The organism is Burkholderia sp. BCC0097 (assembly GCF_902832985.1).
Taxonomy (GTDB): domain Bacteria; phylum Pseudomonadota; class Gammaproteobacteria; order Burkholderiales; family Burkholderiaceae; genus Burkholderia; species Burkholderia orbicola.
The window spans coordinates 570,367-682,731 of sequence record NZ_CADFDM010000002.1; the positions used below are offsets into that span (position 1 = coordinate 570,367).

Here is a 112,365-nt window from a genome sequence, read left to right on the forward strand (position 1 = left end):
CGGGCCCGGCCTGGCGTCCGGCTCTCGCCCGATCCGGACGCCAGGGCCGCCGCCGCGTGGCCACCGTCGCCGGCGACCGCATGGCGGTCGCGGCGAACCGGCCGCGCATGTCGCCTGGTCAACCGCTCGGCGACGCCCTGCACCGCCGCGCGGCGCATGAACGCGCCGCATCGCACTCAACGCGCTCAACGCACGAGCGCCGCCACGAAGTCGCGATACGTCCGCAGCGGGCGGCCGAGGATCGCGGTCAGCCGCTCGACGTCGCCGGCCTCCGGCACCATCCCGTCGCTGACGAAGCGTTCGGCCATCAGCCGCATTTCGTACGCCATCCATTTCGGCATGAATGTCGCGAAATTGTCTTCGAACGGCGTCGGATCATCGCCGCCATAGGCAACCGGGCGGCCGAGCGTGTCCGACCAGATCGACGCCAGTTGCGGGCCGGTCAGCGTGTCGGGCCCGACGAGATTGAGGGTCTCGACCGGCAGCGTGGCCGGCGCATCGTTGCGGCGGATCAACTCGAGCGCCGCGACTTCCGCGATGTCGCGCGCGTCGATCATCGCGATGCCCTTGCCGCCGATCGGCATCGGGTACACGCCGTGCCCGACGATCACGTCCTTGACCGTCGCATCGTTGTCCATGAAATACGCGGGCCGCAGGATCGTCGCGCTGAAGCCCATTTGCTCGATCATCCGCTCGGCGCCCGATTTCACCGCGAAGTGCGGCACGTTCACGAAGCGGTCGGCGTGCAGGACCGACAGATAGACGACGCGCTCGATGCCCGCTTCGCGGGCCAGGTTCAGCGCGATCAGCGCCTGCGTGAATTCGTCGCCCGCCACGCCGTTGAGCAGGAACAGCGTGCGCACGCCGGAGAATGCCGCCCGCAGCGCGTCGACGTCGAGCATGTCGCCCTGCGCGACGGTCACGGCCGCCGGAAAATCGGCCTTGGCCGGATCGCGCACCAGCACGCGCACGTCGGCGCCGCGATCGACGAGTTGACGGACGAGCTGGCGGCCGATACGGCCGGTGGCGCCGGTAACGAGAATGGTCATGATGTTCACTCCTGAGGTAATGGTCGGGTTGACTGCCTACCTAAGTTAAGTGATCCACACGCGATCCGGAAGGTGTGATAAATAGACATATCGTCTCACTGGTGGAACACATGGACCTGCTCGCTCTCGCCGATTTCAACCTCGTCGCCCGCCATGGCAGCTTCGGGGAGGCCGCGCGAGTCGCGGATCGCCCGAAGGCGACGCTGTCGCGCCGCGTCGCGGAACTGGAGAACAGTCTGTCGCTGCGCCTGTTCGAGCGCGGCTCGCGCGGCGTGAAGCTCACGCAGGAAGGGCGCGCGCTCTACGAGCGGACAGGCGCGCTGCTCGCGGAGTTGGCCGACAGCGCGTCGGCGATTGCGGCGGGAAGCGAGCGGCCACGCGGCCGGCTGCGTATCAGCGCGCCGATGCTGTTTTCCCAGTTCGCGATGGGGAGACTGGTGGCGACGTTCGCGCTGCGATACCCGGACGTCCGGCTGGAGGTGACGACGGAAGACCGGCCCGTCGACATGATCGAGGAAGGGTACGACCTCGTGATCCGCGTGAACCCGGACCCCGACGAAAGCCTGATCGGGCGCGTGATCCTGCGCGACCGGCTGGTGGTCGTCGCGAAGCCCGGGCTGGCGCGGCCCGGCGGCGACGCGCCCACGCCGGCGCCGGCCGTGATGCGCGGCGCGAACGATACGCGCACTGCATGGGAGGTCACGGGCCCGGCCGGCACGGCGCGCATCCCGGTCGAACCGGTGGCGCGGCTGTCGTCGCTGAGCATGGTGCGCGATACGGTCCGCCTCGGCCTGGGCGCCGCATGCCTGCCGATCTCGCTCGTGAGCCGCGATCTGGCAGCCGGCACGCTCGTCAGCTGGGGCGACGTACCGGCGTCCGATATCGCGCTGTGGGCGCTGTATCCGTCCAGGCGATTATTGAGCACGCGCGTGTCCGCGTTTCTCGTTCACCTGAAGGACGCGTTTCCGTCAGGTGAGCCGGAAGAACTGGCCGCGTATATCGAACCCGGGCAGTGAAACAGACGCGGTCGCGGCAGCGCACGCCCGTCGCCTTCGCGATCACCGCGATGTCCCGAGCAGGAGGCCGTCGCGATCGGCTGGGGCGCATGCCACACCGCCCGTCCCGATCGAACCGCGGCTTTCACACCGCGTCCGTCTGCGCGCAACACACGCGGTTCCTGCCTTCGCGCTTCGCGCGGTAGAGCGCCATGTCCGCCTGGTGCGACAGCGCGAGCATGGACGCATGCCGTGCGCGCCGACCGGTCGCACAGCCGATGCTGACGGTGAAAGGCGGCACGGTTTCCGCAAACCCGACGAGCCGGTTGCCTTCGACTTCCCGGCGAATCGCTTCGGCGACCTGCGCGGCGCCGTTTTCGTCCGTATCCGGCAACACGGCGACGAATTCCTCGCCGCCGTAGCGCGCGGCGAGGTCGCCGCGCCGTCGCGTATGCGCGCGGATGCATTCGGCGAGAAAGCGCAGCGCGGTGTCGCCCTGCGCGTGCCCGTGCTGGTCGTTGTACTGCTTGAAGTGATCGGCGTCGATGAACAGCACCGACAGGCTGCCGCCGCTGCCGCGCTGCAGCCGCTCCCATTCGTCGGCCAGCGCGGTATCGAGCGCGCGACGATTGCGCAATCCGGTCAACGGATCGGTACGCGTGAGATCGGTCAGCAGCGTCTGCTTGCGGAAGTTGTCGCGCAACGCGAAGGCCAGCAGCCAGACCACCGCGCAGAACGACGCGCCGATCACGGACGCCGACACGCCGACCGTCCACGACAGGCGCCGGATGCCGGCCAGCACGTCGTTTTCGGCCGGCGCGACGACCGCGATCAACGGGGTGCCCGGTATCCGCTGGTAGGTGTACAGCCGCACGATGCCGTCGATGCTCGAACGCGCGGGATAGAAGCCCGATTCGCTGTTCACCATCCGCTTGAAGGATGTCGAGCGGCGCAGGAGGTTCATCTGGCCGTCGTTCAACGACGGGTTTCTCGCGAGGATCGTGCCGTCCGCGCGCACGATCGCGCTGACGCCGTTCGGGCCGACATCGAGGCGGGACAGCAACTGCTCGAAGTAGGCGAGATCGACGGCGACGACCGCGATCCCGTCGAACGTATGATCCGGCCGCTCGATGCGCCGCGACAGCGCGATGGACTCCTTGCCGCCGCGCGAGCGCGCGCGATAGGGCTGGGAGACGTAGAGCCCGACGTTGTCCGCATCGCGATGAACCTTGAAGTAGTCGCGATCGGCGAAGTCCCAGCGATGGGTCGTGCTGCAGCACCCGTCAATGAGGCGGCCGCGCCGGTCGGTCACGCCCATGCCGGTCATGTATTGCGCCGCGGTGCGCTCGAACAGCAGGTCGTGCCGCAACCCGACGTCCATCCGCTGTACCGCCGGCTTGCCGAGATCCGCTGCCAGCGCGACCAGCGCGTTGTTCGACGTTTCGACCGTTCTCGCGATCTGACTCGCCAGGACGGCCGCGACGTTGCGCGACGTCTCATGCGCGTGCTCGATGACTTCGCTGCGCGCGACCCACAGCGTCACCGCGCTGATCCCCAGTGCCGCCAGCGACATCAGCGTGCCCAACGCGCCGACGACGAACGGATGGCGTCCGGCCCAGTCGGCGATTTTCTCGATCGAAGTGAATGCGGGCATGCTCGCGCTCGTTTTGAGATGCCGGCTGCACGTGCGCCGGCGCGGGTCCAGTCAGGGTTAACGGCACGGTTAACAAAAAATCGAGGCCCGCATGGCCGCCTATCGACCGCCCATCGACGCTCTCGGCCTGGTGCGGCGACGCAAACGTGTGCGGCCATGCGGCGATACGCCCGCTCGCCTTCCGGACCCGCGCGGGTCGCTTTCGATTGATAACCAGCCTGCATCAATCGTTCCGAAAATCGCACTTATCGTTTGATCGATACCGCGCCAACATGCCGGAAAACGACAATCGACCAGCCCCTCCCGCGTATTCCAGGATTTTCAGGAGACACCCAGATGCACCCCTCGTCCCGCCTTCCGGCCGAACGCTCGAAGGCCGCCGCGATCTTTCGCGTCACGGCCGGCAACTTTCTCGAGCAGTTCGACTTCTTCCTGTTCGGCTTCTACGCCACGCAGATCGCCAACGTCTTCTTCCCCACGCAAAGCGAATTCGCGTCGCTGATGATGACCTTCGCCGTGTTCGGCGCCGGCTTCCTGATGCGTCCGCTGGGCGCGATCGTGCTGGGCGCGTACATCGACGAGGTCGGCCGCCGCAAGGGCCTGATCGTCACGCTGTCGATCATGGCGAGCGGCACGCTCCTGATCGCGTTCGTGCCGGGCTACGCGACGATCGGGCTGCTCGCGCCCGTGCTCGTGCTGATCGGCCGGCTGCTGCAGGGCTTCTCCGCGGGCGCGGAACTGGGCGGCGTGTCGGTCTATCTCGCCGAGCTGGCGACGCCCGGCCGCAAGGGCTTCTTCACGAGCTGGCAATCGGCCAGCCAGCAGGTGGCGATCGTCATCGCCGCGGGCCTCGGCTTCGCGCTCAATCAGTGGCTGAGCGCCTCGCAGATCGGCGCCTGGGGATGGCGCGTGCCGTTCTTCGTCGGCTGCATGATCGTGCCGTTCATCTTCATGCTGCGCCGCAATCTGGAGGAAACCCAGGAGTTCAAGGCGCGCAAGCATCGTCCGGGCATGAAGGAAGTGTTCGGTACGCTGGTGCAGAACTGGGGCGTCGTGGTCGCCGGCATGATGCTGGTCGCGATGACCACCACGAGCTTCTACCTGATCACCGTCTATGCGCCGACCTTCGGCAAGACCGTGCTGCATCTGAGCACCGCCGACAGCCTGCTCGTGACGCTCTGCGTCGGCGTGTCGAACTTCGTGTGGCTGCCGATCGGCGGGGCGCTGTCCGACCGGATCGGCCGCCGTCCGCTGCTGGTCGGCATGACGATGCTCGCCGTCGTGACCGCCTACCCGGCGCTGTCGTTCCTCGCGCATGCGCCGTCGTTCGTCAACATGCTGCTTGTGCTGCTGTGGCTGTCGTTCATGTACGGGATCTACAACGGCGCGATGGTCGTCGCGCTCACCGAAGTGATGCCGGTGCAGGTGCGCGTCGCGGGCTTCTCGCTCGCGTACAGCCTCGCGACGGCCGTGTTCGGCGGCTTCACGCCGGCCATCTCGACCGGGCTCATTCACCTGACGGGCGACAAGGCCGCGCCGGGCTACTGGATGAGCTTCGCCGCGGTGTGCGCGCTGCTCGCGACGTTCGCGCTCTACCGCCACCGCCCGGCGACGTTGACGCCCGCGCATTGAGGTCCGGCCCATCCGCAACGTTCATCCACACCCACGCATCCGCACGACCACGAACACGATCATGAAAAATCCGTTCCTGAAATTCTGCGCGACCGCGCTCGTCGCCACCGCGGCGGTGGCGGCCAACGTACAGGCCGCCGAACTGCACGTGATGAGCTCGGGCGGTTTCACCGCCGCCTACAAGGTGCTCGGCCCGCGGTTCGCGTCCACCACGGGCAATACGCTCGCGACCGCGCTCGGCCCGTCGATGGGCAAGTCGCCCGAAGCGATTCCGAACCGGCTCGCGCGCGGCGAGCCCGCCGACGCCGTGATCATGGTCGGCTACGCGCTGGACGATCTGATCAAGCAGGGCAAGGTCATCCCCGATTCCCGCGTCGATCTGGCCGACTCGCGCATCGGCATGGTCGTGCGCGACGGCGCGGCCAAGCCCGACATCAGCACCGCGGAAGGGCTCAAGCAGGTGCTGCTGCACGCGAAATCGATCGCCTACTCGGACAGCGCGAGCGGCGTGTACATCGAACGTGAGCTGTTCAAGAAGCTCGGCATCGAGGAGCAGGTGAAGTCGAAGGCGAAGATGATTCCGCGGATTCCGGTGGCGTCGGTCGTCGCGAACGGCGACTACGAAATCGGCTTCCAGCAGGTCAGCGAACTGCTGCCCGTCAAGGGCGCGACTTTCGTCGGCAAGATTCCCGAATCGCTGCAGTCCGTCACGCGCTTCGCCGCCGGCATTCCGGTCGGCGCCCAGCATCCGAAGGAAGCGAAGGCACTGCTCGACTATCTCGCGTCGCCCGACGTGCAGGCCGACGTGAAATCGACCGGCCTGGATTCCGTTTCCGCGCATTGAGCCCGGGCGACGGGCGGGCGCGTATCAGACCGTCTTCCCGTCACCGCCGCCGTCTGCCGCGGCACCGTCTTCATCGGCCCCGTTCGGCAAGGCCGGCCCGGCCGCCGCGAGCCGCTGCGCGAGACGCGCACGATCGCACGCCCCTTCCCACGACGACACGAAGATCACCGCGCACGCATTGCTGATCACGCTCGTCAGCGCGCGCGCCTCCGACATGAAGCGATCGATGCCGACCAGCAGCGCGACCCCGGCGACGGGCAGGTCGGGCATCACGGCGAGCGTCGCGACCAGCGCGACGAGCCCGCTGCCGGACACGCCGGCGGCCCCCTTGGACGTGACCAGCATGATCGCGAGCATCGTCGCGACCTGCGGCGCGGAAAGCGGGACGTCGCAGGCCTGCGCGATGAACAGCGCCGCGAGCGTCAGGTAGATCGCGGTCCCGTCCAGATTGAACGAATAGCCGGCCGGCAGCACGAGCCCGACGACGCCTTTGTCGCAGCCGAGCGCTTCCAGCTTGACGATCAGGCGCGGCAGGACCGGCTCCGTGGACGAGGTGGCGAGGACGATCAGCAACTCTTCGCGCAGGTAGCGCAACAGCCGCCACAGCGCGAAGCCGTGAAGTCGCGCGAGCGGGGCGAGCACCAGCGCGACGAACAGCGCGCAGGCCACGTAGAAGGACACCATCAGCTTCGCCAGCGAGCCGACCGAGCCGATGCCGAAGCGGCCCACCGTGAACGCCATCGCGCCGAATGCGCCGAGCGGCGCGAGCCGCATGATCATCGCGAGCACGCGAAAGACGACCTGGGCGATGCCGTCGATCAGCGCGAGAACGGGCCGTGCGGCGCGCGGATGCGCATTCAGCGAGAAGCCGAACAGCAGCGACAGCAGCAGCACCGGCAGCACTTCGCCGGTGGCGAATGCGCCGAGCATCGTGTCCGGAATCATGCCGAGCGCGAACGTGACCAGGCTGCGCGGTTCCGCATGCTTCGCATACGGTGCGAGGATGCTCGCATCCAGATGATGGACGTCGATGTGCATGCCGGCGCCCGGTCGCAGCACGTAGGCGGTGACGAGCCCGAACGCGAGCGCGGCGGCCGTCAACAGATAGAAGAGCGCGAGCGAGCGCACGATCGTGCGGCCGATCGCCTGCCCGTTCGACAGCGACGTGATGCCCGACACGATCGTGCAAAAGACGATCGGCGCGATGGTCATCTTCACGAGCCCGACGAACGCGTCGCTGAGCGGCTTGAGCATCGCGCCCGCCGCCGGCCACATGTGACCGATGCCGATGCCGACGATCATCGCGAGCAGGACCTGCACGTAAAGCGATTTCAGCAGCCGGGTCCCCCTCACGATGCGGTCTTCCTTCGTTTCCGTTCCGTCGTCTTCATGCCGATGTACCGTTGCCGGCGGCGTCGCCGCGCTTCGCGTCGACGATCATCCGGTGAAATGCCTCGGCGGCCGGCGTCAGCGAGCGCCCGCGCCGCTTGACGATGCCCACGCGCCGCTTCACGGCCGGCTCGACGAGCGGCACGCTCGTGAGGACAGGGTGGTCATGCCCCGGCATCGCCATCGACGGCACCGCGGCGACGCCGAGCCCCGCCTCGATCAGGCCAAGCAAGGTCGTGACGTGGCGCGCCTCGCACACGCTTGGCGTGCGCGGCGCGACGGCCGCCAAGGCCTGGTCGAGCAGCAGGCGGTTGCCGGACGTCTTGTCCACCGACACGTAATCGTGCTCGTAGAGTTCGTTCCAGGTCACGCGCTTCTTGCGCGCGAGCGGGTGGTCGCGGCGACAGGCGGCGACGAACCGTTCCTGGAGCAGCACCTTGAACTCGACCTCCGCCTCCTGGCTGCCGATGAAGCTCACGCCGAAATCCGCCTCGCCACTGATGACGGCGCCCAGCACCTCGTTGGCGCTGGCGTCGAGCAGCTTCACCCGGATGCGCGGAAAGCGCTGATGATAGCGGGCGATGATGGGCGGCAGGAAGTAGTAGGCGACCGACGGCACGCAGGCGATCGTCACATGGCCCAGGCGGCTCGACGACACGTCGCGGATGCCGAGCAGCGCGGCGTCGAGATCGTCGAGCAGTTGTTCGGCGCTCTGCGCGAACACGCGGCCGACGGTGGTGAGGGCGACGCGGCGCGTGGTGCGCTCGAAGAGCCGCACGCCGAGCGCGTCCTCGAGCTTGTCGATCCGACGGCTCAACGCAGGCTGCGAGAGGCTGACCGCTTCGGCAGCCTTGCGGAAACTGCCCGTTTCCACGACCGCGCGAAACGCCTGCAAGTCCGTCAAATCGAAATTGATGCCCACCGGTCACTCTCCGCCGCTCAGATGCGCAGCATTTTGCATGATTCCGCTGGCGTCATGGTGTGGAGTCGTCCGTGCGGCGGCGTTGGCGTGGTGCGGTAGCCGGCCGGCTGGCGGGTATCCCGCGGGTCGCGCCGCGAATCGGTCGTCCCGGCGCCGCTTCCCGATGTACCGTATCGCTTTTGGCCGGGCAATGTTTCGACGCTGGCGCCGGCCACCCGGGCCGGCGCCAGCAGCACGCTCAACGTGTGTGGTGACTAGCGTCGTGCGCGCCGCCCACGATCCGGATCGTTGCTCGGCCCGGCTCGATATCGTCTGACATACCGGTCCGACACGACCGACCGTCGCTGGATCCATGCAAGCGCGAGTTCGAGCGCCTGGTCGCAGGCTTCGCGGGTATCGGTGAAGTCGCCGTCGACGCCGAGCGTCCGGGTTTCACCGTCGCGATCCGTGAGGATCGCCGTCGCCGAGTAGCGGCCCGTCTCCGTGTCCGTTACCACGGCCCGGACCATATATCCGCCATGTTCGATCGTCCTGTTGGTATGCATGGGATGCCTCCTGCAGGGGAAATGCGACAGGTGTGACGACGGGCTGGCGCCGCCGCGCAAGCGGAGCGCCAGCCCTTCACGCCGCGAGCGTAAGCGCGGGATGCCCACACCCGGCGTACGAAGCGGCGCGGATCGCGCCGGGGCGATGACACGCACCCGGCGCGTCCACTCACCCCGCCATCACCTGAATCCGCCGCGGCTTCGCTTCCTCGCGCCGCGGGATGCTCAGTTTCAGCACGCCGTCGCGTAGTTGCGCGTCGATGCGCGACACGTCGAAATCCGGGCTGAGCGTGAAGGCGCGCGAGAAGTGCGGATGCTGCACTTCGCCGTGCTGCAGACGCAAACCCGGTGGCGTCGGAATGACGGCCTCCGCTTCGATGGCGAGGCTGCCGTCGTGCACGCGGACGTCGAGCTTGTCGCGCGGCACGCCCGGCAGGTCCGCGTACAGCGTGATGCCGTGCGCGTCCTCGACGATGTCCACGGCCGGCGCGATCCGCGTGCGCGGCGTGTCGCGCTGAGCCGCTTCTCGGTTCGTCACGGCCGTTCGCGTCTCGGCCGGACGGGTGGTCAGTTCGGTCGTGTTCGTGTCACTCATGATGTCCTCCGTCATGCGTTCGTGACGTCGTGCTGTTTACTGGACGGTAATCGCCCGCGGCTTCGAGGCTTCCGACTTGCCGACGCTGATCGTCAGGCAGCCGTTCGTATAGCGGGCTTCGATCTTGTCGGGGTCCGCATGCTGCGGCAGCTCGACCACGCGGCGGAACGCGCCCATGAAACGCTCGTTCGCGTAGATGCGCCGCTCGTCGTCGGTCGCGCCATCGTCCGGGGGAGTACGCTCGCCGCTGATCGTCAGAAGCCGGCGATCGACGGAGATGTCGATCTTCGCGGGGTCGAGCCCCGGCGCGAACGCGACGATCTCGATCGTGTCGTCGGTGCTGCCGATATTGACCGGTGGAAACGTACCGGGCCGCGGCGCGCGCAGGCTGGCCGGAAAGCCCGTGAACGCGCTGGCCATCTGCCGTTGCAGGCGGTCGAATTCCGCCAGCAGATCGGTGGGGAAAAAGATATCGCTCATGATTGGCTCCTGTTGCCCCCGTGCGAAGGGACGAACCGGACCACGCGCTCCAGTTCGTCCATCCGCGACAGGGTCGCTGACTAACAAATCGAAACACGCAGCGCGTCAACCGCGACTGCCTTGAGCGATACCTAAAATAGGATACGTCGAGTGAATTTCAAGGGGGAGGGCGACGGCACTTTGTCGATACGTGGGCGCGCCATGTGGCGGACTCATCGTCGGAGCGACCGGCAGGGTCGACGTCGAGATGGCTGGGTCCGACATGGCGGACTTGCGCGGACCGGCGCACGGCGATGGAGGGCGGAATTTGCAACGGCACGCTGGAAAAGACGCGGCGGCGTACCTGCGCCGTCGCGTCCATCTGTTCAGCGCGACGGCCCGGACGGCGGCTTCACTTCGGACAGGTCGTCCTCGCGAACCTCGGCCTGACGCACCGTGGTGCCGTCTTCGCCGGTTTCCGAAATATCGGTTTCGAACGTCTGCTGCTCATCGTCGCGTTTCTCCGCGGGCTTCTCGTTACCTGTCTGCTTGTCTGCCTGTGGCTGTTGACGTGTCATCTTGCTCTCCTTGGTCGCAACCTGGGATGTTGCGCACGTTGCAGGTGAGCAAGGCGCGGGCCGCGCGTGCGGCGCCCCCCGCAGCGAGGGGCAACGTCGCCCCGGGGCACGGAAGGTCAGACGCCATCTGCTACGGACGACGAATCTGTCAAATTGAAAGGTTCGCGCGATATCGTCGGCAAGCATGGCTTTGCCATTGGCCTCTGCCCTCGGCACGGCGCGACGTACACCGGACGAGCGCGGCCGCCTATAGATACCAATCCAGCGTCTTCACGATCCCCGTTTCGAAGCTCTCCGCCGGCCGCCATTGCAACTCGCGAGCGAGCTTGCCCGCATCGATCGCATACCGCCGGTCGTGACCGGCGCGATCGGTGACGAACCGGACGAGGCGCGCATGCGGCGCATGTTCGGGCCGTCGCGCGTCGAGCAGCGTGCAGATCAGCGCGACGATGTCGACGTTGCGCCATTCGTTGCAGCCGCCGACGGTGTAGGTTTCGCCGATCGTCCCGCGCCGGATGACCGCGTCGATCGCGCGGCAATGGTCGTCGACGTACAGCCAGTCGCGCACGTTCGCGCCGTCGCCGTACACGGGGATGTCGGTGCCTTCGACGCAATGACGGATCACGGTCGGAATGAACTTTTCGCCGTGCTGGCGGGGCCCGTAATTGTTCGAGCAGTTCGTCGTGGTGACGGGCAAGCCGTACGTATGGAAATACGCTCGCACGAGGTGATCCGAGCTTGCCTTGGTGGCCGAGTACGGAGAATTCGGCGCATAGGGCGTCGTTTCGCAAAACGGCGGATCGTCGGGGCCCAGCGAGCCGTACACCTCGTCGGTGCCGATATGGTGAAAGCGCCGTCGCGCGTGGGCGTCGGCCCGGCCGAGTTTCTGATCGTTCAACCACAGCTGGCGGCACGCATCGAGCAGCGTCCAGGTGCCGAGCACGTTCGTGCGGACGAATTCGCCGGGGCCGTCGATCGAGCGGTCGACGTGGCTTTCGGCCGCGAAGTGGACCACGGTGTCGATCGCATGGTCGCGCAGCAGCGACTCGACGAGCGGCCGGTCGCAGATGTCGCCGAGGACGAAGTGATGGCGATCGGCGCCCGGCAGGTCGTCGCCGAGATTGTCGAGGCTGCCCGCGTAGGTCAGCAAATCCAGCGTGGTGACGCTGACCTGCGGGTCGCTTTCGAGCAGATGACGAACGAAATTGGCGCCGATGAAACCGGCACCACCCGTCACGAGAACATGTTTCGGTCGATAGCTCATGAAGTTTGCTTCCAGGTGGCAAACACGTCGGTGAGACCCGCGATCCACGAAGGCGATTCGACCCCGAAGTGTTCTCGCAGGAGGCTGCAGTCGAGCGCGGAGTTCGCCGGTCTCGGCGCAGGCAACGGATAGGCGTCGGTCCGGATCGGACGGACGAACGGCACGCGGTCGATGAGGCCGGTGCGCCGCGCCTCGGTGAAGATCGCCTCGGCGAAGCCGTGCCACGTGGTCACGGGCGTGCCGCACAGGTGATAGGTGCCCCAGCGCAGCGCTTCATCGGCCCGGTAGCGCGCCGCGATCGTCAGCAGCGCGTCGGCGATCGCACCGGCATGCGTCGGGCCGCCGTACTGATCGGCGACGACGCCGACGACCTCGCGCTCGCGCGCCAGGCGCAGCATCGTGCGCACGAAATTGCCGCCGTGCGCGCCGAATACCCAGGCGACGCGCAGAATCAGATGACGGTCGGGCAACCGCTCGCGCACCGCGTCCTCGCCCGCGAGCTTGCTGCGACCGTACACGCCGAGCGGCGCAACGGCGGCGGTTTCCGCGTACGGGCCGGGCAGGCGGCCATCGAACACATAGTCGGTCGACAGGTGGAGCAACGGAATGCCGCGCGCGGCGCACGCGTCGGCCAGCACGGCCGGCCCGTCGCGGTTCGCCCGCCACGCGGCGTCGGGCTCGGCCTCCGCGCGGTCGACGGCGGTCCATCCGGCGGCATTGATCACGAGCGCGGCCCGGTGTTCGTCGAGCGCGCGGCGCACCGCCCCTGCGTCGGCGATGTCGAGCGCGGCGCGCGACAGCCCGACGAGCGGCTGCTCGCCCGCGCGCAACACCAGTTCGCGGCCGACCTGGCCCAGTGCGCCGGTCACGACGATCGTCATCGCGCGCTCCCGTAGGCCGGCAGCATCCCCGGCGCGCCGGCGGCGAGTTCGGCGAGCGGCGGCTGCCGACGATCCTTGTCCGACAACTGATACGGTGCGCCGGAATCCGGCCAGTCGATGCCGATCGCCGGATCGTCCCAGCGCACGCCCGCATCCGAATCGGGATCGTAGTACTGCGTGCACTTGTACGCGAAGTCGGCCTCGTCGGACAACACGCAGAAGCCATGCGCGAAGCCGGGCGGAATCCATAGCATGCGGTGCGATACGTCGTCGAGCAGCGCGCCGAACCAGCGGCCGAAGGACGGCGAGCCGCGCCGGATGTCGACGGCGACGTCGTAGACCGCGCCGCGCGCCGCGTGCACCAATTTGCCTTGCGGATTCACCCGCTGGTAGTGCAGCCCGCGCAGCACGCCGCGCCGCGAGCGCGACTGGTTGTCCTGCACGAAGGTGGCGTCGACGCCTGCGTCGCGCAGCCAGCTTGCCCGGAAGCTTTCGACGAAAAAGCCGCGTGCATCGCCGAACACGCCGGGCTCGATCAGCAGCACGCCGGGCAACGGCGTCTCGATTACCCGTGTCATGCGGCGACCTCCTTGCTCAGCAGATCGAGCAGATAGCGGCCGTAACCGCTTTTCGCGAGCTTGTGGGCGAGCGTTTCGAGCTGCTCCGCATCGATCCAGCCGAGCCGGTACGCGATTTCCTCCGGACACGCGATCTGCAGGCCCTGCCGCGCCTGCATCACCTGGATGAAATTGGCCGCGTCGAGCAGCGATTCGTGCGTGCCGGTGTCGAGCCATGCGTAGCCGCGCCCGAGTATCTCGACGTTCAGCGCGCCGCGCGCGAGATACGCGAGGTTCAGGTCGGTGATTTCCAGCTCGCCGCGCGCGGACGGCCGCACGGCCTTCGCCAGTTCGACGACGTCGTTGTCGTAGAAATAGAGGCCCGTGACCGCGTAGTTCGATTTCGGCTCGCGCGGTTTCTCCTCGAGGTCGATCGCGCGGCCATCCACATCGAACGACACGACGCCGTAGCGCTCCGGATCGCGCACGTAATAGCCGAACACGGTCGCGCCGGCGGTCCGTGCGGCGGCTTGCTGCAGCAGCGACGACAGCGCGGGCCCGTGATAGATGTTGTCGCCGAGCACGAGCGTCGCCGCGTCCCGACCGATGAACGGCGCGCCGATCACGAACGCCTGGGCAAGCCCGTCGGGGCTCGGCTGCACCGCATACGAAAAGCTCATGCCCCACTGGCTGCCGTCGCCGAGCAGTTGCTGGAACGCGTCCAGATCGCGCGGCGTCGAGATGATCAGCACGTCGCGGATGCCCGACAGCATGATCGTGCTGAGCGGGTAATAGATCATCGGTTTGTCGTACACCGGCATCAACTGCTTCGATACCGAATGCGTGAGCGGATGGAGCCGGGTGCCCGAGCCGCCCGCCAGAATCAGTCCTTTACGGCCAATCGCTGTTTGCATGAGGTCCCTCGCTGCAAGAGGAAAAATGCGTGCGTGATACGCGAAATACACCGAATGCGCCGATCGCGCCCGGTTGCGCCAGATTGCCGTCGATACCCGTACGCGCCCGGCTACGGCTGCTCGGCGGCCCCGGCGTGAATCGCACGAAACACGATCGCGAAGCCGAGCGCGTACAGCGCGGCGATCACCGCGAAGCCGACGGCCGTCGCGCGGTCCGGATCGTCGACCACGTGCAGGATCACCGATGCGATCGCGATACCCACGAGCGAACCGATCTGCCGGCTCGCGTTCAACGACGCGGCGGCGAGGTTCGCGTCCGCCGCATCGGCCGACTGCATCACGACGAGGTTCATCGCCGGAATGGCCTGGCCGGCGCCGAAGTTCGCGAGGCCGACCGCCAGCGCCAGCACCGGATACGGCATCGCCGCGACGCCGACGAGCGCCACGCTGCCGAGCGCGGCGAGCGCGAGCCCGGTGAGCAGCGTGCGGCGCGCGCCGAGCCGGGCGCTGACCTTCGCGGACGCGAGATTGCCGATGCCGAACATCGCCATCAGCGGAAACAGCTCGAATCCGGCCACGAGTGCGCTCGCGCCGCGGACGTTCTGCAAATACAGGCTCAACAAGAAGATCTCGGCGAGAATGCCGAAGTTGATCGCGAGGCCCAGCGTGCTGCCGGCGACGAAACGCCGGTTCGCGAGCAGCGCCGGCGACAGGATGCGCGAGGCCGCGTAGCGCTCGCGCAATGCAAATGCCGCGGTGGCGGCCAACGTCACGGCCACGCCGGCGAGGATCGCCGGCGAACGCCAACCGGCGCCGGGCCCTTCGATCAGCGTGAAGCTCAGCGCGGCGAGCGCCAGCGCCCCGAACAGATGGCCGAGCGCATTCAACGGGCCGGGATGGCGCGGCGCCCGCGCGATATGCCGGTACGTGAGCCACAGGCCGGCGGCACCGACCGGCAGGTTCACCCAGAAGATGCCGCGCCAGCCGATCGCGTCGACCAGCACGCCGCCGACGCAGGGGCCGAGCGCCATCGCGGCCGACACCAGCGCACCCCAGATGCCGATCATCCGCGTGCGCGTCGGTCCCGGCGGGAACGCGAGCGTGAGCAGGCTCAGCGAACTCGGCATGAAGAGCGCCGCGCCGACGCCCTGTGCGAGGCGCGCCGCGACCAGTGCGCCGCTGGACTGCGCGGCCGCGCACAGCACCGACGCGCCGACGAACAGCGCGAGCCCGGCGACGTAGACGGCTTTCGACCCGTAGCGGTTAGCGAGCGCGCCGCCGAGCAGCAGCAGTGCCGCGAAGCTCAGCGTGTACGCATCGACGACCCACACCAGCGCGGTCAGCGACATCGACAGGCTGGTTTCCATCGCCTTCAGCGCGACGTTGACGATCGTCACGTCGAGCATGGCCATCACGAAGCCGCACGCGAGCGCGACCATCACGAGCACGGGGCGTGCCGCCGCGGAGGCGTATGCGCCGGCGGCCGGCGCCGCGCGCCCGCCGCTCATGCGGCCCGCCCGCCGAGGTACAGGCGCCGCATCTCGTCGCTGTCGAGCAGCTCGGCAGCGGAGCCTTCGAGCGCGACGCGCCCCATCGTCAGCACGATGCCGCGATCCGCGATGCGCAGCGCCTCGATCGCATTCTGCTCGACCATCAGCACGCCGACGTGCTCGGTGTCGCGCATCCGGACGATCGCGTCGAACACCTCGTCGACCATCTTCGGGGACAGGCCCGCCGACGGCTCGTCGAGCAGCAGCAACACCGGGCGCGGCATCAGCGCGCGGGCGAGCGACACGATTTGCCGCTCGCCGCCGGACAATGCGCCCGCCAGCGACCGGTGGCGACGCCGCAGCACCGGGTACTGCTCGCACAGCTCGTCGATGCGCGCCTCGCGCGGAAACGCCGACATCGACTGGCCGCCGAGCATCAGGTTCTCCCGCACGGTCAGCGACGCGAACACGTTGTCGGTCTGCGGCACGAAGCCGATGCCGTATTCGCGGATCTTGCGATGGACCGGCATGCGCGCCACGTCCGTGCCCTGGATCGTCACGCTGCCGGCGCGCGGCAGCACGAAGCCCGCGATCGCCTTCAGCAGCGTCGATTTTCCGCAGCCGTTCGGGCCGAGGATCGTCACGATGTCGATCGCGCCGACCGTGAGCGACACGCCGTGCAGGATATCGACTTCGGGTGTGTAGCCGGCGACGAGTTCGCGCACGTCGATCATGACGCCTCCAGCGGGCGAGTGGCGGCATGGGCGCGCCCGAGATACGCATCGAGTACGCGACGGTTGCGCTCCAGCTCGGCCGGGCGGCAGTTCGCGATCGTCACGCCGCGGTCCAGCACGACGCAGCGGTCGCACAGCTCGCGGATGAAATGCATGTCGTGCTCGATGACGACCAGCGTGACGCCCTGTTCGCGAATCCGTTGCAGCGCGTCGATCAATTCGCCGCGCAGGTTCGGGTGCACGCCGGCGGTCGGTTCGTCGAGCAGCAGCAGCTTGGGCTCGGTCATCATCGCGCACGCGATGCCCAGCAGCTTCTTCTGGCCGCCGGAGATCGACGCGGCGGAAAGGTGCGCGACGCCCGACAGTTTCAGCTCGTCCAGCAGCGCGGCGGCGCGCGCACGGGTATCGGCATCGAGGGCGCGCGTCGCCCGACCGCGCCAGAGGGCGGCGGCGATGCCGTGGCGCGCGGACGAAGCCGCCATCGCGAGTTCGAGTACCGACATGCGCGCGGGCATCGACGGCAACTGGAACGTGCGGCGCACCCCCAGCCGGGCGATCCGGTGCGGCGACAGCGCGTCGATCCGCTGGCCGTCGAAGCGGATCGCGCCCGCCGCGAGCGGCGCGAAGCCGGTGATCGCGTTGAGCGCGGTGCTCTTGCCGGAGCCGTTCGGGCCGAGGAGCCCGACAATCTCGCCGCCGTCGACCGACAGCGTGACGCCGGACAGGACGACGTTCTCGCCGTAGCGGATCGTCACGCCGTCGAGATCGAGCAGCGCGCTCATGGCCGCACCTCCAGGCGCTCCGGCACGAGCCCGTGGGGGCGCCAGAGCACGCACGCGAGCAGCATCAGGCCGACGAGACCCAGCCGCACCGCGCCGGTCAGGTCGCTGCCGACCTCGAGCCAGTCCTTGAGAAACGGCGCCAGCGCGTAGACGGCCTGCACGATCAGCGTGCCGACCAGCACGCCCACGTGGCTGCCGAGGCCGCCGACCATCACGACGGTCCAGAGCGCGAAGGTCTCGGACGCGATCATCGCGTCCGGCCCGACATAGCCGATGTACCACGCGGCGAGCGCCCCGGCGAGCGCGGCGGGAAGCGCCCCCGCGATGCTCGCACGCGTCTTCAGCGCGAGCGGATCGTAGCCGAAGCAGACGGCGAGCGCGGGTTCTTCGCGCATCACCTTCAGCGCCCGGCCGAAGCGGCTCGCGGTCAGGCGCAGGTAGGTCGCGTAGGTGAGCGCGAGGCAGCCGGCCGAGACCGCGAGAAACGCGAGATCGGCCCACGGCGCCCGCAGCCCGGGGAACAGCGGCGCGATGCCGCCGATGCCTTGCGCGCCGCCGGTCAGCCAGCTTTCGTTGAGCGCGATCGTGCGCAGGATCTCGGCGATCGCGAGCGTCGCGATCCCCCAGTAGTCGGCGGAGAGCTGTCGCCCGAGCCGCGCGACGACGATCGCCAGCGCCCCCGCGGCGGCCAGCGCGAGCGCCAGCGCCGAAGGCAACGGCCAGCCGAGCTGCGACGCGATGCCGGCCGCGTACGCGCCGAGCCCGCTGAACGCAATGAAGCCGAAATTGACGAGCCCCGCATAGCCGGCCTGCAGGTTCAGCCCGAGCGCCATCGTCGCGTACAGGCAGCCGACGGTCAGCAGATGGATGACGAAGCTAGACACGTCGTACCTCCCGATCGAAGATGCCGTAGGGCCGGAAGATCAGGGCGACGAGCAGGATCGCGAACGACACCGCGCCGACGTACTCGACCGGAAAGAACTGCATCGGCCGGTCGACGAGCCCGCCGAAATCGACGTTCAGCGCGACGGTTTCGGCCACCGCGATCAGCAGCGCGCCGGCCGCGGCGCCGAGCGGATTGCCGAGACCGCCCAGGATCGCCGCGGAAAACACCGGGATCAGCAACCCGTAGCCGAGATTCACGTGCACGCTCTCGGTGGCGCCGAGCATCGTGCCGCCGAGCGCCGCCAGCACGCCGCTCGCGAACGTGATCACGTTGGTCACGCGGGTCGCGTCGATGCCGGTCGCGAGCGCCAGTGCGCGATTCGAGGCGAGCGCACGCATCGCCCGGCCGAGGCCGGTGCGGTACAGCAGCGCCGCGAATATCGCGAGCGCGCCGGCGCCGCATGCGATCGAGCCCAACTGCGGCACGGACAGCGCGACGCCGGCAATCACCATCGGCGGATGCACGTCCTGCGCATACTGCTGCGGCCGCGAGCCGGCGATGCCGAGCACCAGCGCGACCGCGAGCATCGAGATCGCGAGCGAGCCGATCATCGCCACCGCGCTGCCCGAACGCAGCAGCCTCGCGAACACGAACAGGTTCAGCAGCGTCGCGGCCGTGCCGATCAGCACGCAGGACACGACCGTCGCGAGTGCGAACGGCATCCCCGCGCGCTCCAGCCAGAGCGTCGCGAATGCGCCGAGCATCGCGTACTGGACATGCGCGATGTTGGGAAAGCGGATCAACGAATAGAGCGTCGACAGGCCGACCGACACCAGCAGCAGATCGGCGGTGCGGATCAATACGTCGACAATGAATGACAGCATGGCGAGGTCCTCGGGTTCATCCAGGCGGGCGGTCGCTCACTGCTGCGCGACGACCGATTGGCGGTAGATCACCTTCTCGTAGGGCTGGACTTCCCGCTGGCCGTCGGCATCGAACGCGATCGCGCCGGTCACGCCGGTATACGACTTGCCCAACGCCGCGAGCGCCGTGCGAATCTTCGCCGGGTCGCTGGATTGCGCGCGGCCGATCGCGGCGGCGGACAACAGCGTCGCGTCATACGCATAGCTGCCGAACGCCGATCGCGGAGCCTCGTTGTACGCGGCCTGATAGGCGCTCGCATACGCTTTCGCGCCCGCGCCGAGCGCGGCGACCTCGAGGCCGATCTGGCCTTGCGCGATCTGCGCTGGCGTGTCGCTCGTGCACATCGTCAGGTAGATGCCGTACCACGGATGCTGGTTGAGCCGCATCTCGAATGCCTGCCGGTTCAGCGTCGCGGCCTCCTGGCCATAGGCGCTGTAGACATACGCGTCGGGCTGCGCGCGCGACGCCTGCTCCAGTTCGCGGCGATAGGTCGATTGTCCTTCCGTGTAGAGCACCGTCGACACCACCGTGCCGCCGAGCGCCTCGAAACGTTTCTTGAATTCGCCCGCGATGCCCTGGCCGTAGCCGTTGTTCGGCGCGATCAGCGCGATGCGGCGCAGCTTGCGGGCATACACGTCCTGCGCGGCGAAGCGCGCGGACAGGTCGTCCAGCCCGATCACGCTGAACGAGCCCGCGCCGATCTTGCGCACTTGCTGACTCGACGAGCCGATGTTGATGTGCACGTCGCCCTGACGCACCAGGAACTGCCCGACCGGAATCGTCACCGACGACGAGAATTCGCCGAGCACGACCGGCACGTGCTCGACGGTCGCGAGCTTGCGCGCGGCGTCGAGCGCGGTATTGGCCGAGCCGCCCGAATCCTCGATGCGCACGGCGAGCTTCTGGCCCAGCACGCCGCCTTTCGCATTGATCTGCGCGACGGCGAGTTCGATGCCGCGGCGCTGGTCTTCGCCGATGGACGCACTCGCGCCGGTCAGCGGCAGCACCGCGCCCACGCTGAGGTCGGCATGCGCAGCGCCCGACGCAAGCGCACCGAGCGCGATCCAGATACCGACACTCCACTGACTTGCCTTCATCTTCGTTCTCCCGTCGCATGGTCGGCCGCACGGCTGGCGGCATGGTTTGATATACAGAAGTGTCGACAGAATCACAGATCAAAATTCGATTGCAAATAAATTTTCGAGTTGCTGTGAAGAATCGTAAAAACCCTGTGAATGACAGAAAAATCGCCCTGTTTTCATGCATTTATGCACGCAGATAAAGATCGCGAATAGCCGTGGTGCACGCGCGCTCCAATGTGGAGCAATCGAGAATATTTACGAAAAAAGTGTATACAGAGGTGAATTGCAGTGCTTAAATCTGCCCAACTCGACACGGCCTGGGAGGGCAGTCAGATGGTGGAGATCAAGCGATACGGCGTGGGTGAACGGATGAGCCAACTGGTGGTCGCGGGCGGGCTGGCCTTCGTCGCGGGCCAGGTGGCGGACGACACGTCGCTCGACGTGGCGGGGCAGACCCGTCAGATCCTCGACAAGATCGACCGGCTGCTGGAAGACGCGGGGCTCGACAAGCGCCGGATCGTGTCCGCGAGCATCTGGCTGGCCGACTATCGCAGCTTCGCCGAGATGAACAGTGTGTGGGACGCGTGGGTGCCGCAGGGCGACGCGCCGGCACGCGCGTGCGTCGAATCGAAGCTCGCGTTTCCGCAGTACACGGTCGAGATCGCGGCGATTGCCGCGAGCTAGTACAGGAGAACCTGACGATGAAGACGATCGTGCTCGGCGGCGGCATCGTCGGCGTGACCACTGCATATTTTCTCGCGAAGGCGGGCGACGAGGTGACGGTGATCGAACGTCGCGACGGCGTCGCGCTCGAAACCAGCTTCGCGAATGCGGGATTGATCGCGCCTGGCCATTCGTATACCTGGGCGTCGCCGCGCGCACCGAAGATCCTCTTCAAGTCGCTGTTCGCCGACGGCCAGGCGCTGCGGCTCAAATGGACGCCCGACTGGCGCATGTGGGCCTGGTGCGCGCTGTTCCTGCAGAACTGCACGGCCGAGCGCTCGCGCCGCAACACGTCGATCAAGGTGCGACTGTGCCGTTATGCGCAGCAGCGGCTTCAGCAGGCGACGCACGACGAGCTGCTCGAATATGACCGGACGAGCGGCGGGCTGTTGTACCTGTATCGCGATCCCGCATCGTTCGAACGCGGCGTCGCGAACATGCGGATCCTGACCGACAACGGCCTGCCGCTCGACATCCTGGATGCGCGGGCCACCGTCGAACGCGAGCCGGCGCTGCGCCACGCGGTGGCCGGGATCGCGGGCGCGATCCATTGCCCGAGCGACGAGAGCGGCGACGCGCATCTGTTCACGCGCGCGCTCGCCGAGCGCTGCCGCGCGCTCGGCGTCGAATTCCGCTTCGGCACGTCGATCGACGGCGTGCGCGCGAGCGCCGACGCGATCGACTACGTCGAGACGTCGCAGGGCCGCGTGAGCGGCGATCGATACGTGCTCGCGCTCGGCGCGTATTCGCCGTTCGTCGCACGCGCGCTCGGCTATCGGCTGCCGATCTATCCGGTCAAGGGGTACTCGGTCACGCTGCCGATCGGCGATACGCACGAGCCGCCGGCGCTCGGCGGCGTCGAGGAGAACCAGCTCGTCGCTTGGGCGCGGTTCGGCGACCGGCTGAGGCTGACCGCGACCGCCGAATTCAGCGGTTACGACACCACGCATTCGCCGGGCGATTTCGCGCACATGCTCGCGACCGCGCAGGCACTGTTCCCGAACGGCGCCGACTATTCGAAGCCGTCGTACTGGGCCGGGTTGCGCCCGATGACGCCGGAGGGCACGCCGATCATCGGCGCATCCCGGCATCGCAACCTGTTTTTCAACACCGGCCACGGCCATATGGGCTGGACCATGTCGTGCGGCACCGCGAAGATCGTCGCGGATCTGATTCACGGCAAGCGGCCCGACATCGACATCACCGGGATGACCCTGCAATGAGCGAACTTCTGTCTACCCCCCAGACGTCCGATCCGGGCGTCGGTGCCGGCCCGGCGCGCGATGCGTACGCCCGCTTCGATTTCTCGCTCGACGCCGGCATCGCGCGGCGCGCGGCGATCGGCCTCGTCGTGCTGGCGACCGATCATACGATCGAATACGAGTGGCGACGTCTGCTGGCCATCGATGGCGTCGCGTTCTACGAAAGCCGGATCGCGAATTCGGCCGAGATCACGGCCGAAACGCTCGCGCGGATGGACGGTGGCATCTGCGCGGCGGTCGAGTTGATCCGGCCGGGCGAGCGCCTCGACGTCGTGGCGTTCGGCTGCACGTCGGCGTCGATGGTGCTCGGCGAGGAGCGCGTCTTCGAGCGCATTCGCGAGGCGCGGCCCGGCGTCGCGTGCACCACGCCGATTACCGCGGCACGCGTCGCGCTGACGGCGCTCGGCGCGCGCGGCGTCGCGCTGCTGACGCCATACGAGCGCACGATCAACGATGCGATGGCCGCGTACCTGCGTGCGCGCGGCGTCGATATCGTGCGGGTGGGCTCGTTCGAGCACCGCGACGACAACGAGGTCGCCCGGATCGAGCGCGCGTCGATCGAGCACGCGGTGCTGACGCTCGCCGCTGATCCGGCCGTCGATGCGGTATTCGTGTCGTGCACGAGCCTGCGCATCGTCGATGCACTGGCCGACATCGAGACGCGAGCGGGCAAACCCGTGCTGTCGAGCAATCACGCGCTCGCATGGCACGCACTGCGGCTCGCGGGCGTCGACGATCCCGTGCCGGGCTTCGGCAGCCTGCTGATGCGCTGATGCATGGCTCATGCAGGTAAATAGACGCGCGCGGGCAATTTGCCGATGGATAATGACGCGCGGTGACAACAGGTGGAACCAGGAGACGAGATGTCGACTTCCGTTATGGCTGGCCGGGAGACCGCGGCGCCCACGCGCACGGGTCTCACGGTCAACGAGATTTACGAGCAGTTGAAACAGATGGCCGTGCTGTACGAGATCCGGCCGGGCGAACGGTTCAACGAGCTGGAGCTTGCCGAGCGCTTCAACGTGAGTCGCACGCCGATTCGCGAGGCGCTGAACCGGCTCGTTGCCGAAAATTTGCTGGTGTTCGTGCCGAACCGCGGTTTCTTCATTCGAGAACTGGAGGGGAAGGATGTGTTCGATCTGTTCGAATTGCGTCGCTCGATCGAGACGACCGCGGTGATGCTCGCGTGCGAGCGTGCGTCGGACAACGACATCAAGGCGTTGCGTCGCTTCTGGAAGCAGGTGATGAAGAATGCCGCGCGGATGTCGTCGGCCGAGCTGGTCGTCAAGGACGAGCAGTTTCACCTGGAGCTCGCCGCGTTGTCGGGCAATGCCGAGATCGGCCGGGTGCTGCAAGGGATCAACGCGCGGATTCACTACGTGCGCTGGGTCGACGTCGATCAGCGACGCAACGAGGCGTTTACCGAGCATCTCGAGATTCTCGACGCGCTTGCCGAACGCGATGCGGCGCGCTGCACGACGCTGACGGACACGCATATCCGCTGGCGGATGGAAGAGATCACGCGCGTCGTCCAGGCGAGCGTCGTCAAGCTGTACGCAAAATAAGGAAAGACCGGCTGCAGTGCGTGCGACGCTCGCGTGCCGCACGCGAACGGGCAGGGCCGGCCGGTCGACGAGACAAGCAGTCGTGCAAAGGAGGACGGGCCGCCCGGATCGACCGGTGCGGCACATCGCTACTTGATCGTCACGAGGTGCCGTCATGCCACACGGTACGTTGGTCACGCTGTATAAACCCTCCGCGGCCCAGATCGAGCATTTGCTGACCTTGCCCGCGAAAAGCCCTGCCGTCGTCGCGGTCGACAATTCGCCCGGCGCCGATCCCGCGCTGTACGCACGGCTCGCCGCAGGCGGCGTCGACGTGATCCCGAATCACAATCGCGGCGGTATCGCCGGCGCGTTCAACGCCGGCGTCGAATTCCTGATCGGCCGCGGCTGCGACGTCTTCTTCATCTTCGACCAGGATTCGCACGTTCCGGACGACTATTTCGATCGCATGCTGGCCGGCTGCGCGCGGGTGGGCGACAGCCGCTTCCTGGTCGGCCCGCGGATCTTCAACCGCAATTTTCAACGCGACCTGCCGTTGTTCACGGTGCGCCGCTGGTCCGCGCAGATCACGCCGATCCAAGGCGGCGCGCACGGCCTGCTGTCGTGCTCGGTCATCATCTCGTCGGGCACCGCGATCTCGCTCGATGCGTATCGCGCACTCGGCCGCTTCCGCGAGGACTTTTTCATCGACCACGTCGATGCGGAATACTGCATGCGCGCGCAGGCGCACGGCGTGCCGGTGTGCGTCAACGCCGACGTGTCGCTGCCCCACGAACTCGGCAGCCCGTCCGCGCAGCAGCACTGGCCGCGTGTCGAGATCTTCGATCAGAGCGCGCTGCGCCACTACTATGCGGCGCGCAACTGCATCCTCGTCGCGCGCGACTACTGGCGGCGCTATCCGGCGATGCTGCTGATCAATCTCATCACGCTCAAGCACGTCGCGTTCGTGCTGCTGCATGCGCGCAACAAGCGGCTGAAGCTGAAGGCGATCTATTGCGGCGTGACGGACGGGCTGCGAGGGCGGTACGGGCGCGTGTGACGCGTGATTTATCGCGGTATCGGCGCACGAAGAACGCGCCATACAATTCGGATCACTGATTATAAGAGAGGATTCCAGATGAGCTTGCCTACGCCGATTCACCGCCGCTATACAGGCGCGTTCTCCGTCGCGCCGACGATCTTCACCGAGTCGGGCGAGATCGACATGCCGGGCCAGAAGCGCTGTGTCGACTTCATCATCGACGCGGGAGCGGATGGCCTGTGCATCCTGGCGAACTACTCGGAGCAGTTTTCGTTGACCGACGACGAACGCGAGCGGCTCATCGCGGCGATCCTCGAGCACGTGGCGGGGCGCGTGCCGGTGATCGTGACGACCACGCACTTCAGTCCGGCGATTTGCGCGGCGCGCAGCCGCGCCGCCCAGGCGGCCGGTGCGTCGATGGTGATGGTGATGCCGCCGTACCACGGCGCGACGATCCGTTGCGGCGAAGCCGCGATCGAGCAGTTCTATGCGGAGCTTTCCGACGCAATCGCGATTCCGATCATGTACCAGGATGCGCCGATGAGCGGCACGCAGGTATCGGCCGCGTTTCTGGCGCGCATCGCGCACACGATTCCGAATCTGCGCTATTTCAAGATCGAGGTGCCGCAGTCCGCGGCGAAGCTGCGCGAGCTGATCGCGCTCGGCGGCGACGCGATCGAGGGGCCGTTCGACGGCGAGGAAGCGATCACGCTGCTCGCCGATCTCGATGCGGGCGCGACCGGCAGCATCCTCGGCGGCGGTTATCCGGACGGGCTGCGGCCGATTCTCGCCGCGTATCTCGCCGGGCAGCGCGACGAGGCGGTCGCCCAGTACGAGCAATGGCTGCCGTTGATCAATTACGAGAACCGTCAGGCCGGCCTGCTGGCGGCGAAGGCGCTGATGAAGGAGGGCGGCGTGATCGCCTCGGACGCGCCGCGCCGTCCGCTCGCGCCGCTGCATCCGGCCACGCGCGCGGGCCTGATCGAGATCGCGCGACGGCTCGACGCGCTGGTGCTGCGCTGGGCACGCTGATGCGTCCGCCTTGCAGGACGACGTCGCGATTTCCGCCACGGTCCGTGCGCACGACGCGTACGCGTGGCCGCCGTACTCGATGACCCAACCAAGGAACCCGAAGAATGAGCATGCCGACGATACGCGCGGTCCGCGCGCTGACGGTGCGTGGTGGCGGTGCCGACTACCACGATCAGGATGCCGGTCACTGGATCGACGACCACATCGCGACGCCGATGTCGCGCTACCCCGAATACCGGCAAAGCCGCCAGTCGTTCGGCATCAACGTGCTCGGCACGCTCGTGATCGAGGTCGAGGCCAGCGACGGCACGGTCGGCTTTGCGGTGACGACCGGCGGCGAGATCGGCGCTTTCATCGTCGAGCGGCATCTCGCGCGCTTCATCGAAGGGCAGCGCGTGACCGACATCGAGAAGATGTGGGATCAGATGTTCCACGCGACGCTGTACTACGGGCGCAAGGGTGTCGTGCTCAATGCGATTTCCGGCGTCGATCTCGCGCTGTGGGATCTGCTCGCCAAGGTCCGGCGGGAGCCCGTGCACCAGTTGCTCGGCGGCAAGGTACGCGACGAGCTCGAGTTCTACGCGACCGGCGCCCGGCCCGATCTCGCGAAGGAGATGGGCTTCGTCGGCGGCAAGCTGCCGTTGCATCACGGCCCGGCCGAGGGAGAGGCCGGCCTGCGCCGCAATCTCGACGCGCTTGCCGACATGCGTTCGCGTGTCGGCGCCGATTTCTGGCTGATGCTCGACTGCTGGATGAGCCTCGACGTGCCGTATGCGACGCGGCTCGCGCACGAAGCGCATGCGCTTGGCCTGAAATGGATCGAGGAATGCCTGCCGCCCGACGACTATTGGGGCTATGCGAAGCTGCGCCGTGACGTGCCGCGCGGCATGCTCGTCACGACCGGCGAGCACGAGGCGACCCGCTGGGGCTTCCGCATGCTGCTGGAGATGGAGTGCTGCGACATCATCCAGCCGGACGTCGGCTGGTGCGGCGGCCTCACCGAGCTGATCCGGATCTCGGCGCTCGCCGACGCGCGCGGCGTGCTGGTGATTCCGCACGGCTCGTCGGTCTACAGCTATCACTTCGTCGCGACGCGCCACAACAGCCCGTTCGCCGAATTCCTGATGATGGCGCCGCAGGCGGATCGCGTCGTGCCGATGTTCGATCCGCTGCTGCTCGACGAACCGGTGCCGGTCGGCGGGCGGATGAAGGTGCCCGACACCCCCGGGTTCGGCGTGCGCCTGAATCCGGACGTGCGCATGCAGCGCCCGTACGAACACTGAGCGCGCGGATGCGTGCATCCGCATCGTGATGCGCCGGCTCGAACGGCGCGGCAGCCGCTGCGCAGCGCGCGACGGTCGAAGCAGAGGAGGGCGCAATGACGAGGTTGCTCGAAGACAGGATCGTCGTCGTGACGGGCGGATCGCGCGGGATCGGCCGTGCGATCGCGCTGGCGTGTGCGCGGCATGGCGCCGACATCGTCGTCAACTACTGGACGAACCCGCTGCTGCCCGCGCAGGCCGAGCACGAGATCGACGCGCTCGTCGACGCGATCCGCGCGACGGGACGCGACGCGCTGGCCGTGCCGGGCGACGTCGCACGGCCCGACACGGCAAACGCGCTGGTCGCGGCGGCGGTCGAGCGATTCGGCCGGATCGACGTGCTGGCAAGCAACGCCGGAATCTGCCCGTTCCACGGCTTCCTGGACTTGCCGCCCCAACTGCTGCAAAGAACGATGGAAGTGAACCTGCACGGCGCGTTCTACATGACCCAGGCCGTCGCCCGGCAAATGGCCGCGCAAGGGCACGGCGGCGCGATCGTCGCGACCAGCTCGATCAGCGCGCTGGTCGGCGGCGGCATGCAGACGCACTACACGCCGACCAAGGCCGGCGTCCATGCACTGATGCAGTCGTGCGCGGTCGCGCTCGCACCGCACCGGATTCGCTGCAATTCGGTGCTGCCTGGCACGATCCGGACCGAAATCAATGACGACGATCTCGCCGCGCCCGGCAAGACCGAGTACTTCGAGCGCCGGATTCCGCTCGGGCGCCTCGGCGAGCCGGACGACGTCGCCGACTGCGTCGTGTTTCTCGCGTCCGACATGGCGCGCTACGTGAACGGCGCCGCGCTGCTCGTCGACGGCGGCATGTACGTGAACCTGCAGTGAAACGACGAGGCATGGCCATGGAAACGATCGCCTTCAGGATGCGCCTGCACCCCGGCAAGCGGGACGAATACCGGCGCCGGCACGATGCGATCTGGCCGGAACTGGCCGACGCGCTTCGCGCGGCGGGTATCTCGGACTACTGGATCTTTCTCGACGACGACACCCATCACCTGTTCGCCGTGCTCAAACGGCCGGCCGATCACCGGATCGCGCAACTCGCCGAAACGGACGTGATGCGTCGCTGGTGGGCGTACATGGCCGACCTGATGGCGACCGGTCCGGACGGGCGTCCGGTCGAGCAAGCGCTGGAGCCGATGTTTCATCTGGAATGAGGCCGGCCCGTTCGACGGGCGGGCTGCATTCGACGCGTGCCGACCCGTTGCCGCGGATCATCGTGTCGCATCAACTCATGGAGCCCACATGCAGGTTGTCGATCCCCATGTCCATTTCTGGGACGCCGACGCGCTGAGCTACGGCTGGCTCGATCGCGCCCAACCGGCGTTCTCGGGCGCGGTGGCGGAATTGCCGCGCCGGTACCTGCCCGCGGACCTGCGCACGGACGCCGGCGCCGATATCGACGTGCTGAAGGTCGTGCATGTCGAGGCGATCCACGATGCGTGGACGACGCCGAGCGAAGTCGACTGGCTGCAGGCGCTTGCCGATGCCCCAGCGAGCGGCGGGATGCCGGACGGCATCGTCGCGGGCGTCGACCTGTTCGCGCCGGACGCACGCATCCGGCTCGCCGGCGCGGCGGCGCATCCCAACGTGCGCGGCATCCGGCAGGTGTTGAACCGGCATCCGGACCCCTGGTACAACTACGTCGACGTGGATTATCTGGCCGAGCCGCGCTGGCGGGAGAACTTCGGGATGCTGAGCGAGTTCGGTTTGTCGTTCGACCTCCAGCTGTACCCCGCCCAGGTCGGCGCCGCGCTCGCGGTCATCGACGCGCACCCCGACACGCCCGTGATCGTCAATCACACGGGCATGTTCGTCGATCGAAGCAGCGTGCACGGCTGGCGCGAATGGCGCGACGGACTGCGCGGGCTCGCGCGGCGGGCGAACGTGACGATGAAGCTGTCGGGGCTCGCGATGTTCGACCATCGCTGGACGGTCGAAAGTTTCCGCCCGTACGTGCTCGAGGCCATCGACGTGTTCGGCGTGGCGCGCTGCATGTTCGCGTCGAACTTCCCGGTCGATCGGCTCCATGCCGGCTATCGGGCGCTCTGGCACGCTTATGCGGCGATCGTCGCGGGAGCCGACGACGATGAGCGCGAGGCGCTGTTCGTCCACAATGCGCTGCAAACGTACCGATTGTGAGCCGCGTGCCACCGTGGACGCCAACGAGCGTGCACTCCGCGCGTCGCCGGCCGGCGTGATTCGCACCGCGCCGCAACGCGCGCTTCCGCCGGCTCCGACGGGGCCACGAGCAGCAGCGCGGCTGGCGCGATCGATGCGGCTGTATCGGCGCCGGCCACACTGCGCGCCGTCGAGCGGCGAGGGCCGGCGCCGCCCAGGAACCTGCCCGCTTTAACCGCGCAGCGCGGTCGCGACGACGCTCGCCAACGGCGTCGTGGGTCGACCGATCAGTCGCGCGAGGGCGCCGCCATCGTCGAACAGCGCACCGCGCGACGCGGCCGCGTCGGCATCGGCCAGGACGCTGGCAAACTCGGGCGGCAGCCCGGCGCTCGTCAACGCGTCTGCATAAGCATCCTGCGCGAGATCGTTGTAGACGACGCTCTTGCCGGACTGCCGCGAAACCTCGGCAGCCAGTTGCGCGAGCGTGAACGCATCGTCCGCCGCCAGTTCATAGGTCTTGCCTGCATGGCCGTCCGTCGTCAGTACCACGGCCGCGGCCGCCGCATAGTCCTTGCGCGCGGCGGCGGAGAAGCGCCCGTCCTTCGCGGCCCCGATGAACGCGCCGTGCTCGAGCGCCGCGGGGAGGGCCATCAGAGGATTCTCGGTGTACCAGCCATTGCGAAGGATGACGGCGGGAAGGCCCGCGGCCGCGATGATTTCTTCCGTCTGCCGGTGCTCGATCGCGAGTCGGGCGGGCGACGTGTCGGCGTGCAGCATGCTCGTATAGGCGAGCAACGAGACTTCCGCCCGCCGGGCCGCGTCGATCACCGCGCGATGGAGCGGCAGGCGCCCGGCGACTTCGGTCGACGAGATCAGCAGGAGCTTGTCGACCCCGGCGAACGCGGTAGCGAGCGTTTCAGGCCGCTTGTAGTCGGCCTCGCGCACCACCACGCCACGCGCCTCGAGGTCGCGTGCCTTCGCGGGATTCCTGACCGCCGCGACGATCCGGCTGGCCGGAACGGTTTCAAGCAATGCATCGATCACAAGGCGCCCGAGTTGCCCTGATGCTCCCGTTATTGCATACATGTTCATTCTCTCCGTGAATCGGTGGGTGAGGCTCCCAGTGTAGGGATGAAGGTTTCCATTGGAAACCACCTATCCATCAGTTACCATCATTTTCAAGTAACCAAATGGAAACCATCCCGGGACGACGATGGGCTTGAGAATGCGAAAGAAGGTGGAGCCGCTTCCCGGCTGCCCGATGTCGAAATGCATGGCGTTGATCGGCGGCCTCTGGACGCCCGAACTGATCTGGTGCCTGAGCAATGGCCCGCGCCGGTTTTCGGAGTTGCGGCGCGACAACCCGACCATCACCGCGAAGGTGCTGACCGGCAGGCTGCGTGATCTCGAGGAGCGGGGCGTGATCCGGCGAAGCGTGTTGCCGACGTCGCCGCCGTCGGTGGAATACGAGTTGACGTCGCTGGGCCAGGAACTGCTGCCGGCGATTACGTCCATCGTGGAGGTCGGGTCGCGCCTGCTGCTTCGCGACCGGCCCCGCTAGCCATTCGCGGCCGCGCGGGCTACCGCGCCGCCGTCGAACGCCTGCGCTTCGTATTCGGCAACGGCTCGTGCTGCATCGGCCCCTTGACGAGTTCGTTCATCGCGTCGCGAATCCAGCCGTTGGCCGGCTCGTGATGAAAGCGCGGATGCCAGTGCAGATAAAGCTCGTACGTGGGGGCGGGGAAGGGCAGCAGCGCTTCAGCGATTCGCTGTTCAACCCCGGAAAATAAAGCACGAAGTTGCGCGACGACTCGGCGGGGCGGAACTCGGGCATCGGCAGGATTTCGGTCTATACGAGATCCGGTAGCCGCGCTACCGGCCCGTCGAGTGCCGGCGCGCCTTGCCGCTTGCCGAACGGGACAGCATCGTCACGACGCTCCGTGAACAGGTCGCCGGGTGTGACATCCCGCCTGCGCCACGCGTTACGCGTCTTTCAGCCAGGGCATTTCCACGGGCGACACGACCAGTTGCCGGAATTCGCGCTTCAGATCGAAGATGAACCCGACCAGGATCATGGAGTCGGCGTAAGGAATCGGAAAGACCTGCGGATTTTCCGGGGTACGCAGCGGGCGCTCCGGCGTGTCCGCTGTCGCCGCGGCGTTTTCGCGAACGCTTTCCAGGTCGTCTGCCATGGCCGGGCCGCCGGCTTTCAGCACGCGGCTACGCAGCTCGCTGAAGGGTTCGATGCGCGCGGCGTCTTCGTGGTATTCGGGCACTTCATAAACGAACCAGGACATTGTCGTCTCCCAGGAGAAGGGGCGCTATTCTAACGCTACGCGTGGGCGCTGCCGAAAATCGGGGCGCCCACGTCTTCACGTGGGCAGGCTTTCGCCCGGAACGCCAAGTCATCGCGTCCATCAGTGGATTGCAGCAATGTCACACTTCGGATAACACATGATGCGCCGCGCGAACGACCGCATCTACCGTGATGTCGAATTTTTTGTACACGTCCTTGATTTTTCCCGACTCGCCGAAGCCGTGCATGCCGACGAACCGGCCTTCCGGTCCGAGGTACCGCTCCCATCCCAGTTCGACCGCCGCCTCGACCGCGACTCTCGCGGGAGAAGTGCCCAGCACGGCACGCTGGTAATCGCGCGGCTGCTCCTCGAACAGCAGGCGGCACGGCATCGATACGACGGCCGTCGGCACGCCTTCCTGCTGCAGGATGTCGCGTGCCTGAACGGCGAGGTCGACCTCCGAGCCTGTCGCGAGCAGCGTGAGTTGGCGCGGCCCGCCATCGGCCTCCCGCAAGACATAGGCGCCGCGCGCCGACTTGTTTTCGTTTCCGGGCTCGTTGCGCAGGAGCGGGACCGGCTGTCGTGACAATGCGAGCAGCGCAGCCCTGCGGGGCTGTTCGAGAATCAGCTCCCAGCACTCCGCCGTCTCGACTGGATCGGCCGGCCGATAGACGGCGAGTTGGGGAATGGCCCGAAGGGCGGCAAGGTGCTCGACGGGTTGATGCGTCGGGCCATCTTCTCCGAGACCGATGGAATCGTGCGTCATCACGAAGATGGCGCGCACCTGCATCATCGCGCTCAACCGGATCGCCGGGCGGCAGTAGTCCGAAAAACACAGAAAGGTGCCACCGTACGGAATGAGGCCTCCGTGAAGGGCAATGCCGTTCATGGCGGCGGCCATGCCGTGTTCGCGGACACCGTAGTGGATATATGAACCCTTGAACTGGCCGGGCTCGATCGCGACCTGGTTCTTCGTCTTCGTATTGTTGGACTGCGTAAGATCCGCCGAGCCGCCCAGCAATTCCGGAATCGCGTCGAAGAGATGATCAAGCACGTCACCGCTGGCCTTGCGGGTGGCCATTGCGTTGCCTGCGGCAACAAACGCCTGCCGCGCCGCCGCAATCGCCGTCTTCCAGTCATCCGGAAGCTTTCCCGCATTGCGCCGGTCGAATTCGGTACGCAGCGCCTGCGGCGCCCGGCTGACACGCTCATCCCACGCGAGTCTTGCCTTGCGGCCCCGCGCACCGATCTCCCGCCATGCTTTCAGCAGGTCGTCCGGGATTTCAAACGGCGGCGAATGCCAATCGAGGGCCTGGCGTGCGCCCGCGATTTCATCCTCGCCCGGGGCATCGCTGTGGGCTTTCTCGGTGCCAGCCTTCGTCGGAAAGCCGAACCCGATGATCGTCCTGCATGCGATCAAGGTCGGCCGGTCATGCGTTGCCCGGGCGACCTCGATAGCGCGCCGTATCGCATCCGTATCGTGACCGTCGATTTCCAGGACGTGCCACCCAGCCGAGTGAAAGCGCTCGATCTCGTTGTCCGAGACCGCGAGTTTCGTGGCGCCGTCGATGGAAATCGAATTGTTGTCCCAGAACGCGATCAGTCTGCCCAACCGGAGATGGCCCGCCAACGAAATGGCCTCGTGGCTGATGCCTTCCATCAGGCAACCGTCGCCGAGAAATACGTACGTGTAGTGATCAACGAGGTCATCGCCGAAATGCGCATTCATGATGCGCTCGGCCAACGCCATGCCGACGGATTCCGCGATGCCCTGCCCGAGGGGACCGGTAGTCAGTTCGATGCCATCGGCGTGCGAGTACTCCGGATGCCCCGGCGTCTTGCTGCCGACTTGCCGGAAGCGCTTGAGCTCGTCGAGGGTCATGTCGGCATAGCCCGTGAGATAGAGCAGGCTGTAGAGGAGCATCGATGCGTGTCCGTTGGAAAGGACCAAACGGTCTCGATCGATCCAGTGCGGGGCGGATGCATCAAATTGCATGGACTCCTTGAACAGCACCGTCGCGACGTCAGCCAGCCCCATTGGCGCACCAGGATGACCGCTGTTGGCATTCTGTACTGCATCCATTGCAAGGAAGCGAATACAGTTCGCCAGCGCGCGTAGATGCGGGTCTCGTGGGGGCGGCACCGCTTTGGCGGTCGTGCGGGAATGTGCGGTGGGATCGCTCATCGGTTCTCCTGTCTTTGGCTCGGAAAGATGAGGCTTCGGGGCAATATCCATGCCTTTTCCACGGGTGCAAGCCGACGGCCGAGGCCGAGGTCAGTCCCGGGTCGGGTGGAAGCACGGTCCACGGTGCGCATTGACGATGAGCTGTTGGAAGCTCCGGGATTCGACCCTTTTAAATTGATAATACGCATTATGTAAAGCGGGATTGACGCGAGCCATCATATGGATTCCATGCTGCGTACCCACACCTATCCGATATAGGCATAATGACGCCCGCCGTGCGAGCGCATCCGCGCTGCGCCGGTGAATCGAATCCGAAGCCCTGGAGCAAGCATGCGTGACATCATCGACGGTTTTCTACGTTTTCAGCGCGACGTCTACCCGCAGCGGGTCGAACTCTTCAAGCAACTCGCCACGTCGCAGAACCCCAAAGCACTGTTCGTCACGTGCTCAGACAGCCGCGTCGTGCCGGAACTGCTCACGCAGCGCGAACCGGGTGAACTGTTCGTGATCCGCAACGCCGGCAATATCGTGCCTTCGTACGGGCCGGAACCCGGCGGCGTGTCGGCCACGGTCGAATATGCGGTTGCCGTTCTCGGTGTTCGCGACATCGTGATCTGCGGCCACTCGGATTGCGGCGCGATGGGCGCGATTTCCCGTTGCACCTGCCTCGATCATTTGCCCGCGGTCGCGAACTGGTTGCGTCATGCCGACGCCGCGAAAGCCATCAACGCCGCGCATGAATACGATACGCCGCGTGCGAAGCTCGACGGGCTCGTCCGTGAAAACGTGATTGCCCAGCTCGCCAACCTCCGCACCCATCCTTCCGTCGCGCTCGCGCTCGAGCAAGGACGCTTGAACCTGCACGGATGGGTGTACGACATCGAGACGGGCGGCATGGACGCGCTCGACGGCGCAACCCGGCGCTTCGTCCCGCTCGCCGAGTCCCCTACGGTCGTCGCCATGGACGCCCGCAATCGCGGGCAGGTCTAGTTCCGCCGCGCGCAAGCACGCCGCGTCTCGCGCAGGCCGGCGGCCTGCGTCGCCGGTTCAATGCGCCGTGCGGCGCAACATCCCGGTATCGTAGCCCAGCGTCCGGACACGCTCGACGAGCGCGGCGGCTTGCTCGGGCGACGGCTTCGCGACGCGCGTCAGGATCCACAGGAATCGCCCTGACGGCTCGCCGACGATCGACCACGAATAGTCGTCGGCGTGATCGAGTATCCAGTAGTCGCCCCAGAAAAACGGTCCGAAGAACGACACCTTCAATTTAGCGCCGCTGCTGTTGGCCACGATCTTCGCGCGTCCGTCCGAGCTGCGTGCGGGGCCGCCCGGCTCGCCTTCGCGACACGTATTGCGCACGCCGATGAGGCCGTCCGCGCGTTTCGCATAATCGGCCGTCACGCCGTCGCAACCGCGCTCGAAACGGTTTTCATAGCGTGCGAACTCGTACCATCTGCCCACGTAGCGATCGAGATCGACCGCCTTGGCCGGTTGCGGCACCCGGGCGTTGCCGCTCTCGCCTCCCGCAAGGCCCGCGCATCCCGCGAGCAACAGCACCGCGCCGGCCAGGAGCCCCGAGGCCGCCCGCACGGATGCACAAAGAACAGATCGTTTCATTGAAGCCTTCTCAGCCACGAAATCGCATCATTGTGCACGCAACCACCGGGCGGCGTCAGCAGCGTCGGGCGCAGCGCTTGCCTGCATCCCGGCGCGCGATTCGTCCGTATCTCGTTGCAACATCTTCATACGGTTCGCCACCATGCGCGACATTCAGCGGGTCAGCCGTCGATCGCTCGATCAAGCGCATCCGGCAATGCTATATTTCGCTCGACCTCCTCGCCATTTCTTCAGCATGAACGACACGCCGGATGGTGCCGATTCCCTCGACCCCTCGATCGCCTCGCGCGATACCGACGCGGATGCCGTGCGGCGCGACCGCCTGAATCGCGTCATGTTGCAGGTCGCGAGCGGCGACCAGACGGCTTTCGCCGAGCTTTACCGGCTGACCTCGTCGCGGGTGTTCGGCATCATCCTGCGCATGGTTCATGATCGCGGGGAAGCCGAGGATCTGCTCCAGGAGGTCTACACCGCCGCATGGCGGCGTGCCGACGCGTTCGACCCGGCGCGCGGCGGCGCGATGACGTGGCTGACCACCCTGGCACGCAACCGGACGATCGACCGGTTACGTCAACATCGCGAGGCGCAACTCGACGACGAGCAGGTACCGGATCTCCCCGACGAGGATCCGACGCCCGCCGCGCTGGCGGAGGCAAGCCAGGAGCGGCAACGCCTCGAACGCTGCCTCGAACGGCTCGAGCCGCAACACGGCCGCGCAGTACGCGAGGCATTTTTCAGCGGTGCGACCTACGGCGAACTGGCTGCGCGGCTGCGTGTGCCGCTCGGCACCATGAAGAGCTGGATCCGGCGCAGCCTGATGCAGCTGAAGGTATGTCTCGAGCAATGAATACGCCCGCCGATCACGATCCCGAATTGCGCTGCGCGGAATACGCGCTCGGCGTGCTCGACGCCGCTGAGCGGCGCGCACTGGAGCAGTCCGCCGCACGCGATCCGTCGTTGCAAGCGATGTTGGAGCGCTGGCAGCGCCGCTTCGCGCTCCTCGCGGAAGACGTCGCCCCCGTCGCGCCGCCCGGCCGAGTCTGGGCGCGAATCCAGCGCGACCTCGGCTTCTTCGTTCCGCCGGCCGCAAGCAGCGCGCCATCGGGCGGCTGGTGGAACAGCCTGCCGCTGTGGCGCTGGGTCGGCATCGGCGCCAGCGCGGCCGCGCTGGGACTGCTCGCGGTCAACCTCGTCCGGGTCGGCGAAGCGCCGCCGCGCGTGGCCGCCGTCGAGGGCAGCTACATGGTCGCCACGATTGCACGATCGGACGGCGTCGCACACTGGACCGCCACGGTCGATCTGCGCCGGGCCCGAATGGTCGTGGTCCCGGCGGACAAGCCGACGATCGACGCGAATCACTCGACCGAACTCTGGTTGATTCCGCCGAACGCGAAGCCGATCTCGCTGGGCGTATTCACGCCGGACATGCCGGCGTCGATGACGCTGCCGCCCGAGATCGTCGCGCGGTTCAGCGCGCGCGCGGTGCTCGCCGTGTCGATCGAGCCGCACGGCGGTTCACCGAGCGGTCAACCCACGGGTCCGGTGCTCGCCACGGGCGCGATGCACGCGGCATAACCGGCGCCGCGCACCCTGCGGCGGACAGCCGACCGTTGCGGGCGAAGAAGGCGGCGCGCGCCCCGTTCTTCCACAAGCAGGCCGCCATGCATTCCGGTGCATCCGTTTGGCCGTCGGCTCCGTATATGACGGGTATCGCATCCTCGGAGCCGCCCGCATGCCCGCCGTCGCCGTCGCCCTCCTCGCTTTCGTCGGACTGTGCCTTTCGTTCACGGCGGTGTGGATCAGCCAATTGCGCTCCCGCAACGCCGGGATGATCGACCCGGTCTGGGCTGCGACGCTCGGCGGCATGGCCGTCTTCGTCGCAGGGCTCGGCACCGGTCCGGCATTGAATCGTGCGCTCGTCGCGACAGGCGGCGGCATCTGGGGGCTGCGGCTCGCGCGACACTTGTGGCATCGCAACCGCGGGCAGCCCGAAGACCCGCGCTATCGGCAATTCCGCCTGCAATGGGGCGACGTTGCGCCGCGCAACATGTTCTGGCTGTTCCAGTTGCAGGCGCTGATCTCGATGTTGCTGTCGGTCGCGTTCTTCGTCCCGGCATACAGCCCGGAAGCACCGTCCCGGCCCGCGGCCGCCGCAGCCGTCTCGATCTGGCTCGTCGCCGTGGTTGGAGAGGCCGCGGCCGACCGGCAGCTCAAGCGCTTCCTCGCCGCCCCCGGGCGCCGCGACCGTGTCTGTCGAGTGGGCTGGTGGCGCTATTCGCGGCATCCCAACTATTTCTTCGAATGCCTGCACTGGTGCGCGTACGCGGCGCTGGCGATCGGCATGCCGTGGGACTGGCTCACGCTGATGCCGCCGTTCCTGATGGCGTGGCTGCTGCTCAGGGTATCCGGCCTGCCGCTGCTCGAAGCGCATCTCGTCCGAACGCGGCCGGGCTACCGGGAATATGTGCGCACGACCAGCGCCCTCGTTCCGTGGCCGCCGAGGGCGGCCGACCGCCCGCCCCTTAACCATCCCGATCATCCGGAAGACAGGAGTACGCGATCGTGACCACCACCGCCTCGCAACCGTCACCCGCCCGGATAGCCGTACCCGGCGACACGTGGCTGATCCGCTGCTGTGAGCGCGGATGGCTGCCGGATCCGCTGATCCGCGCCGGGATGCGCGCCCTGCTTCGACAGCGGCTGCGCGATGAACATCTGCACGACGGCGAGCGACGCGCGGCCGCCCTCGACAGGCTGGTGCACGAACTGGATGCAAGTCCGATCGCGATCGACACGCATGCGGCCAACACCCAGCATTACGAGGTGCCCGGCGCCTTCTTTGAAGCCCATCTCGGCCCCAGGCTGAAATATTCGTGCGGCTATTACCCGCTCGGCAACGAAACGCTCGCGCAAGGCGAGGATGCCATGCTGGCGCTTTACGCGGAGCGGGCCGGTCTCGCGGACGGCCAGCGCATCCTGGATCTCGGCTGCGGCTGGGGTTCGCTGTCGCTGTGGCTCGCCGAGCGCTATCCGCACGCGCAGATCGTCGGCCTGTCGAATGCTCACGGTCAGCGAAACTTCATCGAGCAATGCGCGGCACGACGCGGGCTGACCAATCTGCGGATCGTCACAGGCAACGTGGTCAATTTCGATTTCGCGCCCGGCGAAGCGGTGTTCGATCGCGTGCTGTCGATCGAGATGTTCGAGCACATGAAGAACTACGGGCAACTGCTGGCGAAAATCGCCCGGTGGATGCACGACGACGGCAAGCTGTTCGTGCACGTCTTCGCGCACAAGCTGCTCGCCTATCATTTCGCGGTGCGCGACGGCACCGACTGGATGTCGCGCCATTTCTTCACCGGCGGCACGATGCCGTCGGCCAATCTGCTGCTGCGGTTCCAGGACGACGTGCGCATCGAGCGCCAATGGTGGATCGACGGCACCGCCTATGCCCGCACGGCCAACCACTGGCTCGCGTCGCTCGACGCCGCGCGCAACCGGATCATGCCGATCTTCGAAACGGTCTACGGCGCCGATGCGCGTATATGGTTCCAGCGCTGGCGAATGTTCTACATGGCCGTCGCCGAACTGTTCGGCTATGCCGGCGGCCAGGAGTGGGGTATTGCCCACTACCTGTTCGACAAGCGGCCCGAGCGCGCGTGAGACACGTCATGCCGTACCAGGCCGTCCGCCGCTTCGCCGCCGTGCTCGTCGCGGGCCTTGCGCTCGTCTCCGTCGCGGGCTGCTTGCGCGATGCGCCGAACGGGAATCCGCGCGCGGCCGCGCCCCTGTCGAGCGTGCCCGTCGACCTGCCCCGCTACATGGGCCGCTGGTACGTGATCGCCAATATCCCGTATTTCGCGGAACGCGGCTACGTGGGCAGCCGCGCCGAATGGGCGCTGCGCGATGACGGCCGGATCGACGACGTGTTCGTCGGCCGCAAGGGCGGCTTCGACCGACCCGAGAAACGCTTTCACTTCGTCGATACGGTAAAGCCCGGCAGCGGCGGCGGGGAATGGCGCGTGCGGCTGTTCTGGCCGATATACGTCACGCAGTTGACGCTCTATGTCGATCCCGACTACCGCCATACGATCCTCGGCTACCCGGGCAAGACGCTCGGATGGATCTTCTCGCGCGAGCCGACGATGGACGACGCGACCTATCGCTCGCTGCTCGCGCGGCTCGATGCGATGGGCTACGACACGTCGCGCTTCAGGCGCGTGCCCCAGACGCCCGGGCAGATCGGTCAACCGGGCTTCGCATCGCCGGGCGGGCGCGACTGACGGGGGCCGGCGCATCCGACTCCCGCTTTGCTCCGTATCTCCGAGAAATCGCTTCCAATTTCCTTCACCTGCCGCACGGAGACGCTTCGCGATGCACCAGCCCTTCACTGCCTCGCCGCCGGGGCGGCGGATCGCCGTCGTCGGCGCCGGCATCGCCGGCCTGGCGAGCGCTTACCTGCTGGCCCGTCGTCACCGCGTGACGCTGTTCGAGGCGGCCGGCTACCTCGGCGGCCATGCGCACACCGTCGATGTCGAACTCGACGGCACGAGCCATCCGGTCGATACCGGGTTCCTCGTCTTCAACGACCGGACCTATCCGAACCTGATCGCGCTGCTCGCCGAGCTCGGCGTGGCCGCGCATCCGAGCGACATGTCGTTCTCGGTTTCCGTCGACGGCGGCCGGCTCGAGTGGGCCGGCAGCAACCTCAACACCGTATTCGCGCAACGCCGCAACCTGTTTTCGCCGACATTTCTCGGCATGCTGCGCGATATCCTGCGCTTCAACGCATCCGCGCACGATCACCTCGATACGGCAAGCCGCGAGCGGCTGTCGGTCGGCGAACTGCTCGCCGCGGGCCGGTACGGCGCGCCGTTCCAGCATCAGTACCTGCTGCCGATGGCGGCCGCGATCTGGTCGAGCGCGGCCAGCGACGTCCTGCGGTTTCCGGCCGCGACGTTCCTGCGCTTCTGCCTGAACCACGCGCTGCTGCAGGTCAACAACCGCCCGCCATGGCGCACGGTCGCAGGCGGCGCACGGCAGTATGTCGAGCGCATCGCCGCGACGCTCGACGACGTCCGCATCGACACGCCGGTCCGCGCCATTCGGCGCGACGAACATGGCGTCACGGTGGCGACCGACGCCGCCGGCGCCGAGCGGTTCGACGCCCTCGTGCTCGCGTGCCACGCGCCGACGAGCCTGCGGCTGCTCGCGGATGCCAGCGACGCCGAGCGCGGCGTGCTGGGCGCCGTTCGCTATCAGCGCAACGTCGCGGTGCTGCATACCGATACGGCCTTGCTGCCGCGCCGCCGACGCGTGTGGTCGGCATGGAACTACCTGAGCGGGCCTGCCGCGCGGGCCGCCGACGGTGCATCGCCCGTGTGCGTGAGCTACCTGATCAACCAGTTGCAGCCGCTACCGTTCCGCACACCGGTCGTCGTCACGCTGAACCCGATCGATGCCCCGGCGCCCGGCACGCAACTCGGTCGCTACGACTACGAGCATCCGTTACTCGACCTCGCCGCCATCGACGCGCAAGACCGCCTGCCCGCGCTGCAGGGGCAGCGCCGCACGTGGTTCGCAGGCGCGTGGACGGGCTACGGTTTTCACGAGGACGGCCTGAAATCCGCATTGCGCGTGGCCGACGATTTCGGCGTGAAGCCGGCCTGGGCCGCGCCATGAACGCCCCGTTCGCGCGCGACGGCAGCGCCGCACGGCTTCTCGTGGGGCACGTGATGCACGAGCGGCTGCGGCCCGTGCACCATGCGTTCACGTATCCACTGTTCCAGGTCTGCTGCGACATCGATCGGCTTCACGAAATCGACGGCACCTGGTTCGGCGTCGATCGCTGGCGGCCATTCGGACTCGCGTCGCGCGACTACGGCCCGCGTGACGGCCAGCCGCTCGCGCCGTGGCTGCGTGCCCAGCTTGCCGAAGCCGGCATGCCGGCCGACGGCCCGATCTGGCTGCAGACGATCCCGCGCCTGTTCGGCCATGCATTCAATCCCGTGAGTTTCTGGTACTGCTACGACCGCGGGGGGCGGCTTCGCGCGCTGTACGCGGACGTGCGCAACACCTTCGGCGCGCATCACGGCTATCTGCTGAGCGCGACGCGTCACGCGCCGATCGGCGAAGGCACGGTCCTGGTCTGCCGCAAGACGTTTCACGTGTCGCCGTTCTGCGACGTCGCCGGGTCGTACGCGTTTCGCGTGCGGCAGCGCGGCGACCACCTGCGGGTCGCCATCGACTACCACGACGACGACGGCCTGCTGCTGCGCACGGCCCTCGTCATGCAGGCCGGCCCGCTGAGCGCCGCACGGGCATGGCGCGCGCTCGCGCGGCAACCGTTCAACGCAATCGGCGTGATCGTCCGAATCCATTGGCAGGCGCTGCGGCTCTGGCTCAAGCGCGTGCCGTTCCACGGCAGGACACCTCCTGGCCGGGCGCCCCGCGCCGACGCGCTGCCGTCCACGCCGGCACGGGTGTCGCCGCCATGCCGCCCCGAGGAGTCCGACCACGAGGTCCGCCCATGACCCTGCTGCGCCTGTTATCGAATGCATCGCAACCCGCGCTGCCGCTCTCGTCCCGGCTGTTTGTCGCGCTGCTGCGGCGGCTCGAGCACGGCCACCTGATACTCGTGACGCCCGAAGGCGCGCGATACGTGTTCGGCGATCCGCATCGTCATCCGGGCGCGACGCTGCAGATCCACGACTGGCGTGCGTGCCGCGCGATCCTGCGCGCCGGCGACATCGGGTTTGCCGATGCGTATCGCGCGGGCCGGCTCGACACGCCCGACCTCGTCGCGCTGCTGCGCCTGGCGATCCGCAACGAGCCGGCGATCGCGCGCACGGTGACGGGCGGCCGCTTCGCCCGCCTCTGGTATGCGCTGCGCCACCGGCTGCGGGCGAATACGCGTGCCGGCAGCCGCCGCAATATCCATGCGCATTACGATCTCGGCAACCGCTTCTACGGGCTGTGGCTCGACGAAACGTGGACCTATTCGAGCGCCTGCTTCGACGGCGACGCGCGGCGCTCGCTCGCCGATGCGCAGGCGGCGAAATATCAGCGCATCGTCGATTCGCTCGGCCTGCGCGCCGGCATGCGCGTGCTGGAGATCGGCTGCGGCTGGGGCGGCTTCGCCCTGCATGCGGCACGCCAGGGCATCCGCGTGCACGCGCTGACGATCTCGCCGTCGCAATACGCGCTGGCGGCAGAGCGCATCGCGCGCGCGGGGCTGTCGGATCGGGTGACGCTCGAGTTGCGCGACTACCGAGACATCGACGGGCGCTACGACGCGATCGTGTCCATCGAGATGTTCGAAGCCGTGGGCGAAGCGTTCTGGCCGGTGTATTTCGACACGGTCGGGCAACGCCTGAAAGCAGGCGCGCGGGCGTTGATCCAGTCGATCACGATCGCCGAAGCGCAGTTCGATGCCTACCGTGCATCGAGCGACTTCATCCGCGAGTTCATCTTTCCGGGCGGCATGTTGCCGAGCGCCGCACACTTCGTCGATGTGGCGCGGCGCGCTGGGCTCGCCGCCGAACCCGTGCACGCGTTCGGACTCGACTATGCGCACACGTTGCGCGCCTGGCGGGCAGCGTTCGAGGATCACGTCGACGCCGTGCGAGCGCAAGGGTTCGACGAGCCCTTCATCCGCACGTGGCGCCTGTACCTCGCCTATTGCGAAGCGGGATTCGCCGAGCGCCGCACGGACGTGATGCACTTCATCGTGTCGGCGCAAACCTGAACGATGCGGGCGTAGAGCCGCCAACGCAACGGAAACACCCGGGCGATCGAGTCTGCACGCGGTGCCGGAAGTATCCGGGCGAATTACATTGCGTCAAAAATAGAATATATCGGCGATATTTCCAATCATGAATTGAGCGCTAGAATCAGAAACAATCAACGACAATATTTTATATTAAATAAGAAACATCTCTTTTAAATACGGCTTCACATCTCCTCTTTCGCCCATCCGAACGGCGCGGGCCCACTCCTCTCGCCCCGCTTGTCGCGGGCTTCCGTGCGCGCCTATCCTCGACGCGACATCGTCGAATCCCCGACGCGATCATTTCACATTCCTCACCAGATCCAGTCTTGATTAACCACACCGAAATCAAAAATTAATCTTCAGGAAAATATCTTGTAATTATAAAAACGACCTTCTAGCATGCCCCTGCTGTTCGCGACATGTCTTGTTTAAAAGTCATCACTTGATGCATTCCTCGAACAAACCCATCCATAACCTGGGGAATTACATGAAGAAACTGTCTCGACTGCTGCCCATCACCGCGATTACCGTCGCGAGTCTCAGCGCTTTTGCCCAGGCCGGCGACCAGCCGGCCGCGGTCGACAAGGCGCTGCAACTGATCCAGCAGAACCCGGCCGCCTTCAGCGCGGCCGTCAGCGGCACGGCGCGCACGTTGAAGTTCGCGGGGCCACAAGCAGCCGCACCGACCGACGGCGATCAGTTCCAGGTACGCGACGTGATCGTCGATCCCGACGGCACCGAGCACGTGCGCTTCGACCGCTTCCATGCGGGCCTGCCCGTGATCGGCGGCGATGTGGTCGTCCATTCGAGCAAGGGGCAATTGAAACAGGCAAGCGTGACGCAGCTCGCGCCGATCAATCTCGCCGGCACGATCGGCAAGGTCGGGAACCGCGCCGTGGTACGCAACGCCCCCGACGTGGGTGCGACGCGCGCGAGACACATCGCGGCCGCGCGCTTCAACTCGGACGTGCGCCGCGTCGACGACGCGGAGCTGGTCGTATTCGCACGCGACGTCACGCCGACGCTGGCCTACGCGGTACGCGTCTACGGCAAGGCGACCGACACGCATGGCGACGCCGTGCTGTACTACGTCGACGCACGTACCGGCACCGTGCTCGACGCACAGGACCTGATCAAGACCGCCGCCGCGACCGGCACCGGCCGCTCGCTGTACTACGGCAACCTGACGCTCACGACGGACCAGACCGGCACGAACGCGTACCGGATGCTCGATCCGGGCCGCGGCGGCGGCTCGGTCTACGATGGGCGCGGTCTCAGCTCGGACGAAGTCGAGCAAGCGACCGACCTGCCGATCTTCACGAGCAGCACGAACGTGTGGGGCAACAACACGACCACCGACCGGCAGACCGTCGCGGCGGACATCGACTACGGGCTGGCATTGACTTGGGACTACTACAAGACCACGCACAACCGCAACGGCATCTTCAACGACGGCCGCGGCGTGAAAAGCTACGCGCACGTGGTGTTCAATACCGGCAGCGGCACGACGGGCGCGAACGCGGCATGGCTGTCGTCGCGCGTGATGGCATACGGCGACGGCGAGCCGGGCACGCGCCTGCCGAAACCCGTGGTGTCGGTCGACGTCGCCGGGCACGAGATGAGCCACGGCGTGACCGAGGCCACCGCCAACCTGAACTATTCGGGTGACGCGGGCGGCCTGAACGAATCGACGTCCGACATCTTCGGCACGCTCGTGAAGTTCTACGCGAACAACCCGAACGATCCCGGCAACTACGTGATCGGCGCGCGCGTGGTGAGCGGCGGCCTGCGCAAGATGTACAAGCAGGATCTCGACGGCCGGTCATTCAGCTGCTATCCGTCCGGCGGCTTCTCGTGGTCGAATCCGCGCCACGATCCGCATTTCTCGTCGGGGGTCGGCAACCGCTTCTTCTATCTGCTGTCGGAAGGCCCGTCGGTGCCGTCGACCGATACCGGCCTGTCGAGAGCGCAACTGGTCTGCAACGGCGACACGACCCTCAGCGGGCTGGGCCGCGACAAGGCCGGCAAGATCTGGTACCGGACGCTGACCGTGTACCTGAACGCCAACTCGAGCTATCCGAACGCGCGGCGTGCGTCGATCCAGGCGGCGAACGACCTGTACGGTGCGAACTCGGCCGAAAGCGCGACGGTTGCGCGCGCGTGGAGTGCGGTGGGGGTGAATTGACGGCACTTGTGTAAGCGTTGAACGGCAGAGGAATCAACCGCCTGCGAATGCAGGCGGTTGGCCGGTGGCCGGTGCTTTCCTGGTGCGGGACTGCGGATCTCGCGGAAGCCATCGCATATTCCCGTTCGTGCACTCCTCTACAAAACCTGCTCGAATTCCGAACCGCTTTGCTACACTGCCTGAGATTCGTCACTCCTCACGCGGATTGTTTCCCAATAATTCGAAATCGATCAATTGGAAATGAATTGGTTGCGAAATCTCATATTTCGAAAACAATCACATCTTATCCGCTCACACCAAAGGATTTCAGATTTATGGCCGTCGATCTGCAGGCGTCTCGATCCATTCAAGCCCATCTCGATCGTCTCTTGAGTTTCCTGGACGAGGATTCACGCAATCTCAACCTACTTGCCGACACTGCGACTGCCGCATTCGACGCCCACCAGTTCCAACTCTGCAATGAATTGCTGTCGCGTTACGAGGCGATTCAACCGCTGCCGCCATCGCTCGTCAATATGAGGGGCCTGTCGGCCATGTCCGAAGGTCGGTTTGAAGCCGCACTGACCGATTTTCGCGCACTCGTCGAACACGACGCGAATCCAGTCCTTTACTACAACTTTGCCTATGCGAGCGCCATGTGCGGCGCCTTCGAGCCCGCGGCGGACATGGCACCCGCCTGCCTTGAGGCGGTCGCGGGCGCCGCAGTCCTTAAATTGCGAGCCCTTCATTATCTGGGCCGTTTCGACGAAGCCATTCGGATGGCGGCGCTAACGGATCAGGCCACCCCGCCTCCGGGCATCGTGGGTGCGTACGCGTCGCTCTTGTTCGATCTTGGCGATCTGGAGAACGCGCGCCTCCATGCAGCGCGCGCGCCGGACTCTTCCGACAGCCTCGTGATCGTCGGATTGACGGAACTCGAAGCGGGCAATATCGAACGAGCGGCCGAACTACTTGAACGCGCGGCCGACAGCAATCCGCTGGAAGCACGCGCCACGCTGGGGCGCGGTCTTTGCCTGCTCGCTCAGGAGCGATTTCCGGACGCCGCGGTAACGCTTGATAACGCCGCCGAACGGCTCGCCAGCCATGCCGGCTCGTGGCTGGCGGCCGGTTGGGCCTGGCTGTTCGCCGGAAATCCGGGTACGGCGGCCGAACGCTTTCAGCACGCGGCAGTGCTGGATCGAGGTTTCGCGGAAGCCCACGGCTCGCTTGCGGTCGCGCTACGCCTTCAGGGGCGTCTAGACGAAGCCCGGCGCCACGCCGACATTGCGCTACGCCTCGATCCGGAGTCCTTGTCCGGCGCGCTTGCGAAGACCCTGGAACTCGAGGCAACGAACAACACCGAGTCAGCGAATGCGCTCGGGGAAGCCGTGCTGAATCGTCCTCTGGGGCCGACTGGTCGAACGCTGGCACAGTCATTGACCGCCTTCGGCCTGAAGCGCACGGCGAATCGAGCGTAACCGCGCACCACGCCGCTACTTCTCTCCCGATCCTGCCGCAGGGGTGCGTGACGGGCACCGCGGCTCGAGCGTGTCGATCGCAGCCCCGCCGAATTTGCTCACCAGACAGTCTTTCGGTCGCGTCGCTCGTGACGCGCCCTCTCCAGCACCGCATTGAACGCCAGCAGGAGATAATGCCTCTCTGTCATTAATATTTAACAATATTTAATCAGTTAATCAGGCACCTTCACAATGCCATTGATTGACAACACCGAGTTGATTTTCATCATCGATTAAATCCTTTCGGTCTCGTTGACAACATTACGATCACAATTCAATATAGATAAATAATCGTAATAAACAGTAACATCCTCCGGGGAATCGAGAGAATGTCGAGCGACAACGCACTGGGCCTTATGGCTCAGCTAATGTGGACGGGTTTGCTTGTCGCAGGCCCCATTCTTCTCGCCGCTCTGGTAACGGGGCTGGTCATCAGCCTGTTTCAAGTCGTCACGCAACTTCAGGAAATGAGTCTTTCCTACGTGCCGAAACTCGTTGTCGTCGGTTTCGTCATTGTCATGCTCGGTTCCTGGATGTTGGCCCGATTGACCGGCTTTACCCAATCCCTCTTTAATCTCATTCCAACACTGGGCTAACCATGATCGCCAATCCGAGTATCGGATGGGGTGCGGCGACGTTGTTGCTGTCGTTACGCATCGGCCCGGTTTTTGCGTTTGCCCCGCCCTTCTCGCAAATGATTGCGCCGATGCGAGTCAAGATCGCCGCGACACTCACGTTGTCCGCCTGCCTCGCGACTACCGTCGTCTATCGGGGGCCGGTCGATGCCGGCCTGCTTCCCGTTGCCGCATGGGAGTGCCTGCTCGGGTTCGCGATCGCCTTCGCATTCCAGGCCAGTTTCGCGGCCCTGTCCTTCGTCGGGCGCGTTCTGGACGTTCAGGCCGGCTATGGCCTGGCGATGGTGATCGATCCGGGCTCGCGTAGTCAGGCGCCGCTGCTCGGTTCGATCCTGACCATGACGGCAGGCGTCATTTTCTTCGCGTCCAACGGGCATCGCGATCTCCTCGCGCTGTTGTTCAAGCTCACGCAATCGTTTCCGCCTGCGTCTGTCCACATCATCGGCAACCCCGCATCGTTCACGTCGTACTTTGGCTCGTTGGCCGCCATCGCGCTCGGCGCGACCGCGGCCGTCATGCTGACGCTGTTTCTGACGGACCTTGCGATCGCGTTCCTGGCCCGTGCGCTTCCGCAGATGAATGCATTGATGCTGGGCTTCCAGGTCAAGGCGTTCGTCACGCTTGCCGCAATGGCATTGACGGCCGGCACGCTCGCACCGGTCGTACTGCGGCTTACGCGGCTCGCGCTCGACTTCGTTCCGACCACGTTCCGACACTATGGCTGAACAAGACGAGAACCGGTCCGAAGCCGCCACTGCCTACCGTCTCGAGCAGGCGCGCAAGAAGGGCATGACGCCAAAGAGTCAGGAGCTGGGCATGCTGGCCAGCCTGAGCGCCTGTGCGGCCTACCTGTGGACCGACGGCGCACACCTCGCGTCCGCCATCGCTACCCGCAGCGTCCGCCTGTTGGCGGAGATTCCAGCCGTCGCACATACACCCGGCGCGATGACGACGTGGTTGATGACGGCGGTGCTGGACGCCTTGCGTCTGATTGCACCGATGGCGCTTCTGTCGATGGGTGCCGGGCTGCTGGTTGCGGTGCTGCAAACCCGCTTTCTTTTTGCGCCGGCAGCCGTCAAAGCCGACATGTCCAGGCTCAATCCCGTCCAGGGATTCAAACGCGTCTTTTCGCTACAGACGCTGCTCGATTCGGCTCGCACGCTGATCAAAATGGCTGTTTACAGCCTGATCGCGTGGTTCTGCATCGCGTCGGTGATCGAAAGCGTCGCAAACACGCCGCTCAATCCGCGTAGCTTGAGCGAGCTGATGCAGACGTCCGGCCTGAGTTTCTTCGCGAAGCTGCTGATTGCCGCGGCGGTGTTCGCCTCACTCGACTTCGTGATCGTCCATCGCGTCTTCGCAAAGAAGATGCGCATGAGCCGTCACGAAATCAAACAGGAACACAAGCAGCGCGAAGGCGACCCGCGGATCAAGAATCAGCGGCGCAAGATTCGTCGCGAGCTGACCCAGAATGCGCGCAGCCTTCGCAACGTCCGCGAAGCGGACGTCCTGATTACGAATCCGACGCACTATGCGATCGGATTGAAGTACGTGCCCGCGCACATGGCAGCACCCAAGGTGATCGCACGGGGCGCCGGCGATTTTGCGCAACGGCTCAAGAAAGTTGCGTTCGCTTACGGCATTCCCGTCGTCGAATCGCCGGCGCTGGCTCGACGGATCTTTCGTGAAACGCGAGTCGACCAAGAGATTTCCGCCGGCTCGTATCGCGACGCCGCATCGGTCTACCTGCGCATTCGCCGCCGCAATGGCGAGGTCGCGGCATGAACGCGCTCGTATCTCGCCTGAGTCGGCAGCAGGATCTCGCGCTCGTGCTCGCCGTCATGGCGATCCTGCTGATCCTCTTCGCGCCGATCCCGTCCGCCGCGCTCGACCTGCTGATCATCACGAACTTCGCGTTCGCGTTCACGATCCTGCTGCTGACGATCTACGTTGTCCGGCCCGTCGACTTCTCGACCTTCCCGTCGCTGCTGCTGATCGCGACGCTGTTCCGGCTGTCGTTGAATATCGCGGCGACGAGACTCATCCTGTCGGGCGCCGAAGCCGGTCAGGTGATCGGCGCGATCGGCGAATTCGTCGTGCAGGGCAATTTCGTCATCGGCCTGATCATCTTTTTCATCCTGATCGTCGTCCAGTACGTGGTCGTGACGAACGGTGCACAGCGAGTCTCCGAGGTGGCGGCCCGCTTCGTGCTGGATGCAATGCCCGGCCAGCAGATGAGTATCGATGCGGACCTGAACATGGGCCTGATCGACCAGGACGAAGCGCGGGCACGCCGAAAGGCGCTGGAAAAGGAAGCCGCGTTCTATGGCTCGATGGACGGCGCGAGCAAGTTCGTCAAGGGCGACGCGATCGCCGGCATCATCATCATGCTCATCGACATCCTCGGCGGGTGGGCGGTCGGTGTCGCACAGATGGGCATGTCGCTCGGGCATGCACTGCAGAAATTCACGCTGCTGACGATCGGCGACGGCATCGTCACGCAGGTACCCGCGCTCGTGATCTCGGTGGCGACCGGGATCATCGTCACGCGCTCGGCGTCCGACGGCGAGCTGAGCAACGAAGTATTCCGCCAACTCGCGCAATTCCCCAAGATCCGGTTTCTCGTGACGGGCGCGCTGGTCGGTCTGCTGATCCTGCCGGGCATGCCGAAATGGCCGATCCTGATTCTCGCGCCGGTGGTCTTCTTCGCGTGGTGGTTCGCACGCGGCACGTCGTCCGAAGCAGCTACGGCAATGGCCGGTGCCGACTCGCCGACGACGCCCGCTGCCGCGAGCGACGGGCAGGCCTTGCCCGTTTCACCTGTCGAAGTCGGCTTCGGCCCGGAACTCGCGCGTGCATGGATTCCGCTGCAAGGCGTGCTGGCCGAACGGATTGCCGCATTTCGTAAGCAATACGCCGAGGAGATGGGCGTCACGATCCCGGCCGTAACGTTCCGCGATGCCGCGCAACTCGGCTCGAACGACTACCGGATCTCGCTGTACGGCAATCGCTTCGGCCAATCCGCACTGCATGCCGACAAAACACTCGCGATCCATCCGAGCGGCAAGTCCGATGATCTGACCGGCATCGCGACGCGCGACCCGGCATTCGGCCTGCCCGCGCTGTGGATCGACGAAGCGCAGCGCTCCCGCGCATCGTCGCTCGGTTATACGGCCGTCGACCCGATGACGGTACTCGTCACGCACGTCACCGAAGTCGTCCGCGCAAACATCTCGACGCTCCTGTCCCGCAGCGATGTCGTCACATTGCTCGAAGGCGTTCGCACACGCTCGCCCGGGCTCGTTGAAGAACTGGTGCCCAACATCCTGTCGGTCGGCGACGTGCAGGCCGTGTTGCAAAGCTTGCTGTCCGAGCATGTGCCGATCCGGAACATCGACCAGATCGTCGAGGTGCTGGCTGACGCCGGCCGGCACGAGAAAGATCCGGCCATGCTCGGGGAACGCGTACGTCAGAAGCTCGGACACAGCATCTGCCAGCGTCTGATCGGGGAGAAGGAAGCGCTTGCAGTACTGACGCTCGATCCGATGCTTGAAAACACGATTGCACACAACTTGCAGGGCGCCGACGGCAGCGGCGCGTTCGTGCTCGATCCTGGGCTGGCTGAATCGTTCCTCACGCGACTTGCGGAACAGGTCGACGCGATGCTTCGACAGAATCTGGCCCCTGCGCTGCTGTGCCGGCCCGAGCTGCGCCGGCACTTGAAGATATTTTCCCGCCGTATCGCCCCTCGGCTCGCCGTTCTGTCGATGAACGAGATCCCGCACGCGATCAATCTGCGTTCATTCGGGATGGTCGGTCTCGACCGTCACGCTTGAGCGGCATGACCGCCCCGCTTTCATGAACGATACCTGCCCCGCCCATGGATAACCTGATGACAACCGCCGTCGGCCTGATCTCGTCCGAGACGCGCCAGGTCGAAACCGCCGCGCAGAACGTCGCGAATCTCGCGACACCGGGCTACAAGCGGCTGATTACGTTCGCCGATGCGTTTTCGCAAGCCGAGTCGTCCGCACAAACGGCAACGCCCCGCGCATCCACGCGCGACGTCGCAACCGACTTCACGCCAGGCCGGATGGTTCACACCGGCAATCCGCTGGATCTCGCGCTGTCGAGCGACGGCTTCTTCGCGGTTTCCGCTCCCGATGGCGCCGCCTATCTGCGCGGTGGCTCGTTCCGGCTGGATGCCGATGGCCGGCTCGTCACGCGACAGGGCTGGGCGCTGCAAGGCAGCGGCGGCGGCGACATCGTCGTGCGTTCGCAGAACTGGCGCGTTCTTGCCGACGGGACCGTGCTGGACGACGGCCAGCCGGTCGCCGTGATCGGCACGGCGTCGTTCGCCAATCCGAATCAACTGGCCCGTACCAACGACGGGTTGTACCGCGCGAACGGTGCGCGACCGGTCGAGCTGGCCGATCCCCGCGTGATGCAGGGCTATCTGGAAGCATCGAACGTATCGAACGCTGACGAAATGATCCGGATGATGGCCGCGATGCGACGCGTCGAGTCCGGGCAAAAGCTCGTTCATGCGTACGACGACATGATGGGCAACGTCCTGCAACGTCTCGGAGACATGTAATCGTGAACAACGTGTTCTATATCGGCGCAACCGGCCTCAACGCGCAACAGACCGCCATCGACGTCACGGCGAACAACATCGCCAACATGACCACGCCCGCGTTCAAGCGCGGCACCGTCGCGTTCTCCGAACTGCTCACCACCGTGCCGGCGCCGCTCGTGCGCGATTACGCGAACGAAACGTCGAGCGTCGCGGCTGGCGTCAGCGCGGATCCGTCGCTGCACGTCTATACGCAGGGCGAATTACGGCCGACCAACAATGCGCTCGATCTGGCGATTCGTGGCAACGGCTTCATCGAACTCGCGTCCGATTCCGGCCAGACGCTGCTCTGGCGCGGCGGCACGCTGCGGGTCGGGGCCGACGGCTATCTCGCGACCGCGGATGGCCAGCGCCTGAAGGCGATGATTTCGGTGCCGCGCGATGCATCGGCGATCACGATCTCGCAGACCGGCCAGGTACAGGCAACCGTGTCCGGTCAAGCTGACCCGCTTGACATTGGTGAACTCGAGGTACTGGTGCCGTCCGACGTGCGTGCGCTCGAATCGGTTGGCGGCGGCGTCTATCGCGCACGGGACGACGCATCGTCGTTGACGCGCGTTCGCCCGGGAGAGGACAACGCCGGCGTGCTGGTGCAGGGATTCAGCGAGGCATCGAACGTATCGATGTCCGACGAACTCGTCGGCCTGATGCTCTACCAGCGAACCTATGCGGCCAACGCCCGACTCGTTCAAGTCGGGGACGAATTGATGTCCATTGCCAACGGGCTCAAGCGATGACACGCGGCTTTTCCAGTTCGAGCAACCCGCACGCACCGTCGATGGCGCGCGTTCGGCTGCTTTGCCTTGGTGCGCTCGTTCCCGCGGCCGTGCTCGGCGCGCCATCGCCCGACGCCGCGATCCTCTTTCGCTCCGCCGTCACCGTCGCACACCCGACAGTCATGCTGGCGGATGTTGCCGATCTGACCGCCTTGCCCGAGTCCATCGCCCAACGCGCGGCAACCGTTCCCGTGATGTCGCTCGCGCGATCGGCAACGGCCGTTCGCGTGGGCACCCGCCGGCTCGCCGACTCCGCGCGCCGCGCGATGCCGATGCTCGGTCCCTGGCTGGCAAACGTGCCGGTCGCCAACGTCGACATCACCCTTCTGCGAATTAGCAAAGCCAACGACGCGAGCTCGCGCTCCTGCGTGACCGTACTTGCGGATCTCCCGGTCGACGCCAGCCCGTCGGCAGACCGGATTCAACCGGTGGGCTGCCCGGGCGACGGCGCCGTGCGGGCCTGGCGCTACGACGCGGAATCGCATGTGGCGCGGGCGGCCCGCGCCATGACCGCCGGCGAGATCGTGCCGGCGCCCGCCGCTTCGCGTCTGGCCACCGTTCATCGTGGCGGACGCGTGTTCGACACCATCCAGGTAGGTGCCGTGACCGTGACGCGCTCCGGTACGGCACTCGCCGACGCCGGACCACAGCATGCGGCACCGGTACTGACCGGCAACGCGGACATCCAGATCTGGCGGGCGCCGTCGGCCGGGCGGGGGCACTGACATGCGCAGCATCCTTTCCTTCGTGTACGCGGCCGCGCTTGCGGCGTCGCTGCTCGGGGTGCGCCCCGCCTCAGCGGCCGACCTCTATCAAGGTTCGACCTATGAATCGCTGACGGCGGACCGACGCGCGTCGCGGCCGGGCGACATCGTCACGATCCTCATCTACGAAAACTCGAGCGCGAGCAATACCGCGGACACGTCGACGAAAACAGGCTTCGGTGTGCAGGGCAACGTGTCGACGCTGTACGCAGGCAAGAATTCCGCACAGGTCGGTCTCGGCGACAACTACGGCGGCAAAGGCCAGATTCAGCGCACGGGCCGGCTACTCGCACAGCTGAGCGCCAGCGTCACAGGCGTGACACCGAGCGGCGACCTCATCGTTGCCGGCACGCAGGACATCGACGTCAACGGCGAAAAAACCCGCATCCGTCTCGAAGGCCGCATCCGGCCGATCGACATCGCTGCGAACAACACGGTGCTATCGACGCGACTCGCGGATGCGAAGATCGACTACACCGGCGAAGGCTTCATCACCGATCGCTCGCGGCCCGGCCTCATTCCACGCTTCTTCGCATGGCTCGGCCTATGGTAAAGCGCTTCTTCATCCATGCCGCGTGGCTGGTCTGCGCGATCTCGACCACCGCCAGCGCGGCCACGGCCGATGTTCGCCTCAAGGATCTCGGCCGCTTCCTCGGCTGGCGTGACAACATGCTGGTCGGATACGGGATCGTCACCGGCCTGTCGGGCTCGGGCGACACCCCGCGCAACCAGGCGACCCGCCAGGCGATGACGAACATGCTGTCGCAGTTCGATCTGAACCTGACACAAGATCAACTGCAAAGCCGCAACGTCGCGATGGTCATGATCACGGCGTCGCTGCCGCCGACCTCGGACGTCGGCGACAAGCTCGACGTCAACGTGACGTCGATGGGCGATGCACGCAGCCTGTCCGGTGGCACGCTGATCATGACGCCGCTGCGCGGGCCCGACCGCAAGGTCTATGCGCTCGCGCAGGGGGCGGTATCCGTCGGCGGCTATCGCTACGATGCAAACGGCAACCTGCGCATGAAGAATCACCCTACCGCAGGCACCGTTCCCGAGGGGGCGACCGTCGAAGTACCGGTCACGGCCGAACTGATCAATCGCGACGGCTACCTCAGTTTCGTCCTGAAGGACGCCGACGCGATCACGGCGGAACGCATTGCGGCGCAGATCAACCGCTCGTTCGGCGGCGGGACCGCCCGCTCGACCGATGCGCGCACCGTGCGCATCCGGGCGCCGCTGGACGGTGGCAACCTGAACGGTTACGTCGCGCGCATCGAATCCCTCGCCGTGGCCCCCGACCAGCGTTCGCGCGTCGTGATCAACGAGCGTTCCGGCACGGTCGTCGCGGGTGGCGATACGCACATCGCACCGATCACGATCTCGCACGGCGACATCAAGGTGACCGTCGCCACGCAGTACAACGCGTCGCAACCGGGCCTCATCGGGATCACGGGCCCGAACGTGCGCAGCCTCGTCGTCGGCAACAGCGAGCTCTACGTCGACGAACCGGGCCAGACGGTCGCCGCATCGTTTCCGCAAGGCAGCGTCGGTGATCTCGTCCAGGCGCTCAAGGCCAGCCGGATCAGCACGCGGGATGTGATCGCGATCCTTGAGGCAATCAAAGCCGCCGGCGCGCTGCACGCCGACATCATCGTTCAATAAGGAGAGGGATTCATGTCCATCGATCTCGTCGCGTCGATCGCAACCAAGGCGCTCGACGGGCTGTTCGCGCGACAGGCCGCCACCGCACAGAACATCGCGAACGCCAATTCGGTCGGGTACGTGCCGGTCCGCGTGACATTCGAAGACGCATTGCGCGATGCAGCCGACACCCGTGCGGGCGACACCGTCGATACGCGTCTCGCGCGCATCCGGTCGGTCGAACCTTCGTTCGGCGCACCGCTGCCGATCGACGTCAACACGGTCCGTCTCGATGATGAAATCGCGTCCGCATCCGAAACCGCCGCGCGCTACGCGATGCTGATCGGCATGCTCGACCGGACGCTGCAGATCCGCCAACTCGCCATCAAGGGAATGTAAGCGATGGGAAACAGCCTTTTTGCAATCGCCCGCTCGGGGCTCGACGTCGAGCGCCAGCGTATGGAAGTCATCGCACAGAACCTCGCCAATGCCGGCACGACCCGCACGGCGGACGGGCAGCCGTACCACCCGTTACGTCTCGTCTCCGGCCCGAGAGTCGGCGCAACCTTCGACGATCACCTGCGCAACGGTGATACGTCGCCGACCTTCGGCATGACGGGTGTCCAGAGCTACGGCGTCGAGCGCATGGATACGCCGCTGCGGCTCGTCCACGACCCGGCGCATCCGCATGCCGATGCCAACGGCATGGTCGCCTATCCGGGAATCGACCATGCCGGAGAAATGGCGTTGATGGTGCAGACGCTGCGCAGCTACGAAGCCGATACGGTGATCTTCAACGCCGCACGATCGATGTACATGCGTGCGCTCGAACTCGGGGCCCGCTCATGAGCGCCAATCCGGTCGAATCGATCTCCATGCTGCAGAGCGCCCCGCTGTCGGAAACGGCCGCGATGTCGCCGCTTGCGCAGCAGTCGAGTTTCGCGGACTGGCTCGTCGCGGGCGCGACCCGTGTCGACCAGACCGCCAGGCTTGCCGACGACGCCGTCACCCGTTTCGCGCTCGACGGCGCCGTACCGCCGCATCAGGTCATGATCGCGCTGGAGGAAGCGCGCATGTCGCTGCAGCTCGCGTTGCAAGTGCGCTCTCGCATCGTCGAGGGTTACCAGGAACTGATGCGGATGCAGCTGTAAACCATGGAATCCCTGCTCACACGTATTCGCGCGTCGTTTGCCGACGCGTCGCCGCGCCGCCAGTTGGCTGGCGTTGCCATACTCGTCGCGATCGTCGCATCGCTGATCGCGGCCGGCTATTTCGCATTGCGTCCACGCTATCAGGTATTGTTCCGCGACCTGAAACCACAGGACGCGGCCACCATCGTCGCCGAACTCGAACGGCAGAAAGTCCCCTTCCGGGTCGACGAATCGTCGTCTGCCGTGCTGGTTCCCGCCGCCGACGCGCAAGTCATGCGGCTCAAGCTGATGAGTAGCGACATGCGGCTACAGGGGGCCGTCGGCTTCGAACTGTTCAACAACTCGGATCTCGGCATCACCGACTTCGCGCAGAAGGTTAACTACCAGGGTGCGCTGCAGGGCGAACTCGCACGAACCATCATGTCGCTCGACGAGATTGAACTCGCGCGTGTCCATCTCGCGTTTCCCGATTCGTCGATCTTCCGGCGCGCGGATGATCGGCCGAAGGCCTCCGTCGCACTGTTCATGCGCAGCGGCCATACGCTCGGCCCCGACACGGTGCGCGGCATTCAGCGCCTCGTGGCCGCCGCGGTTCCGCAGTTGTCTGCCGCCGACGTGACGGTGCTCGACCAGCGCGGGGAATCGGCCGCGGGGCGCGACGTGCCCGTCGATGATCCGCACTACGCGCTCAAGCACGCACTCGAACGCGAGTACGAGCGCAAGATCGGCGTGCAGATTGCCCCGTTGCTCGGCGCGCGCCATGCAACGGTCAGCGTCGACGCAATGCTGAATTTCGATCAGGTGCGCATCACCAACGAATCCGATCTGAACCGGCCGATCGCGAGCGCGGGCTCGACCGGCACCCCGTTGCCACCCTCGTCGACGAACGGCAAAGGCATCGGAGCCCCCGGCCTACCTCCGTTGCCGTCCACACCGTCGTCCGACGGCACGCGATCGGAACGCAAGCTGGAGCAGGTCGTGTCGGCCCCGGGCTCGCTGAAACATCTGAGCGTCGGCGTCGTGATCGACGGCACGCTGCCTGAAGAAACGCTGGCGCAGCTGAAATCCGTCACGGCCGCGGCCGTCGGTGCTGACGGGGCGCGTGGCGATACGGTGGCCATTTTTGCACGCACGCAGCCAGCTGACGGATCGGCAACCGGAATCGCGTCGCCGCTGCCAGTAGACGGCGCCGACCGCACCGTTCCTGCATCGAACCTCGCCGACGATCCGCGCACCGAACCGGTGTCCGCGCAACCGGACGGCACGCAGCGTATTTTGAAGCGGCTCGGATTGCCCGGGCCCGTCGTCGCGTATGCAACGGTCCTCGCGCTGCTCATCGGAAGCGCCCTGCTGTGGCGCGCGCTGGCTACCAGCAGACGATCGACCGGCCTGCACGCGATGACTTCGACCGAACGTGCCGAGTACGTCACGCGCCTCCGTGCCCTTCTTTCCGAGAGTCGTCAGCATCATGAAGGCTAACGCGCGTATCGACCGACGCCTGCGCGGCCTGGTCGCCGATCTCGCCCATCGGCCTGCCGATGACATCGAAGCCGTCTGGCATGCGTTGTCGGACGCCGAGCGCAAGCAGTTACGCCCGCTGCTCAAGGACGCGGCGTCGCTCGGCCCGGGAGAAGCTGGCGGATTCGCGACGGTCCTGTCTGCCGCACCGTCGCAAGACGAGAGCCACGGATCGGCCGACCATGCCGTTCCCGCGATCGGACGCCTCGCCGGCCACTGGCCCGATGCGCTGCTCGCACAACTGGCCGGCTGTTTTGACGACGCGCAGCGCACGCGCCTGTTCGCCGATCATCCGGCATGGCGGCGTCATGTCGTCGCGCCGCTTCCCCCGCGTGCACGCGCCGCGCTGCTGCGCGCCGCTGACGAAGCGATTCGGGCGCTTCCGCCGGCCGTCGAGGCCGACGCAACTTCGCGGCGCCCCTCGAGCTCATGGACGCGGCGTCTGCTCGACGGCCTCCGCGGGAGGCGCGCATGAGCCCGATCATCAAGGCCGCTCAGATCATGCTGAGTGTCGATCGCGTGTCGCTCGGTGCACAGTCGGCCGTGACGGAGCCTGGTTCGTCGCCGGCGGAACTTGCCCCGGTGGCGCGTGTGCTCGACGATGGCAACACCAACGATGCCTTTGCGCCGGAGCGTGATCGCCTGCTTGCACGGATCGCCGCACTCGAAGCGGCAGCATCGGGCCACGAGGCCGAACTCGCGCAATCCTCCCGAACGGCATTCGAGCGCGGCATCGAAGAAGGCATTCGGCAGGCGGCGCATGCCGAGACCGAACGGCTCGTGTTGCTGAAAAGCGGCATCGATACCGCGCGCGACATGTTCATTGCTCGGCTTGCGTCGCTGGAGAGGCTCGCGGCAGAGGTCGCACTTGTCGCTCTGGAGCGCGTGCTGGGAGATCCGACCAGTCATGCCGACCTCGTCATCGACACCGTACGCCATCGCCTGACGTCGATCGCGCAGGAGTCGCTCGTCGGAATCCGCGTGTCCGCTGACGATTTCCGCGATCCGGCACGGCTCGACACTGTTCGGCGCACGCTCGACACGGCACCGTCGGTGTCGCTCGTCGCCGATCCGCAGCTTCCTGCCGGTGCCTGCGTCATCGAACTGACGCTCGGCAAGCTCGACGTCGGCATCCCGCGCCAGTTGGCGAGCATCGCCGCGACGATCCGGGAGACCGACAGTCATGTCTGAGCGGCGCTCCGTGCATCCCTATATCGACGCGCTGCGCCGCCTCGACCCCGCGGCGCGACTCGGCAACGTGACCCGCATCATGCCGACCTTCGTCGATGCAAACGGCCCCGGCGTAGCAGTCGGGTCGCTTTGCGTCCTGGGAGAACAATCGCCGCCGCTTTATGCCGAGGTCACTCGTGCGGAAGTGGGCAGAATTACGCTTGCCCCTTATCAGGCCACCCCGTCGCTGCGTGTCGGAGATACGGTACGCGCGGTCGGCTCGGACGCGACACTGCCCGTCGGCGAAGCGTACCTGGGGCGGATCGTCGATCCGCTCGGCCAGCCGCTCGACGGCGGGGCTGCGATTGCCGCCCGCCATGCGTGGCCGCTTGCGGGCGTGCCCACGTCGCCGCTCGATCGCGCCACCCCCGACCGTACGCTGGACACGGGGATCCGGGCAATCGATACGCTACTGACGCTCGGTGTCGGCCAGCGCATCGGCGTCTTCGCGGGTAGCGGCGTCGGTAAAACGACGCTGCTGTCCGGACTGGCTCGCCACGTCGATGCAGACGTGTGCGTTCTGTGCCTCGTCGGCGAACGCGGACGTGAAGCCGAGGATTTCTGGCACCGGTCGCTTCAGGATGCGTCGCGCGCGCGGTCGGTGATGGTAATCGCCACATCCGACCAACCCGCCATCCTGCGCGCGCGCAGCGTATCGGCCGCGCTCGCTCACGCCGAGTATTTCCGTTCGCAGGGCAAGCATGTGCTGCTGCTGCTCGACTCGATCACGCGCTATGCACTCGCACTGCGCGAGATCGGCCTCGCGGCGGGAGAGCCGCCGACCCTTCGCGCCTATACGCCGAGTGTCTTCGCCGCGTTACCGAAGATCGTCGAGCGCTGCGGCGCGGTGCGCGACGGCGGCGCCATCACCGCGCTGATGACGGTACTGGCCGAAACCGATGAAATCGACGATCCGATGGCGGAGACCATGCGCGCGCTGCTGGATGGACACCTCGTGCTGACACGAACGCTCGCCGAACAGGGGCATTTTCCGGCGATCGACGTGACGCGCAGCGTCAGTCGGGTCATGCAACACGTCGCCAGCGACGATGCACGCCGTCTGGCCGCGCGCACAGTCGCCGGCCTGTCGCTGTACGAGCGCTCGCGCACGCTCATCGAAGCCGGCCTTTACGTCGCCGGCAGCAATCCCGTGCTCGACGACGCGTTGCGCGTGCGTTCCGGCCTCATCGATTTTCTCCGGCAGGACGTCGGGCAGGCTACCGATCGCGATCACGCGATCGCCTCGCTTAAAACCATACTGGAGGCGACGCCATGACACGCCGCTCGCAACGGGACGCTGCGCTCGACATTGCACTCGTCCGTCGGCTGCAACTGCAGCAGGCGATCTCGCGTGCCGCGCACGCCCGTGCTGCGCTCGATGTCGAGCGCGACCGACAACAGCAGGTCGAAGCCGAGCACGACGCGCATCTCGCGGCGTGGCGCAGTGCGGCCCTGTCCGACCGGCTATCGCCCGCGCTGCTCGCCAATTGCTCGGCCGCACTCGACTCCGTTTCCGTGCACCGCGACGCCGCATCCCGGCGCGTCGACGTGCGGACCACCGAGCTGGAGGCTGTTCGCGCGACTCTGCAGCAACGCGACCGCCTCGCCGAATCCGCCGATCGGTACGCCCTGCACGCGGAGAAACGACATCGCGCGACGCTCGACGAGCGACGGATGACCGAACTGGAGATCCGAGTGGCCCTTTCTGGAGGGAGCCGATGACAACGGATGTTCAACTGCTTCGCCCGGCCGACACATCTGCCGAACCGCCGCGCTTATCGGTCGGCGGCACCGGCAATGCGTTTGGTCAGTTGCTTCGCTCGATGGAGCAGGACATGTGGCGTAACGCGGTGTCGGCCGGCAGTCCCGCCAGGCCGACGCCCGCCAACACGCCAATCGTCGAGTCGCGGATGGTCGCTCCCCAAATCGCCGGACAACAATACATCGCCTCGATCGCGTCGCCTCTCTCGTCGCAAGCCGTGGCGACGGTTGCGCCCGCCGTCCGCCCGACGGTCACGCTTACGCAAACAAGCGCGCCGACAGCGCAGCCACAGCGTGGGGATTCGGCCCGGTCGGCGAGCGCATATCAGGCGCCTGGTCCGCGCCCGATGCCAGCGCGTTTCGGGCAACCAGACGCAAAAGCACCCGGCTCGACAGAGCACATCCCCGCCGTCGCCCCCAGCCGCGACCTCCCGGCCGCCAACGTATCGCAAGCACCGGCCACGTCGCCGTTTCGCGTGACGGTCCTGCCGGGGAACGGCGCGCCACTTGTGTCGCTTCGCATCGCGCAGGCCGATCGTGACGATCTCGACCTGCTCGATTCCCATGTTCGCGCCGCTCTTCAGCAGAGCGGCTACCCCGCGTCGAAGCTCCTGATCAACGGCATCGACCGCAACGCTCCCGGAGAAACCACTCATGGCGATTGATCCCATTGCCTCGTCCGCCAATCTCGGCGCCCGGGCAGATTCGCTCGGCCTGAACATGCAGTCGCTGCTGCAGATCATCCTGACGCAGCTCACCTACCAGGATCCACTGAAGCCCGTCGACAACTTCGAGTTCGTGTCGCAGCTCGCACAGTTCACGTCGCTCGAGCAGAGCCGGCAGATGACGGACAAGATCGACAGCCTGCTGACGGTCCAGTCGGCCACGAGGACGGTCGGCCTGCTCGGCCGCAACGTAGACGTGCAGACGGATACGGCCCAACTGAGCGGTGTCGTGAAGAGCGTGTCGTTCAAGGACGGCCAGCCGCAATTGACGATCGAAACGGCAGACGGCCAGTTCCTGACCAACGCGACGGTCGCGCAGATCGTCGCGGTCCGATAGTCGGCGCGACCGGGAGAGATCCATGCTTGAAAGCATCTACATCGGCATGAGCGGCTTGACCGCGTATTCGCGCGGCTTGCAGACCATCAGCAACAATGTGGCCAACCTCAATACCGCCGGTTTCAAGACATCGACGCCGCAGTTCGCCGACCTCTACTACGGACAGCAATTCGCACGCGGCTCGAGCGGCAATCCGAACGTCACCTATTCGGGGAGCGGTGTCGAATACGGCTACGCTTCGCTGAATTTCAAGCAAGGCGACACGCGACCAAGCGATGGTCAGCTCGATCTCGCGATCCAGGGCAACGGGTTCCTGACGCTGCTCGACGGAAAGGACGCCCGCTACACGAGAACCGGCCAGTTCATCGTCGACGACGACGGGTCGATTCGCGACAAGAGCACCGGCCTGCAACTGGCGGCGCTCACCGGCTCGGGCGATCTCTCGGGTCTGTCGGTTGCCGGCAAGCAAGTGAATCCACCGGTGGCAACGACCGTCGTCAAATTCACCGACAACCTGTCGACGGGGTCGACCAGCTTCTCGATCCCCAACATCGACATCTATGACGCCACGGGCGGAAAACACACGCTCAAGGTCGATTTCAAACCGGATTCCGGTCCGCTTCCTGGACGCTGGAAGGTGTCCGTCAGCGACGAGAACGGCGCACCCGTCCAGGAAAGCACGCTGCAATTCACGGGCGGCATTCCCGATCCCGGGCAGAACAAGATCAGTGTCACGTTGCGCCCTGCCAACGCGCCGCTGCTCACGGTATCGCTCGACTTCTCCAATGGCGTGACGAGCTATTCTGCGGGCACGACATCGACCCTGCGCGTGTCGTCCAAGGATGGGTACGCGACCGGCACGCTGTCGTCGCTGAGCGTCGACCAGGACGGTCAGCTCGTGATCGGCTATTCCAACGGACAAAACGACAAGCTCGGCGCGGTCGCCCTCGCCAGTTTTTCCAATCCCCAGGAACTGATTCAGATGGGCAAGGGACTGTTCGATGCGAGCCACGCCGCCACGCCTGCGTATCGCTCAAGCAACGGCGCCGGCGTCGGCAAGCTGCTTTCCGGTGCGACCGAGGCGTCGAACGTCGACCTGTCGTCCGAGTTCGGCCAGCTCATCCTGATCCAGCGCGGCTTTCAGGCTTCGTCCCAAGTCGTGAGCGCGGCGAACGAGATGATGCAACAGCTGCTTCAGATGCGGAGTCAGGGATGAGCGTCGGCCCCGTCACCTGGCGCCCGGCCGGCAACCGCGATCCTGATCTCGCGCGGGCGCTGTTCGAGACGGCACTCTCCGACTGGCAGTCGCGGTGGTTCGGTCGGACGTGTTTTTCGCTGGGCGACGTCGCGAGCCTGCCCGGCACACCGCCCGAACCCGACGCGCGGGCGCAAACCAGTCACTGGTGTGCTCCGGGGGTGCGCATCGACATGTCCGAGCGCAGCGATCGGCGTCTGATCGACGCCGCGTTCGCCGCGGGTGGACACGCATTCGACAACCCCTCATGCCATGACTTCCTCGCATCGATCGCCGCCGAAATCCGCGACGACCTGATTGCGTCACTGTGCGCATCGCCCGCTTCCAGCCATACAGCTTCAGCACCCGCCGGCAATGACGTCCCCGCCGCCGCCGCATCGTTCAGCGGCTACGGTCTTTTTCGGCTGGCGATCGTCGCGCCGGATGGCGACGCGCTTGCGTTGCTGTTCTGCGACGTCCGGCACATCTGGAACAACGGAGCATCCGACGCGCGCACCACCCCGCGTTCGGGCATCGACATCGGGCTGACGCCGCGCCGTATCGCGCTGGATACGTGTCAGGTCGCACTGTCCGTGCGGCTCGGTCGATGTGAATTGTCCGCTGCCCAGCTGACGACGTTGTCGCCGGGCGACGTCATCGTCCTTGATCGCACGATCGACGCGCCTGCCACGCTGGTCGTCGACGAAACCTCGTCAACCGTCGCATTCGGTACGCCCGGTCATACCGGTACATCGCTTTCCTTCAAACTGACGTCGCTCGCGACGCCCGACTCGCCATGACTACCCATACGTTTCCCAAACAGGCCGTCGCGGCCCGCGTCGATCTGCCCGAACAGCACGCCGACGCGAGCGCGGAAGCATCGCCGCGCCCGATGCTCGAGCTGCTCGACGGCGTCAAGGTCACGGTCGACGTGCTGCTCGGTCGCGCCACGATGAACGTCAAGGACATGATGACGCTGCAATCGGGCGGCGTGCTCGAGCTGGATCGATCGCTCGGCGATCCGGTCGAGATCGCGTTGAACGGCAAGGCGATCGCGACCGGCGAAATCGTCGCCGTCGATGGCCGTTTCGGCGTGCGCATCGTCAGCGTCGGAACAGCCGATCGATGACCGCACCGGTACCCGCATCGTGGCTCGAGCGCACACCGGATGCCGCGCCCGCCGCCGGCCTCTTCTCGCACCTCGGCGTCGACTGGGTTCGCGTCGTGCTGGCGTTGCTGTTGTGCCTCGCGATCGGCGTGCTCGCCGCACTCGTCATCCGGGCACGCTCCGGCCGCGGCACGCCACGCGATCCCGGAAATGTGCCGCGCATTCGCGTGATCGAACATGCCCGCCTGTCCGCCCGGGCCACCTTGCATCTGATCGAATATGACCGGCGCGTCGTTCTCCTCATGTCGGATGCGAACGGCAGCCGTGTCGTCGACGCTCGCGACCAGTCGCCGCAGGAGCCCTGAGATGCGCTCGACATTGCTCCGCTTTCTGGCCGTCATGCTGTTCGCCCTCCTGGGCGGTGCCGCCAATTGGGTCCATGCGGCTTCTGCGGCGCAGGCTGCAGCCCCGCTGTCGGCGCTCGGCGTCGCCGACTTCGCGCGCACCGGGGCCGGCATGTCCGAAGCCGTCCGAATCGCCGTGCTACTGACGGTACTCAGCCTGCTCCCGGCATTCGTGGTCTCCATGACGGCTTTCATCCGGATCGCGATCGTGCTGTCGATGATCCGCCATGCATTCGGCATGCCCGAAACGCCGCCGACGCCGGTACTGATCAGCCTCGCGCTGTTCCTGACCGTGTTCGCGATGCTGCCGACGCTGCAGACGATCAACCACGATGCGCTTCAGCCGTTCATCGGCGGTCACCTGGAATTGTCGCAGGCGCTCGAGCGTAGCAGCGGGCCGTTGCGCGACTTCATGCTGCGCCAGGTGCGCGAAGACGAACTGAAGTGGATGTACGAGATGTCGCGCCAACCGCTTCCGGCCACGCCCGCCGACGTCAGCCTGCTGCAATTGACGCCCGCATTCATCCTGAACGAGCTGCGCGTGTCGTTCCAGATCGGCTTCGTCATCTTGTTGCCGTTCCTGCTGATCGACCTCGTCGTCTCCAGCGTACTGCTGTCGCTCGGCATGCTGATGGTGCCGCCCGCGACGATCTCGCTGCCGCTCAAGGTGCTGATGTTCGTGCTGGTCGACGGCTGGGGCCTCATTTTGCGCGGCGTGCTGGGCAGTTTCAAATGACGCTGCCGGATCTGCCGGGCGCGACGCACGCTCTGTCGCCAGAAGGACGGGAACACGATCTGTGGCTCGCCTTCGAGCGCAGGCGCGACCCCGATGCCAGGGAGGCGCTGTTCGATTTTTACCTGTCGTATGCGGCCGCGCTCGCCGGCAAGCTGTATCGCGGGCGGCATCGGGACGATGTCGAGTACCAGGACTACATGCAGTTCTCCTGCGTCGGCCTGCTCGAATCCATCGACCGGTTCGACCGGACCCGCGGCGTCGCATTCACGACGTTCGCCACGCAACGGATCAAGGGCAGCGTGCTGGACGGCGTCGTCCGGCTGACCGACGGGCAGGAACAGACCGCGCTGCGCGCCAGCATCCGCCGTGAGCGGCTCGAGTCCCTGAAGGATGCACCCGGTGACGAGCCGCGCGACGTGTTTCGCGTGCTCGCGGGCGTGACGGTCGGCCTCGCCATCAGTTTCATGCTCGACGATACGGGCATGATCGATGCCGCCCCAGGTGCGGTGCAGCCCTTCCAGGACCATCCATACCGGACGCTGGCGCAGCAGCAGACGCGTTCCCGCCTGTACGATGCGGTCGACCGCCTGCCTGCGCGCGAGCAGAAGATCATTCGCTACCACTACTTTCACCGCTTGAGCTTCGAGCACATCGCCGACATTCTCAACCTGTCCAAAGGCCGCATTTCGCAGTTGCATCGCGCGGCACTCGACGAGCTTCGTCGGCAGATCGGCACCGACGACTTCTATCTTCTTGCGTGACTCGCCATGGAAAACAACCCGTCATCGATCTTGTGCCCGGACGACCGGATGGCCGTGCTGGTGGAAACCATGCGATCCAGCGACGAGGCGGCGCTCCACGCGTTGAACAACGCACTCGAGCGCTGGCCCGACGACTATCGCCTGTGGTTCCTGCGCGGTGCCGTTCATGCCGGATCGCAGCACTACGAGGCCGCCAGAAACGATTTCGACGCATCGCGGCAACTGACGCCCGATTTCCCTGTCGCCGGGTTCATGCTCGGCTTTCTCCACTTGACTCACGGTCACGTCGATCGTGCAGTCGAGGCATGGCGGCCACTCGACGCGCTGCCAGCTGACGATACGCTGCGCGTGCTGAAAACCGGCTTGCTGAATCTCGTGGACGACCGCTTCGCGCTGGCCGGCGAGCAGCTGCGTGCGGGCATCGCATCGAATACGAAATACCCGCTGATCAATCGCTATATTGCGGATGTACTCCGCCACATCGAGTCGATCGTTGGTACGTCGCCGGGCAGTCACGCGTCATCCGAAAAGACGAGTATCCTTCCGGAAATCGATTCCGCGTCTTCCGCGCCCCGCTGACAGGCTTTTCCATCGCCATGATTTCCCGCACCACGCTCGACCAGCTCACCGAGATACTGCGCAGCGAGCTCGACAAGAAGGCCCGTGCGCGGCCGGGCGCCGCAGGCGCGACGTCGGCCGGCAGTACGACATCGAAAGGCGGCCCGCGCCCGTTGGGCGAAACGCTCCGGGCGCATATCGACCAGCTGCTCGCAGCGGGCGTGACCGACGAGTTCCAGTTGACGCGCGCCGCGGTCGAGCATGTGCTGCACCGACAATTCGGCGACGAGCAGGTCAACGATCCGACGTTTCAGTCGATTGCGAACCGGGTGGCGCAAGCCATCCTGGAAGATGACAGCCTCAAGGACGACCTGATGGCCGCGTTTGCACGCCGCAAGTAATGCTCGTCAAACTGAGCGAACGCACTTCACCGGGGGTAAAGTGACAAGCGATCACACCGTGCTCGACAGCGCATACGAGATCTATCTCCGCGACAAATCCCCGAGCGCCGGACTCGCGCTGTGTCGGGCGCTCAGACTCTCCGGTCACGCGGAAGAAGCCATACGGGTGTTGAAAGAACTCGCGGACAGCGTTGACGATCCGTTTTTTCGCGCGCAGATCGGTATCGACATGAACCTTCTCGGTCTTTTCTCGCAGGCCGAACCTCTATTGAGTCAATCGCTCACGGTGCTTCACCACGAACCTGATCGGCGAGCCTTGACAGCTGAACTCCTGATCTCGCAGTACGCTCAAGGCCGTTTTCGCGAAGCCCACACGCTTAATCGGCGCTCGCGCGATGCTTGGGGGCGAGCCGGCGTGGTTTCAAATATTTATCCGTCTCATACCAGCGAGTATCAGAGGATTGTCAACAAACTGCTTCGATGCGACGAATCTGTCGCCGGGAAGCGTGTCCTCATCATCCAGGAGGGCGGCCTTGGCGACGTGCTCATGTTCTCCCGGTACCTGCGCGCGTTACGGGATGAAGGTGCGGCGGGTATCGTATTGCAGGCGCCAGCCATACTCGCTCCGGTACTCGCCACCTATGACTGGGTCACGCTGGTCGAGAATGCCGGCGATGCAATCGACCAAAGCGATTGCATCATCTGCACCTTCGATCTCTTTGTCCGGTATCAAAAAACGCCGTACTTCCCGAGCTGGGGGGAGCCGTACGTACAAGCGCCGGCTGGACGGGAAATGGCGCCCCTTGCGAGTGCTACTTTCCGCAATCGACGCCATGGCGTTCGCGAGATAGGTTTGATCTGGCGCAGCAATACTGCGGTGCGGCACGAGCCGTATCGATCTATCTCGCTGGAGCAACTCGCACCGTTGTTCAGTTCGTCGGAATGTCGTTTTCATGCGCTACAGTTCGGCAAGATCACCGACGACGAGCATAGGCTGCTGGATCAACACGGCATCGGCATCCTCGGTCACGAGCTGCGCGATCTCGGCGATACGGCCGTCATTCTCAATGAGCTCGATTTATTGATCACGGTGGATACGGGCCCGGCTCACCTCGCTGGGGCGCTTGGGCGGCCAGTATGGGTGTTGCTGTCTGCGGCATGCGACGAGCGCTGGTACAACAGCCATCGCGATACGCCGTGGTACAGGTCAATGCAGCTATATCGGCAAGCAAGATTGGGCGACTGGAGCAGACCGATAACAGAAATGGCTGATGCGTTGGCTGGCGATGATGAAATGGGGTGATCGCTGCGCGGGCGAGGCGTGGTGATGGCCCGCTTCTACGACGATTTGCTGTCCGTCAGTCCATTCGGCGCAAGACGGCGCGCTCCGATTTCGGCGTGTAACGGGCCGGGGATCTTCTGGTACCAGATTGCGCGCTTACCTCGCAAAATAATTGGGCAACATGTCCAGCGTCCTGGCGATATCCAGCCCCTTCAGCTTGATATAACCATTACTGAAGCGGGACAATCGATCTTACTCAAAAAGCCCGAGAAGCAACTTGTCATAAGCTTCGATCTGCTTCGGATTGGTCGACAAAAACCGCCCAATCTTTTCTCGTTGCTGATTTCGATAATCTTGCCAACTCTCGTCGTGAAGTTCGATCGCTCGTTCGAGTTGCCGACAGCCTTCATCCACATCGTTTTTATTGTAAAAGTAACCCAGTTCGCGGCAGAGGTCGGCGTTGTGAACCAGCGCGTAACCGTTCCAGCATACGTCGAAATAGAAATAATTCAACGCAAGCCCTGATTGATGGGAGATGACGATGTCAGTGAATTCCGCAAGAAACTGAGGTGTATTGTGATACCCAACGAAGCTTATTTTTGAATCTCTCACGAGATCCAGGTGATGCGCAATGCCGATAAATTCGGGGCTGCCTTTTGCAAGATGCTCCGAATTCGTCGCATGCACATAGGATATTTTTGAGCCGAAGTTCCGGTAACCCAATTCCGCGATCAAGATCGGGTAGAGGCAGAACTTGGTGACGTCGATGTTCGGCTCCATGACTGACAACCGCTTCGGTTGCCCGGTCGGGCGATACTCCCCGCGATGTGGGAGCGCGGCTGATCGTTCTTCAACGCAGATCGGGTCCCAGACGAACGGTACCTCGCGAACAGGCTGGCGTCGCAATACGCTGAAGAAGCCGGCGCTGGTGTCGACGACTTGCGGGATGATCCACACCTGGTCGTAACGTTGGTTGATGAATACCGTTTCAGCATGCCGTCTGCCGAAAATCATGGCTTGCATCATGTGCACGTATTCCGGACCGCAGCAGTAGCTCACGACTTTCGTGCCACGCGCCTGCAGATACGCGGTTTGCTCTTGATCGATTTGCCCGCCGAGCTCGATCAGCACATCGAGCGAATCTTTCGCATCGTCGAAGGAGCACACCGGAAACTGCCCAAGATCCCACGGAAGATCGTTTGTGATCTTGACGCTCGTTGTATTGACCAGCTTGACTTGATGCCCGAGCGGTGAGTGCTGAAAGAGCTTCATCAGATACAGGGCGTTCTGCTTGATGCCGTTGACCCAAAGGCTCTCCGTCGCGTGGTGAAGGCCGATTGTGATGCCAATTTTAAGTGATCGTGCCGAACTCATTGGGTCTCCGGTGCTCGATAAGTAGCGAATAAGATCATAGCGTCCCCGCTTCTTCTGAGCAGTTAAAAACTGTCAAAATTCGAACTGATCGACCCTGGAAACCCTGGACACACATGAGTGTTAGTGTTCGGAGGCAATTTTCCCAACAGGAACGGGAGGTTGACGATGAAGCGCAAGCAATACTCGGTGGAACAGATCGTAACCGCGCTCAAGCACGCTGAGCTGGGTACCACCGTAACCGTCCCTGCGCGTGGAGGCCTTGCGCAGTTCCGTCCGTTGCTCCTCGATGAATCGTTCGGCCGAACCTTTCAGGATGTCGCGAGGGATGCCCATTTTGCGCGCCCATCGTCCATTCATTCATATCGCCGAAGGTCGAAAACATGGGCGTCACTTCGTCGCTACGCCTGATTTCTCTCTCGACTGCGCCGCTACTCTACAGCGAGAAACCAACGTCACACATTAACAAAAAGAACGTTTTCCTCATTCACCCAGAAGCGTTTGAGTAATTCGCTGTCATCGGCTGGTACCGCAAGCATGTTGAGGCCCGCGTCGAAAAAGCGGTAATCGTACTCACCGAGCAGATCTTTGATGCGCTGCGCGTCAGTCTTGAGCGTCTCCACCCAGATCATCGGGCGAAATGTCTTGATGATGAAGCGCGCTCCCATCAATACATCGATCTCCATCGATTCAACATCGATCTTCAGCAGGTCGACCCTCTTCAGGTTCAAACCATCGAGGGTGATTTGACGAACTTGTCGCCCTGTCTCCGGTGTGTAATCGACGGATTGCCCGATCGACAACACTGACGTCGCAGGCTCCCTGATCTCGAGGCTGCCGTACGAACCCGGCTGAGAATAGTTCACACTCGGGATCGTGATGACTTCGTCTGCCGCGCCGAGCGCAACTCCATGCGCCTGAACATTAAAAAGGTTATTTAGGGCAATGTTGCCGGCCAGAGCATAAAAAATGAAGTCTTGTGGCTCGAAAGCGTGCACCGTTCCCCATTGTGTCATCATGCGACCGGCCTCTATTGAAAATACGCCGATATTAGCCCCGCAATCGAGGAATACCACGCCGTCGCCTAACCTCTGTCGCTGAACGCGCAGCAGCGACAGTAGGAATTCAACCTCCGATCCGTCGAACGAGCCTGTTTCGAGCAGGTTAAAACCTACACCATAGCAAGGTCGTCCGTCGACCATCGCATAATCGTTGCGATTGACGATTAGCGGACCGTGGTTGGTCGCAGCAAGAATGAACGCTGTAGGGCGCTGCTCCGAGAACATGGTGGCCTCCTGTCGATTCCGGTGATTTAAACACAGCTCGGGTAGGAGGTGTCGAAGTCGTAGGTGAACAAGCAAGTATGGCCGCATTCAGCAATGTGTCCGCCAAGCAATGCAGGTTGAAGCTTGTCGTAGCTATCTACTTCCATGTTTGGCTCTCCGCGATCCTGATGCCCCTCCTTGATTCGATCCGGTCGCAGGCACATACCGCGGGATTTCCAGATTCTTGTCCAGAAGGGATGTCGTGATCGATTCGCGATTGATGAGCCGGATGCCGATCTTCACGTATCGAACGCGGTCCGCCTCGCGTCCTGAACGAGACGGCGCAGCGCCATTCACCCGGACTGCGTTTACGATTTGGCGACCGCTGCGCGGAACGCGGCATCCTCCAGCAACTGGCCAATCAAACTTCGATACAAGGATTCATACTGCCCTGCCGCCTGGGGAATTGCCGATACGCCAAGGAAAGCCGAATCCCATTCAGTACTCGCGGTCAGGATGCGGTCGTACAGTACTGTTGCCGTCCGCGTCACCACAAAGCGTGCAGCAAGCGTCGCCCTGCCGGTACCGACAGGCGCTTCAATGGAGCTTTTCAACAGCGAGCCGGTAATGACCGTATCGGAATGCGGGTCGAGTAGCCCGGCCGACTGCAACTCTACGCGTAACGTTTCCCGGAGATATTGGGCAAATGAGTTCTCCAGCGGCGACCGCACCATATTGCTTCGAACGCTGACGCCGCGATCAACGCTTGCAGGAAGCGCGGCATCGAGCCTGAACTCGCCCACGGCCATCGCCCCGAGTACCGGGCCGCCCGCTCGCATACGCACGGTGTTCTCGATAGTGGGCTTCGGCAAGCTCATTGGCATCTCCGCGCAGCCTGTCAACGATGCGACAAGCAAGAACGCACCGAAGCCAATCAAGCGGCTGATACGCCAATCAATTGAAAGCCGGATCATCGGCAAGGTCCTTCAGCGCATTGCTCAACACGTCGCGCGTCATTGTCTCGATCGCCTCGCGGATCGACGCCGCCTTCTGTGCGGCTGGCGGCGGGCTGGTTATTCCCACTGTCGTGTGAATGGCATGGCGTGCAGTCTTCACGATCGGCGTGCTGCGACCCGCCGGCAAATACGAAACCGTGCAGATATACCCGTCCGTTACGACGTTGCCGGCAAGGCCGAAAGTCAGGCCCGTGACAAATCCCTTCGCGGCGGGATTGTCCGTCAGCACAACGTTGTTCAACGTCACATTGAGCAGAGCGACGTCGGGCGCCGAATCGGTCGACACGGCCGAAAACAGGTTGGTGTCCTTGACTTCCTTGATCACGACATCTTTCAACTGGTCTGTCGCACGCGGATTCGGGGCGCCCTTGCTCTGGAACTCGAATACCAACTGGACAGGCTTCGGCTGCGCAACCTGTTTCATCTCCGCCGCCGGCACCTCTTTGATGGTCGTGTCGACATAGGAACTCGCGCAGGCAGAGAGCAGTGCTGTGACGACCAGCAGCGATGCGAGCATCGTGCCGCGGAGTCGCGTCCCCTTGCTTTGTTGATTCATGATTTGTTAATAATTTAAATTATTTAAATGTCAACACTATCGTTCAAAATATAAATTATCCGGAATACCCAATCACATCCCAAAAAAAATTCATGCATCTCAAATTTGCCACAATTGCTTGAAAAAATTAACCACTGCGCGGAAATAAATAAACCCAATAACCCCTGATGGGATTCAATGACTCCGTTTCATCAGGAAAAGCACGCCTGACAATGACCCCTTTATGGGCTCGCGAACATTGCGGTCCGCTCGGAGAGGTGTTGTCACGTTAGCGAGCGATGTCTCAAACCCGCGCCACGCTTGGCTGTCCATCTGCTCGACGCACCGCCTCCAGCCATGCCAGCCTTGCCGATCACCGATGACGACCGCGCGTTCTTTGTCGCCCTGGGCGAACGTATGGCCCAGTTCCGCAAGACGCGCGGCCTCACACAAGCCCAGCTCGCGGAAACGCTCGGATTGACCCAACAGACTTACCAGTCGTATGAGGTCGGCCGCCGCCGCATTCCGGTTTCGGCGCTGCCTCACGTCGCGCGCGCACTGTCGGTCACACTCGATGATTTGTTTGGAGAGGCGGACTCGACGCCGCGCAGCAAGCGCGAGCCGATGCCAAAGTGGCAGAAGCAGATCGAAGTGATCGCGCAACTGCCTCGCGCCAAGCAGCAGTTCGTCGCGCGGGTCCTCGATACCGTGCTCGCACAGGAAGCACGCTGATCGACCTTCCTCTTTAGCCGCTCACGACGAGCGGCTCACCCACCCCACGCGACTGCCGGGGTTGGGGAGCCTATTTTTTATTTCTATAAAGACAGCAGCCGAACTGCATCGAGCAACGAGGGCCATTCCAACATCGGCCCCTGTCATACGTTTCGGCACCATGTGCCTATCCTGCAATAGCGTCCTTTGCTCCTCGCACGAACGCAACAGGAACACGACCGGTACACGGCAGCACATCGATGGAACATCGACAGCACCTCTCTGGTTTCCAAAGGGCTGCGCCCTTTGGGCACGATATGGTTCGGCAATGCGTCCCCGCATTTCCGTAAACATATCCGTCGTGCCTGTCGTTTTCTGTCGGGCGACACCCGGGATACAGGTCTGCGAGACGATCGATACACCAGGGCCACAACAAGGCCACACGGTCGTCGGCGTGCGCTCGATGTGGTGCAATCTGCACCATGCCGCAAAGCCCCGTCCGTATTGGCTCAGCGCGATCCGCGGTCGCCGCAGTTCGTTTCTCCGCTCAGGAATGTGGTGCGCCTCAAACCCGCGCCACGCTTGGCTGAGCGACCGTTTCGCACGCGATTTGGTACGTGCGTCATGTCTGTGCTATTTCCAAGGGGTGGTGCGTTTTGGACCAACACAAGATTTATGCTGCAAACGGGACCAACGACGGCGCGACGGCCAGCGCTGGAATTCGGCAATTGCCGGCGTCGACGGCGGCCGTCACGAACGACGAACATCGAGTCATTGCCGACGACTGGCTGCGTCGCGCGGTCGATGGAATCCGCGTCATGCACCTCGATGACGACGAACGCCGGCGCGTCGCCAAACAGCTCTTCTAGGATTCGAGCGCAGATGCAACAACGCCCGCTTGCGCGGGCGTTCGTGCTCGTTATATGTGACGAACTCGCCTAATGTTTCGTCGTTGGCAGACCGTCAAACTGACCGCTGAAGTCCACGAACGGCTCTTCGTTGATCGAAGAGGTATACGTCAATGGGAACAGCGATTCGAATGTCTGGCCAGACTCACGCGACTGCACCTGGAGGAACGCATTCAGTTGCTTAGCAGAGAGATCCGGTAGATTCATGTTGACATGGAATACACGGTCTCCCCCAAACAAACCGAAGGAGAAGACCCGCTCAATACCAACAACGTAGCCAGCGAACGATCGACCGTCTGGCGTTCTGAAGTTCGCACGAATAGACAACGCTCGCTCCGACTCAGGAAGTTGGTCAGCACTCGTTACCGGATGATAGAGATCATCTTCATCGTCGTAACGCCAAATCGGCCAAGCCGCGAAGTCTTGCGGTGCAAGCACCTCTTTTGCATCAGTACCCAAGTTGAACCCCTTTAATCAATCCCGAATCCCTAAGCAGCAGTTGGGCCGGTGTTCGCGCAGAACTCGGAGCAATAACGATATTCTTCCCGACTCCTCCAATCGGATCAAATCGATCGAAGAAACGTGCAGCTACGGCCGGGTTATCTAAAGTCACAATCTGGATCGGAACGTCCCTCACCCCTGCTAAGTTGAACGCAACAAGGCGACGATTGTCGATTGAGAACGGAAGGCCCTCATGCATCACAATCTGCAGTGGATTACCGACTTGGTCTGCGATGACCTTGCCAGACCGGAGGTCTGAAACCAGACTGTCAATCGTGCCGCCCTTCGAGAAGAATGGACTGGCATCTGACTGCGTAAACCGAATCTGAGCCGGATCTGCACGATAGAAACCGGGAGCGACATCGCCAGCTGACAGGTCAACCAAGCCAGCTCTGCTTATCCCCGATGACCCTGCTTCTACGACATTCAGCTGCATACCGCTACGCGTCATGTAGCTGTTCATCGCACGGCTAACCGCCGGCCCGAAGGTCTCAACTGCCGCAGGCGCTGCCAAGCCGATCCCTCTCAGCGCTGCTCCGGCCATCGGTGCTGCGCCGGCCGCCATACCCAATTCAGTCAGCGCGGCTCCACCATAGCTCCCATCCGAAACCTGCTGCGCAAAGGCACTGCGCCAACCGCCCGTCGCTCCGCTCGCTGCGGAGTACACGTCTCGATATTGATTGCCAAGTTCGATCAGCGGATCGGCGATGAACTCGCCCACCGCTCGTACGCCTGCCCCGATCTTTTCCGACAACGGAGCAGGCGTCTCGAACACATTGCGCGTGTCGCCCGCAAGACCGCGCCAGAAACCACCATCGGTTTGCGCGAGCCTGATGTCGGTGCTCGGACCGTTCATCGCCGAACGAAACGCCGCATCGTTCAGATTCAACCGGGTATCGTCCGACCAAGCCGCAAATGCGCCGTCGTAACCCGTTCCATACAGGGCACCGAGACCGCTTGTCGAACCCGATGCAGTCACATTGATTGCATCAAGTGGCAGTGCACCGGGCCCAGCAAACTGAGCGCCCGCATACGGGCTCGGCGTATTGCTGTACGCCTCAATTGCACCAGTCAGCGCACCCAGAAATTGGACATCGTCGGGATGCATTGGCGACGCGTTGGCTTTCGCGACCGAGGCACCTTGGATTCGGTCCACCACCATATTGCCAACCGTGTCGGCAACGATGTCCCCGATGTTACGCGACAAGCTCCCGCCACGAACCACCGTACTCGCAACACCAGCGCTCAATCCGCCGGTTACGCCGCTGGCAAGCCGCGCCATGGCCGTGCTGGCACCCGCCCCGATCGCTACCTTCCCGACCTGCTCGCCCACCCCGTATCCTACACCAGACGCAATCGCGCTGGCCGCCACGCCTTTCCAGTCAAATCGATCCTGCAGCCCCGTTACTACCCCGATGCCCTGCGTCGCAACTGACCTTACGGTACCTTGAGCCGCTGCACTCCACGCGCTACCCGGAGCACCCGCCGCGGCACCAATGCCCGCTGTGACGCCTGCCGATATAGCACCTAACGTGATGCTTGCAAAATTCAAGCCGTGCTGCTCACCACCGGCGATCATCACGCCCTGGCTTGCAAGCGCACCCGCTGCACCACCAATACCCGCAGCGACCGCCCCGGACGCCGCACCCAACGTGCCACCGGTCACGCTGCCCGACAACGTCGCCACGCCCAAGCTACCCAATCCACCACCTGCCGTTGCACCGGCCCCGGTTGCCGTCACACCTAGCAATTCGGACGCCGCGCCGGCAGTGTAGACCGTTGCCACTACCGCCACGATGATCGCAATGATCGGCAAGAATCCGCCGCAACCACCCGGCCCCGGCGGCGGCGGCGGCGCCGGCAGCGTTGGCTGCGTATTACCAATCGCCAGCCCCGGATCGTACGGCTTGAACGTCGTCGACGTGTTGTGGACGTTCGTCACCTTGTTCGGCACGGTCAACAACTGTCCGGGCCGCAGTTCATCCGTACTCTTCAGACCATTCGCATCCGCCAGGATGTACCACAGACTCGAATCGCCCCACAGCGCGGACGCAACCGATTTCAGCGTATCGCCCGCACGTACCGTCCACTGGCCCGCGCTCGCCGCCGGATACGTGCCGTTGATCGCCATGTAGTTCTCGTCGAAGTCGGCAGCACTGATCGGCGTGAACACCCGATACTGATTCTCGTTGCCCTTGCCCAGCTTGCCGGCAAGTTCCTGCATGTAGTCGATCTGGTCGATCCCGTCGTTACCCTGGTTCCCGACCCGGTTGCCGTTCAGGTAGTAGTAGTTGTGTTTGCGATCGCCGGCCGCGCCCGTAATCTGGCCGTTCGCATCGACATTTACGCCGGTCAGTTCATCGCGTCGCTGCACCTGGCCGCGCAAATCGGTCCAGTACTGGAACGCGCGAGCCTTGCCCGGATCGTTCCCGCCGTCGTCATACGTGCTCTTCAGGTTTCCGTTCGCGTCGTAGTTGAAATATGACGTCGCCGGCTTCCAGCCTGGCGCGTTCGGATTCGACGCCTGCACCGTCACGCGCGATTGCTTTGCGCTGTCCCACAACTCGTACGCATAGGTGGAAGTTGTGCGCGTCTCGCTCGCGTCGTCCGGCGTCGTTTCCACCTTCGTCAGCGTACCGTCCGCCATGCGCGTATAGACGGATGTCGCGTGATGCAGATTGTCGCGCTCTTGCGAGATCATCCCGTCCGCATCCCAGGTACGATCGATCCCGGTCACCTGCTGGCCGGTGTTCGCGTCGCGCTCTACGAAACCGGTCACGCGACCCATTAGGTCGTTCTTGCGCTCCTGCACGACGATGTCGTTGACGCTCTGCGTGGCAAGATAGCCGTTGGCGTCGTACGTGTAACGCTCAGTCCGGCCGTCTTTCGCGTACACAGCCAACACCCGTTCACCCGCGGCGTTATAGCCAAGTTGTATGCCGTCTCCGCCGAGCGTTCCCTTCACGATCGAAACGCTCGTGTCGCTCGGATCCGTTGCACGCGCACCCGACAGGCTGCCCATCGACACCGTGAATCGATTCAGCGCATCGTATTCGTACCAGTACTCCTGCTCCCGGTCGTGATATCCGACCATGTCGGTGTACTTCGCAAGCATCCGTCGGCGATTGCCCACCGCGTCGTACTCGTAGTAAACCTTGTACGCATCATCCTCGATCGCAGTCACCCGGTTCAACGCGTCGTACTTCACGCGAGATTGCGCGAACACAAATACATCGCCGAAATTCGAGAAGTACTCGGCCGTGCGATTGCCGTCACCATCGTATTCGTACAGCGATTGCGTCTTCGTCGCGTTATCCTGGATCGAGCGCACCAGCCCGTTCGAGTAGTACGTGTAGTCGACGTCCTGGCCACTCGTTCCCGACTGTTTCGTCAGCAGGCCCGCCCAGTTGTACTGGTACTGGAACACGTGCCCACCGAGGTCCGTGTGCTTCATCAAGCGACCGAACTGGTCGTTCTCGTCGACCGTCGTCATGCCGTTGGCATTGGTCGTCGTGCGAATCCAACCGCCCGCGGTCGCCGATCCGGCCGACCCCATGCTCGTGGCCCACTTATAGTCATACTTGACTTCGCGACCCGCTGCGCTGATCGTCTTTACCACCCGCCCATCGACGTCGTAGAACGTACGCTCGCGGCCGCCCTGCGCATCGGTATGTGCAATACGCCGATCCAGTGCATCGTATTCGTAGCGGTCGATGCTCCGTTGGCCATCCGCCAGCGCCGGCCGATCGACTTCGATCAGACGGTTCATTTTGTCGTAACGGTAGTCCGTGCGACGATTCAGCTCATCGGTCGTCGTTCGCAGATTGCCAAACACGTCGTACTGCATCACCTTGCTGAACCCCAGTGCATCCCATGTCCGGGCGACCGTGGCCTTGGCAGACCCGTAGTTCCACTGCTGGGTAGTCAGGTTGCCGTTGGCATCCTTCAACCCGACCAGGTTGCCGGTGAGGTCGTAGTAAAAGCTCGTGTCCGGCTCGACTTCGACTTGTGCGCCATTCGCGAGCGTCACGCTGACCTTCGGCTCGTGCTTGAGCGTCAGATACCCCATCGTGTTGTATGACGAGGTCGTCCAGTTGCCGCGGCCGTCACGTTCGGCCGACACCTCGCCGAATGCATTGTGCTGCTGCAAACGGTCGATCGTCATGTCCTTCGCTGTCTCGTCGATCACGCCGACGATATCAACGTTCGTCACCGGGTTGTTACGCGTACCGGTCAGGAAATAGCTCTGGCGCTCGGTCAACACCGTGCCGTTTGCATCCTTGGCCAGGTAGCGATATTCGAACTCGGCTCGCGTGGGCAGCGCCGATGCGTCGAACAGGAAGCGCCCCAGTGCGTCGCGCGTCAGCGTCACCTCGGTAAACGGGCGATCGAATGCCTGGTCCTTCGCCGTGGATTGACGGTAGTACAACGTGATCGTGTTGACGTTCGTCAGCGGCTGGCCGTCCGCACCGACCGGCTTGAATTCGAAAATGCTCGGTCGCTCACTACCCGTCAACGTGACCTGCGCATTGCCCACCGTCCCGACGGTGATGTCGCCAGCGCCCATCGCCAGCGGTACACCGGCAGCGTCGTATGCGGTGTACTTGATCGCGTAGCCGTACGACTGGCCGGGTTGCGGGATCAGGCCGCCCGCCTGGACATCCCAGGTGAACTCGCCATTACCCATGCGCGTAACGCGCGAATAACGTGTCGTGCCGTCCTGCACCCACGACACCATGATGTAATCGGTGTCGGCAGGTTGCGAATGGAAGACGATCGTCGATTTCAGATCGGCCAGGTAGTTCGTGCTGAACGACGGCGAACCGTTTCCGCCCGGCAATCCCACTGAACTCAGCACCGCATCGAACTTCTGACCCGCTGCGTTGTACAGGTCGAACTCCACGTCGAGGTTGCCCGGCGCGTATCCCGACAGGTCGATCGAGAATGCGCCCGTGGCAGGATCGCGCCAGAGCGTTCGTTCTTCGGTCCATGTGGCGCCGCCCTGCGGACGCATCTTCACGACGACGTGGTCGGCAAGATGCAGCGCGGAATCGCGCGCCGAGTAGAGGTTCAGGGTTTGCGGCGACGTCCAGATGTAGCTGCCGGATGCGTCGGCCAGGAAACCGGCACGACTGCTTTCCTCGTAAAGGGGGATCGGCGACGACGTTATGGTCGAGTTACCGCCGCGCGCGATATGTGCGTTATAGCCATCACGGCGCAGCAACGTACCGGGCTCGCGCCCGTCGCTGCCGTCCGAAACGGCCATGAAGATCATTTCGTAGTCGCCATCAGGTAAGTTACCGATGTCGACCGTGTACGAACCCGGCTGGCTGAACGAACTCTTGTCCAGTGTCCGAAATACCTCATTCGTTCCTGCCGGCCGATAGTACAGTTTCGCCTGAGCGCCGGCAGGCAACGAGTTCCGTGCGACGCTGAGGAGACTAGCCGCGCCCTCCAGCGGTGTATCGACATCAAGCGCATTAGGTGCTGCGACCGTCACCGTCTCGTGATATGCATCGCCGCCACCATCCTCTACACTAGAGAACAGCGTGGCGGATTGCGAAAACGTGCCGACCGATATAGGACCGGAAGCGCCGCTCCGGGGTGTCACGAACACTTCCACCGATGCGGAAAAATTCACTTGGTTCTTTCCCGCGAACCCATTTACCCAGAGCGACTCCGGTGTCGTGTAGTTGATTGGTACGCTAACCTGGGTGGCATTGACTGGCATCGGTCCAGACGTCACGGTGGCCGATTTGCCGAATCCATTCGTCTCCATCGACTGTTCGCCGCCAGTCGGAGCCCAGATAAACCCATTGACGGTATAGCTGACGCGTACTTCGACATTGTATGCGCCATACAACGCCGAGAAATCCGGCAACGTGAAATCCAGCGACTGGATCGTGACGTTGCCTCCCGAACCGCTGCCGCGATCTCCAAAGTCCGGATAGTTGACTGCCCATTTGGAAGTCGCATGCGCCACGCCGCCCGAGCTGGACATGCCGACATCCCCCCCCTCCAGAGGCAATATCGGCCCAAGTACTGGCCGATTCTGCTTCTCGATCCATCCACCGATACTCAACTGCGTATTCGCAAACACCCCGCCGTCGATCGGAATATCGACCGGGCTGAAGCTGATACGCGGCACACTGCCGGACGTCTTCGGCTGGCGAATCTGGATGACCTGATTACGCGCGTCGTAGCGCGTAAAGGTCTGCATCATGTCCGCCTTCTGCAGCAGATTCTGGAGATCCTCACCCGTCCTGACGGCGAACCCGCGTAGATCGGTCTGCATCGACTCAACCTTCAGCGTCGCATTCCCATTGCGATCGTACATGTACAGATGCGAGATGCCGTCGTTGAAGTTCGTGCGGACGACACGGCCAGCATTGTCGTAGTCCGTGTATTCCTGCCACTCGCCGCCTTGCTCGGAGAGTACCCCGTTGCCGTTCGTGCGCCGACCAATCAATTCACCGTACGCGTTATAACGCAACTCGGTCTGGATGCCCTGCTCCGTGCCGCTTTCCCGCCATGTTCCGCTGAATCGCTTGATTTCCCGGTTTTCCAAGTCGTAGCGGGTCGCGAACGAGTAAAATTTTCCAGGTCCATCAGCCTCGACGTTACCGAAAGACGCACCCGTCACATTACCGGACACGTCGTACGAGTAAATGGTCAGTGTCCCGTCCGCATACCACTTGCCTTCGACTCGGCCACGAGCGTAAGTGTATGCAGTCTCCTCGTCCCCGCTACTGTGCTGCCGGGTTTCCCGGGTGATATTGCCGAGACCGTCATACTGGTACACAGTCCGTGCGCGGGTTCGCTGTCCCTGGTAATCGGTGAACTCCGGCAATATTTCCAGCGTGCGATGGCTGAGCACATCGTATCCATAGTCGTACTGGTTGCCGTTGGCATCGATCTGCTTCAACAGATTGCCGTTGCCGTCGTATGCATAACGCGTCCTCGCCGCACCGACCTGTTGCGTCAGCTTACCGTTGCCATCGACCGCAGCGAACTGAACGTTTTCGCGAGTCTCACTCGTCTTTCGACCGTTGCGATCCCACGTGTACTCAGTGATCCGGTCGTCTTCGCTGCGCGGCCATGCGTTGATCAGCGTGGCGCCGAGCAAGGGATTCGCCGTCACTGGGTCCGGATACGGTTTGGCGAACCGTATCTCCTGTGTCACGTCACCTCGCTCGTTCAGCGTATAGGCGATGCCGTATCCCTTTGCGTCGATCTCCAGCGTCTTCTTGCCGCTACCGTTGTAGAAGTACAGTGTGCGACCGCCGCTCGGGTCCGTTTTGGAGATGACCGCGCCACGTCCGTCGTATTCCCATTGAGTGACGAGCTCACTGCCTGATGTGATGAAGTATTCACCACGCTGGTCTTCGCCCGCGCTCGGATCGAAATACCCGGTCGCGACGTTCATCACGCGCGACTGGACGAGGCGTCCGTCTGCGTCAAAGACCGTGCGTGTTTCGCGCACGTTGGTCGCATCGACCGGCACCGGCGGCGCTGAACCTTGCGTAGCCTTCACCAGGTCCCCGAAGATCCGCGTACGCGTCGCATTACCGGACGGATCGTACTCCCACAAAGTGAGCGTACCGAGTGGGCTGACCTGCCCGGTCTTGCGGCCTGCGGCGTCGTAATACAACGTCGTCACCCCGCCACTCACGTTGACCTTCGACACAAGATTACCGCGCGCATCGTAGATGTCTGTCTCAACCGCATCGGCCACGTTATAGTTGCCTAAATAGACAGACTGATAAGTTCGAACCTTGCGGTCAAGCAGATCGTAGCCGTACTCGGTAATGCGTTCTTCGTCGAGCCCCTGCGCTTCCGTCATCTTGATCCGGTTGCCGCGCGAATCGTACTCGAAGCGGTTGACGACGGCCTTGTCCTTCGACCGGATCGGCAACGTCTCGGACGTCATCCGGCCCAGATGGTCGTACGTATAAGTGAACGTGCCGCCCAGCTTGTTCGTATAGCTGGTGCGATTGCCGAGCCCGTCATACCCGTAGGTTTCGAAATACCCTTCTGCATCCGTCGACTTGATCAAGCGACCGAGCTTGTCATACTCCATGCGCGTGACGGCATCTGCCGGATCGCCGGCCGGCAGTACCTGCGACAGATCCGACTTCCAGCCGTCGCGTTTCCAGGCATCATCGACCGCGCCCGATCGCGCGAGCCGGTAATCGGTCACTTGCGACACGGTGCCGAATGCATCGTATTGCGTGCCGACGACCCAGTTTTCCGGGCTGACCTGCGCGACGACCCGATTGAGCTTGTCATAGAACGACACCGTCGTGGCCGACAACGGGTCGGTCATCGTCACCTGGTTGCCAAACGCGTCGTACTGGTAACGCGTCACGTTGTGCAGCGCGTCCGCCTTCTCGGTCACCCGACCGGCGGCATCATAGCTCTGAGTGCTGGTGTAAGCCTGCAACAGCGCGCGCTTCTGGTCATCGGTCAGAGCGGCCGCAGCCAGCGCGTTGCCGGCGCCATCCACGAGGCCTCGCGCACCTCGCTCCGCGAGCGCCCAGGCGGTGTCCTGTTCGGCAAGTTCGACACCGCGCGGGTCGGTCGTCGCAATCCGCCGGCCGACTGCGTCGTACGCATAGCGGGTCGTGATAGCAACGGCCGTGCCGTACGCCTGCGTCTTCGCGATCAGGTTGCCCGCCAGATCGTAGACGGCATGCGTCGTCGACGCGTCGCTCGTGCCGGCGGCCACGGTCGTATCGACGGCCCGGCCGAGGGCGTCGAGCGTGTAGCTCGTTTTGACGCCCAGCGCGTTGGTCGTCTCGATCAGACGCCCCGCACCATCGTACCGATAGGAAGTGACCGCGGCCTGGTCAAGCGTCTCCGACCTGAACGCCAGCCACATGTCGTAGGTCTTCTTGTAGCTTGCCGCTTCAGGATGAGCACGTGCGTAACGAATCGTCTTCGCGAGACGACCGGCATTGTCGTATTGATTTTCGGTGACGTAGCCCTCAGCGTCGACCGTGTACAGCGGACGGTTCGCGTCGTCGTAGAACCACCGGGTTTCGCGTGACGTATTCTGCGCCCCTTGCGCATCCCACGTGTTCAGCAGATCCGTGAAGGTGGCGTAGTTCGGATTGTCGGTGCCCATATAGGGCGTCGCGTAGGACTTCGTGTCGACCAGTTGGTCGGTCGCATTGTATGTATTTCGCGTGACGTAGCCGGCTGCATCGATCGTTGCGACCAGGCGATGCTTGACGTCATACACCATGCGCGTCACGCGGTCGCCTGCCTGAACCTGAGCGTCGATCCGCGACAATGCAGTTCGGATAGCGTCTTGCGACTCGCCTTCAGCCGGGTTGATGAACCCCGCGTACGCCGTCTTGCGAACCACGTTGTTGCTCGCGTCGTACGTCAATTCCGTGACGGCGCCTGCTGCATCGACGGTGAAGCGCAACCGGCCGTCAGCATCGTAGACGTTCCGCGCGATCTCGTCCTGTTGCGATGCAGGCACCAGGCTACGCAATTGTTCCGACGTCAGTTGGTCCGGCAAGCCGGCCAGTGCTACCGGCGTCGCATACACGGTACGTTTGACGGTCCGCCCTTCGGCATCGCGGTCGATGGCGGTTACGGTACCCGTCGGACCAACCGATCCAACTTCCCGGCCAGCGGCCTCGTAGACATGGTGCGTGACGCCGCCCGCCGCATTGGTCTCGGACACCAGGTTGCCGGCCGGATCGTACGCATAGCGCGTCGTCAGCTTCAGACCGGCCGGATCGACGATCTGCTCGATCAGCCGACCGGCGCCATCGTACGTGTTCTGCGTGACCTTTGCGGTCGCGCTGTCCGCACCCTCGGTCACCGTCAGGACCTGGCCCGTGCCGTCATAGGTGAAGGTCGTCGTCAGCTTCTGGCCGCTCGGATCGACGATCACCGTCATCGTGCGGCCGTTCAGGTCATAGTGCGTGTCGGTAATCGTTCCGGACGGGTCGGTCGTGCGAACCTGCTGCCCTTTTGCGTCGTATTCGTACTTGGTGACCAGTTCGACCGGAACCCAGCCGTCCGGGCCGCTCGCCGGCGAATTCTGATTGGTTCGTTCCTTCCGCGTCAAAACGCGACCGACTGCGTCGTAGCTGTACTCGACGGACTTTCGGTCTCCCTCGTACTCAGTCAGTACGTTGCCGGCATGATCGCGGTCATATCCGTGGGACTGGTCGATGTCGTAGCCGTGCAGCGTCCGGCTTTGACTACTCACATTCTTCAGGAGACCGTCGCGATCGTACTGGTATTTGACGACGTTATCCTGACCATCAATCACACTTTCAATCTGGCCGAACTCGTTGTACTTCGTGGTCGTCACAACCCCTTCAGGCGTTCTGACGATCATCCACTGCATCTTCGAGCTGTAGCTGTACGTGGTCGTATTGCCCAGGTGGTCTGTTTGCGTCAGCACGTTGTTGAACGCGTCGTACGTCGTACTGGTCCGGCCCGCCGCATCACGCATGCCGACAATGCGCCCGTTGCGATCGTACTCCGTGATGCGTGACACACCGTTCGCGTCGACGGATTGAACTACTCGACCGAAGGCGTCGTAGACGGCTTTCGTAATCAGATTAAGGTAGCCGGGATCTGTCGCTTGCTGAATCTGATGTCCGACGCGATCGTAGTCGTATGTCGTGATCCGATGCGTATTGACGCCCACCTGTTGGGATTGCGACGTCACCTCACCGAATGCGTTGTATGCATACTCGGTGGTCGCGCCCATCGCATCAGTGCGCTTCGTCAATCGGCCGGCCGTGCTGTAGTTGAAGGACGTGCGGGACGCGTCGGTGTCGTCGAGGGACGCAATGGCGGTCGCCACATCATCCGTGAGACGGCCGCCCTGAAGCGCCTTGAGTACATCAGCCGACAGTCGAACCGCGTAAGCAGTGGTCTGAGCTATATCCCCGAAAGCATCGCGGGTATGCGCGACCACTTCACCGGCCGCGTTGATCGTGACCGCAAGATTGCCGTTCGCGTCGTAGTAGTAGAGCGTCTTGCGGCCGTCAGCATCGGTTGCGGATGTCCGCAAGCCAGTCGCATCGTACGTGTAGGTTTCGTAGAACTCGTCGCGACGAAGCTGTGCAAGCATGGCGGCATCGCCACTCTTCTCGTACAAGTCGATCAGTTCGAGTATCCTGCTGCCCTCTCCGGAATACTTCCGGACCACGCGACCCTCTTCGTCGTAGCGATACGTCGTCGTACGGTTGAACGGCGGCTTGCCCTGCGTTTCCGTCAGAACGCGCCCGACCTCGTCGTACGTGAAGCTCGACGTCTTGGAACCCATTACGCCATAGGTGACCTGCTCCAGCAGACGGCCCATCGCGTCGTACGCGTAGGTCGTACGCTCAAGGTTGCCCGGCGTCGATGCCGATGCGATCAGATCGGCGGCATTGAGCGTGTAGCGAGCACCGAACCATTGCGGGCCGTCGATGCCCATCAGCGACGGCGTCGCAACAACTTGACTGAACACGTGATTGTCGAAGCTTGCACTACGTACCGTGACCGGGTTTTCTCTCCCTGCGCGGAATTCGACTGTATGACTCGCCAGCGGAATCGCATTGGGTACCGTCAACGTATAGGTGGCGTAATCTGCCGAGGTGAGCGTCACCGTGCCCGCTTGTACGCCGTCCAGCCAGATCTCCAGCTTCGCGCCAATGTTGCCCGCGGCCTCGATCTCCACTGGCACCTGCTGCGGCTGGCCCAACGCACCCAACGCGATGCGCTGCCCTCGCACGCGCTCGGTGACGTTGCCCTGAGCGTCGTATTGATAGCGCGTGACGTAACCCTCGCCATCGATTTCCGCCGCAAGCAGTCCACGCGCGTCGTAGACGAAGCGCGACGACGTGTCCTGTGCGCTGGCGCCTGGAATGAGGTCGACAAGCTTGGGCACCGAATTGCCGTTGAACGCCAAGCGAAGCGATTCGCCCACGGGTGTCGCATAATGCACGGTTTCGATGCGTTCGCCAGCAGCGTTGTAGCGGTATTCCGTCAGGTAACCCTGCGGGTCAAGCTCGCCGCGCAGCAGCCCGTCCTGGTCATACAGGTAGTGCGTCGACCGGTCTCGCGCCGGATCGGCTGCCGGAACGCCCATCGGCGGCATCGCGGTCGGATCGACACGATTGGCATATATGGTCTTGCTGGTCAAACGGCCGAAGCCATCGTAATCCAATTGCGTCAATGTTCCGTCCGCATCGACCGTGCGATTGACCCAAGCGTTGTTCATCCTGAACATCCAGCTCGAGCGATCCGCGGTGGTTGCAGTGGGCCGGAGCCCGGAGGTTTCGAGCGTCAAGGCGCTCCCGGACGGCAATCGTTCGATCGGCCGCCCAGTGCTGTCGGACAACGTGGCGAGTTGCGCCGCGGTCAGCCGCGTTGCATAAGTCACCGCCCGTGTCTGGAATGCGTAGGCCCTGTCGTAGACGTATTCCGTGAGTGTCCCGTCCGGCGCTATCTCGGCAACCCGCTGGTTGCGGGCGTTATATAGATAGTGGGTATTCTGGCCGTTCGCGTCGGTCGATATCCGAAGCCTCCCATCGGCGTCGTATCGGTTCGACGTCTTCGAAAGAAGCCGGCCTTGGACCGTATCGGTGGACGCGACGAGTTCACCGGCCGCGTTCCAGACCGACGTACGCGTGAGGCCGTTTGCAAATGTCACTGAAGCCGCATGACCTTTGTCGTCGTACTGATACGTCGTCAGTGCACCATCGAAACTCACGGCGCTCAACAACCGCCCGAGGCCGTCGTATGCGAATTGCTCGACCCGCTCCTGCCCCGACGGGCCGATGTAGCGCTCCAGCAGGCGCCCATGCGGATCATAGACGTAGCGCGTCTGGGATACCCCTCCAGACGTATCGCCCGTGCCGTCGGCCAGCAAGCGCTCGTACCGCGTTTCGACCGCCACGTTGCCACGCCAGTCGTAGGTCGAATCGATACGCAACGCATCTTCCCGACTACCGAGGCCGCTCACCCACGCATCGAGCGAATCGATGGATAACGCCGTCGACTCGGCCAAACCTGCGACGTCGAACACACCGCTGTTGTAACGGATTTCCGCTACGCGCTGTCCGGCCGCGTTGTAACGGTATTCCGTCACCCGGCCCTCGGCGGTCACTGTATAACGCAGGTGTGCGACGGCATCGTATGCATATCGCGTCGTCTGCGACATGAACTCCGGGCTGCCCATCGAACCCCTGACCGTCTCCGTCAGGACCTCGTTACGCGAGCCATAAGTACGCAGCACGTTCGTCCCGATATTGCCTTCCAGAATTAGATTTCCTACGGAGTCGTACTTGAGGTACGCGTGGCCGAGCAACGTATCATTCTGGTTGCTCAGATTTCCTTGAGCGTCGTAGTAGAAACTAGCCTCACGGCGTTCCCATTGCCCGTCGAGAGAAGATGCTGTCCGGATATCAGTCAGCCGCCCGGACTCGTCCCACGACATCACCTGAACGAAACCAAGCGGATCGGTCACGGTCGTCTCGCGTTTCGTGAGGTCGTACCGCAGCCTTGTCATCCTCACCGCACCGTTGTCGGCAAACTGCGCGATCGTCGAAACGCGATACTCGCCACCGAGTAGCTCATACGCGAATTCCACCCGCGAGCCGTCCGTCTGCCCGATCGACGCAATCCGGTCGCTCGTGCCGTCATACGTGTACGTCGTCGTAAACACGTTGCCGTCGGAAATGCTGTTGTCTTCAGGCGAGAGGTCGGTCACGACCTGCGACAGTCGCCCCTGCGCGTCGTATGCATAGCGCACCGTGGTCTCGGTCGCAGCCTGCCCGTTCGCTTGCTGATAGACCGAACGCAGCGCCGAAAGCCGCCCGGCTGCGTCGTAGTCAAGATAGGTGACATCCCCGCCCGCCGTCGTGATCTGTGCGAGTTGACCAGAGGCGGCATACCCGTACTTCACGGTATTGCCGTCGACGTCCCGGCTCGACACCAGCCGACCGCCCTGGGCCGCGCCGTACGTTTCCGTCACGTGCTGATTGCCATCGGTCCACATCCAGCTGTTCGTGGAAGCATCGAACTGCAGGGTTGCACGTGGCCCCGTCGTCGTCACGGCCGTCGGCCCGGGCTGGTTCGCATCGCCGACGTTCGCGCCCACACCTGCCGTCGATACGTAGAGATTGCGCGCGGCATCGAACGCAAACTTCGTTTGCGAACCGTCCCAGTCCGTCAACGTGATCGTGCTTCCGGCCTCGTTCAGCGTGCCGGTCAGCCCGTCTACGGTACGGGATGCCCCTTCACGCCAGTTGAACTGCCCGAGGCTGTTGTATGCCCGGTACACCGCGCCGTTGATCCCCTGCCCCAACAGCAGCTGATCACGATCCTGCAGCATCAGGTTGCCGTTCGCCGCGTTGACGTAGACCTGTTCGCCCGTCTGGCCGAACGCGGCATTGCCCAGTACGCCTCTATTGCCCAACGCCGTGGACGAAGAGGATTGCAGACCCAGCCCTTGGCCCGTAACGATCGCTACCATGCGCTTGCTCTCCCGTATTCGGTGTGGTTGCCGCCTGGCCAGGTGGGCCGGATACGGCTTTCATGCGGGAGTTATCTGAAGCTTTCGAAATTCGTTTAGCGATCGGACGGCAAAGTTACATTTTGTTACACATGGCTGTATAACGTGGGAACCCGCGCCCGGCCGACAACATTTGTCAAATAACTTGAATGACCGCCAACCGGCCGGCAATTTGCCTTAACATCCGGCCGTCATATCGGCTCATGTCGAACGCGGTCGGTCAATCGTCGCGCATCGGCTATTGATTGCTCTACCGGACGCCCCCCGGCGCACCCCTTTCACCTGCCCCCAGGACCGACCATGTTCCAGACCCCGGGAGATTCCTTCGTCAACGGCTCGCTGCTGGGCCTGTGCGTCGAGGTGCCGCTTGCCGCGCTGTTTTCGCTGGCCATGCACGGCGTCGACTGGAACGGCCCGCGCGTCGCGATGCTCATCGCCACGCCCGTGCTGATCGCGTGCCTTGCGCTGCTGACCCGCCCGGTCGCATTCAGCACGGTCTGGAAGCACAAGCGCTCGCCTTTCGAGCTCGACGACAACGTTCGCGCATCGATCTACGGCCGGCTCTGCGGGATCGTGCTCGGCGTGGTATTCGGCATCATGGTCGCGACGACGTTCGCCTGAGCCGCCCGCCTGAATCCTCCGACGAAACCTGCATCACCGCTGCCCCGCACGCGCCTCCCGTTTCATCGCATCACCCCGCCGCAACCAGCGGATTGAACGAGGTGTCCCAGAACGGCGCGACGTGGGCCGGCCCATCCAGCACGCCGATGCGGGCAAACACGTCCGCGACCTGCTGGTGCTGCGCGACCACGTCGGGCGTCACCGGCAGCAGCGCGAAGTCTTCGCTGCGCTGGTCGAACATCGCGACGAGATCGGCAACCGGCACACGCGTCTCGCGATTCTGCGCGAGCGCATAGTCGCGGAAATGCCCGTTCGCCCATGCATACGCACGTCGAAACCGCAGCAGCAGATCGCCCGTTGCCGCGCGGCGACGCGCATCGTCGAGCGTGCGCGGATTCGCGTACACCGGAAAATTACCCGACAGATACTCCTTCCCCGTCTTCAGCACACGGGCGTCGTAGCGATTGCGCGCGAGCTGGCCGTTGTAGCCGTAGATCGCCCATGCGTCGATGTCGCCGCGATCGTACGCGGACAGCCCGTCGGTCGGCGAAAGGTTGATCGGCTGGATGTCGTCGAAGGTCAGGCCGGCTTCCGTTAGTTGTCGATACAGGAAATAGTGCGACGTCGTCGCGCGCACGTAGCCGACGCGCTTGCCCTTCAGATCCGCGATGCCGCGGATCGGCGTGTCCTTGCGCGCGAGCGTGACCTGGTTGTTCAGGTCTTCGCGCACGCGCGAGATGAATCGCACGTTGGCTTTCTGGCGCGCGGCGAATACGGCCGGAATTTCGCTACCCGAACCGATATCGAGCGCGTCCGCGTTGAGCGCCTCGATATGCAGCACGCCGTTGTTCAGTTCGCGCCAGTCGATCCGGTACGGCGTGTCGGCGAGCCCGGCCGCCTGCAACAGCGCGCGCCAGCCGCCTTTGTAGGTCGCGACGCGCAACGTCGTGCCGGCCAGATCGGCGTCGGCGGCCGGCGCGGCGAACGCGGCCAATGGGTGCGCCGCGATGGCGGCGCCGGCAAGCAGCAAGCGGCGACGTGCCGCCGACATTGACGACATCGGATACTCCTGTCGATCGGATGAGAAGGAAGTGGAACCGCCGTGTCAATGCAGCGCCGGAAAACCGTGGCGCTCGGCCAGCAGTTGGAGGATGCGGCGCGCGTCGGTGACGAAGCGCACGTCGCCGAGCGTCTGCGCGTCGTCCGGCGCGGGCTGGTCGCGGCCCAGCACGAGCACCGGCAGGCCCTGATGGGCGTCGTCGAGCGCGTCGATCACCGCTGGCCGCGGCCGCTCGAAGCCGACGCGCTTCACTTCGAGGCGCGCGGCGAGATCCGGCGCGCTCGCCAACAACCCCTCGATCGGCAAGCCATGCGGACAGACGAAGCGCTGGCCCGGATGCTTCGGATCGGCAAAGCCCGGTTCCAGCAGAAACAGTACATCGCGACTCATGTCGAACGGCTCCTTTCTCGTTGATCGATCCAAGCGGGAAGCGCGCGCACCTGTGCGCCCTGCCGTTCCCGAGGCATGCCCGGCCAGCGCCGGATGCCAGACTCTACCGTCGCACCTCGCTCGGCCCTACCAACGTTTTGCGGAATCGATATGCAAACGCGCATAGCGCATCGGCCGGTGGTCGCCTAGCGGGCCGTTGCGTAAACGCATCGTCCTGCGAACGACAGATATTGCGGATATCGAATGATTTCATCGATCGATATGACCGCGCATGGTCGTTTCCGGCGAGCGACGTTCGCGGTCCGCGCGATGCGTTCGCCGCAGCAGGCGCGCCGGATGCGATCGCGACACACCTGTCGGGCCGGCGGCAACGCACATTACAAATCGGCCGCGCCGCGATTTACAAACCACGGATCGGCCGTTCATCGGCGCGTCGGTCGTCAATAGCATCGTGATCCTCGCAAACGTATTGATAAAAACAGAGGATGGTCATGATCAAAAAAACGGTGGTACTGGGTTTGGTGTCGATCGGTTCGGTCAGCGCGCAGGCGCAGAGTTCGGTGACGTTGTACGGCGTGGTCGACGCCGGCATCGCGTATACGAACAACCAGGGCGGCGCGAGCAACATCCAGCAGACGAGCGGCAAGCTGAGCGGCAGCCGCTGGGGCCTGAAAGGCGCGGAGGATCTCGGCGGCGGCCTGCAGGCGGTCTTCACGCTGGAAAGCGGGTTCCGGCCGAGCGACGGCGGGCTCGGCCAGGGCGGCCGCCTGTTCGGCCGGTCCGCGTACGTGGGCCTCGGCAAGAAAGGCCTCGGCACGCTGACGTTCGGCCGTCAGTACGAGCCGATCACCGATCTCGTCGCGCAGTATTCGGGAGCGGGTTTCTGGTCGCCGGCCACGCACGTGGGCGACAACGACAACCTGAACCAGAGCTTCCGGCTGAACAACGCGGTGAAGTTCCGCAGCGACACGATCGCCGGCTTCACGGCCGATCTGCTCTATGCATTCAGCAACCAGGCCAATGGCGGCGCGGGCACCGGGTTCTCGAACAACAACGCATGGGGCGCATCGGCGAATTACGTGAACGGTCCACTGTCGATCGGCGGCGGCTACGTGCGGTTCAATCATCCGAATGCGGCGTCGAATACCAGCGGCGCGGTGGGCGGCGCAACCTCGACCACCGGCAACGACTACAGCGGCGCGTTCTTCTACGGGCTGAACGGCGGCGTACTGAAGCAGCAGATCGGCGCGGTGGGCGCGAACTACGCGCTTGGCCCCGCGACGCTCGGCTTCGCATGGAGCCACACGCAGCTCAACTATCTCGACGGCTCGTCGCGCAAGTTCAACAACTACGACGTGAACGCGCGCTACCAGATCACGCCGGCGGCCACGCTGATCGGCGTCTATACGTTTACCGACGGGCGCGCGAGCGGCCTGCCGGGCACGAGCGGCCAGACGCTGAAGCCGCGCTGGCACCAGTTCACGCTCGGGTTCGACTATGCGCTGTCGAAGCGTACCGATATCTACGTGTCGGGCATCTACCAGCTCGCGGCCGGCGATGCGAGCACCGCGACGGCGGGCGGCTATCGCAAGATCGCGGCGATCTCGAACATCGGTAGCGCGTCGTCGACGAACCGCCAGCTTGCGTTCGTCAGCGGGCTGCGCGTGAAGTTCTGACGGCACGCGCGTCGGGCGCGGCGCAATCGTCACGATAAGCAAAGCGGGAATCGTTGTTTGCCGTGCCACGCCCGGTTGCCGAGAATGATCGTTTGTCCGCGCGGCTCCCACGCCACACGCATTCCACCATGACCGATTCCCGCTTTCCTCCACGTGCCCCGCACCCCGGCCGGCGCACGGCGCTGCGCCAGCTCGCCGGCGGCTGGGCGGCCACGATGCTGCCCGCCGGCGGTGCGCTCGCGAGCGAGCCGCTCGATGTGCCGCCGTGGACGCGCACGCCCGGTGCGCCGCTGCTGTCGCCACCCTACGGCGTGCCGGGGCAGCACGAGCGCGACGTGATTCGCCGCAGCGCCCGCACGCCTGCGCTGCCCAGTTCCGGCTCGTCGATGACGCCGCTCGCCGACCTGTTCGGCGACATCACGCCGAACGGGCTCGTCTACGAGCGTCATCACGCGGGCGTGCCGGACATCGATGCGCAACGCCATCGCGTCGTCGTGCACGGCCTCGTGCGCGAGCCGCGCATCTTCACGCTCGACGACCTGCTGCGCTTTCCGTCCGAATCGCGCATTCACTTCCTCGAATGCTCGGGCAACACGGGCAGCGAATGGAACGGCCCGAGCGGGCTGCCGGTTCAGTTTACGCACGGGTTGCTGTCGTGCTGCGAATGGACCGGCGTGCGGCTGTCGACGCTGCTCGACGAGACAGGCGTCGACGCCGACGCACGCTGGCTGCTCGCCGAAGGCGCGGACGGCGCGGCGATGACGCGCAGCCTGCCGCTCGACCGGATTCTCGAGCGCGCGCTGGTCGTCTATGCGCAGAACGGCGAACGGCTGCGCCCGGAGAACGGTTACCCGGTGCGGCTGATCGTGCCGGGTTTCGAAGGCAATACGAACATCAAGTGGCTGCGGCGGCTGAAGCTGGTGCGTGCGCCGGAGATGACGCGCGAGGAAACGTCGAAATACACGAATCTGCTGCCGGACGGCTGCGCGCGCCAGTTCGTATTCGAGATGGACGCGAAGTCGGTCATCACGCGGCCGTCGGCCGGCCATCGGCTCGCCGCGCACGGCTACTACCCGATCAGCGGCTACGCGTGGTCGGGCCGTGGCCGGATCCGCGCCGTCGACGTGTCGACCGACGGCGGCCGCACGTGGCGGCCGGCGCGGCTCGCCGGCGACGTACGCGACCGTGCGCTGACGCGCTTCGAGGCCGACTGGATATGGCGCGGCGAGCCGGCCGACCTGCAAAGCCGTGCGACCGACGAGACCGGCTACGTGCAGCCGACCCGCGACGCGCTCGTCGCCGCGCGGGGCCTGAACTCGCAGTACCACTACAACGGCATCCAGAACTGGCGCGTCGGCTCGGACGGCGAGGTGCGCAATGCGTAAGCCGCTCGCCTGCCTCCTTGCAGCCTGCGCGATGACGTCGAGCGCGTTCGGCGCGGGCTTCGGCCTCGGGCAGCCGGTCGACCGCGCGGCGCTCGCCGCGTGGGACATCGACGTCGCGCCGGACGGCAGCGGCCTGCCGCCCGGCGCGGGCACGGTCGCACGCGGCGGCCACGTGTTCGCCGACAAATGCGCGATGTGTCACGGCGCCGGCGGCGAAGGCGGCGTCGGCGACCCGCTCGTCGGCGGCGTCGGCTCGCTCGCAAGCGCAAAACCCAAGAAGACGGTCGGCAGCTACTGGCCCTACGCGACGACGCTGTTCGACTACATTCGCCGCGCGATGCCGTACAACGCGCCGCAATCGCTGAGCGCGGACGACGTCTATGCGGTCACCGCGTACGTCCTGCACCTGAACGGCATCGTGCCCGGCGACGCCCGGCTCGACGCGCGCACGCTGCCGCGTGTGCGGATGCCGAACCGCGACGGCTTCGTGCCCGACCCGAGGCCGGGCACGTTATGACGCGTCTCGCTCCGCTTGCCGCCGCATTGGGCCGCGCACCCGCGCGAGTCGCGCCGCACCTTTCAGCAAGGACCCCGTGATGAGCGATTCCACCCTCGCCGCCCCGCTCGCGCCGACGCCGTTCGTCGGCGTGCGTTCGCCGGCCGAGTTCCCCGACAGCCCCGCCTCGCGCACGCTCGCACAGCCGCTGATGCTCGGGTTGTTCCTGCCGATCCAGGCCGGCGGATGGAGCGCGTCGACGCTGCCGCGCTCGACCGACTGGACGTTCGACTACAACGCCGATCTCGTGGCCCGCGCCGAAGCGCTCGGCTTCGATCTCGTGTTCGCGCTGTCGCAGTGGCTGCCGAAAGGCGGTTACGGCGGCGTGTTCGACGGCCAGGCGCTCGACTCGTTCATGACGCTGGCCGCGCTGACGGCGCGCACCGAGCGGATCATCCTCGTCGCGACGAGCCACGTGCTCTACGGGCCGTGGCATCCGCTGCATTTCGCGAAGTTCACCGCGACGCTCGACCACATTTCGCGCGGCCGCTGGGGCATCAACGTGGTGACCGGCCACCGCGCGATCGAGCATGAGATGTTCGGCTGGAACCGGATCGAACACGACCGACGCTACGAGATGGCCGCCGAATTCCTCGATGCGGTCCAGCAGTTGTGGGCGCAACCGGACAATTTCAGCTACACGCCCGAGCTGTCGAGCTGGCGGCTGGGCGGCGCATTCGTGACGCCGAAGCCGCGCTACGGCCGCCCGCTGCTGATCAACGCGACGGGTTCCGATGCGGGCATCGAATTCGCCGCGCGCTATTCGGACATCGTGTTCGTCACGAGCCCGGCTGGCCCGGATGCCGAACGCGCGATCGACGCGCTGCCCGCGCATACCGCCCGCGTGAAGGCGGCCGCCGCCAAGCGCGGCCGTACGATCCGCACACTGCTCAATCCGCTCGTGATCTGCCGCGAAACGGCCGCCGAAGCGCGCGCCTACCGCGACGCGATCGTCGCGCATGCGGACGAAGGCAGTTTCCACCGCTTCGACAGCGACGCGCACGCGTGGCGCGGCGGATTCGAGCAGCGTGCCCAGGCCGCCGCGCGCGCGATCGGCGGCAATATCTCGATCACCGGCTCGCCCGAAGAAGTCACCGATACCATCGTGCGGCTGCACCGCGCGGGCATCGACGGCATCCAGTTGAGTTTCTACGATTTCAGGCCCGATCTGGACTTCTTCGGCGAGCGTGTGCTGCCGCTGCTGCGCGAAGCCGGCTTGCGGCGTTGAAGCCGGCGCCGAAACCCGGCGCGACGGCGTAGCCGCCGCCGCGGGCGGCCGCCGTCAGAACACGCGCCCTTCGGTCAGGTGCGTGGTTACACCGTTCAACACGTAATCGCCGACCACGCGCGCCTTGTGCAGCAGCGGGTTGTGGCTGAAGATCGTGCGCAGGTTGCGCCAGTGGCGATCGAAGTTGTGCTCGCGCGCCGTCGCCGACGCGCCGCCCACTTCGAACAGCCGCTCGGCCGCATGCAGCGCGAGCTTGCTGACGATCAGTTGCGTGCGCGCGGTCGCGAGCGCGCTGTCGAGCACGAGCGCATCCGCATCGGCGGCGCCCGCTTCGATCGCGTCGGCGGAGCGGTCGAGTGCGCGCGCGTTTTCTCGCACGAGCGCATCGATCGCGTGGCTATGCGCGGACAGTTCGCCGACGATCTGCTGGACGAAATGGTCGTCGCGCGCGGTCGGCGCCGGGCTGTGGAGCGCGGGACGGCCGTGCGCGAGCACGTAGCGGCGCGCGTCGGCCACCACGTTGCGCACGATGCCCGCGCCCGTCGCGACGAGATGAAGCTGCCGCAGCGCGCCGCAATGACGGCCGACGAGCGTCGACCCGTCGCGCGGGGCCACTTCGTCCGCGAATACCTGCACGTCGTTGAGCAACAGGCTGCCGCTCGCGGTCATGCGCTGGCCCATGCCGTCCCAGTCGTCGAGCACCTGCAGGCCGTCGCGCGCCACGGGAATGATCACGGCGAGCGGGTCGCCTTGCTCGTTCTCCACGTTGATGCGCGCGAAATCGGCGAACGCGGTGCCCGTCGAATAGTATTTGCGGCCCGTCACGCGGTAGTGGTCGCCGTCGCGGCGCAGCACGGTCGTGTTCTCGCCCGGGCGCGACGTGCCGCGCTCGGTCGACGCGCCGCCGAAGATCGCGCCGGCGAGCACGCGCTCGAGCTGCACGTCGTTGAACGCGGTGCGCGGCGACAGCCGCAGCGTCTCGGTCTGGTCGTAGTGGATACGCAGCGCGTGCGCGAGATTCGAATCGGCGGCCGCCAGCGTCGCGATCGACTCGAACAGGTCGACCAGCGTGCCGCCCAGCCCGCCGCGTTCGACCGGAATCCGCAGCGCGCCCAGCGCCGAGCGCCGGAAGAGCGCGAAGCCTTCGAACGGCAGTTCGCGACGCGCCTCGCGTGGTGCGGCATCCTCGCCGATCAAAGTCGCGAGGTCGGGCAGCGCGGCGAGCGCGTCGCGCAATGCGTCGCGCGGATCGACGGCATCACGGGCAGTCATTCGGCAGGTCCTTGTTCGGGTAGATCAGGGAGTATAAGGACGCCCCCGCCGCGCGTGAAAAGCCGATTTCAGCTTACGTTATGCATGCCCCGGGATTGATCGCGGACGGACGCGTCAGTGCTGAATGCCCCAGCGCCGCACGGTCACGCGTTCGAGCGTATCGAACACGAGGTTCTCGACCAGCAGCCCGATCACGATGACCGCCGCGAGACCCGCGAACACGCGATCGGTATACAACTCGTTGCGGTTCTGGAAGATGTACCAGCCGAGCCCGCCCTGCCCCGCGCTCGCGCCGAACACGAGCTCGGCCGCGATCAGCGTGCGCCACGCGAAGGCCCAGCCGACGCGCAGCCCGGACAGGATCGAGGGCAGCGCGGCCGGCACGAGGATCAGCGCGATCTGGCGCAGGCCCGTGAGCCCGTAGTTGCGCCCGGCCATTTTCAGCGTGGCGGGCACGCCGACGAAGCCGGTATAGATGCTGAGCGCGAGCGGCCACAGCACCGCATGCACGAGCACGAACAGCAGGCTGCCGGTGCCGAGCCCGAACCACAGCAGCGCGATCGGCAGCAACGCGATCGACGGCAGCGGATTGAACATCGACGTCAGCATCGTCAGCAGGTCGCGGCCGATGCGCGTCGATACCGCGAGCGACGTCAGCGCGAACGCCAGCAGCACGCCCAGCGCATAGCCGCGCAGCAGCACCGACATCGAGATGCCCGTCTTCACGAGCAGTTCGCCCGACTCGATGCCCTGCACGAACGCGACCAGCGTCGCGCCGAAGGTCGGGACGAGCAGATCGTTCGCGACGATGCGCGCGACGATCTCCCATGCGGCGATCAGCACGAGCGCGATGACGCTGCGGCGAAACCACGCGGCGTCGGCAACGCGGCGCAGCAGCGGCGCGGGCGCCGCCCGCTCGGCGTCGGGCAGCGCGTCGAGCGGGCGCGTATATTCGTCGCGCACGGGCGGCAGTGGCGGCACGGCCGGATCGATCGTACTCATGATGCGGCGCCCTCCGTCGTCGCTGCGTGCGGTGCGTGCGGTGCGTGCGGTGCGTGCGGTGCGTGCGGTGCGTGCGGTGCGTGCGGTGCGTCGGTGTCGAACAGCAGGCGGTGGATTCGCGCGACGTTGTCGCGGAAGTCGCCGGTGTCGACGTTCTCGAGCGAATGCTCGTGGCTGTTGAGTTCCGCGCGCACGCGGCCCGGATGCGGCGACAGCAGCAGAATCCGGTTGCCGACCACGAGCGCCTCCTCGATCGAGTGCGTGACGAACAGCAGCGTGAAACGGAACTCGTCCCACAGCCGCAGCAGTTCCTCCTGCATCTTGCGGCGCGTGAGCGCGTCGAGCGCTGCGAACGGTTCGTCCATCAGCAGCACGCGCGGCTGCATCGCCAGCGCCCGCGCAATCGCGACGCGCTGCTTCATGCCGCCCGACAGCGTATGCGGATAAGCGTCGGCAAACGTGCCGAGGCCGACCTTGTCGAGATAGTGCAGCGCGCGCTCGCGTGCTTCGGCGCGCGACAGCTTAGCGGCGGCGCGCAACGGAAACGCGACGTTCTCGACCACCGTCTTCCACGGCGGCAACTGATCGAATTCCTGGAACACGACGATGCGGTCGGGGCCCGGCCCGCGCACGGGCCGGCCATCGAGCGCGATCGAACCCGCGACGGGCTCGATGAAGCCGGCGATCGCCTTCAGCAGCGTCGACTTCCCGCACCCCGACGGGCCGAGCAGCACGAAGCGGTCGCTACCGTACACGTCGAAGCTCACCTGATGCGTCGCGCGAACGATCCGTTCGCCGCTGCGGTATTCGAGGCTGACCTGGTCGATGGCGAGCAGGCGTTCGCTGTGCGTGGCGGCCGGCTCGGCCTGCGCGGCCGAGTGGTCGCCGGCACGTGTATCGGGCACGGCCGGCGCGGCCGGCGACGCGCCGCCACGTGCCGCATACGGCGGCAACCAGGTTCGGGGAGAAGTGGCGTTCACGATCGAATCTCTTGCGGGAAAAGCATCAACATACGGCCGGGCGTCGTGCGGACCAACCATCGATTGCACATATCGAAACCGCGCCGACGCATAAGCGTCGAACGCGGCGTCGCAGCATCGGCGCCGCTCAACTGCCGCCGGCCGTCGCCGGATCGTCGAAGAAGTAGTCGCGCCACGACTTCGGTTCGTTGCGGATCGCGCCGGTGCGATGCATGAACTGCGCGAGCGGCAGCGTGTTCTGCGGCGCGGTCTTGAACTGCACCTGCGGATTGCGCAGGATCTTCAGCAGCAGCGCGCGATCGATCTTCGACCCGTTCACGCGAATATAGGTATCGGCCGCGCGTTCCGGATCGGCCGCGATCTGCCGGGCGGCATCGGCCAGCGCGGCGACGAACGCCCGGTAGGTCTTCGGGTTGTCGTCGCGGAACTTCTCGGTCGCGTACAGCACCGTCGCGGAGCTCGGGCCGCCGAGCACGTCATACGAATTCAGCACGATGTGCGCGTTTGGGTTGCCGGCGAGTTCCTGCTCCTGGAACGGCGGATTGCCGAAGTGGCCGGTAATCACGTTGCTGTTCGCGAGAATCGCGGCCGTCGCGTCGGGATGCGGAATCGCCTGCGTGAGCGAGTCGAGCTTGTCGAACTGCTTGTCGCCCCACTGCTTCGCGGCCGCGTACTGCAGCACGCGCGACTGCACCGACACGCCGACCGCCGGCACCGCGATACGGTCCTTCGCGCTCAGGTCGGCGATCGTCTTCACGTTCGGGTTGCTGCTCACGAGGTAGTACGGAAAGTTGCCGAGCGACGCGACGCCCTTCACGTTCTGCCGGCCGCGCGTGCGGTCCCACACGGTCAGGAGCGGCCCGACGCCCGCGCCCGCGATGTCGACCGCGCCCGACAGCAGCGCGTCGTTCACGGCCGCGCCGCCCGACAACCGTACCCAGTCGACCTTGATGTCGAGGCCGGCCTTGCGCCCTTCCTTCTCGATCAGTTGCTGGTCGCGCGCGACGTTCAGCATCAGGTAGACGACGCCGAACTGCTCGGCGATGCGGATGCGGCCCTCCGCATGCGCGGCTTGCGGGATGACCACGCCCGCGAAGGCGAGCGCGGCGGTGAGCGTGGCCGCCAGCGCACGACGCGCCGGCAAGAACGAAAACGACATCGGAACTCCGGTCAGGAAGGGGCGGAAATGAATGACGCGGCGCGCGGCTCAGAAAGGCGCGTCGCCTTCGATCGTCGTGCGGTACAGCTTGCGGCGCAGATGGTCGGGCGTGCCGGCGGCGAGATGCATCAGCGAACGGTTGTCCCAGAAAACCAGATCGTGGTCGCGCCATGCGTGCCGGTACAGGTGCTCGGCGCGCACGCTGTGCGCGAACAGCTCGTCGAGCAGCGCGCGGCTTTCGTCGTCGGGCAGCCCGACGATGCGCGTCGTGAAATGCTCGCTGACGAACAGCGCCTTGCGGCCGGTTTCCGGATGGGTGCGCACGACCGGATGCACGACCGCCGCGACCTGCGCGATCTGCTCGGGCGACAGGTTCGGCCGCCACGGGCTGCGCGCCTGCAGTTCCGCATAGCGCGCGAGATACGTATGCTCGGCGCGCCGCCCTTCGACCGCGCGGCGCAGGTGCGCGGGCAGCGTATCCCATGCAAGATGCATGTTCGCGAACAGCGTGTCGCCGCCTTCGGCTGGCAGTTCCTGCGCGTGCAGCAGCGAGCCGAGGCTCGGTTTTTCCTTGTACGACAGGTCGGAATGCCAGAAATGGCCGGCATCGCCGAGCCCGACCGGCTTGCCGTTCTCGACGATGTTCGACACGATCAGCACTTCCGGGTGGCCGGCCAGCGCGAACTGGTGCAGTACATGAATCTGCAGCGGGCCGAAGCGGCGGCTGAATGCGATGTGCTCGTCCGGCGTGATGCGCTGGTCGCGAAACACCAGCACGTGGTGATCGAGATGCGCGCGATGGATGCGCGCGAAATCGTCGGCGCCGAGCGGTTGCGACAGGTTCAGGCCGATCACTTCGGCGCCGAGCGGCGCGTCGAACGGCACGATGTCGAAATGCTGCGCCGCGCCGTCCGGCCGCAAGGCGGGATGCCCGGCGGAAAGCGTTGCGGCGTCGCGGATGGCGGTAGTCGTCACGGCACGGCCCCTGATTCGGTCAAAACGCGAATCTACGAGGGCGTGCCGGCGTGCGTCAACGAAGCGATTCGGATACGTTTATCTGCTGCGGTGATAAAGATCGCTGCTCGCGCATACGGTGCCGATTGGGGGGCGGAATCGTCCAAGCGGTGTTAATGAACGGTGGCTCCGGCAGCATACAGCCGCGTCGGCCTGCACCGCGAACCGCCTAAGGCTGCCCCGCCCCACCCGACGCGCCATAGATCTGCCCGGTCACGTAGCTCGAACGCGACGAAAGCAGCTCGACGTAGATCGACGCGATCTCGGCCGGTTGCCCCGGCCGCCCCATCGGCACCTGCTCCCCGAACGTCTCCACGTTGTGCGTGGTCTGCCCGCCGCTGACCTGCAACGGCGTCCAGAACGGCCCCGGCGCGACGCCGTTGACGCGAATCCCGCGCTTGATCATCTGCTTCGCGAGCCCCTTCGTGAAATTCGCGATCGCCGCTTTCGTCATCGCGTAGTCCAGCAGGTTCGCCGACGGATCGTACGCATTGACCGACGTCGTGTTGACGATCGCCGAACCGGGCGGCATGTGCGGAATGGCGGCCCGCGTGATCCAGAACATCGCATAAAGGTTGGTGCGCAGCGTCCAGTCGAACTGCTCGGTGCTGATGTCGAGGATCGATTCGTGGCTCTGCTGGCGGCCCGCGTTGTTCACGAGAATGTCGAGCCCGCCGAGCGCGGCGACCGCCCGCTCGACGAGGCCGTTGCACGCGCCCTCGCTGCGAATGTCGACCGGCAGCGGCACCGCCTTGCGCCCCGCGCTGCGGATCAGGTCCACGACTTCGCGCGCATCGGGCTCCTCGTCGGGCAGATAGACGATCGCGACGTCCGCGCCTTCTCGGGCACAGGCAATCGCCACCGCGCGGCCGATGCCCGAGTCGCCGCCGGTGATGAGCGCCTTGCGCCCGTCGAGCCTGCCGCTGCCGCGATAGCTGCGCTCGCCGTGATCGGGGCGCGGCGTCATGCGGCCCGCGAGGCCCGGCCAGGGCTGATGCTGTTGCGGAAACGGCGCATGCGGATAAAGCGTGCGCGGATCGCGCGGCGCCGTATCGCCGGCGTCGGGCGCGCCGCCGCCCGTCTGCGCGAGCGTCGGCAGGGCGACGCTGGCGACCAGTCCGGCCGTCGTGCCCTGCACCCATTTACGGCGCGACTCGGAAACTTCGTCTGATGACATGATGGACTCCGGTGCGTGGATGGCGGAACGGAACGAGGCGTGACGATTCGGCCGGCGTCCCCGCTCCGGTGCGCTACAGCGGCCGCGGCCGGTTGCCCGAATCGTCGGGCGCGTCGTGCTCGTCCGGCCACGGCTTGCCGGTCGGGTCGTGCACCTCGGTCTGGCGCGGGTCGTCCGGCACGACCTTGCGCACCTGATCGTCGGGAATCGTGTCGAGTTCGCCGCCGCCGGGCGCATGGCCGGGGCGCGCGGTCGATTCGCCAGCGGGTGGCGGATTGCGCCGCTCCGGCGCATCGGCCGTCTCGCGCGCCGCGTCGGGCGACGCGGGGTGCTGTCCTTGACTGTCCTGGGTCATGAATTTCTCCCTGTCCTGATGGAGGCCGCGTTGCGCCATGCCACGCCGCGCGACGGGCGATGCGGCGGTCTACGACACTCCCAGCAAGCGACATGCCGTTATCGGGCTGCGTCGTCGCCCCGCCGGCCGGTCAAGCCGCTCCAGAAATTACAAGGGACGCGTCATGCGGCGCAGTAACGGCCAGACGCGCGGCCTGTCGACGCGGAAACGAAACGCGGCACGCGCGATGCTCGAAAGCGGCAGGCCGGCTGCACGCCGGCGCCCTTTCGATGCCGAGGAGGACGATGATGAGCGCGACGCACGCGACAAACGCGACACCGAACGACGACGATATGACCGACACGCCGGATATTCCGCCGCCCGAGCCCGACGACGAGCGCCACGACGACCTGCCCGACTTGCCGGACCCGACCGAAGTGGGCGAGGACGGTTAGCCGATCGCGCCGCCGCAGTGGGCGCTGCGGCCCGATCGCGCACATCGCGTCGTACGATGCGACGTGCGCCGGCCGCCCCCTACTGCTTGTTGCCCGGCTCGCGCGTACGCTCGCCGTACGTGCCGTTACCGCAATGCGGGCACTTCGGGATCGGGTGTCCCGCCTGCACGTGCGTCGATCGATGGCATTTCTCGCATCGAAAGTCGCCGGTCTTTTCCGCCTTTTCTCCTGCGTGCGCCGTCATCTTCGTCCTCCTTGCGGCTTGCTATTACCCGCGCTTCACCGCGTGCGCCGCCTTTCGCGCGCGACCTCGCCGGTCGGCACCGCATCGACGTCCTGCAGCGGCTCGCCGGGGATGCGGCGCTTCGCGGACTGGTCGGCCGGCACATCTTCTGTCTGCCCGGCACGCTCGTCCGCCGCGATGCTGCCCTCGGCGTCGAGTTGCTGCTCGGCCCGCTGCCAGTATTCGTCGGCCCTGCCGTCCGGCGCGCCGTCCGCCTGCCACAGCCGGTACGCACGCTCGCGGATCTGCGTTTCCCTGTCTTCGTTCATGTCGTTCTCCGTGTCTGCCATGGCGATCACCGATCCGTGCGGGACGGCGCAGATACCGCGGCGAACGTCGACGACATCGCGCCGTCCGCGGCGGTCGCCAGATCACCCAGCGCGACGATGCCGACCAGCCGCTTCTGCCGGTCGACCACCGGCACACGGCGGATCTGCGCGTCTTCCATCTTCTTTTGCACCGCCGACATGTCGTCGTCCCCGTAACACCAGTTCGCGGGCCCGCTGACGACGCCCTCCACCGGCTCGTCCGGCGGCACGCCCATCGACACCGCGCGCACGACGATGTCCCGGTCCGTCAGCATGCCGATCAGCCGCGTGCCGTCGCAGACGGGCAGCGCGCCGACGTTCAGGTCGCTCATCAGCCGGGCCGCCTCGCGCAGGCTCTGCGTCGGGCCGATGGTCGCGGCGTCGCGTGTCATCACTTCCGATACACGTGTCATGTTTCGCTCCTTGATGAACCGCCCACGGCGGCCTGCTGCACGAGCATCGCGCGTTCCGGCCGCCGCCCGCGTCAGTTCTCCGTCGAGCCGCGGACCGACGTCAGGCCGGCCGATTCGACGATTCGCATCAGTTGCTTCAGCATCACGTCGGCGCCGGCCGCTTCGCGCCACTGCACGAACAGTTCTTCCTCGCGCACCCGGGCGGCCGTTTCGCAAAAGCTTTTCGTCCGGCATGTGAAGCCCGCATCGCGCAGCTTCGCGGCCAGTTGTTCGCGCACGGCCGAGCTCGGCGGATATTCGATCGTGACCAGCGCGGTCCTGACGCCGCGCAGGCGCCGCTCGACGAACCGCAGCGGCCAGACGACCAGCAGCGCGAGCACCAGTCCGAGCACGCCGAGCGACAACTGGCCGCCGCCGATGCATAGCCCGATGACCGTCACGAACCACAGCGTCGCGGCCGTGGTGACGCCCGACACCAGGCCGTCGCGATGCAGGATCGCGCCGCCGCCGATGAAGCCCATCCCGGTCAGGATGCCGAGCGGCAGCCGCATCAGGTCGAGTACCGAGAACGCGCCCTCCGGCTTGCCCGCCTGCAGCAGCAGCGCGTTGACCTGCAGCATCGACAGGCACGCGGCGAGGCAGACGAGAATCGTCGTGCGCAGGCCGGCCGTCTTGCCGGATTCGCTGCGGTCGACACCGATCAGCCCGCCGGCGACGAGCGCCAGCGCGATCCTGACGAGCACGTCGTGCCACTGCAGTACGAGCGGCATCGGTTCCATACGCCCTCCCGTGCAAATCGTCATGAGTCGGGGCGCGAACGCCGCCGACGACGCTTGTCGATCGCAAGGATCGGGCCTGCTTTCCGGGTGCGACGGCGCGTGTAGCGTGTCGGGGGAAATTGTAGAAAGGGGCGTTCTGCGGGCAGCGTGCCGCGGTGGCGAAGGGTTCGGGCCGACTCTGTTCGCGGAACGATCGAGGATCGTCGCTCGGCGCGCGGAACGGCCGCGGACGGACTGCCGAGGCGGACATCCAGCGGGCGCCGTCGTCGGCGTGGCCGGTGTGGCGCGTGCAAAGGTGCCACGGCCCCCGCCTTCTCCGTATCCGATCGGATACGAACATCGTCACAGCCATCCTTTCTCGGCGATCCGTTCCCAGTCGGGAACGAAATAAAGATGCAGCTTGCGGGATCCGCCGTTCGTTCCCGTACGAATACGAATTGCTGCCGAATCCGGTGAGGTATGCAATACTGTTCCCGATCAGATACGAAGCACGGAGAACGTCATGTCGGAGTCCCAATCCGTCGACACGATCGGCGCGCTCGCCCACTTCATTCGCGCGGCGCGGATCCAGCAGGGGTTCACGCGGGACGAGCTCGCGAACGCGACCGGGCTGTCGCCGAAATTCATCAGCCAGGTGGAAGCCGGCAAGCCGACCGCGCAAATCGGCAAGGTCATGCTGCTGCTGAGTGAGCTCGGCGTGCGGCTGTATGCCGAGTCGTCGATCGAGATCTCCGAAGCCACCGCGCTGAAGGCCGCGCAACGCCGCAGGAGCAGCCATGGCGGCTAGAACGCTGATCGCATCCGCGAACGGCGTGCGCATGGGCACGCTGACAGACGACAAGGGGATCTGGTCGTTCGCGTACGACCCGCAATGGCTCGCGTCACCCGTCGCATATCCGCTGTCGCCGGCGTTTGCGCTGCGCGCGGGTGTGTTCACCGACACGTCGACCGATCGCCCGGTCCAGTGGTTCTTCGACAACCTGCTGCCCGAGGAAGGCATGCGCACGTCGCTCGCGCGCGAGGCGAAGGTCGATGCGGCCGACGCGTGGGGCCTGCTCGCATACTTCGGCCGCGAATCGGCCGGCGCGCTGACGCTGCTGGCCGATGGCGAGCAGGAAACGCCCGGCGGCCTGCAGCCGCTGTCGCTCGACGAGCTCGAGCGCCGGATCCAGGCGATGCCCGAGCGCGCGCTGACCGCCACCGCGCCCAAGCGCATGTCGGCGGCCGGCGCGCAGCAGAAGCTGCTGTTGGTGTTGCGCGGCGATGCGCCCGACTACGCGCTGTTCGAGCCGGTCGGCAGCGAGCCGTCGATGCACCTGCTCAAACCCGACATGCGCGCGGCCGGCTATCCGCATTCGGCGATCAACGAGTTCTTCTGCATGCGGCTCGCGAAGAAGATGGGGCTCGACGTGCCGGACGTGCATTTCCTGCGTGCGCCGTCCGCCTGCTACGTGATCGACCGGTTCGACCGCGACATCGCGTCCAAACCGGCCGGGCGCGTGCATACGATCGACGCGATGCAGTTGCTCAACTACGACCGCGGTTTCAAGTACCAGCGGGCGAATGCGCAGGAGCTCGCCCGCGCGATCGACCGCACCAGCACGCGCGCACTGACACGCCTGTCGGTGTTCCGCTGGACTGTGTTCAACGTGGTGGTCGGCAATGCCGACGCGCACCTGAAGAATCTGTCGTTCTTCGTCGACGCGCGCGGCTACCGGCTCGCGCCGTTCTACGACATCGTCAGCACGGTCGTGTATCACACGCCGACGCACCGGCCCGACCATCGCGGCGATCACTGGCCGCACTGCGAACTGACGATGCCGCTCGGGAATGCGACGCGGTTCGCCGATATCGACGCGAATGCGCTGGTCGCGTTCGGTCAGGCGCTCGGGCTCAGGGAGAAAGCAGCCGCCAGCGAACTGCAGCGCTTTCTCGAGCCACTCGATCGTCACGTCGAGCAGACGCTCGATGAAGTGCGAAACATCGCGCATCCGGACGCCGGGGAAATGCGGTTGCTGAATTCGATCACCGCGATGCCGATCGCGGAGATGGGGCGCGCGCTGCGGCAGGCGCGCGGATAGCTTGCCGCGCGCGAGTATCGAACCGCCGCCGATACCCGCGCGCCGCCCGGCCCGGCGAATACCTGAGCGTCAGCCCCGCGCCGCAAAGGCATCGACACCCGTCGCTGCCGCGGACCACGCCCACAGCCGCGCCGCCGCCTCCGGATCGATCGCATGCGGCCGCACGCCCGACTCCTCGTCGCCCCGGGTCACCGCCGCGACATCGCAATCCTCGCAATAGACGCCGCCGAGATCGGCCAGGCGCGGCGACGTCGCCGCCCAAACCTGGGTTGCCGCCCCCTGCGCGGGCGTCTTGAACGTCGGATCGATCGGCTCGCCGTGTTCGTCGACCCAGCCCTGCGCCATCATTTCCTCGCGCGTCAGATGGCGCTGCAGCGGCGTCGCGATCTTGCCGGGATGCAGCGAATACGCGCGGACGCCAAATGGCGCGCCGAGCACGTCGAGTTGCACCGCGAACAACGCATTGGCGGTTTTCGACTGCCCGTACGCCAGCCATTTGTCGTAACCGCGCGCGAAATCGATATCGTCCCAGCGGATCGGCGACAGCCGGTGCCCGAGCGACGACACCGCGACCACGCGAGCGCCGTCGCCATGCGCGAGCGCCGGCCACAGGCGGTTGACGAGCGCGTAGTGACCGAGGTGATTGACGGCCAGCTGCGCTTCCCGACCGTCGCCCAAGCGAGTCTCCGGGCACGCCATGATGCCCGCGCTGTTGATGACGATATGCACGTGGCGTCCCGCATCGACAAACCGCGCGGTGAATGCGGCCACGCTGGCTGGGTCCGCAAGTTCGAGCGCCGCGATCTCCACGCCAGCGATGCCGTGCGTCGCCTCGCGCGCGGCCGCGACGCTCCGTGCGCCGACGACGACGTGCGCACCGGCCTGCGCCAGCGCCCGCGTGGTTTCGAGGCCGAGACCCGAATGGCCACCCGTGACGATGGCGGTCTTGCCGTGCAAATCGAGGCCGGCCAGGACGTCGCTCGCCGTCGAGGCGGCGTCGAATCCGGAATGAAGGGGATGCTGCCTGCTCGTCATCGAAAGCTCCAGAAACGGTGCGCGAAGCACGCGGCCGCCCATCGGCCGCGTCACTGCACGAACACATTCTCCGGCCGCGCATCCGGACTGTGAATGCAATAGAATCCGGTTTTTCGTCGAGATCGTCCGGGGAATGCGCGTGGACCCGCTATCGGAAGTGCTGTCGCTGCTGGAAACGCGCGACTCGTTTTTCACCGGCCTGCGCGCCGGCGGCCCGTGGGCGGTCGACCTTCCCCCGCCCGACGGGATCAAGTTCAACGCGGTGGTCGAAGGCAGTTGCTGGTTGACCGTCGACGGTGCGGGGCCCCCTGTTCGGCTGCGCACGGGAGACTGCTTCCTGCTCGCCGCGCCACGGGCATTTTCGCTGGCGAGCGATCCGTCGGTCGCGCCGGTGCCGGCCGCCGACGTGTACCGGCATGTCGAACGCGGTATCGCGCACTATGGCGAGCCGGCCGACTGCTTTCTGATCGGCGGCCGCTTCGCGTACGAGGAACGCATGCCGCTGCTGCTCGGCAGCCTGCCGCCCGTGGTGATCGTGAGCGGCGATTCCGAACCGGCGGCGGTGCTGCGCTGGTCGCTGCAGCAGCTCGCACGGGAATTCGGCGCGTCGTCGCCGGGCGGGTCGCTGATGGTTCGACATCTCGGACACATGATGCTGGTGCAGATCCTGCGGCGCTACGTGGACGCCGGCGCGAACGGCGATGTCGGGTGGCTGGCCGGGTTCGCGGATGCGCGGGTCAGCGCGGCGCTGGCCGCGATTCACGCGGCGCCCGAGCGGCGCTGGACCGTCGACGCACTGGCGGCCTGCTGCCACGTGTCGCGTTCGACGTTCGCGCTGCATTTCAAGCGGCGGTTGGGGTTCGGGCCGCTCGAATACGTGCTGCGGTGGCGGATACAACTGGCGATGCGCGAACTGCGCCGCTCGAACGCGTCGATCTCGGCAATCGCGCAGCGGCTCGGCTACGACTCGGATAGCGCGTTCGGCCATGCGTTCAAGCGCATCGTGGGCTGCTCGCCGCGCGCCTATCGTCATGACGTGACGAAGGAACCGGGTAACTAGCGTCGTGACCGCCCTCGTCGGGCACGCGATGTGGCGATTTCATCAACGCCACGCATTCGCATCACGACCATCGGGATAAGTATTCTTATCACAATGGATCTATTTCAATTCAAAACTCGGCCGTGAGGCAATGCGTCGGCGCATCACCCGCGGGTATGCCGCAATTCCCCGTCGATGTGCTGCGGCAGCCTCAGCAGGTTGAAGATCGGACACACCTGCTCCACCGCCTGATGCAATGCACGGATCGCCTCCGGCGGCTCCGGCGACACGATGTCCAGCGTATAGCGGAGGTTGTGCGGGAATACCGGCACATGCTCGAACCCCGGCTGCTGCGCGAGCGGATGCTGATCGCCGGTGACTTCGACTTCGATCGCGTCGATCTTCAGCCCCCGCTCCGCGGCCTGGATCAACGTGATGTGCGTGAGGCAACTGCCGAGCACGCCTAGTTGCAGTTCCGGCGATGCAGGCCCGAGGTTGTAGCCCGCGAAATCAGGCGGACTATCGCTGATCACCTGGAAATCGCGAATCCGGATCTCGCGCACGCCGCTGCGACCAAGCGCGCGCACGGTCGCCTTCAGCGGCGTCGCCTTGAAATCTGGATCGTTGCGGGCGGCCTGCTGCTTCGCGTGCCACGCATCGCGCTTTTGCGCGAGATAGTCGTTCAGGGTCGTCATGGTCGCTCGCCGATCTCCAGGCCGAACACGGCACCGCGATGCTGTTCATCTCGCATGACCTGGGCGTGGTGCATCACGTGGCCGACCGGATTCTCGTGATGCGACGCGGCCGCGTGGTCGAAAGCGGGCAGGTCACGCAGGTATTCGACGCGCCGTCGCACCCGTATACCGCGTCGCTTCTCGACGCACTGCCCACGCTGCCCGGCGGCACGGTTACCGCCCCGACGCTCACCGCGCTCGCATGACGGCTGCCTGCCACGGTCGAACCGCCGCGTTGAGCTGATCGACCGCCGGTGCTCGCCGTCAAGTCCGCTTCGGCGCGATCACGCGCGATCGAACCGCCTGGCCCCCGCGCGGCAACCGCGCGTCAGCGCCCGATCGGCAACCCGGTCGGCTCGATCCAGCCGAGCTTGTACGCGATCAGCAGCGACAGGAACAGCGTGACCGACAAGCCGACGCGCGCGGCGAGCGACCACGCCATCCGCTTGGACTTGCCGCGATCGTGATTCATGAAGTACAGCGCGAAGATCAGGCTCGCGATGATCATCGCGAATGCCACAGAAACCAGCAGGGTTTTCATTGCCGTTGCCTTTGAAGATCCGAATCGGCCTGAATCAGTTCGGCCAGTTTTTGCCGCTCGTCGGCGACGCCGCCGACGCCCGACGCCGGCCAGTCCAGCGCGACGCCGTTGCCCAGCGAATCGCGCACCAGCGCCTGGTAGCGCCGGTCGTTGATCGTGCCGTGCTCCATCGTGTCCGAGATCTCGCGCCTAAACGGCAGCGGGAAACTCGCGTACGCGCGCGACAGCGCCGCGTATTGTCTCGCATCGATCTCTTTCGACGATGGTATGACAGTCCAGATCACCACGGCGACGATGGCCGTGAACGGGATCGCCGTGTAGCGAAGGATGAACTTGATCGGGGTCATGAAGCGGTGGGCAGAAGGGAATCGCAGGCGCGCGCCGCGCCGCGGCGAAACAGCCGGACGATGGCGCATTGCACTATTGTACTGAAAGCACCATCCGGCCAACAGAGTATGATAATGACATTATCATGTTCATCACATGATTCGACAGCCCTGTATCCGGTGCAAGCGGCGTGCCCGTCACGCGGTCCGGCACCGGTTTTCCGCCTGTGCCCGCGAATCCGCGACGATCGAGCGAAGCCCTTATGCCAGCGCAGTACTTTCGAAACCTGACGGGAAAACACCGCAGCGCAACCGCGAACCGCCAGCTCGGGTTTTCGCTCGCGTTCGTCGCCGGCGCGGCCAATGCCGGCGGCTTTCTCGCGGTCAAGCAATACACGTCGCACATGAGCGGCATCGTGTCGGCGATCGCCGACCAGACGGCGCTCGGCGACGTGCGGCTCGCGCTCGCCGGCATCAGCTCGCTGGGGTCGTTCCTGATCGGCGCCAGTTGCTCGGCGATCCTCGTCAACTGGGGGCGCCGCCAGGGCCTGCACAGCCAGTTCATGCTGCCGCTGCTGGTCGAAGCCGCGCTGCTGTTGCTGTTCGGGCTGCTCGGCAGCCACCTCGCGCTGTGGGAAACGTTCTTCGTGCCGGTGACCGTGACGCTGCTGTGCTTCATCATGGGGCTGCAGAACGCGACGATCACGAAGCTGTCCGGCGCGGAAATCCGCACGACGCACATCACGGGCATCGTGACCGACCTCGGCATCGAGCTCGGGAAGCTGTTCTACTGGAACCGCTCGGCCATCGACGTCGACGCGCACGCGGTGATCGCCAACCGTTCGAAACTGCGGATACACGCGACGATGCTCGCGTCGTTCTTCGTCGGCGGCCTGGCCGGCGCCATCGGCTTCAAGCATGTGGGCTACGTGTCGACCGTGCCGCTCGCCGCGGTGCTCGTCACGCTCGCCATCGTGCCGGTGATCGACGACCTGCTCGCGCTGCTGCGCGGCCAACGCTGATGGTGCGCCACGGGCCGTGCGCGCGGTGCGTGCGCGGTAACGCCGAAAGCGGATCGATTATAATTTGATTAACATACCGACCACCCTCGCCCCGTCATGGAAACGAAAACCGCCCGCCTGACCGTCCTGATCGATCCCGCGAAGAAGGAAGCCTTCGAGATGCTCTGCGCGGAGCAGGATCTTACGCCGTCGCAA

The 112,365-nt window shown here is 65.2% G+C and carries 112 protein-coding genes and 1 pseudogene (1 of these 113 only partly in view); 67 read left to right on the forward strand and 46 right to left on the reverse strand.

From position 1 onward, the window contains the following. Nucleotides 1-185: 185 nt before the first annotated feature. A complete protein-coding gene (locus HWX07_RS07765) occupies nt 186-1,049 on the reverse strand; it encodes an NmrA/HSCARG family protein (protein ID WP_175875850.1) in 864 nt (287 codons plus the stop codon). Nucleotides 1,050-1,159: 110 nt separating this feature from the next. Between HWX07_RS07765 and HWX07_RS07770 the strand changes: the two genes are divergently transcribed. Then, entirely contained in the window at nt 1,160-2,065 is a 906-nt protein-coding gene (locus HWX07_RS07770) for a LysR family transcriptional regulator (protein WP_175875851.1), read from the forward strand. 124 nt (nt 2,066-2,189) lie between these two features. On the opposite strand, the gene HWX07_RS07775 is transcribed toward HWX07_RS07770, so the two are convergent. Then, a complete protein-coding gene (locus HWX07_RS07775) occupies nt 2,190-3,698 on the reverse strand; it encodes a GGDEF domain-containing protein (protein ID WP_175875852.1) in 1,509 nt (502 codons plus the stop codon). Between the two features lie 336 nt (nt 3,699-4,034). Here HWX07_RS07775 and HWX07_RS07780 point away from each other — a divergent pair, with 336 nt between their 5' ends. Together HWX07_RS07780 and HWX07_RS07785 are read left to right on the forward strand one after the other, a co-directional pair. After that, on the forward strand, nt 4,035-5,330 hold the full coding sequence (locus HWX07_RS07780) for an MFS transporter (protein WP_175875853.1): 1,296 nt from the start codon (nt 4,035-4,037) through the stop codon (nt 5,328-5,330). Nucleotides 5,331-5,391: 61 nt separating this feature from the next. After that, the gene (locus HWX07_RS07785; RefSeq protein ID WP_175875854.1) at nt 5,392-6,174 is read left to right on the forward strand and encodes a substrate-binding domain-containing protein; all 783 of its coding nucleotides are present in this window, start codon (nt 5,392-5,394) and stop codon (nt 6,172-6,174) included. A gap of 24 nt (nt 6,175-6,198) precedes the next feature. On the opposite strand, the gene dctA is transcribed toward HWX07_RS07785, so the two are convergent. The 16 genes from dctA to HWX07_RS07865 all read right to left on the reverse strand — a co-directional run bounded on the left by dctA (nt 6,199) and on the right by HWX07_RS07865 (nt 20,191). Then, a complete protein-coding gene (gene dctA, locus HWX07_RS07790) occupies nt 6,199-7,527 on the reverse strand; it encodes a C4-dicarboxylate transporter DctA (RefSeq protein WP_175875855.1) in 1,329 nt (442 codons plus the stop codon). A 34-nt stretch (nt 7,528-7,561) separates the two neighbouring features. Further along, the gene (locus HWX07_RS07795) at nt 7,562-8,485 is read right to left on the reverse strand and encodes a LysR family transcriptional regulator (RefSeq protein ID WP_027806319.1); all 924 of its coding nucleotides are present in this window, start codon (nt 8,483-8,485) and stop codon (nt 7,562-7,564) included. A gap of 254 nt (nt 8,486-8,739) precedes the next feature. After that, complete coding sequence (locus HWX07_RS07800) at nt 8,740-9,030, reverse strand: hypothetical protein (protein ID WP_175875856.1); 291 nt, start codon at nt 9,028-9,030, stop codon at nt 8,740-8,742. Between the two features lie 169 nt (nt 9,031-9,199). Further along, the gene (locus HWX07_RS07805) at nt 9,200-9,625 is read right to left on the reverse strand and encodes an Hsp20/alpha crystallin family protein (protein ID WP_074808693.1); all 426 of its coding nucleotides are present in this window, start codon (nt 9,623-9,625) and stop codon (nt 9,200-9,202) included. 36 nt (nt 9,626-9,661) lie between these two features. Then, on the reverse strand, nt 9,662-10,105 hold the full coding sequence (locus tag HWX07_RS07810; protein WP_027806315.1) for an Hsp20/alpha crystallin family protein: 444 nt from the start codon (nt 10,103-10,105) through the stop codon (nt 9,662-9,664). Nucleotides 10,106-10,470: 365 nt separating this feature from the next. Beyond that, the gene (locus HWX07_RS07815; protein ID WP_175875857.1) at nt 10,471-10,662 is read right to left on the reverse strand and encodes a hypothetical protein; all 192 of its coding nucleotides are present in this window, start codon (nt 10,660-10,662) and stop codon (nt 10,471-10,473) included. Nucleotides 10,663-10,909: 247 nt separating this feature from the next. Then, nucleotides 10,910-11,926: a dTDP-glucose 4,6-dehydratase gene (gene rfbB / locus HWX07_RS07820; protein ID WP_175875858.1), complete on the reverse strand. Its 1,017-nt coding sequence runs from the start codon at nt 11,924-11,926 to the stop codon at nt 10,910-10,912. Next, a complete protein-coding gene (gene rfbD, locus HWX07_RS07825; RefSeq protein ID WP_175875859.1) occupies nt 11,923-12,807 on the reverse strand; it encodes a dTDP-4-dehydrorhamnose reductase in 885 nt (294 codons plus the stop codon). The genes rfbB and rfbD overlap by 4 nt, the downstream gene beginning before the upstream one ends. Next, nucleotides 12,804-13,385, reverse strand: coding sequence for a dTDP-4-dehydrorhamnose 3,5-epimerase (rfbC, locus tag HWX07_RS07830; protein WP_124478871.1), 582 nt, complete (start codon nt 13,383-13,385; stop codon nt 12,804-12,806). Before rfbC ends, rfbD begins: the two co-directional genes overlap by 4 nt. Further along, entirely contained in the window at nt 13,382-14,278 is an 897-nt protein-coding gene (gene rfbA, locus HWX07_RS07835) for a glucose-1-phosphate thymidylyltransferase RfbA (RefSeq protein WP_175875860.1), read from the reverse strand. Before rfbA ends, rfbC begins: the two co-directional genes overlap by 4 nt. 110 nt (nt 14,279-14,388) lie before the next feature. Further along, a complete protein-coding gene (locus HWX07_RS07840) occupies nt 14,389-15,786 on the reverse strand; it encodes an MFS transporter (protein WP_175875861.1) in 1,398 nt (465 codons plus the stop codon). After that, complete coding sequence (locus HWX07_RS07845; RefSeq protein ID WP_175875862.1) at nt 15,783-16,502, reverse strand: ABC transporter ATP-binding protein; 720 nt, start codon at nt 16,500-16,502, stop codon at nt 15,783-15,785. Before HWX07_RS07845 ends, HWX07_RS07840 begins: the two co-directional genes overlap by 4 nt. After that, nucleotides 16,499-17,284, reverse strand: a complete 786-nt coding sequence (locus tag HWX07_RS07850; RefSeq protein WP_175875863.1) for an ABC transporter ATP-binding protein — start codon at nt 17,282-17,284, stop codon at nt 16,499-16,501. Before HWX07_RS07850 ends, HWX07_RS07845 begins: the two co-directional genes overlap by 4 nt. Then, on the reverse strand, nt 17,281-18,168 hold the full coding sequence (locus tag HWX07_RS07855) for a branched-chain amino acid ABC transporter permease (RefSeq protein WP_175875864.1): 888 nt from the start codon (nt 18,166-18,168) through the stop codon (nt 17,281-17,283). Before HWX07_RS07855 ends, HWX07_RS07850 begins: the two co-directional genes overlap by 4 nt. Next, nucleotides 18,161-19,054 carry a branched-chain amino acid ABC transporter permease gene (locus tag HWX07_RS07860; protein ID WP_027806307.1) on the reverse strand — a complete coding sequence of 298 codons (894 nt, stop codon included), beginning with the start codon at nt 19,052-19,054 and terminating at the stop codon, nt 18,161-18,163. The genes HWX07_RS07855 and HWX07_RS07860 overlap by 8 nt, the downstream gene beginning before the upstream one ends. A gap of 36 nt (nt 19,055-19,090) precedes the next feature. Further along, nucleotides 19,091-20,191 carry an ABC transporter substrate-binding protein gene (locus tag HWX07_RS07865; protein WP_175875865.1) on the reverse strand — a complete coding sequence of 367 codons (1,101 nt, stop codon included), beginning with the start codon at nt 20,189-20,191 and terminating at the stop codon, nt 19,091-19,093. Nucleotides 20,192-20,509: 318 nt separating this feature from the next. On the opposite strand from HWX07_RS07865, the gene HWX07_RS07870 reads away from it, so the two are divergent. The 10 genes from HWX07_RS07870 (at nt 20,510) to HWX07_RS07915 (ending at nt 29,263) form a co-directional block, all read left to right on the forward strand. Beyond that, nucleotides 20,510-20,860 (forward strand): RidA family protein, encoded by a 351-nt coding sequence (locus HWX07_RS07870; protein WP_175876157.1) that lies wholly within the window; start codon nt 20,510-20,512, stop codon nt 20,858-20,860. A 17-nt stretch (nt 20,861-20,877) separates the two neighbouring features. Beyond that, nucleotides 20,878-22,122 carry a D-amino acid dehydrogenase gene (locus HWX07_RS07875; protein WP_244129950.1) on the forward strand — a complete coding sequence of 415 codons (1,245 nt, stop codon included), beginning with the start codon at nt 20,878-20,880 and terminating at the stop codon, nt 22,120-22,122. Further along, nucleotides 22,119-22,934 carry an aspartate/glutamate racemase family protein gene (locus tag HWX07_RS07880; protein WP_175875867.1) on the forward strand — a complete coding sequence of 272 codons (816 nt, stop codon included), beginning with the start codon at nt 22,119-22,121 and terminating at the stop codon, nt 22,932-22,934. Before HWX07_RS07875 ends, HWX07_RS07880 begins: the two co-directional genes overlap by 4 nt. A 90-nt stretch (nt 22,935-23,024) precedes the next feature. Continuing rightward, the gene (locus tag HWX07_RS07885) at nt 23,025-23,726 is read left to right on the forward strand and encodes a GntR family transcriptional regulator (protein ID WP_011549803.1); all 702 of its coding nucleotides are present in this window, start codon (nt 23,025-23,027) and stop codon (nt 23,724-23,726) included. A gap of 154 nt (nt 23,727-23,880) precedes the next feature. Continuing rightward, entirely contained in the window at nt 23,881-24,765 is an 885-nt protein-coding gene (locus tag HWX07_RS07890) for a glycosyltransferase family 2 protein (protein ID WP_175875868.1), read from the forward strand. Between the two features lie 78 nt (nt 24,766-24,843). Continuing rightward, complete coding sequence (locus tag HWX07_RS07895) at nt 24,844-25,779, forward strand: dihydrodipicolinate synthase family protein (protein ID WP_043886348.1); 936 nt, start codon at nt 24,844-24,846, stop codon at nt 25,777-25,779. A gap of 104 nt (nt 25,780-25,883) precedes the next feature. Beyond that, nucleotides 25,884-27,062 (forward strand): L-rhamnonate dehydratase, encoded by a 1,179-nt coding sequence (gene rhmD, locus HWX07_RS07900; RefSeq protein WP_175875869.1) that lies wholly within the window; start codon nt 25,884-25,886, stop codon nt 27,060-27,062. A gap of 95 nt (nt 27,063-27,157) precedes the next feature. Further along, a complete protein-coding gene (locus tag HWX07_RS07905; RefSeq protein WP_175875870.1) occupies nt 27,158-27,946 on the forward strand; it encodes an SDR family NAD(P)-dependent oxidoreductase in 789 nt (262 codons plus the stop codon). A 17-nt stretch (nt 27,947-27,963) separates the two neighbouring features. Then, entirely contained in the window at nt 27,964-28,278 is a 315-nt protein-coding gene (rhaM, locus tag HWX07_RS07910; protein ID WP_124698332.1) for an L-rhamnose mutarotase, read from the forward strand. 88 nt (nt 28,279-28,366) lie between these two features. Further along, nucleotides 28,367-29,263 carry an amidohydrolase family protein gene (locus HWX07_RS07915; RefSeq protein WP_175875871.1) on the forward strand — a complete coding sequence of 299 codons (897 nt, stop codon included), beginning with the start codon at nt 28,367-28,369 and terminating at the stop codon, nt 29,261-29,263. 210 nt (nt 29,264-29,473) lie between these two features. On the opposite strand, the gene HWX07_RS07920 is transcribed toward HWX07_RS07915, so the two are convergent. Next, a complete protein-coding gene (locus tag HWX07_RS07920; protein ID WP_175875872.1) occupies nt 29,474-30,328 on the reverse strand; it encodes an SDR family oxidoreductase in 855 nt (284 codons plus the stop codon). A gap of 139 nt (nt 30,329-30,467) precedes the next feature. Here HWX07_RS07920 and HWX07_RS07925 point away from each other — a divergent pair, with 139 nt between their 5' ends. Continuing rightward, nucleotides 30,468-30,803, forward strand: a complete 336-nt coding sequence (locus HWX07_RS07925; protein ID WP_023474530.1) for a helix-turn-helix domain-containing protein — start codon at nt 30,468-30,470, stop codon at nt 30,801-30,803. 421 nt (nt 30,804-31,224) lie between these two features. Here the strand turns inward: HWX07_RS07925 and HWX07_RS07930 are convergent, their stop codons facing one another. Both HWX07_RS07930 and tkt read right to left on the reverse strand, forming a co-directional pair. Next, nucleotides 31,225-31,539 carry a hypothetical protein gene (locus HWX07_RS07930; RefSeq protein ID WP_027806289.1) on the reverse strand — a complete coding sequence of 105 codons (315 nt, stop codon included), beginning with the start codon at nt 31,537-31,539 and terminating at the stop codon, nt 31,225-31,227. 139 nt (nt 31,540-31,678) lie between these two features. Continuing rightward, a complete protein-coding gene (gene tkt, locus HWX07_RS07935; RefSeq protein WP_175875873.1) occupies nt 31,679-33,724 on the reverse strand; it encodes a transketolase in 2,046 nt (681 codons plus the stop codon). A gap of 330 nt (nt 33,725-34,054) precedes the next feature. Between tkt and HWX07_RS07940 the strand changes: the two genes are divergently transcribed. After that, entirely contained in the window at nt 34,055-34,714 is a 660-nt protein-coding gene (locus HWX07_RS07940; protein WP_124698346.1) for a carbonic anhydrase, read from the forward strand. Nucleotides 34,715-34,771: 57 nt separating this feature from the next. Here HWX07_RS07940 and HWX07_RS07945 read toward each other — a convergent pair whose 3' ends face one another. After that, on the reverse strand, nt 34,772-35,341 hold the full coding sequence (locus HWX07_RS07945) for a lipocalin family protein (RefSeq protein ID WP_175875874.1): 570 nt from the start codon (nt 35,339-35,341) through the stop codon (nt 34,772-34,774). 235 nt (nt 35,342-35,576) lie between these two features. On the opposite strand from HWX07_RS07945, the gene HWX07_RS07950 reads away from it, so the two are divergent. From HWX07_RS07950 to HWX07_RS08135, 38 genes are all read left to right on the forward strand, one after another. Further along, nucleotides 35,577-36,188 carry a sigma-70 family RNA polymerase sigma factor gene (locus tag HWX07_RS07950; RefSeq protein WP_124698434.1) on the forward strand — a complete coding sequence of 204 codons (612 nt, stop codon included), beginning with the start codon at nt 35,577-35,579 and terminating at the stop codon, nt 36,186-36,188. Continuing rightward, the gene (locus tag HWX07_RS07955) at nt 36,185-36,916 is read left to right on the forward strand and encodes an anti-sigma factor (protein ID WP_175875875.1); all 732 of its coding nucleotides are present in this window, start codon (nt 36,185-36,187) and stop codon (nt 36,914-36,916) included. Before HWX07_RS07950 ends, HWX07_RS07955 begins: the two co-directional genes overlap by 4 nt. 157 nt (nt 36,917-37,073) lie before the next feature. Further along, nucleotides 37,074-37,907 carry a DUF1295 domain-containing protein gene (locus HWX07_RS07960; protein ID WP_175875876.1) on the forward strand — a complete coding sequence of 278 codons (834 nt, stop codon included), beginning with the start codon at nt 37,074-37,076 and terminating at the stop codon, nt 37,905-37,907. Further along, nucleotides 37,904-39,004 carry a class I SAM-dependent methyltransferase gene (locus HWX07_RS07965; protein WP_175875877.1) on the forward strand — a complete coding sequence of 367 codons (1,101 nt, stop codon included), beginning with the start codon at nt 37,904-37,906 and terminating at the stop codon, nt 39,002-39,004. Before HWX07_RS07960 ends, HWX07_RS07965 begins: the two co-directional genes overlap by 4 nt. An 8-nt stretch (nt 39,005-39,012) precedes the next feature. Next, entirely contained in the window at nt 39,013-39,624 is a 612-nt protein-coding gene (locus HWX07_RS07970; protein WP_175876158.1) for a lipocalin family protein, read from the forward strand. A 91-nt stretch (nt 39,625-39,715) separates the two neighbouring features. Further along, nucleotides 39,716-41,023: an FAD-dependent oxidoreductase gene (locus HWX07_RS07975; protein WP_175875878.1), complete on the forward strand. Its 1,308-nt coding sequence runs from the start codon at nt 39,716-39,718 to the stop codon at nt 41,021-41,023. Then, complete coding sequence (locus HWX07_RS07980; RefSeq protein ID WP_175875879.1) at nt 41,020-41,874, forward strand: DUF1365 domain-containing protein; 855 nt, start codon at nt 41,020-41,022, stop codon at nt 41,872-41,874. The genes HWX07_RS07975 and HWX07_RS07980 overlap by 4 nt, the downstream gene beginning before the upstream one ends. Further along, nucleotides 41,871-43,088, forward strand: a complete 1,218-nt coding sequence (locus HWX07_RS07985; RefSeq protein WP_175875880.1) for a cyclopropane-fatty-acyl-phospholipid synthase family protein — start codon at nt 41,871-41,873, stop codon at nt 43,086-43,088. The genes HWX07_RS07980 and HWX07_RS07985 overlap by 4 nt, the downstream gene beginning before the upstream one ends. A gap of 511 nt (nt 43,089-43,599) precedes the next feature. Next, a complete protein-coding gene (locus tag HWX07_RS07990) occupies nt 43,600-45,297 on the forward strand; it encodes a M4 family metallopeptidase (protein WP_175875881.1) in 1,698 nt (565 codons plus the stop codon). Nucleotides 45,298-45,611: 314 nt separating this feature from the next. Beyond that, a complete protein-coding gene (locus tag HWX07_RS07995; protein ID WP_175875882.1) occupies nt 45,612-46,754 on the forward strand; it encodes a tetratricopeptide repeat protein in 1,143 nt (380 codons plus the stop codon). A 368-nt stretch (nt 46,755-47,122) separates the two neighbouring features. Next, nucleotides 47,123-47,389: a flagellar biosynthesis protein FliQ gene (fliQ, locus tag HWX07_RS08000; RefSeq protein WP_175875883.1), complete on the forward strand. Its 267-nt coding sequence runs from the start codon at nt 47,123-47,125 to the stop codon at nt 47,387-47,389. Nucleotides 47,390-47,391: 2 nt separating this feature from the next. Continuing rightward, entirely contained in the window at nt 47,392-48,153 is a 762-nt protein-coding gene (locus HWX07_RS08005) for a flagellar biosynthetic protein FliR (RefSeq protein WP_175875884.1), read from the forward strand. Continuing rightward, complete coding sequence (locus HWX07_RS08010; RefSeq protein ID WP_175875885.1) at nt 48,146-49,213, forward strand: EscU/YscU/HrcU family type III secretion system export apparatus switch protein; 1,068 nt, start codon at nt 48,146-48,148, stop codon at nt 49,211-49,213. Before HWX07_RS08005 ends, HWX07_RS08010 begins: the two co-directional genes overlap by 8 nt. Continuing rightward, nucleotides 49,210-51,264, forward strand: coding sequence for a flagellar biosynthesis protein FlhA (locus HWX07_RS08015; protein ID WP_175875886.1), 2,055 nt, complete (start codon nt 49,210-49,212; stop codon nt 51,262-51,264). The genes HWX07_RS08010 and HWX07_RS08015 overlap by 4 nt, the downstream gene beginning before the upstream one ends. A 56-nt stretch (nt 51,265-51,320) precedes the next feature. After that, entirely contained in the window at nt 51,321-52,025 is a 705-nt protein-coding gene (locus HWX07_RS08020; RefSeq protein ID WP_226208604.1) for a flagellar hook basal-body protein, read from the forward strand. Nucleotides 52,026-52,027: 2 nt separating this feature from the next. After that, nucleotides 52,028-52,801: a flagellar hook-basal body protein gene (locus HWX07_RS08025; protein ID WP_175875888.1), complete on the forward strand. Its 774-nt coding sequence runs from the start codon at nt 52,028-52,030 to the stop codon at nt 52,799-52,801. After that, nucleotides 52,798-53,565 (forward strand): hypothetical protein, encoded by a 768-nt coding sequence (locus tag HWX07_RS08030; RefSeq protein ID WP_175875889.1) that lies wholly within the window; start codon nt 52,798-52,800, stop codon nt 53,563-53,565. Before HWX07_RS08025 ends, HWX07_RS08030 begins: the two co-directional genes overlap by 4 nt. A gap of 1 nt (nt 53,566) precedes the next feature. Continuing rightward, entirely contained in the window at nt 53,567-54,157 is a 591-nt protein-coding gene (locus tag HWX07_RS08035; protein ID WP_175875890.1) for a flagellar basal body L-ring protein FlgH, read from the forward strand. Next, on the forward strand, nt 54,139-55,272 hold the full coding sequence (locus tag HWX07_RS08040; protein WP_244129951.1) for a flagellar basal body P-ring protein FlgI: 1,134 nt from the start codon (nt 54,139-54,141) through the stop codon (nt 55,270-55,272). Before HWX07_RS08035 ends, HWX07_RS08040 begins: the two co-directional genes overlap by 19 nt. A gap of 12 nt (nt 55,273-55,284) precedes the next feature. Then, on the forward strand, nt 55,285-55,650 hold the full coding sequence (locus HWX07_RS08045) for a hypothetical protein (protein WP_059607231.1): 366 nt from the start codon (nt 55,285-55,287) through the stop codon (nt 55,648-55,650). A gap of 3 nt (nt 55,651-55,653) precedes the next feature. Further along, nucleotides 55,654-56,100: a flagellar basal body rod protein FlgC gene (gene flgC, locus HWX07_RS08050; protein WP_175875891.1), complete on the forward strand. Its 447-nt coding sequence runs from the start codon at nt 55,654-55,656 to the stop codon at nt 56,098-56,100. Next, nucleotides 56,097-56,402: a flagellar hook-basal body complex protein FliE gene (fliE, locus tag HWX07_RS08055; RefSeq protein ID WP_175875892.1), complete on the forward strand. Its 306-nt coding sequence runs from the start codon at nt 56,097-56,099 to the stop codon at nt 56,400-56,402. Before flgC ends, fliE begins: the two co-directional genes overlap by 4 nt. Before the next feature lie 3 nt (nt 56,403-56,405). Continuing rightward, nucleotides 56,406-57,881 carry a flagellar basal-body MS-ring/collar protein FliF gene (fliF, locus tag HWX07_RS08060; RefSeq protein ID WP_175875893.1) on the forward strand — a complete coding sequence of 492 codons (1,476 nt, stop codon included), beginning with the start codon at nt 56,406-56,408 and terminating at the stop codon, nt 57,879-57,881. After that, on the forward strand, nt 57,841-58,395 hold the full coding sequence (locus HWX07_RS08065) for a hypothetical protein (RefSeq protein WP_175875894.1): 555 nt from the start codon (nt 57,841-57,843) through the stop codon (nt 58,393-58,395). Before fliF ends, HWX07_RS08065 begins: the two co-directional genes overlap by 41 nt. Beyond that, complete coding sequence (locus HWX07_RS08070) at nt 58,392-59,111, forward strand: FliH/SctL family protein (protein WP_175875895.1); 720 nt, start codon at nt 58,392-58,394, stop codon at nt 59,109-59,111. The genes HWX07_RS08065 and HWX07_RS08070 overlap by 4 nt, the downstream gene beginning before the upstream one ends. Further along, a complete protein-coding gene (locus HWX07_RS08075) occupies nt 59,104-60,426 on the forward strand; it encodes a FliI/YscN family ATPase (protein ID WP_175875896.1) in 1,323 nt (440 codons plus the stop codon). Before HWX07_RS08070 ends, HWX07_RS08075 begins: the two co-directional genes overlap by 8 nt. Next, nucleotides 60,423-60,872 (forward strand): hypothetical protein, encoded by a 450-nt coding sequence (locus HWX07_RS08080; RefSeq protein ID WP_175875897.1) that lies wholly within the window; start codon nt 60,423-60,425, stop codon nt 60,870-60,872. The genes HWX07_RS08075 and HWX07_RS08080 overlap by 4 nt, the downstream gene beginning before the upstream one ends. Continuing rightward, nucleotides 60,869-61,576, forward strand: coding sequence for a hypothetical protein (locus HWX07_RS08085; protein ID WP_175875898.1), 708 nt, complete (start codon nt 60,869-60,871; stop codon nt 61,574-61,576). Before HWX07_RS08080 ends, HWX07_RS08085 begins: the two co-directional genes overlap by 4 nt. After that, on the forward strand, nt 61,566-61,973 hold the full coding sequence (locus tag HWX07_RS08090) for a flagellar hook capping FlgD N-terminal domain-containing protein (RefSeq protein WP_060036049.1): 408 nt from the start codon (nt 61,566-61,568) through the stop codon (nt 61,971-61,973). The genes HWX07_RS08085 and HWX07_RS08090 overlap by 11 nt, the downstream gene beginning before the upstream one ends. Before the next feature lie 22 nt (nt 61,974-61,995). Next, on the forward strand, nt 61,996-63,189 hold the full coding sequence (locus HWX07_RS08095) for a flagellar hook-basal body complex protein (protein WP_175875899.1): 1,194 nt from the start codon (nt 61,996-61,998) through the stop codon (nt 63,187-63,189). Then, nucleotides 63,186-64,007: a FliM/FliN family flagellar motor switch protein gene (locus HWX07_RS08100; RefSeq protein ID WP_175875900.1), complete on the forward strand. Its 822-nt coding sequence runs from the start codon at nt 63,186-63,188 to the stop codon at nt 64,005-64,007. Before HWX07_RS08095 ends, HWX07_RS08100 begins: the two co-directional genes overlap by 4 nt. Further along, nucleotides 64,004-64,336, forward strand: a complete 333-nt coding sequence (fliN, locus tag HWX07_RS08105; protein WP_060214286.1) for a flagellar motor switch protein FliN — start codon at nt 64,004-64,006, stop codon at nt 64,334-64,336. The genes HWX07_RS08100 and fliN overlap by 4 nt, the downstream gene beginning before the upstream one ends. After that, nucleotides 64,333-64,680 (forward strand): hypothetical protein, encoded by a 348-nt coding sequence (locus tag HWX07_RS08110; RefSeq protein WP_175875901.1) that lies wholly within the window; start codon nt 64,333-64,335, stop codon nt 64,678-64,680. The genes fliN and HWX07_RS08110 overlap by 4 nt, the downstream gene beginning before the upstream one ends. Next, nucleotides 64,640-65,455, forward strand: a complete 816-nt coding sequence (gene fliP / locus HWX07_RS08115; RefSeq protein WP_226244856.1) for a flagellar type III secretion system pore protein FliP — start codon at nt 64,640-64,642, stop codon at nt 65,453-65,455. Before HWX07_RS08110 ends, fliP begins: the two co-directional genes overlap by 41 nt. Beyond that, the gene (locus HWX07_RS08120) at nt 65,452-66,216 is read left to right on the forward strand and encodes a sigma-70 family RNA polymerase sigma factor (RefSeq protein WP_226244857.1); all 765 of its coding nucleotides are present in this window, start codon (nt 65,452-65,454) and stop codon (nt 66,214-66,216) included. The genes fliP and HWX07_RS08120 overlap by 4 nt, the downstream gene beginning before the upstream one ends. Nucleotides 66,217-66,222: 6 nt before the next feature. After that, nucleotides 66,223-66,795, forward strand: coding sequence for a hypothetical protein (locus HWX07_RS08125; RefSeq protein ID WP_175875902.1), 573 nt, complete (start codon nt 66,223-66,225; stop codon nt 66,793-66,795). 17 nt (nt 66,796-66,812) lie between these two features. Then, on the forward strand, nt 66,813-67,175 hold the full coding sequence (locus HWX07_RS08130; RefSeq protein WP_060214295.1) for a hypothetical protein: 363 nt from the start codon (nt 66,813-66,815) through the stop codon (nt 67,173-67,175). Nucleotides 67,176-67,233: 58 nt separating this feature from the next. Further along, nucleotides 67,234-68,478, forward strand: coding sequence for a glycosyltransferase family 9 protein (locus HWX07_RS08135; protein WP_175875903.1), 1,245 nt, complete (start codon nt 67,234-67,236; stop codon nt 68,476-68,478). A gap of 231 nt (nt 68,479-68,709) precedes the next feature. Here the strand turns inward: HWX07_RS08135 and HWX07_RS08140 are convergent, their stop codons facing one another. The 5 genes from HWX07_RS08140 to HWX07_RS08160 all read right to left on the reverse strand — a co-directional run bounded on the left by HWX07_RS08140 (nt 68,710) and on the right by HWX07_RS08160 (nt 72,626). Then, nucleotides 68,710-69,831 carry a DUF2827 domain-containing protein gene (locus tag HWX07_RS08140; RefSeq protein WP_175875904.1) on the reverse strand — a complete coding sequence of 374 codons (1,122 nt, stop codon included), beginning with the start codon at nt 69,829-69,831 and terminating at the stop codon, nt 68,710-68,712. Between the two features lie 120 nt (nt 69,832-69,951). Continuing rightward, nucleotides 69,952-70,188: a hypothetical protein gene (locus tag HWX07_RS08145; protein ID WP_175875905.1), complete on the reverse strand. Its 237-nt coding sequence runs from the start codon at nt 70,186-70,188 to the stop codon at nt 69,952-69,954. Nucleotides 70,189-70,283: 95 nt separating this feature from the next. After that, nucleotides 70,284-71,114, reverse strand: a complete 831-nt coding sequence (locus HWX07_RS08150) for an FkbM family methyltransferase (RefSeq protein ID WP_175875906.1) — start codon at nt 71,112-71,114, stop codon at nt 70,284-70,286. A 347-nt stretch (nt 71,115-71,461) separates the two neighbouring features. Further along, nucleotides 71,462-72,067, reverse strand: coding sequence for a hypothetical protein (locus HWX07_RS08155; RefSeq protein ID WP_175875907.1), 606 nt, complete (start codon nt 72,065-72,067; stop codon nt 71,462-71,464). Continuing rightward, nucleotides 72,048-72,626 (reverse strand): hypothetical protein, encoded by a 579-nt coding sequence (locus HWX07_RS08160; protein ID WP_175875908.1) that lies wholly within the window; start codon nt 72,624-72,626, stop codon nt 72,048-72,050. Before HWX07_RS08160 ends, HWX07_RS08155 begins: the two co-directional genes overlap by 20 nt. 339 nt (nt 72,627-72,965) lie before the next feature. Here HWX07_RS08160 and HWX07_RS08165 point away from each other — a divergent pair, with 339 nt between their 5' ends. Beyond that, nucleotides 72,966-73,376 carry a helix-turn-helix domain-containing protein gene (locus HWX07_RS08165; RefSeq protein WP_244129952.1) on the forward strand — a complete coding sequence of 137 codons (411 nt, stop codon included), beginning with the start codon at nt 72,966-72,968 and terminating at the stop codon, nt 73,374-73,376. 635 nt (nt 73,377-74,011) lie between these two features. After that, a complete protein-coding gene (locus HWX07_RS08170; RefSeq protein WP_175875487.1) occupies nt 74,012-74,224 on the forward strand; it encodes a hypothetical protein in 213 nt (70 codons plus the stop codon). A 69-nt stretch (nt 74,225-74,293) separates the two neighbouring features. Here the strand turns inward: HWX07_RS08170 and HWX07_RS08175 are convergent, their stop codons facing one another. Together HWX07_RS08175 and HWX07_RS08180 are read right to left on the reverse strand one after the other, a co-directional pair. Next, the gene (locus HWX07_RS08175; protein ID WP_175875909.1) at nt 74,294-74,722 is read right to left on the reverse strand and encodes a hypothetical protein; all 429 of its coding nucleotides are present in this window, start codon (nt 74,720-74,722) and stop codon (nt 74,294-74,296) included. Then, a complete protein-coding gene (locus tag HWX07_RS08180) occupies nt 74,712-89,261 on the reverse strand; it encodes a LysM peptidoglycan-binding domain-containing protein (protein ID WP_175875910.1) in 14,550 nt (4,849 codons plus the stop codon). Before HWX07_RS08180 ends, HWX07_RS08175 begins: the two co-directional genes overlap by 11 nt. Nucleotides 89,262-89,600: 339 nt before the next feature. Here HWX07_RS08180 and HWX07_RS08185 point away from each other — a divergent pair, with 339 nt between their 5' ends. Next, complete coding sequence (locus HWX07_RS08185) at nt 89,601-89,921, forward strand: hypothetical protein (RefSeq protein WP_175875911.1); 321 nt, start codon at nt 89,601-89,603, stop codon at nt 89,919-89,921. A 70-nt stretch (nt 89,922-89,991) separates the two neighbouring features. Here the strand turns inward: HWX07_RS08185 and HWX07_RS08190 are convergent, their stop codons facing one another. Both HWX07_RS08190 and HWX07_RS08195 read right to left on the reverse strand, forming a co-directional pair. After that, nucleotides 89,992-90,981: an ABC transporter substrate-binding protein gene (locus HWX07_RS08190; RefSeq protein WP_175875912.1), complete on the reverse strand. Its 990-nt coding sequence runs from the start codon at nt 90,979-90,981 to the stop codon at nt 89,992-89,994. A gap of 45 nt (nt 90,982-91,026) precedes the next feature. After that, nucleotides 91,027-91,371 carry a DUF3088 domain-containing protein gene (locus HWX07_RS08195; RefSeq protein WP_175875913.1) on the reverse strand — a complete coding sequence of 115 codons (345 nt, stop codon included), beginning with the start codon at nt 91,369-91,371 and terminating at the stop codon, nt 91,027-91,029. A gap of 491 nt (nt 91,372-91,862) precedes the next feature. Here HWX07_RS08195 and HWX07_RS08200 point away from each other — a divergent pair, with 491 nt between their 5' ends. From HWX07_RS08200 to HWX07_RS08215, 4 genes are all read left to right on the forward strand, one after another. Beyond that, a complete protein-coding gene (locus HWX07_RS08200; RefSeq protein ID WP_175875914.1) occupies nt 91,863-93,047 on the forward strand; it encodes a porin in 1,185 nt (394 codons plus the stop codon). Between the two features lie 128 nt (nt 93,048-93,175). Further along, nucleotides 93,176-94,432: a sulfite dehydrogenase gene (gene soxC / locus HWX07_RS08205; RefSeq protein ID WP_175875915.1), complete on the forward strand. Its 1,257-nt coding sequence runs from the start codon at nt 93,176-93,178 to the stop codon at nt 94,430-94,432. Continuing rightward, nucleotides 94,425-94,949, forward strand: coding sequence for a cytochrome c (locus tag HWX07_RS08210; protein WP_175875916.1), 525 nt, complete (start codon nt 94,425-94,427; stop codon nt 94,947-94,949). Before soxC ends, HWX07_RS08210 begins: the two co-directional genes overlap by 8 nt. A 79-nt stretch (nt 94,950-95,028) precedes the next feature. Then, nucleotides 95,029-96,216: an LLM class flavin-dependent oxidoreductase gene (locus tag HWX07_RS08215; protein WP_175875917.1), complete on the forward strand. Its 1,188-nt coding sequence runs from the start codon at nt 95,029-95,031 to the stop codon at nt 96,214-96,216. Between the two features lie 54 nt (nt 96,217-96,270). On the opposite strand, the gene HWX07_RS08220 is transcribed toward HWX07_RS08215, so the two are convergent. The 7 genes from HWX07_RS08220 to HWX07_RS08250 all read right to left on the reverse strand — a co-directional run bounded on the left by HWX07_RS08220 (nt 96,271) and on the right by HWX07_RS08250 (nt 103,175). After that, nucleotides 96,271-97,488, reverse strand: coding sequence for an acyl-CoA dehydrogenase family protein (locus tag HWX07_RS08220; protein ID WP_175875918.1), 1,218 nt, complete (start codon nt 97,486-97,488; stop codon nt 96,271-96,273). A 114-nt stretch (nt 97,489-97,602) separates the two neighbouring features. Further along, nucleotides 97,603-98,490: an ABC transporter permease gene (locus tag HWX07_RS08225; RefSeq protein WP_175875919.1), complete on the reverse strand. Its 888-nt coding sequence runs from the start codon at nt 98,488-98,490 to the stop codon at nt 97,603-97,605. Continuing rightward, nucleotides 98,487-99,530 carry an ABC transporter ATP-binding protein gene (locus HWX07_RS08230; RefSeq protein ID WP_175875920.1) on the reverse strand — a complete coding sequence of 348 codons (1,044 nt, stop codon included), beginning with the start codon at nt 99,528-99,530 and terminating at the stop codon, nt 98,487-98,489. Before HWX07_RS08230 ends, HWX07_RS08225 begins: the two co-directional genes overlap by 4 nt. A 67-nt stretch (nt 99,531-99,597) precedes the next feature. Then, nucleotides 99,598-100,629, reverse strand: coding sequence for an ABC transporter substrate-binding protein (locus tag HWX07_RS08235; protein ID WP_175875921.1), 1,032 nt, complete (start codon nt 100,627-100,629; stop codon nt 99,598-99,600). A gap of 48 nt (nt 100,630-100,677) precedes the next feature. Continuing rightward, nucleotides 100,678-101,604, reverse strand: coding sequence for a TauD/TfdA family dioxygenase (locus tag HWX07_RS08240; RefSeq protein WP_124548865.1), 927 nt, complete (start codon nt 101,602-101,604; stop codon nt 100,678-100,680). Between the two features lie 208 nt (nt 101,605-101,812). Next, nucleotides 101,813-102,820, reverse strand: a complete 1,008-nt coding sequence (locus HWX07_RS08245; protein ID WP_175875922.1) for an SDR family oxidoreductase — start codon at nt 102,818-102,820, stop codon at nt 101,813-101,815. Nucleotides 102,821-102,893: 73 nt separating this feature from the next. After that, nucleotides 102,894-103,175 carry a hypothetical protein gene (locus HWX07_RS08250; RefSeq protein ID WP_175875923.1) on the reverse strand — a complete coding sequence of 94 codons (282 nt, stop codon included), beginning with the start codon at nt 103,173-103,175 and terminating at the stop codon, nt 102,894-102,896. 287 nt (nt 103,176-103,462) lie between these two features. On the opposite strand from HWX07_RS08250, the gene HWX07_RS08255 reads away from it, so the two are divergent. Then, nucleotides 103,463-103,609: a hypothetical protein gene (locus HWX07_RS08255; protein ID WP_175875924.1), complete on the forward strand. Its 147-nt coding sequence runs from the start codon at nt 103,463-103,465 to the stop codon at nt 103,607-103,609. Between the two features lie 79 nt (nt 103,610-103,688). On the opposite strand, the gene HWX07_RS08260 is transcribed toward HWX07_RS08255, so the two are convergent. The 4 genes from HWX07_RS08260 to HWX07_RS08275 all read right to left on the reverse strand — a co-directional run bounded on the left by HWX07_RS08260 (nt 103,689) and on the right by HWX07_RS08275 (nt 105,392). Next, nucleotides 103,689-103,853: a hypothetical protein gene (locus tag HWX07_RS08260; protein WP_023476606.1), complete on the reverse strand. Its 165-nt coding sequence runs from the start codon at nt 103,851-103,853 to the stop codon at nt 103,689-103,691. A 35-nt stretch (nt 103,854-103,888) separates the two neighbouring features. Next, complete coding sequence (locus HWX07_RS08265; protein ID WP_175875925.1) at nt 103,889-104,161, reverse strand: DUF2934 domain-containing protein; 273 nt, start codon at nt 104,159-104,161, stop codon at nt 103,889-103,891. Nucleotides 104,162-104,187: 26 nt separating this feature from the next. Further along, nucleotides 104,188-104,613, reverse strand: coding sequence for a CBS domain-containing protein (locus tag HWX07_RS08270; RefSeq protein ID WP_175875926.1), 426 nt, complete (start codon nt 104,611-104,613; stop codon nt 104,188-104,190). A 71-nt stretch (nt 104,614-104,684) separates the two neighbouring features. Further along, entirely contained in the window at nt 104,685-105,392 is a 708-nt protein-coding gene (locus tag HWX07_RS08275) for an MgtC/SapB family protein (protein ID WP_175875927.1), read from the reverse strand. 502 nt (nt 105,393-105,894) lie between these two features. Here HWX07_RS08275 and HWX07_RS08280 point away from each other — a divergent pair. After that, entirely contained in the window at nt 105,895-106,179 is a 285-nt protein-coding gene (locus tag HWX07_RS08280; RefSeq protein ID WP_077179802.1) for a helix-turn-helix transcriptional regulator, read from the forward strand. Continuing rightward, nucleotides 106,169-107,473 carry a HipA domain-containing protein gene (locus HWX07_RS08285; protein WP_175875928.1) on the forward strand — a complete coding sequence of 435 codons (1,305 nt, stop codon included), beginning with the start codon at nt 106,169-106,171 and terminating at the stop codon, nt 107,471-107,473. Before HWX07_RS08280 ends, HWX07_RS08285 begins: the two co-directional genes overlap by 11 nt. A gap of 69 nt (nt 107,474-107,542) precedes the next feature. Here HWX07_RS08285 and HWX07_RS08290 read toward each other — a convergent pair whose 3' ends face one another. Next, entirely contained in the window at nt 107,543-108,508 is a 966-nt protein-coding gene (locus HWX07_RS08290; RefSeq protein WP_175875929.1) for an SDR family NAD(P)-dependent oxidoreductase, read from the reverse strand. Nucleotides 108,509-108,647: 139 nt separating this feature from the next. Here HWX07_RS08290 and HWX07_RS08295 point away from each other — a divergent pair, with 139 nt between their 5' ends. Continuing rightward, nucleotides 108,648-109,568 carry an AraC family transcriptional regulator gene (locus tag HWX07_RS08295; RefSeq protein WP_175766455.1) on the forward strand — a complete coding sequence of 307 codons (921 nt, stop codon included), beginning with the start codon at nt 108,648-108,650 and terminating at the stop codon, nt 109,566-109,568. A 143-nt stretch (nt 109,569-109,711) separates the two neighbouring features. Here the strand turns inward: HWX07_RS08295 and HWX07_RS08300 are convergent, their stop codons facing one another. After that, nucleotides 109,712-110,242 carry an OsmC family protein gene (locus HWX07_RS08300; RefSeq protein ID WP_175875930.1) on the reverse strand — a complete coding sequence of 177 codons (531 nt, stop codon included), beginning with the start codon at nt 110,240-110,242 and terminating at the stop codon, nt 109,712-109,714. A gap of 5 nt (nt 110,243-110,247) precedes the next feature. Here HWX07_RS08300 and HWX07_RS08305 point away from each other — a divergent pair. Continuing rightward, nucleotides 110,248-110,487, forward strand: a pseudogene (locus HWX07_RS08305) (ABC transporter ATP-binding protein); the annotation flags it as partial. Between the two features lie 122 nt (nt 110,488-110,609). On the opposite strand, the gene HWX07_RS08310 reads toward HWX07_RS08305, so the two are convergent. Next, a complete protein-coding gene (locus tag HWX07_RS08310; protein WP_006489184.1) occupies nt 110,610-110,822 on the reverse strand; it encodes a twin transmembrane helix small protein in 213 nt (70 codons plus the stop codon). Beyond that, entirely contained in the window at nt 110,819-111,169 is a 351-nt protein-coding gene (locus HWX07_RS08315; RefSeq protein ID WP_006489163.1) for a hypothetical protein, read from the reverse strand. The genes HWX07_RS08310 and HWX07_RS08315 overlap by 4 nt, the downstream gene beginning before the upstream one ends. Before the next feature lie 242 nt (nt 111,170-111,411). Between HWX07_RS08315 and HWX07_RS08320 the strand changes: the two genes are divergently transcribed. Both HWX07_RS08320 and HWX07_RS08325 read left to right on the forward strand, forming a co-directional pair. Further along, a complete protein-coding gene (locus tag HWX07_RS08320) occupies nt 111,412-112,170 on the forward strand; it encodes a YoaK family protein (protein WP_175875931.1) in 759 nt (252 codons plus the stop codon). 96 nt (nt 112,171-112,266) lie between these two features. After that, nucleotides 112,267-112,365, forward strand: the 5' portion of a protein-coding gene (locus tag HWX07_RS08325) for a ribbon-helix-helix protein, CopG family (protein ID WP_006489181.1). It continues 87 nt past the right edge of the window; the window shows 99 of its 186 coding nt (coding positions 1-99); it begins with the start codon at nt 112,267-112,269; its stop codon lies off the right edge, out of view.

Bases quoted from the DNA above. Each gene is read 5' to 3' on its own strand.
- HWX07_RS07870 (WP_175876157.1), top strand. From the start codon at position 20,510: ATGGTGGAGATCAAGCGATACGGCGTGGGTGAACGGATGAGCCAACTG.
- HWX07_RS08005 (WP_175875884.1), top strand. From the start codon at position 47,392: ATGATCGCCAATCCGAGTATCGGATGGGGTGCGGCGACGTTGTTGCTG.
- HWX07_RS08185 (WP_175875911.1), top strand. From the start codon at position 89,601: ATGTTCCAGACCCCGGGAGATTCCTTCGTCAACGGCTCGCTGCTGGGC.
- HWX07_RS08045 (WP_059607231.1), top strand. From the start codon at position 55,285: ATGTCCATCGATCTCGTCGCGTCGATCGCAACCAAGGCGCTCGACGGG.
- HWX07_RS08275 (WP_175875927.1), bottom strand. From the start codon at position 105,392: ATGGAACCGATGCCGCTCGTACTGCAGTGGCACGACGTGCTCGTCAGG.
- fliF (WP_175875893.1), top strand. From the start codon at position 56,406: ATGGAATCCCTGCTCACACGTATTCGCGCGTCGTTTGCCGACGCGTCG.
- HWX07_RS07960 (WP_175875876.1), top strand. From the start codon at position 37,074: ATGCCCGCCGTCGCCGTCGCCCTCCTCGCTTTCGTCGGACTGTGCCTT.
- HWX07_RS08140 (WP_175875904.1), bottom strand. From the start codon at position 69,831: ATGAGTTCGGCACGATCACTTAAAATTGGCATCACAATCGGCCTTCAC.
- rhmD (WP_175875869.1), top strand. From the start codon at position 25,884: ATGAGCATGCCGACGATACGCGCGGTCCGCGCGCTGACGGTGCGTGGT.
- HWX07_RS07995 (WP_175875882.1), top strand. From the start codon at position 45,612: ATGGCCGTCGATCTGCAGGCGTCTCGATCCATTCAAGCCCATCTCGAT.
- HWX07_RS07880 (WP_175875867.1), top strand. From the start codon at position 22,119: ATGAGCGAACTTCTGTCTACCCCCCAGACGTCCGATCCGGGCGTCGGT.
- HWX07_RS08320 (WP_175875931.1), top strand. From the start codon at position 111,412: ATGCCAGCGCAGTACTTTCGAAACCTGACGGGAAAACACCGCAGCGCA.
- HWX07_RS07800 (WP_175875856.1), bottom strand. From the start codon at position 9,030: ATGCATACCAACAGGACGATCGAACATGGCGGATATATGGTCCGGGCC.
- rfbD (WP_175875859.1), bottom strand. From the start codon at position 12,807: ATGACGATCGTCGTGACCGGCGCACTGGGCCAGGTCGGCCGCGAACTG.
- HWX07_RS08160 (WP_175875908.1), bottom strand. From the start codon at position 72,626: ATGCTCGCATCGCTGCTGGTCGTCACAGCACTGCTCTCTGCCTGCGCG.
- HWX07_RS08225 (WP_175875919.1), bottom strand. From the start codon at position 98,490: ATGAGTACGATCGATCCGGCCGTGCCGCCACTGCCGCCCGTGCGCGAC.
- HWX07_RS08235 (WP_175875921.1), bottom strand. From the start codon at position 100,629: ATGTCGTTTTCGTTCTTGCCGGCGCGTCGTGCGCTGGCGGCCACGCTC.
- HWX07_RS08010 (WP_175875885.1), top strand. From the start codon at position 48,146: ATGGCTGAACAAGACGAGAACCGGTCCGAAGCCGCCACTGCCTACCGT.
- HWX07_RS07775 (WP_175875852.1), bottom strand. From the start codon at position 3,698: ATGCCCGCATTCACTTCGATCGAGAAAATCGCCGACTGGGCCGGACGC.
- HWX07_RS08210 (WP_175875916.1), top strand. From the start codon at position 94,425: ATGCGTAAGCCGCTCGCCTGCCTCCTTGCAGCCTGCGCGATGACGTCG.
- HWX07_RS07805 (WP_074808693.1), bottom strand. From the start codon at position 9,625: ATGAGTGACACGAACACGACCGAACTGACCACCCGTCCGGCCGAGACG.
- HWX07_RS08075 (WP_175875896.1), top strand. From the start codon at position 59,104: ATGTCTGAGCGGCGCTCCGTGCATCCCTATATCGACGCGCTGCGCCGC.
- HWX07_RS08095 (WP_175875899.1), top strand. From the start codon at position 61,996: ATGCTTGAAAGCATCTACATCGGCATGAGCGGCTTGACCGCGTATTCG.
- flgC (WP_175875891.1), top strand. From the start codon at position 55,654: ATGGGAAACAGCCTTTTTGCAATCGCCCGCTCGGGGCTCGACGTCGAG.
- HWX07_RS08190 (WP_175875912.1), bottom strand. From the start codon at position 90,981: ATGTCGTCAATGTCGGCGGCACGTCGCCGCTTGCTGCTTGCCGGCGCC.
- HWX07_RS08310 (WP_006489184.1), bottom strand. From the start codon at position 110,822: ATGAAAACCCTGCTGGTTTCTGTGGCATTCGCGATGATCATCGCGAGC.
- HWX07_RS08200 (WP_175875914.1), top strand. From the start codon at position 91,863: ATGATCAAAAAAACGGTGGTACTGGGTTTGGTGTCGATCGGTTCGGTC.
- HWX07_RS07770 (WP_175875851.1), top strand. From the start codon at position 1,160: ATGGACCTGCTCGCTCTCGCCGATTTCAACCTCGTCGCCCGCCATGGC.
- HWX07_RS07850 (WP_175875863.1), bottom strand. From the start codon at position 17,284: ATGAGCGCGCTGCTCGATCTCGACGGCGTGACGATCCGCTACGGCGAG.
- HWX07_RS08150 (WP_175875906.1), bottom strand. From the start codon at position 71,114: ATGTTCTCGGAGCAGCGCCCTACAGCGTTCATTCTTGCTGCGACCAAC.
- HWX07_RS07980 (WP_175875879.1), top strand. From the start codon at position 41,020: ATGAACGCCCCGTTCGCGCGCGACGGCAGCGCCGCACGGCTTCTCGTG.
- HWX07_RS08255 (WP_175875924.1), top strand. From the start codon at position 103,463: ATGAGCGCGACGCACGCGACAAACGCGACACCGAACGACGACGATATG.
- HWX07_RS08220 (WP_175875918.1), bottom strand. From the start codon at position 97,488: ATGACTGCCCGTGATGCCGTCGATCCGCGCGACGCATTGCGCGACGCG.
- HWX07_RS08245 (WP_175875922.1), bottom strand. From the start codon at position 102,820: ATGTCATCAGACGAAGTTTCCGAGTCGCGCCGTAAATGGGTGCAGGGC.
- HWX07_RS08215 (WP_175875917.1), top strand. From the start codon at position 95,029: ATGAGCGATTCCACCCTCGCCGCCCCGCTCGCGCCGACGCCGTTCGTC.
- HWX07_RS08290 (WP_175875929.1), bottom strand. From the start codon at position 108,508: ATGACGAGCAGGCAGCATCCCCTTCATTCCGGATTCGACGCCGCCTCG.
- HWX07_RS08035 (WP_175875890.1), top strand. From the start codon at position 53,567: ATGCGCAGCATCCTTTCCTTCGTGTACGCGGCCGCGCTTGCGGCGTCG.
- HWX07_RS07845 (WP_175875862.1), bottom strand. From the start codon at position 16,502: ATGATCGACGTGCGCGAACTCGTCGCCGGCTACACACCCGAAGTCGAT.
- HWX07_RS07970 (WP_175876158.1), top strand. From the start codon at position 39,013: ATGCCGTACCAGGCCGTCCGCCGCTTCGCCGCCGTGCTCGTCGCGGGC.
- HWX07_RS08130 (WP_060214295.1), top strand. From the start codon at position 66,813: ATGATTTCCCGCACCACGCTCGACCAGCTCACCGAGATACTGCGCAGC.
- HWX07_RS08015 (WP_175875886.1), top strand. From the start codon at position 49,210: ATGAACGCGCTCGTATCTCGCCTGAGTCGGCAGCAGGATCTCGCGCTC.
- HWX07_RS08265 (WP_175875925.1), bottom strand. From the start codon at position 104,161: ATGAACGAAGACAGGGAAACGCAGATCCGCGAGCGTGCGTACCGGCTG.
- HWX07_RS07985 (WP_175875880.1), top strand. From the start codon at position 41,871: ATGACCCTGCTGCGCCTGTTATCGAATGCATCGCAACCCGCGCTGCCG.
- HWX07_RS07815 (WP_175875857.1), bottom strand. From the start codon at position 10,662: ATGACACGTCAACAGCCACAGGCAGACAAGCAGACAGGTAACGAGAAG.
- HWX07_RS08090 (WP_060036049.1), top strand. From the start codon at position 61,566: ATGGCGATTGATCCCATTGCCTCGTCCGCCAATCTCGGCGCCCGGGCA.
- HWX07_RS08270 (WP_175875926.1), bottom strand. From the start codon at position 104,613: ATGACACGTGTATCGGAAGTGATGACACGCGACGCCGCGACCATCGGC.
- HWX07_RS07940 (WP_124698346.1), top strand. From the start codon at position 34,055: ATGCGTGACATCATCGACGGTTTTCTACGTTTTCAGCGCGACGTCTAC.
- HWX07_RS08145 (WP_175875905.1), bottom strand. From the start codon at position 70,188: ATGAATGGACGATGGGCGCGCAAAATGGGCATCCCTCGCGACATCCTG.
- HWX07_RS07810 (WP_027806315.1), bottom strand. From the start codon at position 10,105: ATGAGCGATATCTTTTTCCCCACCGATCTGCTGGCGGAATTCGACCGC.
- HWX07_RS07925 (WP_023474530.1), top strand. From the start codon at position 30,468: ATGCGAAAGAAGGTGGAGCCGCTTCCCGGCTGCCCGATGTCGAAATGC.
- rfbB (WP_175875858.1), bottom strand. From the start codon at position 11,926: ATGAGCTATCGACCGAAACATGTTCTCGTGACGGGTGGTGCCGGTTTC.
- rhaM (WP_124698332.1), top strand. From the start codon at position 27,964: ATGGAAACGATCGCCTTCAGGATGCGCCTGCACCCCGGCAAGCGGGAC.
- HWX07_RS08230 (WP_175875920.1), bottom strand. From the start codon at position 99,530: ATGGTTGGTCCGCACGACGCCCGGCCGTATGTTGATGCTTTTCCCGCA.
- tkt (WP_175875873.1), bottom strand. From the start codon at position 33,724: ATGAGCGATCCCACCGCACATTCCCGCACGACCGCCAAAGCGGTGCCG.
- HWX07_RS08100 (WP_175875900.1), top strand. From the start codon at position 63,186: ATGAGCGTCGGCCCCGTCACCTGGCGCCCGGCCGGCAACCGCGATCCT.
- rfbC (WP_124478871.1), bottom strand. From the start codon at position 13,385: ATGACACGGGTAATCGAGACGCCGTTGCCCGGCGTGCTGCTGATCGAG.
- HWX07_RS08260 (WP_023476606.1), bottom strand. From the start codon at position 103,853: ATGACGGCGCACGCAGGAGAAAAGGCGGAAAAGACCGGCGACTTTCGA.
- HWX07_RS08125 (WP_175875902.1), top strand. From the start codon at position 66,223: ATGGAAAACAACCCGTCATCGATCTTGTGCCCGGACGACCGGATGGCC.
- HWX07_RS08280 (WP_077179802.1), top strand. From the start codon at position 105,895: ATGTCGGAGTCCCAATCCGTCGACACGATCGGCGCGCTCGCCCACTTC.
- HWX07_RS07955 (WP_175875875.1), top strand. From the start codon at position 36,185: ATGAATACGCCCGCCGATCACGATCCCGAATTGCGCTGCGCGGAATAC.
- HWX07_RS07990 (WP_175875881.1), top strand. From the start codon at position 43,600: ATGAAGAAACTGTCTCGACTGCTGCCCATCACCGCGATTACCGTCGCG.
- HWX07_RS07840 (WP_175875861.1), bottom strand. From the start codon at position 15,786: ATGAGCGGCGGGCGCGCGGCGCCGGCCGCCGGCGCATACGCCTCCGCG.
- HWX07_RS07885 (WP_011549803.1), top strand. From the start codon at position 23,025: ATGTCGACTTCCGTTATGGCTGGCCGGGAGACCGCGGCGCCCACGCGC.
- HWX07_RS07945 (WP_175875874.1), bottom strand. From the start codon at position 35,341: ATGAAACGATCTGTTCTTTGTGCATCCGTGCGGGCGGCCTCGGGGCTC.
- HWX07_RS07950 (WP_124698434.1), top strand. From the start codon at position 35,577: ATGAACGACACGCCGGATGGTGCCGATTCCCTCGACCCCTCGATCGCC.
- HWX07_RS08180 (WP_175875910.1), bottom strand. From the start codon at position 89,261: ATGGTAGCGATCGTTACGGGCCAAGGGCTGGGTCTGCAATCCTCTTCG.
- HWX07_RS08315 (WP_006489163.1), bottom strand. From the start codon at position 111,169: ATGACCCCGATCAAGTTCATCCTTCGCTACACGGCGATCCCGTTCACG.
- HWX07_RS08300 (WP_175875930.1), bottom strand. From the start codon at position 110,242: ATGACGACCCTGAACGACTATCTCGCGCAAAAGCGCGATGCGTGGCAC.
- HWX07_RS07915 (WP_175875871.1), top strand. From the start codon at position 28,367: ATGCAGGTTGTCGATCCCCATGTCCATTTCTGGGACGCCGACGCGCTG.
- HWX07_RS07785 (WP_175875854.1), top strand. From the start codon at position 5,392: ATGAAAAATCCGTTCCTGAAATTCTGCGCGACCGCGCTCGTCGCCACC.
- fliQ (WP_175875883.1), top strand. From the start codon at position 47,123: ATGTCGAGCGACAACGCACTGGGCCTTATGGCTCAGCTAATGTGGACG.
- HWX07_RS07860 (WP_027806307.1), bottom strand. From the start codon at position 19,054: ATGCTGTCATTCATTGTCGACGTATTGATCCGCACCGCCGATCTGCTG.
- HWX07_RS08085 (WP_175875898.1), top strand. From the start codon at position 60,869: ATGACAACGGATGTTCAACTGCTTCGCCCGGCCGACACATCTGCCGAA.
- HWX07_RS08155 (WP_175875907.1), bottom strand. From the start codon at position 72,067: ATGATCCGGCTTTCAATTGATTGGCGTATCAGCCGCTTGATTGGCTTC.
- HWX07_RS08070 (WP_175875895.1), top strand. From the start codon at position 58,392: ATGAGCCCGATCATCAAGGCCGCTCAGATCATGCTGAGTGTCGATCGC.
- fliE (WP_175875892.1), top strand. From the start codon at position 56,097: ATGAGCGCCAATCCGGTCGAATCGATCTCCATGCTGCAGAGCGCCCCG.
- HWX07_RS07930 (WP_027806289.1), bottom strand. From the start codon at position 31,539: ATGTCCTGGTTCGTTTATGAAGTGCCCGAATACCACGAAGACGCCGCG.
- HWX07_RS07975 (WP_175875878.1), top strand. From the start codon at position 39,716: ATGCACCAGCCCTTCACTGCCTCGCCGCCGGGGCGGCGGATCGCCGTC.
- HWX07_RS08040 (WP_244129951.1), top strand. From the start codon at position 54,139: ATGGCTCGGCCTATGGTAAAGCGCTTCTTCATCCATGCCGCGTGGCTG.
- HWX07_RS07865 (WP_175875865.1), bottom strand. From the start codon at position 20,191: ATGAAGGCAAGTCAGTGGAGTGTCGGTATCTGGATCGCGCTCGGTGCG.
- HWX07_RS07920 (WP_175875872.1), bottom strand. From the start codon at position 30,328: ATGTATGCAATAACGGGAGCATCAGGGCAACTCGGGCGCCTTGTGATC.
- HWX07_RS08020 (WP_226208604.1), top strand. From the start codon at position 51,321: ATGACAACCGCCGTCGGCCTGATCTCGTCCGAGACGCGCCAGGTCGAA.
- soxC (WP_175875915.1), top strand. From the start codon at position 93,176: ATGACCGATTCCCGCTTTCCTCCACGTGCCCCGCACCCCGGCCGGCGC.
- HWX07_RS07875 (WP_244129950.1), top strand. From the start codon at position 20,878: ATGAAGACGATCGTGCTCGGCGGCGGCATCGTCGGCGTGACCACTGCA.
- HWX07_RS07780 (WP_175875853.1), top strand. From the start codon at position 4,035: ATGCACCCCTCGTCCCGCCTTCCGGCCGAACGCTCGAAGGCCGCCGCG.
- HWX07_RS08195 (WP_175875913.1), bottom strand. From the start codon at position 91,371: ATGAGTCGCGATGTACTGTTTCTGCTGGAACCGGGCTTTGCCGATCCG.
- HWX07_RS08250 (WP_175875923.1), bottom strand. From the start codon at position 103,175: ATGACCCAGGACAGTCAAGGACAGCACCCCGCGTCGCCCGACGCGGCG.
- HWX07_RS08120 (WP_226244857.1), top strand. From the start codon at position 65,452: ATGACGCTGCCGGATCTGCCGGGCGCGACGCACGCTCTGTCGCCAGAA.
- HWX07_RS07765 (WP_175875850.1), bottom strand. From the start codon at position 1,049: ATGACCATTCTCGTTACCGGCGCCACCGGCCGTATCGGCCGCCAGCTC.
- HWX07_RS08110 (WP_175875901.1), top strand. From the start codon at position 64,333: ATGACCGCACCGGTACCCGCATCGTGGCTCGAGCGCACACCGGATGCC.
- fliN (WP_060214286.1), top strand. From the start codon at position 64,004: ATGACTACCCATACGTTTCCCAAACAGGCCGTCGCGGCCCGCGTCGAT.
- rfbA (WP_175875860.1), bottom strand. From the start codon at position 14,278: ATGCAAACAGCGATTGGCCGTAAAGGACTGATTCTGGCGGGCGGCTCG.
- HWX07_RS08080 (WP_175875897.1), top strand. From the start codon at position 60,423: ATGACACGCCGCTCGCAACGGGACGCTGCGCTCGACATTGCACTCGTC.
- HWX07_RS08285 (WP_175875928.1), top strand. From the start codon at position 106,169: ATGGCGGCTAGAACGCTGATCGCATCCGCGAACGGCGTGCGCATGGGC.
- HWX07_RS07895 (WP_043886348.1), top strand. From the start codon at position 24,844: ATGAGCTTGCCTACGCCGATTCACCGCCGCTATACAGGCGCGTTCTCC.
- HWX07_RS08030 (WP_175875889.1), top strand. From the start codon at position 52,798: ATGACACGCGGCTTTTCCAGTTCGAGCAACCCGCACGCACCGTCGATG.
- HWX07_RS07905 (WP_175875870.1), top strand. From the start codon at position 27,158: ATGACGAGGTTGCTCGAAGACAGGATCGTCGTCGTGACGGGCGGATCG.
- HWX07_RS07890 (WP_175875868.1), top strand. From the start codon at position 23,881: ATGCCACACGGTACGTTGGTCACGCTGTATAAACCCTCCGCGGCCCAG.